Raw genomic sequence first — 113,389 nt, forward strand, 5'->3', positions numbered from 1 at the left:
CAGGCCGAGGACCTGGCCCTTCTCCACGCGGAACGAGAGGTCCCGTACCGCGTACCGGTCCGCCGACTTCGCGTAACGCTTGCTCAAGTCGGTGATCTGGAGGGGGACTTCGGCCAGCTCCGGATCGGGCGCCCCGGCCGTCGTACGGCGGCGGCCCGTCAGCAGCAGTGCCAGCGCGACCAGCGCTCCGGCCGCCGGCAGCCACCACACCCAGGCGGGCAGCGGCGCGGCGGCGGTCGTCACGCCGGGCGCCGTCGGGACCTGGAGGTCGCTCTTCAGGGACACGGTGTACGTCGCCGGGGCCGCCGGTGAGGCATAGCCGAGGTCGGTCGAGGCGAGGACCAGCTTCAGCCGGTGGCCCTTCTGCACCTCGTGGTCGATGGCGGGCAGGGTGACCGTGACATCCTTGCCGGACTTCGCGCCCGTCACCCGCAGCGGCGTGACCAGCTGCGAGGGCAGCACCTGCTGGGCACCGCCCGGCCCGACGTCGTACACCTTCCCGAACAGGACGGCGTCGTCGCTGCTCGACGTGACGTGCACCGTCACCGTAGGCGACCCGGTGATCCTCAGATCGCTGCCGAACGCCGCGGAGTCGAACTGCGCGTACTGGCCCGGGAAGTCGAGGGAGATCCCGACGCCCAGGGACGAGAGCTGCGCGAGGCCGCCCGAGCCGCCGAGGCCGGGGAGGGCCGAGATGGCGGGCGGATTCGCGCCCGCCGGGTTCTCGAAGCGCTGCTCGCGGCCGCTCAGCGTGATGGCGTGCTGCCCGCTCTCCAGTCCGGGGTAGGTGTCCCCGCTCGCGCCCCTCAGCAGGGCCGCGCCGTCGGTGGAGTCGATGCCTCCGGTACGGGTGACGCGGAAGGCGGGGCCCGTGTCGGCGTTCTTGTCGTCCTTCAGGTAGCGGTCGAACCAGGAGCCGACCCGGGACTCGACGCGGCTCGTCTCCATGTCGCCGCCGTCGTGGCCGCCGGAGATCCAGTCGACGTCGACCGGCGCGCCGCCCGCCCTGATCGCCTTGGCCATCGCGTCGGCGTGGCCGAGCGGGAAGAGGGAGTCGGACTGGCCCTGCACGATGAGCGTGGGCACCTTGATGCGGTCGCCGACGGCGGAAGGGCTGCGCTCCTCGAGGAGCCGAGCGGCCGCCGCGTCCGGCTTTCCGGCCTCCGCCACCCGGTTGTACATCGCGCACAACTGGGCCTGGAACTGGTCGCAGCCACCGCCGGAGTTGATGAAGATGCCGGCCCAGAGCTTCTTGAAGACCCCGTTCGGAAAGAGGGCGTCCGACAGGTTCCAGTACGTGATCGCCGGGGCGATCGCGTCGACCCGCTGGTCGTAGGCGGCGGCCAGCAGGGAGATCGCCCCGCCGTACGAGGCGCCGGTGACGCCCACGCGCGGGTCCCCGCTCTTGTCGAGCCGGACCTCCGGGCGCTTCGCCAGCCAGTCGATGAGCTTCGAGACGTCGGTGACCTCGGCCTTGGGGTCGTTCAGCCCGATCTTGCCGGTGGACTTGCCGAAGCCGCGCGCCGACCAGGTGAGCACCGCGTACCCGTAACGGGCGAGCTTCTCCGCCTCGTCCCGTACGTCCTCCTTGCTGCCGCCGAAGCCGTGCGCCAGGAGGACGGCGGGGCGGCGGTCCGAGGACGAGCCGGCGGTGAAGTACGAGGTGTCGATGCGCACCCCGCCGCCCATGGCCATGACGCGGTCGGCGCGGTGCACGGGCGCGGTGTCGTCCGAGGCGACGGCCGTCCATGTGCCCGCGCCGGCGAGCACGACGACGGCGGCGGCCGCGGCCGCGATCCACCGCCTGGGCCCGCGCAGTCGGGGCAGTCGAAGATCCATGCCCTCAACGGTACGGGTGAGCGCCGACAACCGATGCAGCCACCGGGCTGAACCCCCGCCCCTCCCAGGGGAGTACGGCCCCGGTCCCGCATACCGCGTCCGTGGTACGAACGGCCCATGGAGATGCGCCGCGCCAGCACCGTCGACGAACTGACCGCCGCCGAGTACCTCTTCGACCACCCCGTGCGCCCCCAGTGGGCCCAGCGCTTCCTGGACACCCAGGGCCACCACCTCTTCCTCGCGTACGAGGACGGCAGTCCTGTCGGCTTCATCAGCGGGGTCGAGACGGTCCACCCCGACAAGGGCACCGAGATGTTCCTGTACGAGCTGGCGGTCGCCGAGCCGTTCCGGCGGCGCGGCACCGGGCGTGCGCTGATCCGGGGGCTCGCCGCCCTGGCCCGCGATCGCGGCTGCTACGGCATGTGGGTCGGCGTCGACACCGGAAACGACGTCGCCCTTGCCACCTACCGCAGCGCGGGTGGCAAGGACGACGGGTCGTGCACGGTGATGGCGTGGGACTTCGAATAGACCGTCAGGCCTGCGCGTCCTCCGGGATCGACACCAGCCAGCGGGTCTCGCGGCGCGGCCGCAGGTAGAAGGCCCAGTACAGGGTGGCGGCGGCCGTGATGCCGCCGGTCCAGAGCAGGTAGCTCGTCTCCTGCTGGCTCAGGATGTACGCGAGGACCGCGATCAGCAGGACCGGCATCGCGGGCCACAGCGGCATGCGCCAGGCTGGCGTGTCGGCGTGCTTGCCGCGGCGGGCGAGCAGAGCGGCGACCGCGACCAGCAGGTACATGCCCGTCACCGACACGCCGGTCACGCCGTACAGCGTGTCCAGGTTGACGAAGCACAGGGCCGCGCCGGGGACGCCCACGAGGAGGGTGGCGACCCAGGGGGAGCCGAAGCGGCCGAGCCGCGAGAGGCCCTTGTTGACCGGCTCGGGCCACGCCTTGTCGCGGGCCGAGGCGAACAGCACCCGGGAGTTCTGGATGACCATGACGATGCCGGCGTTGATGATCGCGAGGGCCACGCAGAGGCTGACGAAGGTGCCGACGGCGGAGTTCGACCAGGCCGTGACCATGCTGCTGATGTCACCGCCGGTCAGGGTCGACAGGTCGGAGGCGCCCATGGTGATCGCGACGACCGGGACCAGGATGATGACCGTGGAGATGGCCAGGGTGGCGAGGACGGTGCGGGCGACGTTGCGGCGCGGGTTCTCCAGTTCCTCGGAGAGGTAGACCGCGGTCGAGAAGCCCTGGGTGACGAAGAGGGCGATCGCGAGCCCGGAGACGATCAGCATGGCCGTCACCGTGTCCGTGTGACCTCCGGAGCCCGCCACCTGCATCGAGACCAGGCTGCCGGCGCCGCGCTGGCTGTGCGCGAAGCCCAGGACCGCCACGACGGCCGCCGCGATGACTTCGAGGACCAGGAAGACGCCGGTGATCCAGGCGTTGGCCCGCAGGTCGAGCAGGCCCGCGAGGGTGGCCAGGATCATCACTCCCGCGCCGGCCATCGACGGGTTCAGGTGCACGATCGGCGCCAGGTAGTCCGCCGTGCCCATCGCGATCACCGGCGGCACGATCATGACGACCAGGAGGGAGAGCACGAAGACCAGCCAGCCCGCGAGGCGTCCGGCCATCGTGGAGACCATGGCGTACTCGCCGCCCGCGCTGGGGATGAGGGTGCCCAGCTCCGAGTAGCAGAACGCCACGGCGATACAGAGCAGCGAACCGATCGCGATGGTGAGCGCGGTCGCCGTGCCGAGGGACGAGAACAGGTCGGGCACGACCACGAACAGGGTGGAGGCGGGCGTCACGCAGGAGAGCGTCAGCAGGGTGCCGCCGACGATGCCGATGGAGCGCTTGAGCTTTTGGGGGTTCCCGGACGCCGTGGGGGCGGCGTCCAGGACGGCGGTCTCGACAGGGCGAAGCGTGTCGGTCATGAAGCGGTTCCGATCGACTCGTGCGTCAGGTGATTCGGGCGGGAGCGTTATCGCCTCCGGCGGCTCGCGTCGTACGTCTCTTCGTCCGCTCCCGGCGTTGATGGAACCTTGACGGAAACCGTTGCGTCAATGGCCGTTTACCTACGGAATCCGTAGTAGCGGAGCGATGCAAGTCACATCACTTTCCCAGGCGTCGACACCCCTGTATGGCAATCATCAATACTCAACAGAATCTGACCTTGCTTTCAAAGGTCACATCGGTCTGTAGCATTCGTCACCCGTTTCATCACCTCATGACGAGAACCGCAGTCGAGGCGCCAAAACTCGCCAGGATTGGTCCGCACTCCGGACTCTTACCGAACAGTAGAGTCCCGCCGCACAGAAGAAGCACAGCCAAGGGTGGGGAGAGCCAGGGGTGGGGAACCTGAGCAACCCGGCTCGCCGAACACGGCGGTGCCCCGCGCCTCGGACGAGGGGCGGGGCACCGGTTACCAGCTCAGTGGTTGCGCGGGAAGCCCAGGTCGACGCCGGTCGGGGCCTCGGAGGGGTCCGGCCAGCGGGTGGTGACGACCTTGCCGCGGGTGTAGAAGTGCGTGCCGTCGTTGCCGTAGATGTGGTGGTCTCCGAAGAGGGAGTCCTTCCAGCCGCCGAAGGAGTGGTAGCCCACGGGGACCGGAATCGGGACGTTCACGCCGACCATGCCGGCCTCGATCTCCAGCTGGAAGCGGCGGGCCGCGCCGCCGTCCCGGGTGAAGATCGCGGTGCCGTTGCCGAAGGGGGACGCGTTGATCAGCGCCACGCCCTCCTCGTAGGTGTCGACGCGCAGCACGCACAGGACGGGGCCGAAGATCTCGTCCTTGTACGCGTCCGCCGTCACCGGCACACGGTCAAGGAGCGACAGACCAATCCAGTGGCCGTCCTCGAAGCCCTCGACCGTGTATCCCGTGCCGTCGAGGACGACCTCGGAGCCCTGGTCGGCGGCGCCCTTCACGTACGACGCCACCTTGTCGCGGTGCGCGGCCGTGATCAGCGGACCCATCTCGGAGGTCGGGTCGTCGCCGGGGCCGATCTTGATCTTCTCGGCGCGCTCGCGGATCTTCTCCACCAGCTCGTCGCCGATCGAGCCGACGGCCACGACGGCCGAGATGGCCATGCAGCGCTCGCCCGCGGAGCCGTACGCCGCCGACACCGCCGCGTCCGCCGCCGCGTCCAGGTCCGCATCCGGGAGGACCAGCATGTGGTTCTTCGCGCCGCCGAGGGCCTGTACGCGCTTGCCGTTCGCGGCGGCCGTGGTGTGGATGTACCGGGCGATCGGGGTCGAGCCGACGAAGGAGACGGCCTTGACGTCCGGGTGCTCCAGAAGGCGGTCGACGGCGACCTTGTCACCGTGCACGACGTTGAAGACGCCGTCCGGCAGACCGGCCTCGGCCAGCAGCTCGGCGATCTTCATGGCCGCCGACGGGTCCTTCTCGGACGGCTTCAGGACGAAGGTGTTGCCGCACGCGATGGCGAGCGGGAACATCCACATCGGGACCATCGCCGGGAAGTTGAACGGAGTGATGCCGGCGACGACGCCGAGCGGCTGCCGGATCGAGGACACGTCCACCCGGGAGGCCACCTCGGTCGACAGCTCGCCCTTCAGCTGCACGGTGATCCCGCACGCCAGGTCGACGATCTCCAGACCGCGCGCGACCTCACCGAGCGCGTCGGAGTGGACCTTGCCGTGCTCGGCGGTGATCAGTTCGGCGATCTCGTCGCGGTGGGCGTCGAGCAGCGCGCGGAACTTGAACAGGATCGTGGTCCGCTTGGCCAGCGAGGACTGGCCCCAGGTCGCGTACGCGTCCTTCGCGGCGGCGACCGCGGCGTCGACCTCGTCGACGGTCGCGAAGGCGACCTGCGTGGTCACGGCGCCGGTCGCCGGGTCGGTGACCGGCCCGTACGTACCCGACGCACCCTCGACGGTCTTCCCACCGATCCAGTGGTTGACGGTCTTCGTCATGGCCAAAAACTCCTTCACAGATGGCGGCGTCGGGCGGCGACGTGCCGGTCGTACTCCTCGCGCGCCTTGACCGCCGACGATCGGGTCGCGGTCTCGGCCACAGGTACATCCCACCAGGCTTGGGCCGGAGGCGCGCCCGACACTGTGTCTGCCGTTTCGGTCTCCACGTAGACACATGTGGGAGTGTCCGCGGCCCGGGCCTCGGAGAGCGCGGCCCGCAGGTCGCGGACGGTCTTCGCGCGTAGGACCCGCATGCCGAGGCTGGCCGCGTTGGCGGCGAGATCGACGGGCAGCGGCGCCCCCGTGTGCGTACCGTCCTGGGACCGGTAGCGGTACGCGGTGCCGAACCGCTCGCCGCCCACGGACTCGGAGAGGCCGCCGATGGAGGCGTACCCGTGGTTCTGCAGGATGAGCACCTTGATCGCGACGCCCTCCTGCACGGCGGTGACGATCTCCGTCGGCATCATCAGATACGTGCCGTCGCCGACCAGCGCCCAGACGGGACGGTCGGGGGCCGCCATCCGTACGCCGATCGCGGCCGGGATCTCGTAGCCCATGCACGAGTAGCCGTACTCGACGTGGTACTGGTCCCGCGACCGCGTCCGCCACAGTTTGTGCAGGTCGCCGGGGAGCGAGCCGGCCGCGTTGATCAGGATGTCGTCCTCGGTGACCAGCTCGTCGAGTATGCCGAGGACCTGCGGCTGGGTCGGCCGGATGTCGACGTCCTCGGCCTCGTACGCCGCGTCGACCCGGTACTCCCAGCGCTCCTTGTCGTCCGTGTACTCGGTGACGTAAGCGGGCTCGGCACGGTGCTTGTGCAGCAGCAGTGCCTCGGTGAGCTCTTCGAGTCCCACGCGCGCGTCCGCGATCACCGTCTGCCCGGAGAGCTTGTGGCCGTCGTAGGGCGCGATGTTGAGGTTCAGGAAGCGGACGCCCGAGGCGGTGAAGAGGGTGCCGGAGGCGGTCGTGAAGTCGGTGTAGCGGGTGCCGACGCCGATCACCAGGTCGGCGGTGCGAGCGAGCTCGTCGGCGGCCGCGGTGCCGGTGTGCCCGATGCCGCCGACGTCCTGCGGGTGGTCCCAGCGCAGGGAACCCTTGCCGGCCTGGGTGGAGGCGACGGGGATGCGGGTGGCGGCGGCGAGTTCGCCGAGCGCCTCCTCGGCGCGGCTGTGGTGGACACCGCCGCCCGCCACGATCAGGGGGCGGCGGGCGTCGCGGATCGCCCGTACGGCGGCGGCCAGTTCGCTCTGGTCCGGCGCCGGACGGCGCACGGTCCAGGTCCGCTCGGCGAAGAACTCCTCCGGCCAGTCGTACGCCTCCGCCTGGACGTCCTGCGGCAGCGCGAGCGTGACCGCGCCGGTCTCGACGGGGTCGCTGAGCACCCGCATGGCCTGCAGCGCGGCCGGGATCAGGGCTTCCGGCCGGGTGATCCGGTCGAAGTACTTCGACACCGGGCGCAGACAGTCGTTGACCGACACATCGCCCGCGTAGGGGACTTCGAGCTGCTGGAGCACCGGGTCGGCGGGGCGGGTCGCGAAGACGTCGCCGGGAAGGAGCAGGACCGGGAGGTGGTTGATCGTCGCGAGGGCGGCGCCGGTGACGAGGTTGGTCGCGCCCGGGCCGATGGAGGTGGTCACGGCGTGCGTCGACATCCGGTTGCTCTGTCGTGCGTACCCGACCGCCGCATGAACCATGGCCTGCTCGTTACGGCCCTGGTGGTACGGCATCTCGTCGGCGTACTCGACGAGCGCCTGCCCCAGTCCGGCGACGTTGCCGTGGCCGAAGATGCCCCAGGTGGCGGCGATCAGCCGCTGCCGCTCGTCGTCCCGTTCCGTGTACTGGGCGGCCAGGAACCGCACCAGCGCCTGTGCGACCGTCAGCCTCGTCGTTGAGGTCATCGGTATCCCTCTGTGCTCTCTACGTGTCCCGGGTGGAAGCAGATCCGCCACTCCCGGTCCTCGCCCGGTCCGGCCATCACGTTCAGGTAGTACATCGTGTGACCGGGCTGGGCGATGGACGGGCCGTGCCATCCGTCGGGGACGAGGACGGCATCGCCGGTGCGGACCTCGGCGAGGACGTCGGATCCGCCCTCGCGCGAAGGGAATACGCGCTGATAGCCGAATCCGTTCGGGCCGTCGATCTCGAAGTAGTAGATCTCCTCGAGCTCCGATTCGATACCGGGCCGGTGCTCGTCGTGCTTGTGCGGCGGGTACGAGGACCAGTTGCCGCCGGGCGTGATGACCTCGACGGCGATGAGCTTGTCGCAGTCGAAGGCGTCGGCGGAGGCGAAATTGCGCACCTTGCGGGCGCAGTTGCCGCTGCCGCGGTCTTCGACGGGAACCTCCGGCGCGGGGCCGTAGCGGGCGGGGAGTCGGCGCTCGCACTTCGCTCCTGCCAGGGCGAAGCGGCCTCCCGCGCCGGAGGCGATCTGGGCCCGGGCGTCACGGGGCACGTAGGCGAAGTCGGAGACTCCGGCGAACACGCTCTCTCTGCCCAGGAGTTGGAATTCTTCGTCGTCCTCCACCTGCACGGCGCAACCACCGTTGAGGGGAAGGACGATCCACTCGCTGTCACCGGTGGTGAAGGTGTGCGTACCGCCGGGTCCCAGCTCCACGATCCGCAGGCTGCTGTGGGTCCAGCCGGCCCGCTTGGGGTCGATGTCGAGCGCGTAGTTCGCGTCGGCGGTGGTGCCCTTGGGGACATACAGCTCGTTGCTCATGCGGCCCTCACAGGAGTCCTACGGCGGTGTCCACGGCCGCGGCCACATCGCCGTCCGCCGGGTAGAGCAGCGAACGGCCGACCACCAGGCCCTGGACGGTGGGGAGTTGCAGCGCGCCGCGCCACTTCTCGTACGCGCCTTCCTGGTCCTCCGCGACGTCGCCGCCGAGGAGGACGGCGGGCAGGGTGGAGGTCTCCATGACACGGGCCATGTCGTCGGGGTTCTCGGTGACGGGGACCTTGAGCCAGGTGTACGCCGAACTGCCGCCCAGGCCACTGGCGATGGCGATGGACTTGGTGACGGCCTCGGCACTCAGGTCGTTGCGCAGCGTCCCGTCGTCACGGCGGCGGCACAGGAACGGCTCGACGAAGACCGGAAGTCGGCGCTCCGCCATCTCGTCGATGATCCGGGCGGTCGCCTCCAGGGTGCGCAGCGAGCCCGGGTCGTCGTAGTCGATGCGCAGCAGCAGCTTGCCCGCGTCGAAGCCGAGCCGCTCGATGTCCCGCGGGCGGTGCCCGGTGAACCGGTCGTCCAGCTCGAAGGAGGCGCCCGCGAGTCCGCCCCGGTTCATCGACCCGATGACCACCCTGCCGTCGAGGGCGCCGAGCAGCAGCAGGTCGTCGAGGATGTCGGCGGTGGCGAGCACGCCGTCGACCCCGGGACGGGACAGGGCGAGGCAGAGCCGTTCGAGGAGGTCGGCGCGGCCGGCCATGGCGAACTTGCGGTCGCCGACGGCCAGGGCGCCGCGGGCCGGGTGGTCCGCGGCGATGATCATCAGCCGGCCCGAGTCGTTGACGAGGGGGCGGCGGGGACGGCGGGCGGCGGCCTCGGCGATCGCCTCGGGGTGATGGGTGCGGGTGCGGACGAGGTCGGCGACGTCGACGCGTTGGTGCGGGGATCGCAGCCGCTCGTACGCGACGGGGGCACCCGTGGGCACGCCTCCCCCTTCTTCGTGCCGCGCTCCCCCGACATGTCCCGCCCTCACAGCACCGCTCCCGCCGTGAGCGCGTCCTCGACCTCTTCGGGTGTCGGCATCGCGGAGGAGCACTCCAGACGGGACGCGACGATGGCTCCGGCTGCGTTCGCGTGCCGCATGACGCGCTCCAGGTCCCAGTCCGCGAGCAGGCCGTGGCACAGGGAGCCGCCGAAGGCGTCGCCGGCACCGAGGCCGTTGAGCACCGTCACCGGGAGGGGCGGGACCTCGGCCGAGGTGCCGTCGCGGTGCACGGCGAGGACGCCCTTGGGACCCTGCTTGACGACGGCGAGCTCCACGCCGGCTTCCAGCAGGGCTCGGGCGGCCGTGTGCGGTTCCCGCTCGCCCGTGGCGATCTCGACCTCGTCCACATTGCCGACGGCCACGGTGGTGTGGCGCAGGGCCTCGGCATAGAACGGCCGGGCGGAGGCCGGGTCCTTCCAGAACATGGGCCGCCAGTCGAGGTCGAAGACCGTCGTACCGGACTTGGCGCGGTGGGCCAGCGCCGCGAGGGTCGCCGTACGGCTGGGCTCCTCGCTCAGACCCGTACCCGTCACCCAGAAGACGCGGGCTTCGCGGATGGCGTCCAGGTCGAGGTCGTGCGCGTCGATCTCCAGGTCGGGGGCCTTGGGCCGGCGGTAGAAGTACAGCGGGAAGTCGTCCGGCGGGAAGATCTCGCAGAAGGTGACGGGGGTCGGCAGGCCGGGGACCGGAGTGACCCAGCGGTCGTCGACGCCGAAGTCGCGCAGCGCCTCGTGGAGGTAGGTGCCGAAGGGGTCCTCACCCGTCCGAGTAATCACCGCGGTGCGACGTCCGAGCCGGGCGGCGGCCACCGCGACGTTCGTCGCCGAGCCGCCGAGGAACTTCCCGAATGACGTCACCTGGGCCAGCGGGACCCCCGTCTGCAACGGGTAGAGGTCCACGCCGATCCGCCCCATGGTGATCAGGTCGTAGGCCATCGGCTTCCCTTCACTTCGGCTGCCCCCAGGTGTATTCCCGCGCGGGGAGCCCTGTCAATGTTTTGTCCGGACATCCGGACCAGGCCTTGACACCTCTCCGGGGTCGCCGGAAGCTGACGCCCATGACGTCGTTGCCACCGCAGCCATCGCCTCAGTCGCCGCAGCCGTCGCCTCCGTCCTCACTGTCCCGCATCCGGATCGGTTCGGCTCCCGACTCCTGGGGCGTCTGGTTCCCCGATGACCCCCAGCAGGTTCCCTGGCAGCGCTTCCTCGACGAGGTCTCCGCGTCCGGGTACGAGTGGATCGAGCTGGGCCCGTACGGCTATCTGCCCACCGATCCGGCCGTCCTCAAGGAGGAGACCGCGCGGCGCGGGCTCACCGTGTCGGCCGGCACGGTGTTCACCGGGCTGCACCGGGGTCCGGCGGTGTGGGAGTCCACCTGGGCGCATGTCTCGGACATCGCGGCGCTCACCCAGGCGACGGGTGCCGAGCACCTCGTCGTCATTCCGGCCTTCTGGCGGGACGACAAGACCGGTGCGGTGCTGGAGGACAGCACGCTGACGCCGACGCAGTGGCGCAATCTGACCGCCCAGACCGAGCGGCTCGCCCACGAGGTGCGTGAGCGCTACGGGCTGCGGATCGTCGTCCACCCGCACGCGGACACACATATCGACAGCGAGGAGAACGTCACGCGTTTCCTCGACGCGACCGATTCCTCGCTCGTGTCGCTGTGCCTCGACACGGGCCACTACGCGTACTGCGGCGGCGACAGCGTCAAGCTCATCGAGACATACGGCGAGCGCATCGGCTACCTCCACCTCAAGCAGGTGGACCCGCTGATCCTGGCCGAGGTCCGTGCGGACGAGATGCCGTTCGGACCCGCCGTGGCCCGTGGCGTGATGTGCGAACCGCCATCCGGCGTACCGGCGCTGGAGCCCGTCCTCGCCGCCGCGCAGCGGCTCGGCGTCGACCTCTTCGCGATCGTCGAGCAGGACATGTACCCCTGCCCGCCGGACAAGCCGCTGCCGATCGCGCGGCGGACCCGGGCGTTCCTGAGGTCCTGCGGGGCGTAAGCGACTTCGAGGTCCTGCGGGACGCAAGCCATTCCGAGCTCCCGCGGGCGTGAGCACCGTGGTCGTGGGGCCCGCCGAGAGCCCGGGCCTCGGCGGGCCTTCCGGTCCTCCTGTGCCCGTTGCACCATGGGTTTTCCCACGACAGGGCCCAGGGTGCGGGCGGCGGCCGGAGGGACGTACCGGATGGCGACAGGGCAGCGGGCGCGGGACGGGATCGTCTCGCGTGCGGGGAACGGGCCGGGCGGTGCCTGGGAGAACGTGGTCGCGCTGCCTCATCCGCGGCTGCGGCCCGGGGTGATCAGCTACCGCGGGATCCGGCTCGCCCTCGACGGGCCACGACGCAGGCTGGAGGCACCGATCGGCGCGGCGACGCTGCTGCTGGGCTTCGAGCAGCCGCTACGCATCTCCCGCGCGGGGCGGCCTCCCGCCACGCTCGTGTCGGTGTTCTCCGGGCCGACGACCACCGCGGCTGTCGGCGAGCACGGCGGACGGCTCGCCGGCATCGAGGTGCTGCTGGCGCCGTGGGCCGCGTTCACCCTCTTCGGCACGCCGCAGTACGAACTCGCCGACCGGACGGTCGATCCCGACGAACTGCCGCATCCGCTGGGCGCGCGTCGGAGCCGGGACCGCTGGAGCAGCATCGGTGAACTCTCCGCCGCACTGGCCGCGTTGCCCGGCTGGGCCGAACGGTTCGGGCTGCTCGACGACGTGTTCGCGCGCTGGGCCGATGCGGGAACGCCGAGTTCGGCGCGGGTGGTGCGGGCCTGGGGGCACCTCCAGCGGACCTGGGGCGCGATACCGGTGCCCCGGCTCGCCGACGAGGTCGGCTGGAGCGTACGGCAGTTGGAGAACCGTTTCCGGGAGCAGATCGGGCTCGGACCGAAGGCCGCGGCGCGGGTGCTGCGGCTGCAGCGGGCGCGGCGGCTGCTCGCGGCGGGGCGCTCGCAGGCCGAGACGGCGGCGGCGTGCGGGTTCTACGACCAGGCGCACCTCAGTGGGGAGTTCAAGGCGATGACCGGGTGCACGCCGCGCGAGTTCACGACGGCGCGGGGGGCTCCGCCGGTTCGCCCCGGTCCGCCGGGGGCCGATCGGATGGCAGGGGAGGCTACAAGCCTGGTGCTCGCTCCTGACCGGAACGCGATCGATCGGAATGCGATTGATCGGAATGCGATTTTTTCCAAGACCAGTGGGATGCGCTGACTGCACGCTGGGGTCTTCCGGCCACGAACCCGGGGTGCCTCTATGTCTTTCGTCAAGCGAGGCGTGGGGTTCTTGGTTCGTAGAAGGTGCCGTCGCGGAGCATCGCGAACAGCACGCTGATGCGGTGGCGGGCCAGGCGGAGGAGAGCCTGCGTGTGGGTCTTTCCGCGGGCCCGGCATTTGTCGTAGTAGGTGCGGGAGGCGGGATCGTGCAGGGCGGCGAACGCGGACAGGAACATCGCGCGTTTGAGTTGCCGGTTGCCACCCCGTGGCGCGTGTTCGCCGTGGATCGACGTGCCGGACGACTTCGTGGTCGGGGCGAGGCCGGCGTAGGAGGCCAGGTGGGCGGCGGTGGGGAAGCTGGTGCCGTCGCCGACGGTGACCAGCAAGGTGGCGGCGGTCCTGACCCCGACCCCCGGAATCGAGGTCAGGACCTTCGAAAGAGGGTGCTGCTCCAGCAGGGCCTCGATCTGGGCCTCCAGGGCCCGGCGCTGGTCGTGAACGGCGGCGAGCGAGCGGGCCAGGGACGGGATCACGATGTCGAGCGTGCCGGTGCCCGGGACGACGACGGTCTGCTCGTCGAGCGCGTCGAAGACCTCGTCGATCAGTCGCTGTGCCATGCGCGGGGCCTTGGGCCGGATCACCTCAACCAGCCTGCGACGACCGGCCTTTCTAAGCGCGGCCGGGGAACCGTAGCGTTCCAGCAGCCAGGTCACGGCAGGGTGGTCCAGGCGGGGGCCGAGGGCGCGTTCCAGCGAGGGGTGGAACTGGGTGAGCAGGCCACGTATGCGGTTGGAGGTGCGGGTGGCCTCGGCCGCGAGGTCCTGGTCGAAGCCGACCAGTACGGTCAGTTCGGCGGTGATCTCGTCGGTCAGTTCCAGCGAGCGCAGGGTGTGCGGCATCGTCCGGGCGGCGTCCGCGATCACCGCGGCGTCCTTCGCGTCGGTCTTCGCCTCGCCCGGATACAGGTCGGCGATCCGCCGCATGGCCAGACCCGGCAGGTAGGCGACCTTGCAGCCCGCGTCCCGGGCGACCGTGAGCGGGAGGGCTCCGATGGAGGCGGGCTGGTCCACGATCACCAGGACGGTTCCGAACTTCACCGCGAGCTTGTCGAACACGGCCCGCAGCTTCGGCTCGCTGTTGGGCAGCTGCTTGTCGAAGACCTTCTTGCCGGCCGGAGTCAGCCCGTGCCCGTGATGGGCGGTCTTGCCAACGTCCAGGCCGAGGAACACGCCCACGTCGTCGATGTCGTACAACCCGTCCTCCCGAACAGGGCTCGTGCGGTGCTGGCCAGGGCGACGGCGCCGTACGCGCGCATCCACGTTATGCAGACCTGCCGCCCACAAGCGGCCGGGCATTGCGCTCGGCCAGGCGGTAGTCGGACCTCTCATCAGCGTCTCCAACGGCACCCCACGGGCCCGGTGACACCACCCCCCAGGTCATGCGCTCGACAGGGGGGAACAGTCATGCCGGGCCCGGAGGCCAGCGGTCCTCTTGCAGGACCGCGAAGAACATAACGGGGGATGCGGGGAGCCGGTGGGCCGGGCCCGGCGCAGCGGGTCCGGCCCATCTTGGCTTGCCCGTACGGGGCGGTGCAGCTCGACCCTGGTTGACTTGACCCTGGTTGACTTGACCCTGGTTGACTTGACCCTGGTTGAACGGCACCCGCCGCTGCCGGCTGTGCCCACCCCTCCCGCCCTGCGTGACGATTGCCCACAGCGGTTGGCGTGACGGACCGGCCGGCCTCGGCGGCGCACCCCCACAGCGGCAGCGGCAGCGGTACTTGCGGCAATCGCCCCTCGGGCCGAATGCATCACTCGTGTCACAAAGAACCCCCTTCTGTCACACATGTCGCGTGTACGCGGGTCTTGGGTCACACCCCGTCTACAGGGGCTGTCCTGCGCTCACGCCGTGTCGTTCACGGGGCACAGGCTTTGTGATCGCCAGCGCAGCGCCCGGCTCCCCCGACGGCCGCCCCCGGCCGCCGCCGCGGTGCGCGCAGGGAGGTGCCACCATGACCGACCGTGGGCTCTGGTCGTACAAGGAGATCGCCGCGCACATCAAGGTGCAGCCGGACACCGTGCGGTCCTACCGCAAGCACGGACTGCTCCCCCCGCCCGACCATGTGGAGGGCGGAAAGCCCTACTGGTACGCGGATACCGTCCGGGCCTGGGTCGCCTCCCGGCCAGGAAATCGCGGCCACAGAGACGACTGACGTACGCCCGGCGCGCGCTCTGCCCCGCACGCGCCGGGCGGGGCACAGCCACTAATTCGTTTGCCCGTGCACCGGTCGGCTGCCGAAGATCCGGAGATGACTCCGACCGACTTCTCCCTCAAGCCCGTCCTCACCGGTGACAGGACTGTCCTGCGACCCTTCACCGAGGACGACGCCCCCGGTATCGCGGAGATCATCGAGGACCCCGAGGTCATCCGCTTCACCGGCGAGCCCTCGAACGAACTCACCCTGGAACGGCTGCGTTCCTGGTACGGCTCCCGCAGCGCGCAGACCGACCGGCTGGACCTCGCCGTGACCGACCGCGCGACCGGTGAACTCGTCGGCGAGGTCGTCCTCTACGACTGGAACCCTGCCGGCCGCAGCTGCACCTTCCGCACGCTCGTCGGCCCCCGGGGGCGCGGGAGGGGGCTCGGCACGGAGGCCGCCCGGCTCATCGTCGGTCACGGCTTCGAACAACTGGGCCTGCACCGCATCGAGTTGGAGCTGTACAGCGACAACCACCGGGCCCGCCGCGTCTACGACAAGGTCGGCTTCGTCGAGGAGGGCGTCCGGCGCCAGACCGAGATGCGGGACGGCGTCTGGGCCGACGAGACGATCATGTCGATCCTCGCCCACGAGTGGGCCGCACACCGCGGGCGCCCGAAGACGGGGGTCAGCTCCACGGCTCGATGACCGTCACCCCCGACCCCGCTGCCGTCCCCATCGCCGCCAGCGCGGCGGGTACCGCGTCCAGCGGGATGGCGGACGTCACCAGGAGGTCGGGCCGGAGCACCCCCGCCCGGACCAGCTCCAGCATCCCCGGGTAGGCGTGCGCCGCCATCCCGTGGCTGCCCAGCAGTTCGAGTTCGAGACCGATCACGCGGGCCATCGGGACCGGGGTGGAACCCGTCGGCGAGGGCAGCAGGCCCACCTGGACATGGCGGCCCCGGCGGCGCAGGCCGTTCACCGAAGCCGCGCAGGTGACCGGGGAGCCGAGGGCGTCCAGCGACACATGTGCGCCGCCGCCCGTCAGCTCGCGGACCGCCTCCGCCGTGTCCTCCACACGGGACGCGTCCACACACTCCGCCGCCCCGAACTTCCGGGCCAGGTCGAGCGCCCCCGGCGACACATCGACGGCCACGACCCTCGTCCCCGACGCCGCCGCGATCATCACCGCCGACAGGCCCACGCCTCCACAGCCGTGCACCGCGACCCACTCCCCCGCGGCCGCCCGCCCCTGCGCGACCACCGCGCGGAACGCCGTGGCGAACCGGCAGCCCAGCGAGGCCGCCGTCGCGAAGGACAGCTCGTCCGGCACCGCGACCAGGTTCACATCGGCGTGGTCGAGTGCCACGTACTGCGCGAAGGAGCCCCAGTGCGTGAACCCCGGCTGGGTCTGCCGTTCACACACCTGCTGGTCGCCCGCCGCGCACGAGGGACAACTTCCGCAGGCGCAGACGAACGGGACGGTGACCCGGTCGCCGGGGTGCCAGCCGGTCACCCGGGCGCCCACCGCCTCGACGACCCCGGCGAGTTCGTGCCCCGGCACATGCGGCAGCGTGATGTCCGGGTCGTGCCCCATCCAGCCGTGCCAGTCGCTGCGGCACAGCCCGGTGGCCTCGACCCGCACCACGACCCCGTGCTCCGCGGGAGTCGGGTCCGCCACCTCACGTACCTCGGCCGGCTCCCCGTACCGCTCGAACACCACTGCCCGCATCCGTCTCGCCCTCCACCCGGAGATCACCTTCCGGGTGAACGCTAGCCGCGAGCCTCGGCCTTGTCCCGGTCCTTGTCCCGGTCCTTGTCCCGGTCCTTGTCCCGGTCACCCTCCTCCGACGCTTCCGGGGAGTCGGCCGCCGGGGCATCCCCCTCGCTGAGTCCGAACCGGTCGTGGAATCGCCGCAGCGGCCCCGGCGCCCACCAGGTTGCGCGGCCCGTGAGGCGCATGACCGCCGGAACCAGCAGGCTGCGCACGACCATCGCGTCCATCAGGACAGCGAGCGCGATGCCCAGGCCGAGCATCTTGGTGTTGGTCACGCGCGAGGTGCCGATCGCGACCATCACCACCGCGAGGATCACCGCGGCCGCGGTGATCAGCCCGCCGGTGCGCTGCAGGCCGAAGCGGACCGCCTCCCGGTGGTCGCCGGTGTGGTCGTACTCCTCCTTTATTCGGGAGAGGAGGAAGACGCCGTAGTCCATGGAGAGGCCGAACGCGACGCAGAACATGAGGACCGGGAGGGTCGTCTCGATCGAACCCGGGCTGGTGAAGTCCAGCAGGCCGGACAGATGGCCGTCCTGGAAGACCCAGACCACCGCCCCGAACATCGCCGTCAGACTGAGCGCGTTGAGCAGCACCGCCTGGATCGGGATCAGCACGCTGCCGGTCAGGAGGAACACCAGGAGCAGGGTGACGATCGCGATGAACGCCGCCGCCCAGGGGAGCCGGTCTGCTATCGCGTGCTTGGAGTCGACCAGGACGGCGGCCGTGCCGGTCACCGAGGTGTCGAACGGGGCATCCGCCGCGCGGAGTTCGCCCACCAGGCGCTGGGCCCCGTCGCCGACGGCCTCGCCCTTCGGCAGCACCGTGAAGTATGCCGAGCCGTCCTTCACCAGAGGTCCGTCCACCCGCAGTACCTCGGGCAGCGCGGCGATCCGGTCCTTGTACCGCGCGTACTGCGTCTCGGTGGCCTGCCCCTCGGCGAGTACTTCCAGGCTGCCGCCGGGGTTGCCCGGGAAGCCGTCCCGTATGTGCTGCTGGACCACATGCGACTCGGCGCCGGAGGGCAGCTGACGGTCGTCAGCGGTGCCGAACTTCACGCCCAGGAAGGGCAGTCCGAGGACGACCAGGCCGACCGCGGTGGCCACCGCGAAGATCGGCGCCCTGCGCATGACGAGGGAGGCCATGCGTCCCCAGGCGGCTCCTCCGCCGGTCGGTGACGGCTTGCCGCGCCGGAACAGGCGCCGCAGGTCGAGAGAGTTCACCCGGTCCCCGAGCAGCACCAGCGCGGCCGGGAGCAGAATCAGCGCGGCGGCCGCGGCCAGCAGCACCACGGCGATGCCCGCGTACGCGAAGGAGCGGAGGAAGTACTGCGGGAAGAGCAGCATGGCGGCCAGCGACACGGCGACCGTGAGGGACGAGAAGAGGACCGTACGCCCGGCGGTGCGCAGGGTGGCGCCCACGGCGGTCAACGGCTCCGCGCCCGCGGCGAGTTCCTCACGGAACCTGCGGACGATGAACAGGGCATAGTCGATGGCGAGGCCGAGCCCCAGGGCCGTGGTGAGGTTCATCGCGAAGACGGAGACGTCGGTGAACTCGGTGAGGCCGCGCAGCACCGCGTTCGTGCCCAGGATCGCGATGATGCCCACGACGAGGGGCAGCAGGGCCGCGATCGCGCTGCCGAAGACCATCACCAGCAGCACCAGGGTCACCGGCAGGGCGATCAGCTCGGCCCGGGTCAGGTCCTCGCGGATCGTGGTCTGCATCTCGTGCTGGACGGCGACCGGTCCGCCGAGCTTGACCTCGACCCGGCCGTGCGCCCCCTGGTAGGAGGGCGCCAGGCGGTCCAGGGTCTCGCCGGCGGTCTTCTCGTCACCCGTCAGCCGCGCGGTGACGAGCGCCTCGTGCCCGTCCTTGGCCTTCAGTGCCGGTGGGCCGGACTGCCAGTACGAACCGACGCCCGTGACGCCCCGCTCGCCGGCGAGGCGCGCCGCGAGCCGACTCGCCTCGGCGGCGATCGAGGGATCGTCGACCGAGGCGCTTCCCGAGTCGACGAGGAGCAGCAGGTTGGGCTGCGAGGCGGGGAACTCCCGCTCCAGCGCCTTGGTCGCGTAGGTGGACTCGGCCGTCGGGTCCTGCCAGCCGCCGCTGCCCAGCCGGTCGGCGACCCCACTGCCGGCGACCACGGCCAGCGCGGTGAGCAGCAGCGCGACGAGCAGGGAGATCCGGGGCCGCGCCGTCACGAAACGGGTCCAGCCACCCACCCGCGCGCCGCTCACCCGCGCTCCGCCGCCCGCACCGCTCCCGCCGCCATCGCCCGAACTCGTCCCGCGGCCATCGCCCGGACTGCTCCCGCGGCCATCGCCCGTCCCGCTCCCGTGACCGTCGACCGAGCCCTTCCCGCGGTCGTCGCCCCCGCCCCTCTCAGGGCCGTGGCCTGCACTGCTGACGTCGGTCATCGTGCGGTGTCCCCTTCACCGTGACCCTGCAGCTCGCCCATCCGTTCAGGCAGCATGGGTCGCCTCTTGCCATAGACTGGCAAACGCGAGAGATCGCTCGCGTTTCACCAGAATGCGAGCGACCGCTCGCGTTTGTCAAACTCGTTCGGAGAGCTGGGGATAACTCGTGCCCGAGATGCCCGAGAAGGAGCAGGCCGCCGACGAACGGCCCCGCCGTCGGCAGGCGCGCGGCGAGCGCCGTATCGCCCAGTTGCTGGAGGCCGCCGCCTCCGTCTTCTGCACGACCGGCTACACCGCCGCCAGCACGAACGCCATCGCGCGTGAGGCAGGCGTCTCCCCGGGCACGCTGTACCAGTTCTTCCCGAACAAAGAGGCCATCGCGATCGAGCTGGGCGACCGGCTCATCCACGAGATGCGCGCGACGTACGGCGAGGCACTCGCCCCTGTCGACCCCGCGACCCCGCTGGAGGAGGCCGTCGGCGCGGCCGTCGACCGCTTCATCGCCTTCAACTGCGACCATCCCGTGTTCTTCGCGCTGATGCACGGTCCGGACATCCCCGGCCGGATCACCGAGCAGCACGACGCCCTGCACGCGACCCTGGTCTCCCGGATCGAGGCGCTGCTCTCCACGCTCCTGCCCACCACCCCCGCCGCCGAGGTCACGCGCACCGCGCATGTCTGCCTGGGCGTGTACAAGGCCGGCCTGGAGCTGGTCCTCGCCCACGAAGGAGCCGAGCGCGAGGCGTACATCCGGGAGTTGAAGAACATCCTGTTCCGCTACCTCGCACCGATGACCGGCGACCGGCCGGCCACCCCGGCGAACCTCACCGCACCACCGACCGCAGCGGACCGGTGAGGGCGCGCCGGTCGCGTCGCGGAAGATCGCCCGGCGCGAGGGCGCACACCGGAAGGCCGCACACCAGGAGAACGACGAGTCGCACCGCGAACCGACGAGACCGAGACCGGACAGCCCGTCGATGGCCCCTCACCGGCCCAGCCCAATACGCCGGGGCCGACCAGGATCCCGAAGCAGGATCCCGAAGATGACCAGCGGCACCGGCAGCCGGCGCCGATCCCGCACGCCGGCAGTGCGGCGAGCACCGCCGAGCGGCACAGGCCGGGACCTCGGCGCGTGGCCGCGTCCGACTACTTCTTGGCAGGCCGTGCACTCGGTGCCCCTGATGGGAGTACTACCTGCTCCACCGTTCCTGGACAGCGGGCAGAAACGAGTCCTGACCCGTAGGCCCACCCCGAACGGTCCTGGGCGCACTGGTCCACCGCCTTCGCAGGGCGGCCTGGTCCTCGTCTCGCTCGCGGGGATCGCCTGGACGCGCCCGCCGGCACGCCGCGACACCTCGTTAGAAATACCCCCTAGGGGTACAGTGGGGTGAGCATCGAGGGGAAACCTGGGACCCCAGGGGCCCCTTCCCCATACGTACGGCACACGCCACACGCCTCATTGAGGAGCAACGACATGACCGCCCAGACCGAAACCCCGGGTTCCGTCACCGCCGTCTACAAGGTGAGCGGGATGAGCTGCGGGCACTGTGAAGGCTCGGTCAGCGGCGAGATCGGCGAGATCGCCGGCGTCAGCTCGGTGAAGGCCGTGGCTTCGACGGGCGAGGTCACCGTCGTCTCCGTGGCCCCGCTCGACGAGGCCACGGTCCGCGCCGCGGTGGACGAGGCGGGCTTCGAGCTCGTCGGCAAGGCCTGAGCAGCCCTCAGGAACACCTCTCCGCCACACCGGGCCGTACCGACCAGCTGATACTGGCTCCGTACGGCCCGGTTCCTCCACTGGAGCCGGACCATGACCACCGCAGCACCCGCGACACCCATAGCCGCGACATCCGAGACACCCGCGACCTCCACCACCTCGGAAGTGGAGCTCTCCATCGGCGGAATGACCTGCGCCTCCTGCGCGGCCCGCGTCGAGAAGAAGCTCAACCGCATGGACGGCGTCACCGCCACGGTCAACTTCGCGACGGAGAAGGCGAAGGTCTCCTACCCGGAGGGCGTACAGGTCGCCGATCTGATCGCCACCGTGGTGAAGACGGGATACACGGCCGAGGAGCCCCCACCGCCCGCGCCGCCCGAGGAGGCGGCCGCGTCCGCGGTGGATCCCGAGCTCGCCTCCCTCCGTGCGCGCCTCGTCGTCTCCGCCCTGCTCGCCCTCCCCGTGGTCCTGCTGTCCATGGTCCCGGCCCTCCAGTTCGACAGCTGGCAGTGGCTCTCGCTGACGCTTGCCGCGCCCGTCGTCGTCTGGGGCGGGCTGCCCTTCCACAAGGCCGCGTTGACCAACGCGCGGCACGGCGCGGCCACCATGGACACGCTGGTCTCGGTCGGCACGCTCGCCGCGTTCGGCTGGTCGCTGTGGGCGCTGTTCTTCGGGGACGCGGGCATGCCGGGCATGCACGACGAGTTCAGGCTCACCATCTCCCGCATGGACGGCGCGTCGACGATCTACCTCGAAGTCGCCGCCGGTGTGGTCGCGTTCATCCTGCTCGGCCGCTATCTGGAGGCCCGCTCGAAGCGGCGCGCGGGTGCGGCGCTGCGCGCGCTGATGGAGCTGGGCGCCAGGGACGTCGCCGTGCTGCGGGATGGACGTGAGGTCCGTGTCCCCGTCGCACAGCTCACGGCCGGCGACCGTTTCGTCGTACGGCCCGGCGAGAAGATCGCCACTGACGGGACGGTGGTGGAGGGTTCCTCCGCCGTCGACGCCTCCATGCTGACCGGCGAGTCCGTGCCGGTCGACGTGACCGTCGGCGACGCCGTGACCGGCGCGACCGTGAACGCCGGGGGCCGGCTCGTCGTCGAGGCCACCCGGGTCGGCGCGGACACCCAACTCGCCCGGATGGCACGGCTCGTCGAGGACGCGCAGAACGGCAAGGCCGAGGTGCAGCGCCTCGCCGACCGGATCTCCGGGATCTTCGTGCCGGTGGTGCTGCTGATCGCGCTGGCCACGTTCGGGGTCTGGCTCGCGGCCACGGGTGACACCGCCGCGGCCTTCACGGCGGCCGTCGCGGTGCTGATCATCGCGTGCCCGTGCGCGCTGGGCCTGGCCACCCCCACCGCCCTGATGGTCGGCACGGGCCGCGGCGCCCAGCTCGGCATCCTCATCAAGGGTCCCCAGGTCCTGGAGTCCACGCGCCGCATCGACACCGTCGTCCTGGACAAGACCGGGACGGTGACGACGGGACGGATGAAACTTCAAGAGGTGTACGTCGTCGACGGCACCGCCGAGAAGGACGTTCTGCGGCTCGTCGGCGCCCTGGAACACGCCTCCGAGCATCCGATTGCCCGGGCGATCGCGGCGGGCGCTCAGGAGCGCGCCGGCGGCTTTCCGGCCGTGGAGCACTTCGCGAACGTGCCCGGGCGTGGGGTACGCGGGCGCGTGGACGGTCACGAGGTCACGGTGGGCCGGTTCCTGGAGGTGCTCCCTGACGAACTGGCGGGCGCGAAGAGCGCGGCCGAGGCGGAGGGGCGTACGGCCGTCGTGGTCGCCCGGGACGGTGTGGCACTCGGTGTCCTGACCGTCGCCGACGCGATCAAGGAGACCAGCGCCGAGGCCGTACGCGCGCTGCGTGCCCTGGGGCTCACGCCGGTTCTGCTCACCGGCGACAACCGGGCGGTCGCCCAGGCCGTGGCGCGTGCCGTCGGCATCGACTCCGGGGACGTGATCGCGGAGGTGCTGCCCGAGGACAAGGTCGACGCCGTCAAGCGGCTCCAGAGCGAGGGTTGGACCGTCGCGATGGTCGGCGACGGGGTCAACGACGCGGCGGCGCTGGCCACCGCCGATCTGGGCCTGGCGATGGGCACGGGGACGGACGCGGCGATCGAGGCGAGCGATCTGACGCTGGTGCGCGGGGACCTGCGGGTGGCCGCGGACGCGATCCGGCTGTCGCGGCGGACGCTCGCGACCATCAAGGGAAACCTCGTCTGGGCCTTTGGATACAACGTGGCGGCGCTGCCGCTGGCCGCCGCCGGTTTGCTGAACCCCATGATCGCGGGGGCCGCGATGGCCTTCTCGTCGGTGTTCGTGGTGACGAACAGCCTTCGGCTCAGGGCATTCTCATGACGATGGGGTATGAGTCCCTCTAGAGTCCAACGGCAGGCTCACATAAGCTCTTCACAAGGCTCACGCATCTTCCTTACGCTTGAGCCCCGATTACCATATCGGGGCTCTTGCGCATCTTCAGGACATATGCAAGAGACGCAGATCACAGTGATGTGAACGTAACCATCGAAGGGGTTCGTGAGTCTAAGTTGGCGATGTCAGAAGCGTCTTGGGGGGCGTGACTGACATCTGGGGATGTCTTGGGGGACGTTCCCGGAAATTGCGTTGCCGGGGCACGTACACCGGGGAGCTTTGAGCGGCCCTCCCGATCCGTGCGCGTCCCGGCAGACCGCATCGCAGTACCGCGAGTTCTGCTCATTTGGCTCGCAGCCAGTTCGCAGCGATTCAGGCGCTGTCCACAGACGCCCGGCCGGATCCCGTGGGGGGAATCCGTACCGGGACAAGGAAAGCGCCCCGACTGCCGGCCCGTGGGGGGACCGGTAGCGGGGCGCTTTCCGTTTTTGTGCGGCTATGCAGCTTGTGTACCGCTCGCGGCGGCGTCTCCGTACGACTGCACGCGTACGGAGACGTCGGCGAACCAGGCTCAGCGCGCCTCGACCGGGACGAAGTCGCGCAGGACCTCGCCGGTGTAGATCTGGCGCGGGCGGCCGATGCGGGAACCCGGCTCCTTGATCATCTCGTGCCACTGGGCGATCCAGCCCGGGAGGCGGCCGAGCGCGAAGAGCACGGTGAACATCTCGGTCGGGAAGCCCATCGCCCGGTAGATCAGACCGGTGTAGAAGTCCACGTTCGGGTAGAGGTTGCGCGAGACGAAGTAGTCGTCGGAGAGCGCGTGCTCCTCCAGCTTGAGCGCGATGTCGAGCAGCTCGTCGGACTTGCCGAGCGCCGAGAGGACATCGTGCGCCGCGGCCTTGATGATCTTCGCGCGCGGGTCGAAGCTCTTGTAGACGCGGTGGCCGAAGCCCATCAGGCGGACGCCGTCCTCCTTGTTCTTCACCTTGCGGATGAAGGAGTCCACGTCGCCGCCGTTGGCCTGGATACCCTCGAGCATCTCCAGCACCGACTGGTTGGCGCCACCGTGCAGCGGGCCCCACAGGGCGCTGATGCCGGCCGAGATCGAGGCGAACATGTTCGCCTGCGAGGAGCCGACCAGGCGCACGGTGGAGGTCGAACAGTTCTGCTCGTGGTCCGCGTGCAGGATCAGCAGCTTGTCGAGCGCGGAGACCACGACCGGGTCGAGCTCGTACTCCTGGGCGGGAACCGAGAAGGTCATGCGCAGGAAGTTCTCGACATACCCGAGATCGTTGCGCGGGTAGACGAAGGGGTGACCGATCGACTTCTTGTATGCGTACGCCGCGATAGTCGGAAGCTTGGCGAGAAGGCGGATCGTCGAGAGGTGACGCTGCTTCTCGTCGAACGGGTTGTGGCTGTCCTGGTAGAACGTCGACAGGGCGCTGACCACCGACGACAGCATCGCCATCGGGTGAGCGTCGCGCGGGAAGCCCTGGAAGAAGCGCTTGACGTCCTCGTGCAGCAGGGTGTGCTGCGTGATCTCGTTCTTGAAGGTGGAGAGCTCGTCGACGGTCGGCAGCTCGCCGTTGATCAGCAGGGAGGCCACCTCGAGGAAGGTGGAGCGCTCGGCCAGCTGCTCGATCGGGTAGCCGCGGTACCGGAGGATGCCCTGCTCGCCATCGAGGTAGGTGATAGCGGATTTATAGGCGGCGGTGTTGCCATACCCGCTGTCGAGAGTCACCAGCCCGGTCTGGGCGCGGAGCTTCCCGATGTCGAAGCCCTTGTCGCCGACGGTGCTGTCGATCACCGGGTAGGTGTACTCGCCATCGCCGTACCGCAGTACTACAGAGTTGTCGCTCACGTCATCCCTCACCGACGTTGTGCCTCTTCTTCGAGGTGCCCTGACTGTCTCTACCATCCCCCATTTGGCCCTGGAGAGTGCACTCGGGGTCGACCATTGGGCCTATTGGCGGCACTCAGTGCCGCCAACCTGCTCATCCTGCCCCCCTTCGCCCTGGTTCCGGAAGTGCTGTGTGACCTTTGCGACTCATTTGATCGATCATTTTTTGTGATGCCTGCCCGCGCAGGCCTCCGAGCCGCCGATTCAAGGCCGTTGCCTACCCTCCGGGAGACCGGGCGTCAGCCCTCCAGGGAGCGGGGTGCGAGCCGGAAGTCCAGGGCCGTGCAGCGCCGTCCGGCCGACACCGTGCGCACCGCCTGCCCTATCGCCTTGCGGGAGCCTACGAGGACGACCAGCTTCTTGGCGCGGGTGACGGCTGTATAGAGCAGGTTGCGCTGGAGCATCATCCACGCGCCCGTGGTGACGGGGATCACCACCGCCGGGTACTCGCTGCCCTGGGAGCGGTGGATGGTCACCGCGTACGCGTGGGCCAGCTCGTCGAGTTCATCGAAGTCGTAGGGCACCTCCTCGTCCTCGTCCGTCAGCACCGTCAGGCGCTGTTCGTCCGGATCGAGCGAGGTGACAACGCCCACGGTGCCGTTGAAGACGCCGTTCTTGCCCTTCTCGTAATTGTTGCGAATCTGGGTGACCTTGTCGCCGACCCGGAAGACGCGGCCGCCGAAGCGCTTCTCGGCGAGGTCCGGGCGGCCGGGCGTGATGGCCTGCTGGAGCAGGCCGTTGAGGTTGCCCGCGCCGGCCGGGCCCCGGTGCATGGGGGCCAGCACCTGTACGTCCCGGCGCGGGTCGAGGCCGAACCTGGCCGGAATCCGTCGCGCCGCCACGTCCACCGTGAGCCGGCCCGCCTCCTCCGTGTCGTCCTCGACGAAGAGGAAGAAGTCCTTCATACCGTCGGTGACCGGGTGCTGCCCGGAGTTGATCCGGTGCGCGTTCGTCACCACGCCGGACTGCTGGGCCTGGCGGAAGACCTGGGTGAGGCGGACGGAAGGGATGGGGCTCCCGTCGGCGAGCAGGTCCCGCAGGACCTCGCCCGCGCCGACGCTGGGGAGCTGGTCGACATCTCCGACGAACAGCAGATGGGCGCCCGGAGCCACCGCCTTGACCAGCTTGTTGGCGAGCAGGAGGTCGAGCATGGAGGCCTCGTCCACGACCACCAGGTCGGCGTCCAGCGGGCGGTCCTTGTCGTAGGCCGCGTCACCGCCCGGCTTGAGCTCCAGGAGCCGGTGCACGGTGGAGGCGTCGGCGCCGGTGAGCTCGGCGAGGCGCTTGGCGGCGCGGCCCGTGGGGGCGGCCAGGACGACCTTCGCCCGCTTGGCGCGCGCCAGTTCCACGATCGAGCGGACCGTGAACGACTTGCCGCAGCCGGGGCCTCCGGTGAGCACGGCGACCTTCTTGGTGAGCGCGAGGCGGACGGCCTCCTCCTGCCCGGGCGCCAACTCCGCGCCCGTGCGCCCCTTCAGCCAGGCCAGCGCCTTGTCCCAGGCCACGTCGTGGAAGCCGGGCATCCGGTCCTGGTCGCCGCGCAGGAGGCGCAACAGCTGGGCGGAGAGGGAGAGTTCGGCGCGGTGGAAGGGGACCAGGTAGACGGCCGTCACCGGGGCGCCGCCGTCGGGGGCCGGGACCTTCTCCCGTACGACACCGGGGTCCTCGCCGTCCTCGGCCGGCGCCGCCAGCTCGGCCAGGCACTCGATGACCAGGCCCGTGTCCACCTGGAGCAGCTTCACCGCGTCGGCGATCAGCCGCTCCTCGGGTAGATAGCAGTGGCCCTGGTCGGCGGACTGCGAAAGCGCGTACTGGAGACCGGCTTTGACGCGCTCCGGGCTGTCGTGCGGGATGCCGACGGACTGGGCGATCTTGTCGGCGGTGAGGAAGCCGATGCCCCAGACATCGGCCGCGAGGCGGTAGGGCTGGTTCCTGACGACCGAGATCGACGCGTCGCCGTATTTCTTGTAGATGCGGACCGCGATGGACGTGGACACCTCGACGGTCTGGAGGAAGAGCATCACCTCCTTGATCGCCTTCTGCTCCTCCCAGGCGTCGGCGATCTTCTTGGTGCGCTTGGGGCCGAGGCCCGGCACCTCGATCAGCCGCTTCGGCTCCTCCTCGATGATCTGGAGGGTGTCCAGGCCGAAGTGCTGGGTGATGCGGTCGGCGAAGACCGGGCCGATGCCCTTGACCAGCCCGGAGCCGAGATAGCGGCGGATGCCCTGGACGGTGGCCGGGAGGACCGTCGTGTAGTTCTCGACGGTGAACTGCTTGCCGTACTGCGGGTGGGAGCCCCAGCGGCCCTCCATGCGGAGCGACTCCCCCACCTGGGCGCCGAGAAGTGAGCCCACGACCGTGAGCAGGTCGCCAGCGCCTCGGCCGGTGTCGACCCGGGCGACCGTGTACCCGTTCTCCTCGTTGGCGTAGGTGATCCGCTCCAGTACGCCTTCCACAACCGCCAGGTGCACCTGCCGGTTCCCCGCCTGATTGGACATGATCCGACGCTACCGCCCGCCTCCGACATCGCGCGGACGCCGTGGACGACTCCGCCAGGAGTGCGTCGACGCCATGGACGACTTCATCACGATCCTGTCTCGGGGTCTTGTCAACCTTCGTGTAATCGATTCCAATCCCTCGTGTAATCGATTCCACGAGGAGGTGGAGCGGCGATGGCAAGCATCAAGGACGTTGCCGCCGAGGCCGGCGTATCCGTCGCCACGGTCTCGCGGGTCCTGAACGACCATCCGTCGGTCAGCGCGGACGCACGCACCCGAGTGCTGGCCGCCGTGCAGGCCCTGGGCTACCGCCCGAACGCCGTGGCCCGCTCCCTGCGCACCGACGAGACCCGCACCCTGGGCCTCGTCATCAGCGACGTACTCAACCCGTACTTCACCGAGCTGGCCCGCTCCGTCGAGGAGGAGGCCCGCGCGCTCGGCTACAGCGTCATCATCGGCAACGCCGACGAGCGGCCCGACCTGCAGGACCACCACGTACGCACGCTGCTGGACCGGCGCATCGACGGCCTCCTCGTCTCCCCCACCGACGGCGGCTCGCCCGGGATGCTGGACGCCGCGCGCGCGGGGACACCGATGGTCTTCGTGGACCGCTGGATCGCGGGCGTGGACGTGCCCGTCGTCCGGGCGGACGGGCGCGCGGCCGTGCGTGACCTGGTCGCCCATCTGCACGGCCTCGGGCACCGGCGGCTCGCCATCATCGCGGGACCGGCGGCCACCACGACCGGCAGCGAGCGTGTCGAGGCCTTCCGGGAGGCCATGGCCGAGTGCGGGATTCCCCTCCCGGACGCCTACATAGGCCAGGGCGACTTCCAGGCCGAGAGCGGCCGTCGGGTCACCGAGGGGTTCCTCGACCTGGCCGAGCCGCCCGAGGTCGTCTTCGCCGCCGACAACCTGATGGCGCTCGGCGCGCTGGACGCCATCCGCGCGCGCGGGATGCGGGTTCCGGACGACATCGCGCTCGCCGCGTTCGACGACATCCCCTGGTTCGTGCACACCGATCCGCCGATCACGGCGATCGCCCAGCCGACGGGCGAGCTGGGCCGGGCCGCCGTACGCGCCCTGGTCGACCGCATCGAGGGGCGGCCCCCGAAGTCCGTCGCCCTCGCCGCCCGTCTCGTCGTACGCCGCTCGTGCGGCGAGTCCCCCGTAACGAACAGGAGCCAGTCGTGAGCAACCTGGACGAGTTGCTGCGCATCGAGGGCATACGCAAAACCTTCCCCGGCGTGGTCGCGCTCGACAGCGTGGACTTCGATCTGCGCCGCGGCGAGGTGCACGTACTGCTCGGCGAGAACGGCGCGGGCAAGAGCACGCTGATCAAGATGCTCTCCGGCGCCTACCACCCCGACGCCGGGCGCGTCCTCGTCGACGGCGAGGAGGTCCGTATCCAGGGGGCGCAGGACTCCGAGCGCCTCGGGATCGCGACCATCTACCAGGAGTTCAACCTCGTCCCCGATCTCACGGTCGCCGAGAACATCTTCCTGGGCCGGCAGCCGCGCCGCTTCGGGATGATCGACCGGAAGACGATGGAGGCCGAGGCCGCCGAGCTGCTGAAGCGCGTCGGGGTGAACGTGTCCCCCCGCGCGCGGGTGCGCGAACTCGGCATCGCACGCCTGCAGATGGTCGAAATCGCGAAGGCGCTGAGCCTGAACGCGCGCGCCCTGATCATGGACGAGCCGACCGCGGTGCTCACCTCCGAAGAGGTCGAAAAACTCTTCACCATCGTGCGCCGGCTGCGCGAGGACGGTGTCGGCATCGTCTTCATCACGCACCATCTGGAAGAAATCGCCGCCCTGGGGGACCGGGTCACGGTCATCCGGGACGGCAAGAGCGTCGGCCAGGTGCCCGCGTCCACACCCGAGGACGAACTCGTACGCCTCATGGTGGGCCGGTCCATCGAGCAGCAGTATCCGCGCGAACGGGCGGATGCCGGGGCCGCGTTGCTCACCGTCGAGGGGCTCACCAAGGACGGCGTCTTCCACGACGTGAGCTTCGAGGTGCGGGCCGGTGAGGTCGTCGGCATCGCGGGGCTCGTGGGAGCCGGACGCACCGAGGTCGTACGAGCGGTCTTCGGCGCCGATCCCTACGACAAGGGCGCCGTGAAGGTCGCCGGCTCCGCGCTGCGCCGCCACGACGTGAACGCCGCTATGGAGGCCGGCATCGGGCTCATCCCCGAGGACCGCAAGGGCCAGGGCCTCGTTCTGGACGCCTCCGTCGAGGAGAACCTCGGCCTGGTCACCATGCGTGCCGCCACGCGCGGCGGGCTCGTGGACCTCAAGGGCCAGCGGGAGGCCGCCGCACGGATCGCCGAGCAGCTCGGCGTCCGGATGGCGGGCCTCGGCCAGCACGTACGCACCCTGTCCGGCGGCAACCAGCAGAAGGTCGTCATCGGCAAGTGGCTGCTCGCCGACACCAGGGTGCTGATCCTCGACGAGCCGACCCGCGGCATCGATGTCGGCGCCAAGGTCGAGATCTACCAGCTGATCAACGAACTGACGGCAGCCGGTGCCGCCGTCCTGATGATCTCCAGCGATCTGCCCGAGGTGCTCGGCATGAGCGACCGGGTCCTGGTGATGGCCCAGGGCCGGATCGCGGGCGAACTCTCCTCCGCCGAGGCGACGCAGGACTCCGTGATGGCCCTCGCCGTCAGCACGAACACTGAAAGGGAGGCCCCCCGTGGCCACTGACACGCTCAAGAGCGCATCGGGCGCGAGTGGCGCCTCGGCGGTCCGCCGCCTCCTGCTCGACAACGGAGCGCTCACCGCGCTCATCGCCCTCGTCATCGCGATGTCGGCACTGTCCGGCGACTTCCTGACGACGGACAACCTGCTCAACATCGGCGTCCAGGCGGCCGTCACCGCCATCCTCGCCTTCGGCGTCACCTTCGTGATCGTCTCGGCGGGCATCGACCTGTCGGTCGGCTCGGTCGCCGCGCTGTCGGCCACCGTCCTTGCCTGGATGGCGACTTCGGAGGGCGTCCCGGTCTGGATCGCGATGATCCTCGCGGTCGCCACCGGCATCGCGTGCGGCCTGGTCAACGGCGTACTGATCGCGTACGGGAAGCTGCCACCGTTCATCGCGACGCTCGCCATGCTCTCGGTGGGCCGCGGCCTCTCCCTGGTGATCTCGCAGGGCAGCCCGATCGCCTTCCCCGACTCGGTCTCGCACCTCGGTGACACCCTCGGCGGCTGGCTGCCGGTGCCGGTCCTCGTGATGGTCGTCATGGGCCTGATCACGGCCGTGATCCTGGGCCGTACGTACATCGGCCGCTCCATGTACGCGATCGGCGGCAACGAGGAGGCCGCGCGTCTGTCGGGCCTCCGGGTGAAGAAGCAGAAGCTCGCGATCTACGCCCTCTCCGGTCTCTTCGCGGCCGCCGCGGGCATCGTGCTCGCCTCCCGGCTCTCCTCCGCGCAGCCGCAGGCCGCGCAGGGCTACGAGCTCGACGCGATCGCCGCGGTCGTCATCGGCGGCGCCTCGCTCGCGGGCGGCACGGGCAAGGCGTCCGGCACGCTGATCGGCGCGCTGATCCTGGCGGTGCTGCGCAACGGGCTCAACCTCCTGTCCGTGTCCGCCTTCTGGCAGCAGGTCGTCATCGGTGTCGTGATCGCGCTGGCGGTGCTGCTCGACACGGTGCGGCGCAAGGCCGGGGCGACTCCGGTGGCCGCCGGTGCCGGCGCGCCGGGCGGCAGGGGCAAGCAGGCGGCGACGTACATCATCGCGGCCGTGGTCGCGGCGGCGATCGTCGGCGCGATGTCCTTCCTGCACAACGGCTCGTCCTCGACGACCCAGAAGGTGGGCCTGTCCCTGTCCACTCTGAACAACCCCTTCTTCGTCCAGATCGAGGCGGGCGCCCGGCAGGAGGCGAAGAAGCTCGGCGTGGACCTGACCGTCACGGACGCGCAGAACGACGCCTCGCAGCAGGCCAACCAGCTGCAGAACTTCACCAGTTCGGGCCTCGGTTCGATCATCGTCAACCCGGTGGACTCGGACGCGGCGGGCCCGGCGGTCCGCGCGGCGAACAAGGCCGACATCCCCGTCGTCGGCGTCGACCGCGGTGTGAACAAGGCGAACACGGCCGCGCTCGTCGCCTCCGACAACGTCGCGGGCGGCAAGCTGGGCGCCCAGGCGCTCGCCGAGAAGCTGGGCGGCAAGGGCAAGATCGTGATCCTGCAGGGCCTGGCCGGTACGTCCGCGAGCCGCGAGCGCGGCGCGGGCTTCGCCGAGGGCCTGAAGGCCTACCCCGGCATCCAGGTCGTCGCCCAGCAGCCCGCGGACTTCGACCGCACCAAGGGGCTCGACGTGATGACGAACCTGCTCCAGGCGCACCCCGACATCCAGGGCGTCTTCGCCGAGAACGACGAGATGGCGCTCGGCGCGATCAAGGCGCTCGGCTCCAAGGCGGGCAAGTCGGTCTCCGTCATCGGCTTCGACGGCACGCCCGACGGCCTGAAGGCGGTCCAGGCGGGCACGCTGTACGCGTCCGTCGCCCAGCAGCCGAAGGAGCTCGGCCGGATCGCGGTGGACAACGCGCTGAAGGCCGCCGAGGGCAAGACGGTCCAGGAGACGGTGAAGGTGCCGGTGAAGGTGGTCACAAAGGAGAACGTGGCCGGGTTCGGCGGCTGACCGTCGCCGGCCGGCAGGCGGCAGGCGGTACGGGCGGATCCGACGGGATCCGCCCGTACCCGCGCACCAACTCACCCATACAGGGAGACAGTTCATGTACGACTACGACCTTCTGGTCGTGGGATCGGCCAACGCCGACCTGGTGATCGCGGTCGAGCGGAGGCCCGCGGCCGGGGAGACGGTGCTCGGCTCCGACCTCGCCGTCCACCCCGGCGGCAAGGGCGCCAACCAGGCGGTCGCCGCCGCCCGCCTCGGGGCCCGTACGGCCCTGCTGGCCCGGGTCGGCGACGACGCGCACGGCCGGCTGCTGCTCGACTCGCAGCGCGAGGCCGGCGTCGACACCGCAGGCGTGCTGGTCGGCGGGGCGCCCACCGGGGTCGCACTGATCACGGTGGACCCGTCCGGGGACAACAGCATCGTGGTCTCGCCGGGGGCCAACGGCCGGCTCACGCCCGAGGACGTGCGGGCCGCCGGGAGCCTCTTCCAGACCTCCCGGGTGGTCTCGGCACAGCTGGAGATCCCGCTGGAGACGGTCGTGGAGGTCGTACGGAGCCTCGCTCCCGGCAGCCGTTTCGTACTGAACCCCTCACCGCCGCGCCCGCTGCCCACCGAGCTCCTCGCGGCCTGCGACCCGCTGATCGTGAACGAGCACGAGGCACGAGTGATCGTCGGTACGGCTCTCGGGGACTCCCCCGAGGACTGGGCGACGGCCCTGCTGGCCCTCGGCCCGCGCTCGGTGGTCGTCACGCTGGGTGCGGAGGGCGCGCTGGTGGCCTCGGCGGAGGGCGTCGCCCGGGTGCCGTCGGTGGAGGTCGAGGCCGTGGACACGACGGGGGCGGGCGACGCGTTCACGGCGGCGCTGGCCTGGCGGCTCGGGCAGTCGGAGTCCCTGTCCGACGCCGCCGCCTACGCCGCCCGGGTCGGGGCGGCCGCCGTCACCCGCCCCGGCGCCCAGGAGTCCTTCCCCACCGCCGAGGAGGTCGCTTCCCGGTGAAGAGGTCCGGAATCCTGAACCGTCATCTCGCGGGCGCGCTCGCCGAGCTGGGGCACGGGCACGAGGTCCTGGTGTGCGACGCGGGAATGCCGATACCGGCGGGCCCGCGAGTGGTGGACCTGGCCTTCCGGGCCGGGGTGCCGTCCTTCGCGTCCGTGCTCGACGGGCTCCTGGACGAACTGGTGGTGGAGGGCGCGACGGCCGCCACCGAGGTCCGCGAGGCGAACCCCCGGGCGACGGCGCTGCTGGAGGGACATTTCCCCACTCTGGAGCTGGTCCCGCACGAGAAACTGAAGTCACTGTCGGCGGACGCGCGCCTGATCGTCCGCACCGGCGAGGCACGGCCGTACGCGAACGTACTGCTGCGCTGCGGAGTGTTCTTCTGAGCCACCGCCGACACGGCGCCTGATCCACTGCCTTACGGCGTCCAAAAACTTCGAGAGGCCCGGTCCGTCGACCGGGCCTCTCGGCTTTCCCCTCCGTATCAGAACCCCCGCGATCCCCCCAGATCCCCCTCCAGAAGTCCTGATGCCAAGTACGACCCGCGAGGTGGGGGAAGGGTTGCACGGTCTTCGGAGAATTTTTTTCCGACCTTCGGACGGCGTGCCTCCGACCCTCGGACGGCGTGCCCCGGGCCCCTCAGACGGCGTGTCCGAGGAACCGCTCCACCGTCTCCGCCAACACCTCCCGCCCGTCCCGAGCCCACAGCGCGTCGTTGAAGAGCTCGACCTCGATCGGGCCGTGGTAGCCGGCCGCCTCGACGTAGGAGCGCCACTCGCGCATGTCGATGGAGCCGTCACCGAGCTGGCCGCGGCCGTTCAGGACGCCCTCCGGCAGGGGGGTGGTCCAGTCGGCGAGCTGGAAGGTGTGGATGCGGCCGGCGGCGCCCGCGCGGGCGATCTGGGCGGGCGCCGTGTCGTCCCACCAGATGTGGTACGTGTCGACGGTGACGCCCACCTGGTCCGCGGGGAAGCGTTCCGCGAGGTCCAGGGCCTGGGACAGGGTCGATACGACGCAGCGGTCGGCGGCGTACATGGGGTGGAGGGGTTCGATGGCCAGGCGTACGCCGCGCTCGGCCGCGTAGGGGCCCAGCTCGGCCAGCGCGTCGGCGATGCGCTCGCGGGCGCCGTGCAGGTCCTTGGAGCCGGCCGGCAGTCCGCCCGAGACCAGGACCAGGGTGTCCGTGCCGAGGGTCGCCGCCTCGTCGATCGCCGACCGGTTGTCGTCCAGGGCACGGGCGCGCTCGTCCGGGTCGATCGCCGTGAAGAAGCCTCCCCGGCACAGGGTGGTAACCGCGAGGCCCGCGTCGCGGACCAGCTTGGCGGTCGCCTCGACGCCGTACGACTGGACGGGTTCGCGCCAGAGGCCGACGCCCGGTACGCCCAACTCCAGGCAGGCGTCGACCAGTTCCGGCATCGACAGCTGCTTGACCGTCATCTGGTTGATGGAGAAGCGGGCGAGGCTCATGGGGTCACTCCGTACAGGGCGAGCAGGGTCTTCATGCGCGCTTCGGCCAGCTCGGGGTGCGGGAACAGGCCCAGGCCGTCGGCCAGTTCGTAGGCGCGCGCGAGGTGCGGGAGCGAGCGGGCCGACTGCAGGCCGCCGACCATGGTGAAGTGCTCCTGGTGTCCGGCCAGCCAGGCCAGCAGGACGACGCCCGTCTTGTAGAAGCGGGTCGGCGCCTGAAAGAGGTGGCGGGACAACTCGACCGTGGGGTCGAGGAGTTCGCGGAAGCCCTTGGCGTCACCCGTGTCCAGGACCCGTACCGCCTGCGCGGCCAGCGGGCCCAGCGGGTCGAAGATGCCGAGCAGGGCGTGGCTGAAGCCCTTCTCGTCGCCCGCGATCAGCTCGGGGTAGTTGAAGTCGTCACCCGTGTAGCAGCGCACGCCGTGCGGGAGTCTGCGGCGCAGGTCGATCTCCCGCTGGGCGTCCAGGAGCGAGACCTTGATGCCGTCGACCTTGTCGGGGTGGGCGGCGATGACCTGCAAGAACACATCCGTGGCGGCGTCCAGGTCGCTCGATCCCCAGTAGCCCTCGAGCGCCGGGTCGAACATCGGGCCGAGCCAGTGCAGGATCACCGGGTCGGCGGCCTGGCGGAGCAGGTGGCCGTAGACGTCGAGGTAGTCCTCGGGGCCGGAAGCGGCCGCCGTCAGGGCCCGCGACGCCATCAGGATCGCCTGCGCGCCCGACTCCTCGACAAGGGCGAGCTGCTCCTCGTACGCGGCCCGGACCTGCGCCGGGGACGCCGGGCCCACCAGCTGGTCCGTGCCGACTCCGCACGCGATGCGGCCGCCGACCGCCCCGGCCTCGGCGGCGGACCGGCGGATCAGCTCGGCCGCGCCCGCCCAGTCCAGGCCCATCCCGCGCTGCGCGGTGTCCATGGCCTCGGCCACGCCCAGCCCGTGGGACCACAGGTGGCGGCGGAAGGCGAGCGTCGCGTCCCAGTCGACGGCGGCGGGTGAGTCGGGCGAGACGTCCGCGTACGGATCGGCGACGACGTGCGCGGCCGAGAAGACCGTACGGGAGGTGAAGGGCGCGCCGGTGGCGAGGGCGAGCGGCTCGGTGCGCGGCTCGTACGACCTCAGCCGGCCCGACGCGTCCGGGAGTTGGAGGCTCACAGGGCGATCTCCGGTACGTCGAGACGGCGGCCCTCCGCCGAGGACTTCAGGCCCAGTTCGGCGAGCTGGACGCCGCGGGCGCCGGCGAGGAGGTCCCAGTGGTAGGGCGCGTCGGCGTAGACGTGGCGCAGGAACAGCTCCCACTGGGCCTTGAAGCCGTTGTCGAACTCGGCGTTGTCGGGGACCTCCTGCCACTGGTCGCGGAAGGAGTAGGTGGCCGGGATGTCCGGGTTCCAGACCGGCTTGGGGGTGGAGCTGCGGTGCTGGACACGGCAGTTGCGCAGCCCGGCGACGGCCGAGCCCTCCGTGCCGTCCACCTGGAACTCGACCAGTTCGTCGCGGTTGACGCGCACGGCCCAGGAGGAGTTGATCTGGGCGACGGCGCCGCCCGCCAGCTCGAAGATGCCGTACGCGGCGTCGTCGGCCGTGGCGTCGTACGGCTTGTCCCGCTCGTCCCAGCGTTGCGGGATGTGGGTGGCGGTGAGCGCCTGGACGGAGGTGACGCGGCCGAACAGCTCGTGCAGGACGTACTCCCAGTGCGGGAACATGTCGACGACGATGCCGCCGCCGTCCTCGGCGCGGTAGTTCCAGGAGGGGCGTTGGGCCTGCTGCCAGTCCCCCTCGAAGACCCAGTAGCCGAACTCCCCGCGGATGGAGAGGATCCGGCCGAAGAAGCCGCCGTCGATGAGGCGCTTGAGCTTGAGCAGCCCGGGGAGGAAGAGTTTGTCCTGCACGACACCGTGCTTGATGCCGGCGGCGCGCGCGAGCCGGGCCAGCTCCAGGGCGCCGTCGAGGCCGGTCGCGGTGGGCTTCTCGGTGTAGATGTGCTTGCCGGCCGCGATCGCCTTCTTGATCGCCTCCTCGCGGGCAGAAGTCACCTGGGCGTCGAAGTAGAGGTCGATGGTCGGATCAGCAAGGACTTCGTCCACGTCCGTCGACCAGTGCTCCAGGCCGTGCTGCTCGGCGAGCGCCTTGAGGGCGTGCTCGCGGCGGCCCACGAGGACGGGTTCGGGCCACAGCACGGTGCCGTCGCCCAGGTCGAGGCCGCCCTGGTCGCGCAGGGCGAGGATCGAGCGGACGAGGTGCTGGCGGTAGCCCATGCGTCCCGTCACGCCGTTCATGGCGATACGCACCGTCTTGCGTGTCACGTCATTCCCTTCGTACGCGGGTTCCGCGCCGCGTACGCCCCAGGGTGAGCGTGAGTCCCACGGTGAGTGTGAGGCTCCACTGGTGAGCGTGACAGCAAGCGCTTTCTATCCAGGAAGAAGCTAGCCTCTGTCCAGCCGGATGGACAAGACCATGTGGGTGACGAGATGTTCGATCCTCCGGACGGCTGGACGCGGGGGGCGTGCGCACGGTCGGATGTACCCGCATATGACGGCCGTGTTCGAGGACGTAGGCGGGTCGGCCTTCAGGACGGACGTATGACGGCCGTCCCTGAGGACGGACGTAGGACAGCCGGCCTTGAGGACGGACGTAGGACAGCCGTCCCTGAGGACGGACGTAGGACAGCCGTCCCTGAGGACGGCGACAACGAGATGCGTGACCGGAGGACGACGAGATGACCGTGACCCTGGCGGACGTGGCGGCGCGTGCGCAGGTCTCGCCCGCGACCGTGTCCCGGGTGCTGAACGGGAACTATCCCGTCGCGGCGTCCACGCGTGAGCGGGTACTGCGTGCGGTGGACGAGCTGGACTATGTACTGAACGGGCCCGCGAGTTCGCTGGCCGCGGCGACGTCCGACCTCGTCGGGATCCTCGTCAACGACATCGCCGACCCCTTCTTCGGGATCATGGCGGCCGCGATCCAGTCGGAGATCGGCGGTCCCGGGGGGCGCGCGGGCGGGGAACGGCTCGGGGTCGTGTGCAACACCGGCGGCTCCCCGGAGCGCGAACTCACCTATCTCACGCTCCTTCAGCGCCAGCGCGCCGCCGCGGTCGTCCTCACCGGCGGCGCCGTCGAGGACACCTCGCACGCCTCCGCCGTCGCCGCGAAGCTGCGCAAGCTGGCCGAGGCGGGCACCCGGGTCGTCCTGTGCGGACGGCCGCCCGCGCCCGAGGCCGCCGAGGCGATCGCGCTCACCTTCGACAACCGCGGGGGCGGCCGGCAGCTCACCGAGCACCTGATCGGGCTCGGACACCGGCGGCTCGGCTACATCGCCGGACCCGAGGAGCGGACGACGACCCGGCACCGGCTGGAGGGTCACCGGGCCGCGCTGGCCGCGCACGGCATCGAGGACGATCCGCGGCGTACGGTGCACGGGCGCTACGACCGCCGTTCCGGCTACGAGGCAACCCTCGAACTCCTCCGACGCGACCCGTCGTTGACGGCCGTCGTCGCCGCGAACGACACGGTGGCGCTCGGCGCCTGCGCCGCGCTCCGCGACTCCGGCCTGCGCATCCCGGACGACGTCTCCGTCGCGGGCTTCGACGACCTGCCCTTCAGCATCGACGCGGTGCCCGCCCTCACCACCGTGCGGCTTCCGCTCTCCGAGGCGGGCGCCCGCGCCGGGCGGATCGCCATGGGGCGCGAGGAGCCGCCGCCGGGCGGGATCGCCATGGTGCGGGGGGAGTTGATGGTGCGGGGGTCCTCCGGAGGGCCGCGGCCGTAACGGGACCGTCGCTCGGTCCGGCACCCGGCGTTCGTGTGGGCCTCGCCGGGGGCCGCCGCCCCCAGACCCCCGCTGTCGCGCCAGCCCGTCCGGCGTTTGAGGACGAGCGCGAACCGTCTTCCGTACCTCCGACCCGCGTAGCGCGTCGCCCTCAAGCACGCGGCCGACGATCGACTCTCGGGTTGTCTGCGTACACTCACGGGCATGGCATGCCGCATCAGTGAGCTGGTCATCGACTGCGCCGACCCCGAGCGGCTCGCCGCATTCTGGAGCGAGGTCCTCGGCTACGTCGAACTCGGCCGGGAGGACGACGGAAGCATCCAGATCGGGCTGCCCGACGCCGGCTTCGGCGGCCCGCAGCCCACCCTCGTCCTCAGCCCCAGCAGCGACCCGCGGACCGGGAAGCTCCCACTGCACATCGACGTCAATGCCACCGACCGCGACCAGGACGCCGAGCTGGAACGGCTGCTCGCCCTCGGCGCCAGGCCCGCCGACGTCGGCCAGACCGGCACCGAGAGCTGGCACGTCCTGGCCGACCCGGAAGGCAACGAATTCTGCCTCCTGCACACCCGGCTCCAGCCCCTCTGACCACGTGCGTCCTGGCGCCAAGCCGCTCGGCCGTCCGGGTGAGGCCGGATCTTCCCCGGCAACCGTGCGCTGCGTACGCTCGAGCTGGTCTCCACGACCACTGCTGCCACGGGTGCGCAGGTGTGCGTCTACCGGTCGGCCGCAGAGGAGTAGTCCGTGCCCCGGAGGGCCCTCGTCGTCCTGCCCGTCCGTTCGCGCAGGAGCACCCGCAGGGTGTTCGGGTGCTCGTAGCCGACTTTGCGGGCAATGGTTTCCAGGGACAGCTCGGTCGTGCGCAGCAGGTGGGACGCCTGTTCGCCCCTGGGCAGCGCGGTGGCGACCGCGCTGCCCAGGGGCCGGGCCCACACCACGACGCAGCTCAATCTGCAGTTGGTGCGCACCTGAGGCTTCCGCAAATCCATGGACGTACGGGTCGCCCCCCGCCTACCCTCGAACCAACGGTATCTCTGACTGAGTCAACCATCGGACTAGGCGAAGACCATCTGGGGCCGACCATGACCGTCCAGGACATCCGCTCCTTCAACCGCTTCTACACGAACGTCATCGGCGCGCTCGACTACGGCCGTCACCTCTACGCCCCATACACGCTCACGGAGTCCCGCGTCCTCTACGAGCTCGCGCACTCCCCGCGTACGGACGCGGTCGACCTGCGCACCGAGCTCTCGCTGGATTCGGGGTACTTGAGCCGCATCCTCAACAAGTTCGAGCAGGACGGGCTGGTCGAGCGCGCCCCGTCCGAGAAGGACCCGCGCCGCCGCCGCATCACCCTCACCGCACGCGGCCGGGACGCCGCCGACCTGCTCGACGAGCGCGCCAGGGAAACCGTCGGTTCGCTGCTCGCCTCCGTGGCCCCCGCCGACCGGGAGCGGCTCGCCGAGGCGATGCGCACGGTGCGGACGATCCTGGGCGACGGCCGGGGCCCCCGCCCGCAGGACGTCGTGCTGCGCGAGCCCGGCCCCGGTGACCTCGGCTGGATCGTGCAGCGCAACGCCGCGCTGTACGCGGCCGAGTACGGGTGGAACACCGACTACGAGGGCCTGGTCGCGAGGATCGTCGCCGACTTCGCCGAGGATCACGATCCGCACCTGGAGCGGGTATGGATCGCCGAGTTGGACGGGCGGCCGGTGGGGTGCGTGATGTGCGTACGGGACGACGCGCCCGGCACCGCCCGGCTCCGCCTGCTCCTCGTCGAGCCGGACACGCGCGGGCTCGGCATCGGCGACCGGCTCGTCGAGGCCGTCGTCGACTTCGCGCGCGGAGTCGGCTACCGCGACCTCGTCCTGTGGACCAACGACGTCCTCTCCGCCGCCCGCCGCATCTACCAGCGCCACGGCTTCGTCCTCGTCTCCGAGAAGCCGCACCGCTCCTTCGGCGCGGATCTCGTGGGCCAGGACTGGCGGCTGGATCTGCACGGCACGCGTGAGTGACGAGTAAAGTCCCAGATCATGAAGCTGGCGTTCTCCACCCTCGGTGTGCCCGCACTCCCCGTCCCCGACGTCGTACGACTCGCCGTCGCGCACGGCTATCACGGCGTGGAGCTGCGGGCGCATCCGGAGGAACCGGTGCACCCTGGCATCGGTGCGGCCGAACGGGCCGCGGTGGCGGCGGAGTTCAAGGCGGGCGGGATCGAGCTGCTGGGGCTCGCGGGGTACGCGCGCGTCGCGGCGCCGGGCGACGACGAGCCGGTGGTCGACGAGATCCGTCGGCTCCTCGACCTCGCACGCGACCTGGACGTCCCGTTCGTACGGGTCTTCCCCGGCGCCGACACGGAGCAGAGCCCCGAAGAGGCTGACGCGACGGCCGCCCGCCGCCTCGGCACGGCCGCCGAGTACGCCGCCGACCTGGGCGTACGGATCCTGCTGGAGACCCATGACTCGCACCGCACCGGCGCGGACGCGATCAGGATCCTGGGCCTGGTGGGCCACCATCACGTGGGCTCGCTCTGGGATGTGATGCACACCTGGCTGGGCGGCGAACAGCCGTCGTCGACGTATGCCGCGCTGTCCCCGTACCTCGGATACGTCCAGGTCAAGGACATCACGTCCGCCGAGGACACCACACCGCTGCCGCTGGGCACCGGCGTCCTGCCGCTCGCCGAGTGCGTCGAGGTCCTCTCCCGCCACGGCTGGGACGGCTGGCTGTGCTGGGAGTACGAGAAGCGGTGGTACGAGGCGGCCGCGCCGCTTCCGGGGCTGCTGAGCGCGGGGCGCGAGCACCTCTGCCGTCTGCTGAACGACGCCGCCTGACCAAAAGCATCACAGAGTTAACTCGAATACCAACGGTAAGGGACCGCTCACGCAACCTTGGCACGAAACCTTCTCCCTCAACTAGCCGTGACTCGGGGGGAGTTGGCATATGCAGGGCACAGTGGACGGATTCAGGTACGGCGCGGTTACTCCGGTCGCGGCCTATCTCGTCGCATGCCTGGGAAGCGCTCTGGGGCTGCGCTGTGTCGTCCGGTCCGTATACAACGAGCAGTCGTGGAGATCCGGCTGGCTCGCACTCGGGGCGACATCGATCGGCTGCGGCATCTGGACGATGCACTTCATCGCCATGATCGGCTTCCGGGTCGAGGAGAGCCGCATCCAGTACGACGTCGGTATGACGGTGCTGAGCCTCGCCGTGGCGATCGCCGTCGTCGGCATCGGCGTCTTCGCCGTGGGATTTCGCGGCGCCGACAGCGCCACCTTGGCCACCGCGGGCATCGTCACCGGTCTCGGCGTGGCGGCCATGCACTACATGGGTATGGCGGCGCTCCAGCTGAACGGCTACATCCAGTACGACATGGCCACGGTCGCGCTCTCCGTGGTGATCGCGATCGTCGCCGCGACCGCCGCACTGTGGGCGGCCGTCTCGATCCGGGGTTTCCTCGCGGCCCTGGGAGCCAGTCTGGTCATGGGCGTCGCCGTGTCCGGCATGCACTACACCGGCATGGCCGCCGTCGGAGTCCACCTCCACAACATGACGGGCGGGTCCTACGCCGGCGACTCGCCCACCACGCTCCTGTTCCCCATGCTCATCGGCCCGATCGTCTTCCTGGTCCTGGCCGGAGTGGTGGTGATGTTCGACCCCCTCCTGGTCCTGGGCGACGGGGAGTGGAGTCGCCCCACCCCGCGACAGCGCGCCGAGGCCGGCGGGGCCGAGCCCCCCGTAGCGCACTCCGAATCACTCTTCGAGCCCCCGGTCAACCGTGTCCGGCGCCTCCCGGGCCGGCGCGAGGCCGGCCCGCGCATCGAGGAGTGGTGAGCCCTACGAGCCCTGTGCCGGGCGAGCTGTGAGCCGCGCCGTCCCGTCCAGGCACCAGTCCAGTACGGCGGGCCAGGAGCCGTAACCGGCGTCCAGATCCAGGTGGGCGGCCCCGGGGATGATCTCGGTCGGCACGCCCAGGGGGTCGCCGTAGACGGTGCGGGCGCCCTCGGGGCAGTACGGGTCGTCGTCGCCCGCGACGAGACGGGTGGGCCCGGGCAGCGTCACATCGTCGAACGGCGGCGGGGCGAACTCCGCGATCTCCGGGTGCCGTACGAGGACGGACGCGGACGGCGGGGCCACCAGGAGCACCCGGTCGACGTCGAGGCCCGGCAGACCGCGCGCGGCGGCGTGCAGCCACAGCACGGCGGACGCGCTGTGGGCGAGTACGACGCGCTCGGCGCCGGTCGGCCGGTCGAGATGACGGGCCAGTTCACCCAGCCACACCTCCAGGTCCGGGTCGTCGGGGTCGGGCAGCTGCGGGTACGTGACCTGATGGCCCAGCTCCGTCAGCCGGTCGGCGAGCCAGTGCTGCCAGTGGTCCTTCGGACGGTGGTTCTGCCAGCCGTGGAGGATCAGGAAGTGCTTGGTGGTCATGAGGCGATGGTTTCCGACCACCGGTACACCGGTCCAGTTAATCTTTCCGCGTGGAACAGATAAGTGAGACCTTCACTGTCGATCTGCGCCGCCTGACCGTCCTGCGCGAACTCCGGCGTCGCGGCAGCCTGGCGAGAACGGCCGAGGCCCTGCATCTGACCCCCTCGGCGGTCTCCCAGCAGATCGCCGCGCTGGCCCGCGAGGCCGGCGTACCGCTGACGGAGCGCGACGGCAGAGGCATACGGCTGACCGGGCAGGCGCGCGTCCTGCTGGCCCACGCCGATCTGATCGCCGCCCAACTGGAGCGGGCGCGGGCCGACTTGGCGGCGTACGGGGAGGGCGGGCGCGGGTCGGTCACCATCGGCTGCTTCTCCAGCGGGATCCTCGGCCTGCTCCCCGGCGCGCTGAGCGCTCTGGCGGTGCGACTGCCCCACGTCCGCGTCGACGTCGTGGAGGCCGAGCCGCCGGACCTGTTCACCGCGCTCGACGCGGGCCAGCTCGACGTCGCCGTGGCCGTCGACTTCACCGCCGCGCCGCCGCACACCGACCGGCGCTACACCCGCACCGACCTGTTCACCGACGTCCTGGACCTCGCCGTCCCGGCCGGTCACCGCCTCGCGGGCCGCGACCGGGTGGCCCTGCGAGACCTCGCCACCGACGCGTGGATCGTCGGCGACGCGCGCAGTTGCTGCGGCGCGGTCGCCCGTTCCGTCTGCGCGGCCGCCGGGTTCACACCGGACATCCGGCACGCCGTCAACGACTGGGGTGCGCTCGCCGCGCTCGTCGAAGCGGGCCAGGGTGTCGCGCTGATCCCCCGCCTGGTCCAGCCGCTGTACGCCCATCGCCGCCTCGCCCTGCTGTCCACCGCCGGTCCGGCGCCGTCCCGGAACGTCTTCGTGGCCGTACGCACCGGGTCGGAGCGTGACCCGGTGCTGGCCGCCGTACGGGATCAACTGCGCGCCGCGGCCGCCGACTTGATCAGCTGAGCACCCGGGCCCACAGTGTCTTGCCGAACTCACGGTCCCGGACTTCCCACGCATCCGAGAGGGCCTCCACCAGAAGCAGGCCCCGGCCCGAAGTGGCGTCCGGGTCGAAGGACTTCACGACCGGGTGGTGCGGCGACGCGTCGGAGACCTCGATCTCGACCGCCTTCTCACCGTCGCGGCTGAGGGCCACCTCGAAGCAGCGGCTGGGCACATGGGCGTGCCGAATCGCGTTCGCGGCCAGCTCCGACACGATCAGCGCGATGGTCTCGGCCACGTCGTCCGGGACCGCCCAGGAGTCGAGCACGAGCCGCGCGCCGCGCTGGGCCTCGGAGGCGTTTTCGGCCAACGGCATGAACATCCGCCGCCAGGAGCGGGCTTGAGGGTTTACGCCGTCACTTTCTGTGTTCATACGGAAACTGTCGGCGCTGGTCGCTACCTTCACCAGTGACCGAGCGTCGACGACTGCGTGCGGCAACTGGGTTTGCGCGCGGGTTGATTGGCGTTGAGCCGTGTTGAGGGGGTGGTGGCCGCGATGGGGCAGACCAAGAAGAACTCGTCCTCGCCCGCGGCGCAGTACTTCGCGGAGGTACTGCGCATGCTGCGTACGCAGGCGGGGCTTTCGCAGAACGAGTTGGGCGAGCGCATGGCCTACTCGGGAGCGGCCGTCAGCGCCGTGGAGACGTGCGCCAAGCCTGCGACGGACGAGTTCATCGAGGCGGCGGAGAAGGCGCTGGAGGCCGGGGGGCTTGTTTCGGCGGCGTCCAAGTATCTGCGGTTGGAGCGGTATCCGGCGCACTTTCAGGGGTTTGTGCAGCTGGAGCAGGAGGCGCTGAGCGTCTCCTCTTACTGCGTCATGCTGATCGACGGACTGTTGCAGACGAGGGAGTACGCCCTTCGGCTGTTCGACCACGCTTGCCCGCCCCTGGATCCAGAGGAGGTCGAGAGTCTCGTGACGGCCCGGATGGAGCGCAAGTCGCTCTTCGACCGGAAGCCGGTCTGCGTGATCAACGTCATCCTGGAGGAGTCGGCTCTGCGGCGACTCATCGGCGGACCGGATGTCACGCGCGCCCAGTACGAGTACCTCATCTCCTGCACCGCACGCCCGAACGTCACGCTGCAGGTGATGCCCGCGGCACGCGCAGGGCACGCTTGCCTCTCCGGCCCGATGAAGGTGATCGAAACCCCGGAGCAAGTAACCCTCGTCTACCTTGAGGGGCAGGGCAACAGCGTCCTGGTCTCCAAAGCTGACGAAGTCGGAGTGCTTGCTCGGCGGTATGCGATGATCCGCTCACAGGCCCTCGGGCCGGATGAATCCGTAAGCTTCATCGAGCAGTTGGCGGGTGAGCTATGAACGACCTTGCGTGGTTCAAGAGCAGCTACAGCGACAACACCGGGGGCGACTGCGTCGAGGCCGCCTTCACCTGGCGCAAGAGCAGCTACAGCGACTCCGGTGGCGGTGATTGCGTCGAGGTAGCCACCACCACCGCCATCCACATCCGTGACTCCAAGGCCCCGGACCGCCCCTATCTCACCGTCTCCCCCGCCACCTGGACCGCCTTCCTCACCCTCGCGGACAGCCGGTCCCGGCACTCCGGCCACTCCGCCGCCGTAATCGAATAGATCGCGGAGTCACGGAGACGGCCGTCCTCGCCCGGGGCCCAGGAGCGGGACCAGTTGCGCAGGACGCCCTCGAAGCGGGCGCCCGTGCGCTCGATCGCCGCGCGGGAACGGCTGTTGCGCGCGTCGGTCTTGAGGTCGACGCGGGCCACGCCCCACTGCTCGAAGGCGTGGCCGAAGAGCAGCAGCTTGGACTCGGCGTTCACGCCGGTGCCCTGGGCCGAGCGGGCGAGCCAGGTGAAGCCGACCTCGATGGCGTCGAGGCGGTCGTCGGTTCGCCAGGAGCGGGGCTCCCAGTACGACGTGGCGCCGACGGCGCGTCCCGTGGACGTCAACACCTGTGCGTAAGGCGCGAGTTGGCCGGTCGCGGCGCGGCCGAGCTGCGCGTCGATGTACTGCCCGACCTCGGCGGCCCGGGGCACCCAGGTGAACTCGTACGAGCCCCGGTCCTGCTCCGCCGCGACGGCCAGGTCGGCGGCATGACGATGGTCCAGCGGCTCCAGACGTACGAGCGCGCCTTCCAGGACCGGTCCCTCCAGCTTGAAAGTCACCGGCCGAAGTGTTCCGTACGGGACCGGGGCCGTCGAACGAAATTCGCGGGGCCGGAACCTGGGCGGCCGGCAGGATGGCCCTACTGGCCGAGCTCGGCAGCGAACAAGGTACGCACACGCTCCCAGGAGTCCTCGGCGGCAGCCTCGTCGTAGACCCCGCGCCCGGGGAAGAAGAACGCGTGCTGGGCCCCTGGATACACGACTGTCTCGTGGCGAGCCCCCGCCTTCGTCAGCGCCTGATCGATCCGGCTGCGCTGGTCCGCATCGATGACGTGGTCGAGTTCCGCGAAGAACAACAGCATGCGCACATCGCGGTCGGCGATGCCGTCGGTTGCCTCCAGCAGCGGATCCGGACGGCTCAGGGCGGTCCCGGCGACGGGCAGCCAGCCAGGGTAGAAGATCGCCGCTGCCGCGAGGTCCAGCCGGCTCGCGGCGAAGTAGGCGATGTGGCCGCCGAGGCTGAAGCCGAGCACACCCGTCTTGCCGGAGGCGGCCGCGTGGTCCCGGACGTAGGCAGTGCAGGCGCGCAGATCCGTCTCGACGCCCTCACGGGTCAGCTGACCGAGCAGTTCGAAGCCGCGCTTCCGGTTCGCGTCGCTCTCCTCCAGACCGACGGCCGTCTCCGGGCCGGAGCGGTGATAGAGGTTCGGGGCGATCGCGACATAGCCGAGTGCCGCGACGCGCCTCACGACGTCCCGCACCTCCTCGGTCACACCCCACAGTTCGGAGCAGACGAGCACGGCCGGGCGGCTGCCGGCCTCGCTCGGACGGGCCAGATAGGCAGTCATCGGCATCGCGCCGCCCACTTCGACGTCCACATCCTGCGCGACGACTTCATGTGCCATGGGAGCCCCCAAACGAGTCAAACGTGTCCGTACCCCGACTCTTTCACAGTCAGCGCGCACATCTGTCCGAACATTCCAACTCCCGTTCCCCACCGCCGAGATGGGCATCAGGGTTGACGGTCGGCGCACCCTTCCGACGGACTATCGTGGGCGGCATGTCCGCCCTGGAACTCATTCGCATCGTCTCGCGCGACTCGCCCATGGCACTGGCCCAGGTGGACCGTGTCCGCGCCGAGCTGGCCGTGCTCCACCCGCGCATGCGCACCGAGGTCGTCCCCGTGAAGACGACCGGCGACAAATGGATGGGCGATCTGGCCAAGGTCGAGGGCAAGGGAGCGTTCACCAAGGAGGTCGACGCCGCGCTGCTGGCGGGCGAAGCGGATCTCGCGGTGCACTGCGTGAAGGACATCCCCGCCGACCGGCCGCTTCCGGCCGGGACGATGTTCGCCGCGTTTCTCGCCCGCGATGACATCCGTGACGCCTTGGTTCACCCCGGCGGGCTGCCCCTGGACGAGCTGCCGCCGGGTACCCGGGTCGGCACCTCCTCGGTACGCCGTGTCGCGCAGCTCGCCGCTTCCCATCCGCACCTGGAATGCGTGCCGTTCCGGGGGAACGCCAACCGGCGCCTGGAGAAGTTGGCGGCCGGTGAGGCGGACGCTCTCCTCCTCGCGGTGTCCGGCCTCGCACGCATCGGCCGGCCGGACGTGATCACCGAAGTCCTGTCGACCGAGACGATGATGCCGCCGATCGGCGCGGGCATTCTGGCCCTCCAGTGCCGCGAAGGCGATACGGCTCTGATCGACACGGTCAGCGACCTCGGCGATCCGGACACGCACCGTGAGGCCACCGCGGAGCGCATGTTCCTCCACGTCCTCCAGGGCCACTGCAACTCACCGATCGCCGGCTACGCGAAGGCCGAGCGTGGAGGCGAACTGTCCCTGCGTGCCTGCGTGTTTACTCCGGACGGCAAGACCGTACTCAACGCGCACGAGTGGGCGGGCCGCCTCGACGCCGCGACCCTCGGCACCTCCGTCGCCGTCGCCCTGCTCCGCCAGGGCGCTCGCGAACTCATCGACGACATCCCCCACTGATCAGCGGCACCACCCGACGACGAGTTCCTCGAAACCGGGGAACTCGCGCCGCGCCGCGGCGAGCACGTCCTCGGTGGACTGCCTCCGTCCCGGCGCGTGCCGCTCGGCGATGGCCACCAATTCCGGGTCGGGCGCCGCGCCGTGCCCCGGATCTTCGACCGCCTCCAAGGGCCCGACCCCACCGGCGAGCAGCCACAGATAGCCCGCCAGATCGCTCGCCACCGCTCCGAGTGCGCCCTCCGAGCCGAAGAACACGACCGGCTGGTCGACGAGGTTGCACTCCGGCCGGACCAGCCAGAACGCCGCGTACCCGCCCGTTCCGTCCTGTCCGAACACCCGGAACGCATCCCCGTCGAGCTCCGCGTTCCCGGTCCAGGCGCGCAGCCAGTCGGTGGTCTCCTCAGCGGTCAGGAAATCCTCGAACGGCTCGTAGTCGATGCCGTTGCCGTCGTCGTAGTCGAAGAAGACCTTGCTCAGGTCCGTGAGGGCGGCGGGGAACTGGCGGAGAGTCATCCGCCGAGCCTACGACGCCCCGACGGACGCGGCCCACGCCCCGAACGCCTCGTGGAAGTCCGGAAACGTCTTCCGTACGCACCCCGGATCGTCGAACCCGATCCCCGGTGCGCGCAACGACGTCACCGCGAAGGACATGACGATGCGGTGGTCGCCGTACGTCTTGATCTCGGCCGGGGACGGTGTGCCCGGGTGGATCTCGATCCAGTCGGGGCCGGTCTCCACGCGTACGCCCAGCCGCCGGAGGTTGTCCGCACAGGCCTCCAGGCGGTCGCCGCGAAGCCCTCCGTGTCGTCCGAGCGGAGCGGGCGCAGCAGGGTGGTGACCCCGTCGGCCGCCGCCAGGAAGAGGGCGCGAGCGGTGATGGACTTGGAACCGGGGATGTCGACTGCGGCCATGCCCTCATGCTGGCTCCCTGACCTGCTCCCTCGCCGGAACGTCCGCCAAGTGGACCTTCCTGGGCGCCGCCCATGAGGTCAGCGCCACCCCGCCCACCAGCAGCGCCGCCGCCGCCCAGCGCAGCGGGCTGATCGGCTCGCCCAGGAAGACCGCGGCGGACGACATGCCGAAGACCGGGACGAGGAGCGAGAAGGGGGCCACCGTGGACGCGGGATGGCGGTGCAGCAGCCATCCCCACGCGCCGAAGCCGAAGACCGTGGTGACCCAGGCGACGTAGACCACGACGCCCGCGCCCTGCCAGTCCAGGGCGCGCAGCGCCGCCAGGTCCCGGGACGGGCCCTCCGTCAGCAGCGACAGGGCGAGCAGGGGCAGTACGGGGATCGTGCTCACCCACACCATGAAGTTCAGCGAGTCGGGCGGGGACGCCTTGCGGGTCAGGACGTTGGACAGGCCCCAGCAGGCCGCGGCGGCGATGACCAGGGCGAAGGCGCCGAGCGGACCGGCGGTGCCCTCGTCCACGGCGGCCAGGCCCACCCCGCACAGGGCCACCGCCATGCCCGACAGCCGTACCCGGGTGGGGCGTTCGCCGAGGACCGCGAAGGCGATCAGTGCCGTGAAGACCGCCTGGATCTGGAGCACGAGGGAGGACAGGCCGGCCGGCATGCCCGCGTCCATGCCGATGAACAGCAGGCCGAACTTCGCGACGCCCAGGACCAGGCCCACCGCCACGATCCACTTCCACGCCACCTTCGGGCGCCCCACGAAGAAGACCGCGGGCACGGCGGCCACCAGGAAGCGCAGGGCCGAGAAGAGGAGCGGCGGGAAGTGGTCGAGGCCGACCTCGATGACGGTGAAGTTCACGCCCCAGACGGCGGCGACGAGGACGGCGAGGCAGATGTGGGTGGGTCGCATGGGTCGAGGATCACCCCGCAGAACCCTTAAGCACCAGCGATGTTTGCTGCATGGTTGGATGAAGCATCCCTAATGAGATTCCTGACGGAAGGGGAGTCGTGCTCGATCTGCAACGCCTGCGGGCCCTGCACGCCGTCGCCGTGCACGGCACCGTCGGCGCCGCCGCTGCCGCGCTCGGGTACACGCCGTCGGCCGTGTCCCAGCAGATCGCGAAGCTGGAGCGGGAGACCAGGACCGTACTCCTGGAGCGGCAGGGGCGCGGGGTGCGGCTCACCGAGCAGGCGGAGCGACTCGCCGCCACCGCACGGGAGTTGCTGGCCATCGTGGAGCGCGCCGAGACCGAGCTGGAGGAGCGGCGGGGGCTGCCCGCGGGGCGGCTGACCGTGGCCGCGTTCGCCTCGGCGGCGCGGGGGCTGCTGCCCGGTGTGCTCGCCGATCTGGCGCGGCGGCATCCCGCCCTGGACACCCGGCTCACCGAGGTCGACCCCCATCTGTCCGTCGATCTCGTCGCCAAGGGGGCGGTGGACGTGGCCGTCGCGCACGACTGGGACATCGCGCCGTTGCCCGCGCCTCCGGGGGTGGAGCAGGCGGTGATCGGGGACGATCTGTGCGATCTGCTGGTGCCTCTGGGGCATCCGTTCGCCGGGCGGGGGGCCGTACGGCGGGAGGATCTGGGGGGTGAGCGGTGGATCTGCCAGCCGCCGGGGCGAGTGTGCCATGACTGGCTGGTACGGACGTTGCGGGGCGCCGGGTGCGAGCCGGACATCGTCCATCAGGCGGACGAGAACCCGACGCTGGTCGCGCTGGTCGCGGCGGGGCTCGGGGTCGCGCTCATTCCGCGGCTCGGGCGTGGGCCCCTGCCGGGTGGGGTGGTGGAGGTGCCGCTCGATCCCATGCCGGTGCGGCGGCTGTACGCCTTGTGGCGCGCGGGGGCCGCGCGGCGGCCTGCCATCGCGGAGACGGTGCGGACGCTTCAGGGGCACTGGCCTTCGGTGTCGGAGCACGGCTGACCCCTGGCTGCCCCCGGTGAACCGGCGTTGGCGCTGAGCTCTGGGGTGGTGCGCTTGTCGGCGCTGACAGGATGCCGCTCTCTGTGGGACGGCTGCCGCCCCACCGGGACGATTGCCCGCAGTTGGGGCGAGTGGGCCGCCACCCCCAGCGGCACGCATGCCCGCAGCCAGGACGGCTCGCGCATGCTCCGCAGCGAGGCGGCCAGGACGGCTCATCACCCCCGCCCGAACCCCCCGTCCCAACTTCCGGAGTTACCCGAATCCGGGGAACCCGGAGCAGGCGCCCTTCGTCCAATCCGCATGCTGTCGGATGAGTCTCCGCGGTGCGGTGTCGGCCTCGCTGCTGGCTGCGATCGCTGACCACCCTCTCCGCCGCCTGCGGCCGGCAGCACGCCGTCACCGGCGCGCCCCCCTCCAACTGCGCCGGTGGCGGCACCAACGCGGGTTACTGTGCACACCCTTGACTGGAAGAAACTTCCCGGATATTCGTGGCTCCACGGAAGTTTCTTTCATGAGGGAAGGAGCGCTCGTGCGCGACTCCAGCACGGGAAGCACCGCAAGACCGTCGAGACCGGCCGGGCCATCCCGACGTACCGTTCTCGCCGCCACCGCCGGCGCCACCGCGGGCGTCACCGCCGCCCTCGCCGCCGGCGGAAGCGCGTACGCCGCCGACGACGTCAACCGGCACGACGACAAGGAACTCCGCGCCCTGATCTCCCGTATGACACTGGAGGAGAAGGTCGGCCAGCTCTTCGTCATGCGGGTGTACGGCCATTCGGCCACCGCGCCCGACCAGGCCGACATCGACACCAACCTCAAGGAGATCGGCGTCAGGACGGCCGCCGAGCTGATCGCCAAGTACCGCGTCGGCGGCATCATCTACTTCGCCTGGGCGCACAACACCCGTAATCCCCATCAGATCGCGGATCTGTCGAACGGGATTCAGAAAGCCAGCCTGGACCAGCCGCATGGACTGCCCGTCCTCATCTCCACCGACCAGGAGCACGGGATAGTGGCACGCGTGGGCAAGCCCGCGACGCTGTTCCCGGGCGCGATGGCACTGGGAGCGGGAGGTTCGCGGCAGGACGCCCGCACGGTGGGCCGCATCGGCGGCGCCGAGCTGCACGCCCTCGGCATCCGCCAGGACTACTCCCCGGTCGCCGACGTGAACGTCAACCCGGCCAACCCGGTCATCGGCGTACGCTCCTTCGGCGCCGCTCCGGACGCGGTGGCCGGCCTGGTGGCGGCCGAGGTGAAGGGGTATCAGGCCTCCGGGGTCGCGGCGACCGCCAAGCACTTCCCAGGGCACGGCGACACGGCCGTCGACAGCCACTTCGGCTTCCCGGTCATCACGCACAGCCGGGAGCTGTGGTCGACCCTCGACGCGGTGCCCTTCCGGGCGGCCATCCGGGCGGGCATCGACTCGATCATGACCGCGCACATCATGGTCCCGGCACTCGACCCGTCCGGCGACCCGGCCACGCTCTCCCACCCGATCCTCACCGGCATCCTGCGCGAGGAACTCGGCTACGACGGGCTCGTGGTGACGGACTCGCTCGGCATGGAGGGCGTACGGCAGAAGTACGGCGACGACCGCGTCCCCGTGCTCGCCCTCAAGGCCGGTGTCGACCAGCTCCTCAACCCGCCCTCCCTGGACGTCGCGTGGAACGCGGTGCTGAACGCCGTGCGCGGCGGTGAGCTGACCGAGGCCCGCCTCGACGAGTCGATCCTGCGCGTGCTCCGTCTCAAGGCGAAGCTGGGGCTGCTGACCGACCCTTACGTCACCGACGGCGGCGTCGACCGCACGGTCGGCACCCCGGCGCACCTCACGGCGGCCGACCGGATCGCCGAGCGCACGACGACCGTGCTGGTCAACAAGGAGGATCTGCTGCCGCTGTCCCGTCGGCGCACCCCGAAGGTGCTCGTCGTGGGCGCCGACCCCGCCTCCCCGTCGCTCTCCGACGGACCGCCCACCACCGTCCTGGCCGGCGCTCTCACCGAGCTGGGCTTCACCGCGACGGCCCTGTCCACCGGCACCGCGCCCTCGGCGGCGACGATCGCCCGGGCGGTCGCGGCGGCGAAGGACGCGGACGCGGTGGTGGTCGGGACGTACAACGTGACGGCGACCGGTTCCCAGAAGACCCTCGTGGAGCAGCTCGTCGCCACGGGTGTCCCGGTCGTGGCGATCGCCATCCGCAACCCGTACGACGTGGCTCAACTCCCCTCCGTGGGTGCCTGCGTGGCGACGTACTCCTGGACGGACGTAGAACTGCGCGCGGCCGTCCGGGTGATCGCGGGCCGGGTCGACCCGCGCGGCCGGCTGCCGGTGCCGGTGCAGCGGGCGGACGACGCGACGAAGGTGCTGTACCCGATCGGATACGGGCTGAGCTACTAGTCGGATCGGGACACGAGATGTCGTAGGACCGGGGCACCCGTCGTACGACACGTACGTCGCAGACCCGACGCACCACCCCCAACTGGCGCAAAGCACCCCGCATGTCTGGCGTGTGCCCGCTGTGGCGGGTCACGCTGGACCGGGGTATCGGGGGGAAGCCATGCGAGCCAGCTCGTCGGGTCGGCGTTCCATCGGGGCGGTGTGCGCGCTGCTGCTCGCGCTGGCCGTGCTCTGCGGATGTCAGCGCTGGTCGTCCGCCTCCGATTCCGGGGACGGTGCGCCCAGCGCGGGAGCGTCACCGACGCGGCCTTCCGGCTACGGGGCGGTGTTCCTCGGCGTCGAGGAATGCAGCTCCTTCGGGACGACCAGCTTCACGGAGGTGCCCTGCACGAGTGAACGGGCCGCCGCGCGGGTGATCGCCCGCTACGACGGCAAGGTCGCGGACGGCCCGTCCTGCCCCGCGACGACGGACTTCGTCCTCCACATCAGCCAGACCGCGCCCGCCGCGGACGAGAACGGCGACGGCGCGGTCCCCCAGGGCTACGCCTGCATGCGCAAGCTCGAGCCCCCGCACCCCGGCGACCCGGGCGGCGGCGGAGGCCCCCGCACCATCGTCGGCGACTGCGTCTACAGCGCGGGCAGCGGCCAGGTCCGCGAGACGGCGTGCGACGGCACGGGCAGGAAACCCCCGGAGTACAAGGTGACGTCGTCGGTCTCCGCCCGGTCCAAGTGCCCGGCGTCAACGGCCCTGTACGTCCAACTGGGCGGCGGCAAGCCGGTGGGCTGCGCCCGCCCGGTGTGATCGGCGGGCGGGCGCAGCGGGTGCGTTACGGACGCAGCGCCGGCTCGCGCTCCACGTCGCGCACGTCCAGCTTGGCGTCGAACTTCGCCAGCGGCTTGGCCGCGGACGGGTTCGACTGGACGGTCGTCGACGCGACGCCCGCCCACTGCAGGATGCGGGCCGTGGCGAGGGCCTTCTCGTCGGCGACGAGACCGGCGACGTTGGCGCCGTGGTTCAGGCCCGGCGCCGTGAAGACGTACGAGTCACGCGCGCCCGAGCCGAGGCGGAAGCGCTCCGCGCCCCACGGGTCGTTCTGGCCGTAGACGAAGAGCATGTGGTTCGCGTGGTGGCGGACCCATGTGTCCACGTCGCGCATCGCCCACGGCTGGAACTTCATCGGGATGGACCGCGGCACGAAGTTCCGCGGCGGCTGGTAGCCGTACTTGATGTACTTCTTCTCGATGTACGGGAAGTGGATCGTGGGGGCGCCGAGCTGGGTGCCCGCCTGGTAGTAGTACGGCGTGTACGTCTCCAGGCCCTGGTCGGTGTAGGCCGAGAAGCCGGAGATGGTGTCCACCGAGTCCCAGATCGCGTCGTCCGTCGCGTGGGCGGCGTCCGCCGGGATCGAGTCGCAGTCCGACAGCAGGCTGTACTGCCAGAAGCCCCACACGTAGTCGAGCACGACCGCCTCGTACGCCCGGTCGAGGGTGCCGATGGTCGTGAACGTGTAGCCGTTGTCGGCCGCGTACTGCTCGTACTTCTTCTCCAGCGGCTCCCGGCGCACCAGCGCCTCGCGCTGCACGGCGTTCAGCTTGTCGCGGCACTCCTTGGTGCCGACGCCCGCGAAGAAGCGGTCGTACGCCGAGTCCTCGTCGTTCACCACGTCGTTGGGGGCGACGTACGCGACGACGCCGTCCATGTCCCGCGGGTAGAAGCGCTCGTAGTACGTGGCGGTCATGCCGCCCTTGGAGCCGCCCGTGGAGATCCACTTATGGGAGTAGATCGGCTTGAGGGCCTCGAAGATACGGTGCTGGTCGCTGGCCGCCTGCCAGATGTCGAGCTTGGACCAGTCGGCCGGGTCGGGCCGGGACGGAGTGAAGAAGCGGTACTCCATGGAGACCTGGTTGCCGTCCACGATCTGGGTCGGCTCGCGGCGACTGGGGTTCGTGGAGACGTTGTAGCCGCCGGTGTAGAAGACCGTCGGGCGCGCGGTGTCCTTGTGCAGCACGGTGATCCGCTGCTGGAACGTGCCCTTGGACGGGTGTCGGTGGTCGATCGGCTGGGTGTAGTTGAGGACGAAGAACCGGTAGCCGGTGTACGGCTTCTCCTGGATCAGGCTCATGCCCGGTATCGCGAGGAGCCGGTCCTTGATGTCGACGTCACTGCTTGCGGTGCCGGTGGTGGCCTCCGGCTGGGCGGCGGTGGCCGCCCCGGCCGTGCTCAGCGTGCCTATGAGCACCGTGAGCGCCAGCAGCCATCTGAGCGCCTTGCGCATGCACCCTCCCCTGGGAATACGCAGATGTCCGCCGGAACCTAGCGGAGCAACTGCCGTGACACCAGGGGAGGTTGGGCAATCCTGTGAATTTGCCCCGATCCGGCCCGGGGGCTCAGCAGAGAATCCAGCCCGTGCTCACCGAGCCCGAGCCGACCGAGCCCTTGATCCAGACGCAGCGATGGCCCGCGTGCACGGTCACCGGGCCCGCGTGATGCGTGAAGCGCCCCGAGTCGACCACCGGCCGGCTGCCGCGCGCCTGCACGCTGACCGACATCGACTTGCGGGACCCGTGACTCTTGGGGAAGGTCACGGCGCAGACGTAACCGCTGCTCTTGTAGACCTGCACGTACCCGGTCGAGAAGGGCAGCGTGCGGACCTTGCGTCCCGAGCAGTAGGAGGTGGCCGCCTGCGCGCTGCCGGGGCTCGCGAGCGCGAACAGCCCGGACGCGGTCAACACGGCCACGCCGAGCGCCAACCGTCGGCGTATCGCACCACTGTCCACTGTCGTCCCTCCCGCAGCAATCAGCGTACTGGTGTACGGACGCACGACGTACCTCGGATGGTTGCGTTCAATCGGGGCCCACCTGGGAGAGTTTTTTCCGTGTTTGGGGCAACCGTGCATGTTTACCCGGTGTCCAACTGGTCACAAGCGAAAGGCGGTAGTCCATGTCAGGCACCAAGCCCGCACGCACGAAGCTCTCTCGCAAGCCCTCCCGTACGACCGTCCGCGTACTCGTCGCGGCAGCCCTCCTCACCGCCGCCGGCGCCTCCGTTCCGGCGGTCGCCAGCTCCACCAGCCCGCCCCCGGCCCGCAGCGGCGCCAACGGTCCCGTCTACGACCGGGTGGCCGACTTCTACGGCGCCTACATCGACGCGGTGACCGACTCGGGATCCGGTCACCTCGACTCCCAGTTGCGCACGTTCTATCTGACCTCGGACCTCCGGTCGCGCCTGGCCAGGTGGGAGAACCGCGAGCACGCCGACGGTGTGCTGCGCGCCCAGGACGTGCCGCGCGCCTGGAAGGTGACGGCCGGCGACAGCGGGATGGGCCACACCTGGTCGACGGTCCGTCTGACCTGGGGCTCCGCCCAGCATCCGACGTACACGTATCTGACCGTTCAGTCCGACCTGGCGACGAAGAAGATCTCCGACATCAAGGCGAAGTCCTGACGGCGGTCGGGCGGTGGCACGACGGACCTCAGGCGGTGGAGCCCACCGGCTCCTCCGGCTCCGGCGCCCCGACGAACGTCCGCCACAACTCGGCGTAGTGACCGTCGAGTCGGAGCAGCTCGTCGTGGGTGCCGTCCTCCGCGACCCGGCCGTGGTCCATGACCACGACCCGGTCCGCGCGGGCGGCGGTCGTCAGGCGGTGGGCGACCACCAGCGTGGTACGGCGGCCCGCCAGACGGTCTGTGGCCTGGTTGACCAGGGCCTCCGTCGCCAGGTCCAGCGCGGCGGTGGCCTCGTCGAGGAGCAGGACGTCCGGGTCGACGAGCTCGGCGCGGGCCAGGGCGATCAGCTGGCGCTGGCCCGCGGAGAGGTTCCGGCCGCGCTCGGCGACCTCGTGGAGGTAGCCGCCGTCGAGCGTGGCGATCATGTCGTGCGCGCCGACCGCGCGGGCCGCGGCCTCCACCTCGGCGTCGGTGGCGTCGGGGCGGCCGTAGGCGATGGCGTCGCGGATTGTGCCCTGGAAGAGGTACGCCTCCTGGGGGACGACGCCGAGCCGATGGCGGTACGAGGTCAGCTCCAGCGACCGCAGATCCGTACCGTCGACCGTCACCCGCCCGCCCGTCGGGTCGTAGAACCGGGCGACCAGCTTCACGAGCGTCGACTTGCCCGCGCCGGTCTCCCCGACGAAGGCGACGGTCTGCCCGGCGGGGATGTGCAACGACACCCCGCTGAGCGCCTCTTCGTCGTCCCCGTACGCGAAGTCGACGTCCTCGAAGGCGATTTCGCCCCGCAGGGACAGGACCTCGAGCGGCTCGTCGGCGGCCTTCGTCGAGGTCGGCTCCTGGAGCAGCTCCTGGATACGGCCGAGCGACACGGTGGCCTGCTGGTAGCCGTCGAAGACCTGCGAGAGCTGCTGCACGGGCGCGAAGAACAGGTCGATGTACAGGAGGTACGCCACGAGTGCGCCGGTCGTCAGCGTGCCGGCGTCCACCCGGTGGGCGCCCACCATCAGCACGGCAGCCGCGGCCACGGACGAGAGCAGCTGCACGAACGGGAAGTAGACGGATATCAGCCACTGCCCGCGAATCCGCGCCTGGCGGTAGCTGTCGCTGCCCTCCGCGAACCGCCGCCCGCCCGAGCGCTCGCGCCGGAACGCCTGCAGGATCAGCAGCCCGGACACCGACTCCTGGAGATCGGCGTTGACCACCGACACGCGCTCACGGGCGAGCTCGTACGCCTTCACGCTCGCCCGGCGGAAGAAGAACGTGGCGATGATCAGCGGCGGCAGTGTCACGAAGACGACCAGCGCCAGCTGTACGTCGATCACCAGCAGCGCGAACATGATGCCGAAGAAGGTGACGACGGAGACGAAGGCGGTGACCAGACCCGTCTGCAGGAAGGTCGACAGCGCGTCGACGTCGGTCGTCATCCGGGTCATGATCCGACCCGTCAACTCCCGCTCGTAGTAGTCGAGTCCGAGGCGTTGCAGCTGCGCGAAGATCTTCAGGCGGAGCGAGTACAGGACCCGCTCCCCCGTCCGTCCCGTCATCCGCGTCTCACCGATCTGCGCCGCCCACTGGAAGAGCACGGTGACCAGCCCGAGCGCGGCCGCGGCCCACACCGCGCCGAGCGCCATCTTGGTGACGCCCTGGTCGATGCCGTGCCGGATCAGCACGGGCAGCAGCAGGCCCATGCCCGCGTCGACGGCGACGAGGCCCAGGCTCACCAAGAGGGGAAGCCCGAAGCCGCGCAGCAGCCGCCGCAGTCCGTACGACTGCTCCGGCGTGACCGCGCGCGCCTCGTCAACGGCGGGGGTGTCGGTGGCCGACGGCAACGCCTCGACCTGGGCGAGCAGTTCGGGGGTGGCGGGCATCCCGGCGAGCGCGTTGTCCTTGGGCTCGCGGTCGCCGGTCCACAGGTGCGGCGTGACTCCGCGCTCGGCGTCGAACTCGGCGTCCAGTTCGTCCCGTACGGAGGTGTCCTCCTGCGGTGCCACCGGCTGAGCGTGTCCCGGGGAGACCCCGCCCAGCTCGTCCGGGTCGGTGAGCAGCCGCCGGTACAGCGGGGACCGCTGCTGGAGCTCTTCGTGGGTGCCGATGGCGGCGAGGCGCCCGCCGTCGAGCACGGCGATGCGGTCGGCGAGGTTGAGCGTGGAGCGCCGGTGCGCGATCAGGAGGGTGGTGCGGCCCTCCATGACCCCCTTGAGGGCCTCGTGGATCTCGTGCTCGACCCGGGCGTCCACGGCGGAGGTGGCGTCGTCGAGGACGAGCAGCCGCGGGTCGGTGAGGATCGCCCGGGCGAGCGCGACGCGCTGCCGCTGGCCGCCGGAGAGGGTGAGGCCGTGCTCGCCGACCTTGGTGTCGTAGCCGTCGGGCAGCTCGGCGATGAACCGGTCGGCCTGGGCGACGCGGGCCGCCGTCTCGATCTCCGCCTGGGTCGCCTCCGGGCGGCCGTACGCGATGTTGGCGCGCACGGTGTCGGAGAAGAGGAAGGAGTCCTCGGGGACGAGCCCGATCGCGGCGCGCAGCGACTCCTGCGTCAGCTCACGCACATCGTGGCCGCCGACGAGGACGGCGCCGTGCGTGACGTCGTAGAAGCGCGGGAGAAGGAGGGAGACCGTGGACTTCCCGGAACCGGAGGAGCCAACGACGGCGAGGGTCTCGCCCGGCCGGATCTCGAACGACAGCCCGTCCAGGACCGGCCGCCCCTCCTCGTATCCGAACGACACGTCGTCGAACTCGACCGTCGCGGGCGCGTCGGCGGGCAGGGTCTTCGTCCCGTCCTGGATCGACGGCTCGGTGTCGATGAGCTCGAGCACGCGCTCGGCACCGGCGCGGGCCTGCTGCCCGACGGTGAGGACGACGGCGAGCATGCGCACGGGCCCGACGAGCTGGGCGAGGTACGAGGAGAACGCGACGAACGTACCGAGCGTGATCTGCCCGCGCACCGCCAGCCAGCCGCCCAGCGCGAGCATCGCGACCTGGCCGAGGGCGGGGACGGCCTGGAGGGCCGGGGTGTACTTGGCGTTGAGCCGGATGGTCCGCAGCCGCCCCGCGAAGAGCCGCCGCCCGACCTCCCTGAGTTTCCCGGTCTCCTGCTCCTCCTGCCCGAAGCCCTTCACCACGCGTACGCCGCTGACGGCGCCGTCGACGACTCCCGCGACGGCGGCGGCCTGCGCCTGCGCGTACCAGGTGGCGGGGTGCAGTTTGGAGCGGCTGTGCTTGGCGACGAACCAGAGGGCGGGGGCGACGGCGAGCGCGACCAGGGTGAGCGGCAGGGACAGCCAGGCCATGATCGCGAGGGAGATCAGGAAGAGCAGGATGTTGCCGATGGTCATCGGCAGCATGAAGAGGAGGCCCTGGATCAGCTGGAGGTCACTCGTCGCCCGTCCGACGACCTGTCCGGTGGACAGCTCGTCCTGGCGCCGGCCGTCGAGCCGGGTGATCGTCTCGTACATCCCCGTACGGAGGTCGTGCTGGACGTCGAGGGCGAGGCGGCCGCCGTAGTAGCGGCGTATGTAGGTGAGGACGTAGACGACGACGGCGGCGCCGATCAGCGCGCCGGCCCAGGGGGCCATGCCCCTGGTGTGGTTCCCGACCACGTCGTCGATGATCACCTTGGTGATCAGCGGGACCAGCGCCATGACGGCCATGCCGGCCAGCGAGGAGCCGAGCGCGAGGACGACGTCCTTCGGGTACCGCCATGCGTACCCGGCCAGTCGCCGTGCCCAGCCGGACCCCTGTTCCCGCCGCGCCCGGCCCCGCATTTCCCCCTGCTGCGCTGCCACGCCGGTGCCTTCCGTAGATCTCACTCCGCCGGAAGGCACCAACGCCGAATGAAGCGGATTTCATCCCTCCGCAATATTCGTCCCCTGCGGCAGCCGGACCCGCGGGGAGTAGAAGCGGGTGATCTGGACCGGGTTCTGGTTGTCGTCGCTGGCCAGGAGCAGGTTCAGACGGCCGTGGGTGCGGCAGGTGACCGCGAGGCCCTCGATGTTGTCGAGGAGCGGGTTGGGCTACGGCTGCTTGGCCTGGGCGCCCAGTGAAGGACAGTTCACGAGGAGATGGTCCCCGTGAAGCGTCAGCCGCCCGACGGCACCGCCGGGAACGCCTCCTGCGGGGTGGCCGTCGGCGTGTACCGCTGGACGGTGGCGCTGCTCGTGGTCGTCGTCGGCACCAAGTCCTTGTGGATGGCCTTGGCCACGTTCTGGATGGTGGTGACGCCGTAGCTCATGGTGCTGTTGCCGTGTGTGAGCACCGTGATCATGTAGTCGTGACCGGCCCCGTTGAAGGTGCCGACGCTGTGCACCCGCCAGCCGTGCGTGGAGCGCTGCAGCCAGCCGTTCTTGACGTGCACGGACACGGACGAGGGCGCCCCGGCCGGCGTACCCCAGCGCTGCGAGGAGATGACCTGGCCCATCAGCTTGAGGATGTACGCGCGGGAGTTGTCGCTCAGCACCGTGTTCTTGGCGGTGATGAGCTTGAGCAGCTTCTGCTCGTCGGTGACGGTGATCTGGGTCAGGCCCCAGTAGCCGTTCGCGCCCGGCACGGTCTGGGTCATGCCGGCCGCGGCCAGAAAGCCCTTGATCTTCGTCATGCCCAGCTGCTTCCACAGGGTGGTGGTCGCGTTGTTGTCCGACCGGGTGATCATGGCCTTGGCGAGGGAGGCCTCACGGTCGGTCAGGTAGCGGTTGTGCTTCTTCGCGTCCCACAGCAGCGTGGCGAGAACGGTCACCTTCACGACACTGGCGGAGTCGAAGGCGGTGCCGCTCCGCAGGGTGCACGTCGTCTTGGTGGCGCGGTCGTAGAGGCCGACCGCGACCGTGCCGGTGCGGTTCGCGAGCGCCGCGGTGATGTCCTTCTGCAGCTTGGCGGCCAGGCCCGCCTGGGCCGATGTACAGGTGACCGTCGGTGTCGTCGCAGCGGCGGCGGGCGCCGCGGCCGCCACGAACGGCACGATCACTCCGGCCCCGAGGCTCGCTGCGAGCACACGGGTACCCCGGGATATCCGGTGAGTCATGGAGGCTTCCCATCCCCTTGAACCGATACGAATGCGCCACGGGCGCAGTCGCATCCCTTGACTCATAGGGGTGGCCAAAAGTTGTACGTGCGTTCCCGGGGCGGGGGTTCGGGGTAGTGAGTGGCAGTAGTCACCGGAGGGGCGGGAGGGGCCATGGCCAGCAACGGACATAGCAAGGCGTATCTCTGCGGTCAGCTGTACGCGACCTTGAATACCTTGCGCATCATCGGCACGGGCAGCAACGAGTTGGCCCAGACGAGCAACCTCCACAAGACATCGGGCTCACCCCGTAGCGAGCTGCGCAAGCACCTGCAACAGGCGGGCGAGCATCTCGACGAGGCCAAGAAGGACACGAAGCGGGCGGAGGCGGCTGCCGACGTGTTCCAGGCGATACCCGGCTTCATTCCGCCGGGCGGCCTCCCCGGCAATGGTTTCGACAACAAGCAATCCGCCGAGTTCTGCACCGGCTTCAGCGATCAAGCGTGCACGTACAAGAAGAAGTTCCCCTCTCTCCTTGAGTAGCCCAAAGCTAGCTGTGCCTGAACCCGCGCCAGATCCGCCGCGCAGCTGCTCTCAGCGGATCTCCCCCATCCACATACGACGCCCCAGCTCATCAAGCTCGGCGCGACGTTCCTCGTACTCCGGCAACGCGAGTCGCACCAGTCGCCAGAAGTCCGCGCCGTGCCCTGACACCTTCACATGAGCCAATTCATGTGCGATGACGTAGTCGACAAGGTGCATGGGCAGTTGGAAGAGCGGCCACCCCAGGCTCATCCGGCCCCGCCCACTCGCCCCGTCCCCAGGCTGGTACGCGCCCCACTTCTGCCCCAAGTCCCGCACGTCCAGCTCGGGCTCGCCCACCGCCATGCGGGACGCCCAGGGCTGGAGTCGGTTGGAGACCCAAGCCCGACCTGCCCGGCAGTACCAGTCGACCAGTGCGTTACGCCCCTCCGCCGCATCCTCGGCCTGTTTCTGGGCAATGACCAGCCGTCCGGCGACCAGCCGGACCCTGCCGTCTCCGGGTGCGCTGTCCGACACGGCCAAGCGGTACGTCCGCCCCAGGTAGCGGAAGACCTCACCCTCGGCCAGCTGCTTGGCGGGGTTCAGCGGGCGAGTCCGCTCCCGTCGACCGAGCTTCGCGACCACCCACTCCCGGTGCGCCCGTACGAAGCCCTCCGCCTCCGCCCTCGGGCGCCCTTCGGGAACATGCAGCGTCAGAGTCGCGTCCGGCTCCACGGTGAGCGCGAATCGCTTCCTGCGGGCACTCGCACGTACGCGCAAGGAGAGGCCGTCGACTGTGACCGAGTCACCGTCGACGGGTGTCTGGGCCTGGCGGTTCTCGGCGAGCGCGGTCACGCGCCCTATTCTCCCCTGGCCCGGCTCAGGAACTGCTGCCGGTTGTTCTCCGCGTACGCCGCGAGTCTTTGGGAAACGCTGGTGAGCGGCCCCCAGTCGGCGGTCGCGGGCCTGAGGCCACTGCGAATCAGCTGTGTCTGGATGCCGTTCGCGAGCAGCGTGATGTCCTGGTGCTGTCCCTGGTAGGAGGCCTTGGACATCGTGCTCGCCGCGGTATCGCACACGGCGACGACCAGAGGTCGCGTGTCCTGAACGCCGCCCTCGATACCCGGGTTGTCCTCCAGGAGCTGGTCCAGAAGCCGATGAACGCGCTGCTCCAGCGGGCTGAGCCCTGCGAGCGCCGGGTCCTCCTCGTCCTCCTGCCGGGCCTGCTCGATGAGCGTCTCGAACTCCTCGACCTGGTCCTCGAAGCGGCCGGGCATCTGCTTCAGGATCTCCTCCAGTCGTTTGGAGAGCCTGTCGTACTTCTCCGGGTCCTCCCTCTTGACGCGTTCCTCCAGGTGGAACCGGAGGGCGTGCCCCATCTCGGCCGCGGCCTCGCGCGGGGGCAGCTCGCGCACCATGTCGTCGAAGGCGGGCGAGGTGAGCGAGACAGGCGGAATGACCTGCTCGATCTCCGGCCCCTCCAGATGGTCGGCGATCATGGCCCGGACCTTGCGGCCGTACCGACGCAGGGTGAACGTCCCACCGATGTCGTCCCGGTACAGACGCCGGATGCGCTTTTGCAGCATCCCCCAACGCCGCGCGTCGGCAAGGTAGTCCAGCGCGTCCTCGTGCGGCAGCACCCGCTCCAGTACGGCGAGGAACTCGTGGAGCACCTCGTCGAATCCGAGGCGCGCCGTCTCGTCCTCGAAGGCCAGCACGGCGCCCCGCAGCCGAGCAAGGTCGGCGAGGTCCGCATCCGTGACGCCATGACCGCTGAGGAAGGTACGCACCCGCTCTGCAGCCGGCGCCAAGTCCCGAACCTCCTCGGACAGGCTGCGCATGGTGTCGTCGACGTCGGCCTGCCGGTAGTCGGCGAGTGCACTGGAGAGGTGCTCGAAGACGCCGTAGTAGTCCACGACATAGCCGACCTGTTTGCCCGGCGCGGGCCGGTTGACCCGGGCGACGGCCTGAAGCAGCTCGGCGTCACGGATCGGCCGGTCGAGATAGAGCACCTGCTCGCGCGGGGCGTCGAATCCGGTGAGCAGCATCGACTTCACGATCAGGAAGGCGATGGGGCTTTCCGGGTGTACAGGGTCGGGGACGGCGGCCTTCGAAGGCTCCAGAGGCGGTTCCGGCTCCCCGGTCGGTATGTCGGACCAAGGTGTGTCGGCCCCGAGGCCGCTCTCGGGAATGTCCGGCTCCGGGATGTTGAAGGGCGTCGCGGCGACCCAGTCGGGCTCGGGCGGCAGATGCGGGAACGCCTCGAGGAAGCGTTCGATGTACGCCTTCTGCCGGTTCGGGTCGGTCCAGTGCAGCCACTTGCGGCGCTTGCGCTCCGCACCCGGAGAGATGATCGGCACGAAGTCGATGCGACGGAGCAGTGCCCGGAACTCGTAAGCCTGGTACAGGTAGCGAAGACGCTGCGGAAGCTCCTTGACCGGGATCCCGTGAACCGATTCCGGCTTGAACTCGACGAGATCGGCGAGGAGTTGGTCACGCGCCCGGCGCAGGGCGTGGTGGTACTCGACCGCGGCCTTCCGGCTGACGGCCGCGACCTGAGCCTTGAACCCGCCACCAGGCAACACCCAGCACACCCAGTGCTCCAGCATGTCCTCGGCCTTCTTGCAGATCATCGGCCAGGACTCGGCGACATCACGCTCGGTGGGCCAGCGTCTGAGCAGAGTGGCCCGCTCGTCGTCGCTGCGGTCGCGGATCAGATCCTCGAAGTCGCGGTCCAGGCCGTCCTTGTCCTGAACCTTGCCTTCGCCGGTGCGCCCCTCGTAGCGGATGCGCACGACGACCCCGTCGCGCTCGGCGTCCTCCATGCGGTAGGTGTCGAGGAAGCCCCGATCCGGGCCGCCGCTGAAGATCCGGCGTGTGTCGGCCTCCTCGCCGGTCATGATCGGCGTACCCGTGAACCCGATCTTCGCGGCGTTGGGAATGGCCTTCCGCAGTGCAGCGTGCAGAACGCTGGTGTGCGATCGGTGCGCCTCGTCGACGAGGACGAGGATCTCGGGCGAGGTGTTGCACTCGGGGAAGTTCGGAACCGGAGGCGGGCTCTTGCGCCGCTTGCTCTTCCTGGCCTGCTCGGCAGCCTGGTACTCGCCCGCGAGGTCCCGGTCGTCACCGTCGCCGTCGGCTTCCGCGGCGAAGGTGAACCCGCCCCCGTACTTCTGGATCATCGCGAAGACGACCCGACGCCCACCGTCCCGCAGCAGCCCTTCCATCTGCGTACGGGTCTCGGCCGTCTCGACGTCCGACTCGCTCAGCTTCAGGGTCCCGGAGAGTTGGTCCTGCAACTGAGTGCGGTCGGTGACGATCACGACCGTGAACTCGCTGAGTTTCGGATGCAGATGCACCCGGCGCACCAGGAAGGTCATGGTGAGGCTCTTGCCGGAGCCCTGCGTGTGCCAGATGACGCCACCGCGCTCGTCGTCGAGAACCGGGCCGCCGCGCGCGCGGCCGGTGAGCAGTTTCCGTACGGCCTTCTCCGCGGCCCGGTACTGCTGGTGGCGGGCGACCACCTTGACGGTTCGCACCGCGCCGGAGTCGGTCTCGACGGGCAGCGGGATGACGTAATGGCGTACGAAGTTGAGGAGGGCGGCGGGCCGCAGGACCACGCCGACGAGCTTGTGCTGCTCGGTCAACTTTCCAGTGCCGCCGGGCAGTTCCGACCTGAGCGTGCTCTCATTCTCAGGTGCCACGCTTCGCCACGGGTAGTAGTGATCGGGCGTGGATGTGACGGTGCCGAGGTGAGCGGTCTCGCCGGTGGCGGCCACCAGCAGCTGAACGGTACGGAATAGCTCCGGCACACCGCCAGGGAGCGGAAGGTCGGTTCCGGCGCGCTCGTCGTCGTCAATCGGGTCGCCGGCATAGTGCCTCAGGTCGAGTACGGCGCTGCGGACGGGCTCGGCGAGATCGGGGCTCTTGCACTCGACGGCGACGAGGGGGATGCCGTTCACGAAAAGGACGATGTCCAGTATCGACACGTCCCCGGAACGGTTCTTGACGCGGAGCTGGTCGACCACGGTGAAGACGTTGAGCGCAACGTGGTCGGGGTGCCAGTCGATGTACTGGACGGTGGCGGACGCACCGCCGTGTGCGGCGGAGGGTCCGGTGAGGACGTATCCGCTGAGCAGCAGGTCGGTGGCGTCGAAGTTGGCCTGGGCGATGCCCTTACCGAGCGGGACGGAGGCCAACTCCCCGACGGAGCGGGCGACATCGGTATCGTCCATCCATGGCTCACGGTCCGTTGCGCGGAGGTTGATACGTCGCAGGGCGGCTTTGAGCTCATCGACGAGGAGCGGCGTACCGACGTCGAGCGTGCCAACCTCCGTACCGGGGACGTGCGTCCAGCCCATGGCGGTGAGCTGCTCGACGAACGGCCGCTCCACCTCGTCCCGCTCGACCTGCACTGCCATGCGCCGCGCCTTCCGCCCGCCCTCGCCTGCCCGCTCAGGTGATCCATTCTGCGCCTTGGGCGGGGTTGGGGGGAGGGTTCCGGCCGGATGAGGGCGGGTAGGGCGGGGGCCCGGAGGCGTACCAGGATATGTGGAGTACGCCCCCGGGCTGGGGGTGCGCCGTACGGCGGGGCGAATCAGGATTCCGGTACGCGGCTCTCAGTGCCGTCAGGAACGTCGATCTCGTCAGGATCGTCATACTCGGACGCGGGAAGGCGGGCGCCCCGGCCCTCCGCGATGCGGTGGACGTCGCGCAGCGCTTCGGCCATTCAGGATGCAAGGAAGTGCAGTTGCGCGAAGGTGGCCTTACGGTCGGCGAGCATGTCGGCCGCATGGTCAAGGAGTTCACCCGCCATGCCGAGCTGCACGCACTCGATGTTGTCGGCGACGTGGGAGAGGTAACCGGTCCCGTCGCCGACGAGGTAGCAGGGCTTGCCCTCCGGACCGGCCCACGGGAGCAGTCGCGCCGCTTGCGCTTGGCCGCCGATCACGCGGTCACCTCCACGCCATGGATGAGCCGCGGCCCGATGTCGACGCCGTGCACGGCGAGCCACAGGGCACGTCGCCGGGCCCGCTGCCGCCGTGCTTCCTCACGCTGCTCATGAACGACGAGATAGGGGCGGACCATCGCGTTGTCCTCGCCGCGCAGGGGGCGGGAGCCGACGCGACGGGCGGTCTGCCCGTGGGCGTACGAGGGGGTGGCGCATCGGTACACAGGAGCGGTGGCGGTGGCGGCCAGGCGATGGCGCCCCGAGCCGGGGAACAGGAACCGCACCAGCGGCTCGAAGAGGCGGACGATACGGTGAGTCATGTCGTCAACTCCGTTGGGTTCGTTGATGGCCACGCCCCCGGACCGGTCGCGCGGTCGCGGGGGTATCGCTTTCTGTAGCGATCAACTCACAGAGTGAGACAGTGCGGTCTAGGCTCGCCAGAGTGGTGAGCGTGACCAGGCATTTGTCACAAGGGAGTTGGCCATGAGCAGCACGTACGGTGACTGGCTCAAGCAGCAGCGCGAGACGGCCGGCCTGACGCAGCAGCAACTGGCCGACATGGCGGTCATGACCCGCTCGCACATCGCCCACGTCGAAGCTGGGCGCCGCATCCCTTCGAAGGAGGACGCACGGCGTCTGGATACGGCTCTGGGCACGGGGAATGTGCTGAGCAGCTTCCTGCCTCAGGACAACGCAGCGGTCGAAGACTACTTCGAGGCAGCCCGACAACTCGAACAACAGGCAACGGTGATCCGTGAGTTCGCGCCCACCTTCGTGCCTGGCATCCTGCAGACGGAGAGGTACGCGCGTGCTCTTCTGAGCGTCGGATACCCGCCTGCGAGTGAAGAGGAGCGTGACAGGAACGTTGTCACACGGCTCGAGCGCTCGAGGATCCTCACCGCCCCAGTGACGCCCGTAGTGTGGGCACTGTTGGACGAGGCAGTACTACGACGCCCGGTCGGCGGCCCGGAGGTCATGGCGGAACAGCTCATGCATATGGTCCGCTTGGCTGAGGACGAGCGGGTACGCGTGCACGTGATTCCGTACAGTGTAGGCGCTTACCAGATCCTGAACAGCATGCTGACGCTGATGTGGTTCGAGGACCAGCCTCCTGTGGCCTATTCCGAGGGCCTGCAGTTCGGCAAGGTTCACGACGCCCCCGCCATCGTCGAACGACTCCAGGGCGCCTACCATCTCGCACTGAGCGACGCGTTGCCGCTGCAAGAGTCCCTTGCCCTGCTGAGGGCGACAGCGAAGGACTACGGACACCATGGCTGAGCACACCATCCCAAGCGCAGACACACTGAGCGGTTGGCGCAAGTCGTCCTACAGCGGAACCGAGGCCAACAGTTGCGTCGAGGTGCTGGACGGCCACCCGTCAGGCGTCCCCGTCAGGGACTCCAAGATCCCGCACGGCCCCGCCTTGGTGTTCCCTGCGGCTGGTTGGTCATCGTTCGTCACGGCCATCAAGGACGGGGATTTCCCTACCTGAACACCCTGGCAGCGCCCCAAAGCGACCGGCCCCCGTTCCGCGATGGGGGTGGCAGCCGTTTACTCAGCCGTGGCGACTACCGCCATTCAGACACCGCCAGCCAACAAGTCGTCCACCAGGCCGACCTTAAGGGCTCTCAGCTTGGCGATTTCATCCTTCAACGCCGACACCCTGACACTCTGCTCCTTGATGCGGGCAACAATTTCACGCTGCCGTGAAACCCGAGGGAAAACTGCCGGAACTCGATGCACAACATTCCTATTAAGCGTAGGAACGGAAGTGGCCGCATCAAACCGCTCAAGGCGCATGGCCCTCATATAGAGCGCCACAAAGTACGGATCATTGCCCTTGAAATCGGTAACCCAAAGACTAGTGTCGTGGGGCCAGTAATCTGATTCCAGATAGTAAACATCCCCAAGCTTACCCTTGCGCCCCGTAACAACTCCCGGGCCTGCAACCTTAGCAACGTCATGAAAGCTCGAAATGCCTGAGGAAGAGACCACAGGAATCACGCCTTGGCGCTGCTCAGCGACCGTAATATCGAACCCTCGCTGCAGGTGGGCCAGGTCGACGAAATAGCCATCGATCCAATCGTCTACCGGATCGTCCGGCGATGGCTCCAGGAAGCGCTTCAGCAGCCCGTCCTCGACGAGCAACTCCTTTCCCAGGGCCTGATCCGATAGCGAGATCACACTATCAACCGATTCGATGACCTCGACGATCCGCCGCTGCTCACGCAAGGGTGGCCACCGCAGAACGAGTCCCTCAATGGCGGCTTGGCTAATATTCTGCATGCTCATGCTGCTACCCGACGCCGCATTCACGATCTGCCGACGAAGCTGATGGCTGGACAAGCAGATACAGACATAGCGAGGATCAGCAAGTGATGGGTCGACGATCAAGCGAAGCGTCTTGTCCGACAGAAGAAGGCGCTCGCTGGAGACGGTGGCGAGACACGCCGATCCCACCAGCTCAGGGGTGTTCGCACGAGAGAACAGCAAGTCTCCCGGGCGAATTTCATAGCGCGGCTCGACCGAGCCAAGGTCTATGACAGCCTTGTTCTCACTCGGACGGTAACCACTCGAATTCACCGCGCTGACCTTAAGAACGCCCCAACCGCCGGGAGCGGTAGGAGTATCAGGCAAATCTGGGCTTCGCCCTGCCTCGATTCGTGATAGGTACCTCCGCAACGGAGCAGACACCCAACCCTTAGCGTCAGAGGTCATGCCCAAGCTCCTTCAGGAACCCATCCAGCTCCGCCGCCGCTTTCGCCCGCCCCACCCGGATCTCCCGCAGCGATACCGCGTACTTCGCCTCCCACACCCCGTACGCCTCCGCCAACTCCCGCCGACGTCGCACCACATGACCATCCAGCTTGCCCGCCAGGTCATCCCGCAGCAGGTCCAGCACCACCCGGCGCTCCCCCTCCGGCTCCAACGCCCCCCGCGCCCGGAACAGTCGTGGCAGCTCCTCGCCCAGCATGGGCTGCTCGCCCAAGGCCCGCTCAAACCAGAAGTCCGCCTCAAGGCGCTTGATCAGCGCACCCACCTTCGTGCGGTCCTTCTTCACCTGGGCAAGCTCCGCCAACTGCTCAACGCTCAGGGCCATGGCCTCGCGTGTGACAGCGTCCTCGCCACCTTCGTCACCCTCACCGTCCTCCGACGACTCCGGATCCGCGTTCAGCTCCCTCCATCGCGCATCCAGCTCCGCTTTCCGCGCGTCCGCCGCCGCCAGTTCCTCCAGGAAGTCCGGGGCGATCGCAGCAACCACCTTGTGGTCATACGCCTGCCGCCGCTCAGCAGCCGTCCGTTTCCTCAACTTCCTTGTCTTCGGGTCCTGTTCAGGTGCAAGCATCGTCTCGACGTTCTCCACCCAGCCGTCCACGACCCCCGCAAACCCGTTCTCCGACAACGCGAGCAGGTCATACTTGGCCTCGTACCACCAGCCAGCCACCGCGCCCGACAGCGCGTATCGGTCCAGTAGACCCACAACTCCCAACTGTTCCACAAACGACTCGATCAGCGAGCCGCGCACCGCCATCAGGGCAGCCTTGCGCTCCGAGGGCGTCAGGTCCGCAAGTCGCTCCGGTGTCGCGGCAACTGCCTCCAACTGCTGTGCCTCCGCCACCCACCACTTGTCGAAAGCCGCCCGAAGAGTGTCCTCACGCGGATGGGTCAGCTCCCCCAGCCTCACCGTGTCCGGCCTCTGCCCCTCCGGCAGGAAGTCCACGTACTTCACGTCGACCGGGTCCCTCTCCGCGAAGAGATCCGTCAGCACAATCCCGTACGAGTCGAGCAGCTCCTTCTTCGCCTCGATCTCCGCACGCGGGACTCCACCTACCAAGTGCGCCCGCACATCTTGCGGTTCCGGCGCTGGCGTGTTGTCCACGTAGCGGCGGATATTGAGGTTGTCATCGTTGTCCCGCAGCTCCTCGCGGCTGACGACACGCGAGAAGCCAGGTACCTCCGCGTACTCGTGGAAGGCGGACGTGATCTTCTCAGCGTGCTCGGGCAGCAGCACGCTCTGCGCCCGCTCCGCGAGGAACTCTCGGTCCGCGTTGATGAACAGCACCTTGCCGACCCGCGCCGGGTCCTTCTTCCCCGGCGGGCGCAACACCAGGATGCAGGCCGGGATGCCGGTGCCATAGAAAAGGTTCGGGGCGAGGCCGATGACCGCCTCGATCGCGTCCTCGTCCAGCAGCTTCGTACGGATCTCCTGCTCGCCGCCTCCACGGAACAGCACACCGTGCGGCATGACCGTAATGACCATGCCAGCCCGCCCCTCCCGCTTGGTCTCCCACAGCATGTGCTGGAGGAACATCAGGTCAGCCTTGCCACGCTCGCTCGTCGCCCCGTACGTCGTGCGCTGCGCACCGTACGCCAGGTCACTGAGCACGTAGTCCATGGAGAAGGGCGGATTACTGAGCACACCGTCGAACCGATCCGCGTCCGACTTCGGCACATGCGCCGGCTCGGCGAGCGTGTCGCCCGTGTGCAGGTCGAAGCGGCGCACCCCGTGCAGCACCATGTTCATCGTCGACATGATCCACGAGCCGCTGTTGGCATCCTGGCCCGCGAAGAACATGTCCGATGTGTCGCCTCCGTGCTCCTCCACGTACTCCTTGGCGTGGATGAGCATGCCGCCCGAGCCGACGCACGGGTCGTAGATCCGCATCCCCTGTTTGGGGCCCAGCAGCTCGACCATCATGCGGACCACGGCACGCGGGGTATAGAACTCGCCGCCCTTGCGGCCCGCCGAGTCCGCGAACTCCTTGATCAGGTATTCGTAGGCGGCACCGATCAGGTCGGGGAACTCGAAGTCGTCCGTACGCAGCCGGATACGGCCGAAGTGTGCGATGAGCAGCTTCAGCCGTTGGTCGGCGAGTTTGGCCGCGCCCGCAGCCGCGCCGGAGCCGCCGATGCGGTTGAAGTCGAGGTGGTCGAAGAGGCCCTTTAGCTTGGCGTTCTGCCCCTCAAGCGCCTGCAGAGCCGGACGCAGTCGGTCCTCGGTAATGTTGTGAGTGGCAGACGAGATCCGCTCCCAGCGGGCGATCTTCGGGACGAACAGCACGTCACGGTCGCTGTACGCCGACTCCTGCTCCAGATAACCGGCCAGCACCTCACCGGTGAGGCCCAGCTCTTTGGCCGCCTGCTCCTCGATCCGTTCCCGCGCCGCCTCGAACTCGTCATTGGCCCGCTTCAGGAAGAGCAGCCCGAAGATGTAGTCCTTGTACTCGGAGGCATCCATCGTCCCGCGGAGGATGTCCGCGGCGGCGAAAAGATGCCGCTCCAACTGCGCGAGCGTGAGCTTGGCCACGTACGACTCCCTACGACCTGAAGTGACGTAGGAACCCTACGGCCGCTGCGGTCCGTACCGAAATCCGCTTGTCGGTATCGGTCGGGATGCAGGCCCGCCGGGAACAGCAACGGCGTGAGCCGGTCAGTACGAGGCAATTCCGAGCCCTTGCTCCACGAATTCGTGAACATCGGTGTACGGGTCCCGGTTCACGAGTGACACGTGGTCGCCGTGCTGAGCATTCATCTGACGGGCGCGCTTCCTCGCATCCAGGTAGCCCCCGGTGATCTGGTGCGGCAGTACCAGCTTGATGTTCGCCGAGTCCTTCGGAGTCCTCGCGAACGGCAGTCTCGTCGTCACCTGACCGCAGACCCCGCCGAACGTGCCGGTGACCGGCTTGTGGTGTAGCAGGCGCCAGACCTCGAAGCAGGGATGAGAGAAGGCGACTCTGACGTCGCCCTCCCGCGCCTGCTTCAACGCGGTCTCGATGCCCTCGTGCTCGTCTCGGTCGAAGAGGCACCAGACCTGCGGTAAGTACTTCTTCTCCAGGCCGCTGCGCTTCGCCTGCCGTTGCTCGTCCCGCATCAGCCTGACCGCCGCTTCGACCAGCTTGAGCGGCTTGCGCTGGGAGCCGGGGGCAGAGGCGTTCGCGATGCGCACCTCCACGGTCAGCGCCGGGTCGGCCGGGACTCCGTGCTGCTTGATGATCTCGATGTACGAGGGTTCTGTGAGCAGCCCCTCGGTGAAGACGTGGACGACTCTCTTGCGCCGCCCGCGGCGCTGCGCCGGCCCCAGCGAGTCCTTCCCCCTCGTCCTCGCCATCAGCCCTGCTCCACCTCGTGCTCGGCGTCCTCACGGGCGGCCATCAGCCGCCGGGCGATCTGCCCATCCAAGAGAGACGGGACCGCGCCGAAGGCCCCCGCCAGATACGACTTCATCAGGTCCTCGCCCTCCCCAGGGGATGCCGCGGTCAGCGGATAGAGCTCTGTCGCCCCGTCCTTGTCCTTCTCCGTCAGCCACACCTGGCCGGGCTCCAGCAGTCGCCCACCACTCGGCGTGGTGAGCACGGACGGGTCGTGCGAGGTGAAGACCAGCTGCGCGCCGTTCGGATTGGCGTACGGGTCGTGGAAGAGTCGGACGACTTCGGCGGCGAAGCGCGGATGCAGGCTGGCGTCCAGCTCGTCGACGAGCAGCACGGCGCCCTCGTCCAAGGCCAGCAGCAATGGGCCAAGTAGAGCGAACCAGGACCGGGTACCCAACGACTCCGTCTGCCAGTCGAAGGCGACTTCGCCCGTGGCCGAGCGGTGGACCAGCTTCACCGTCGCCCGGCCTTTGCCGTCGTCCACGACTTCGGTTCCGGTGATGCCGAGGTCGGCCACGCGCAACAGTTCTTCGATGCGGCGGGCCCGGGCTCCGGAAAGTTCCTGTCTGGTGAACGCCTCGCGCTGTGGCCGTTCCTCCTCCGGATTGATCAGCCACAGATTGCGGCGGAACCAGTGGAAGAGGGGAGACAGCTGCGGGTGATTGTCCGTCCCTGCCGTGGAGAGCAGCAGTGCGTTCGGACGGGTACGCCGGGCGAGCTGCGCGCGGTCCTTGACCCGGTTACCCCGCCACTCGTATACCTCTGCCCGGGAGGCGTCCCGGTCCAGCCACACCTGGCGGTGACCTCGCGGGTAGCTGTGCAGCCATTCGGCTTCGACGCGCGTCCTACCGAGCTCGAAACCGTACGTCCAGCGCACCCCGTCCATGACGAGATCGACTTCGAAGAAGCTCGGCTCGCTCTGCCCCTTGGGATCGAGTGCGAAGACAGCGCGCGGAATGCCCTCGTACGAAGCCCAACGCGCATAGGAGTTGAGGACCGCATTACGCATGTCGACGAGTGCAGTGAGCACATTCGACTTGCCCGACGCATTGGCACCGAAGATGCCGATCAGCGGGAGGACTCCCAATGACCGGCCGCCCGCCAGCTCCACCAGCCGGGCCGCTGAGCTCGTTTCGTCTTCGGGCTCGACGAAGGACAGCTCCTGCTCATCGCGCAGGGACCGTACGTTCGCGACGCGGAATCTCAACAGCAAGCTGTCCTCCTCTCCGCGCTCAGGGTAATCGCCAGGTCCGACAGTGGCCTGGCCGGGCATGGCTGTGGCCCCAGGGAACATATCGTTCGTCGGAGGTCCGGGGCAGCCGAATGAGTGATCACCATGAGGCATTCATCTGCACGGCTGCCCGTGCCACCGAGCGGGCACCCGAAACGGGGTCGGCGCACCAGGTATGGCTCTCTTACCCGTATCTCATCCATCCACAGCTCGCCCCCAGGCAGAGCACAGCCCGTGCTCATCGGGCATATGCAGGGTGCACTGGTGACATCTGCCACCGATCCACTGTCCCCGGCCCCCGGCCGCCCCGTGGCCCCCGCTCCCACCCCCGGCGCACCGGCCGTCGAGCCGCCCCAGGGGCCGTCCCCCACATCCGCCGCACCCCGCTGGTCGCTCCCCGCGCTGATCGCGATCATGGTGCTGGCCGGAGGCCTGTACTCCTGGAACCTCTCCTCCTCCAGCCTGAACAGCTTCTACAGCGCGGCCGTGCTCAGCGGTACGCACAGCTGGAAGGCGTGGTTCTTCGGCTCGCTCGACGCGGGCAACTTCATGACCGTCGACAAGCCACCGCTGGTGCTCATGGTCATGGGCCTGTCCTGCCGGGTGTTCGGCTACGGCACCTGGCAGATGATGCTGCCGCTGATCGGGGCCGCGCTCGGCACGATCTGGATCCTGCACTCCTCGGTGAAGCGGGTCTTCGGGCACGCCGCCGCGGCGATCGCCGCGCTCGTGCTCGCGCTCACCCCGATCACCGTCGCCATCAACCGGGACAACAACCCCGACTCGCTGCTGGTCCTGCTGATGGTCGGCGGCGCGGCGCTCGCGCTGCGCGCCGTGCGCCACGACAAGCTGCTGCCGCTGATCGGCTCCGCGGTCTGCTTCGGACTCGCCTTCAACACCAAGATGCTCCAGGGCTACATCGCGCTGCCCGCCGTCTTCGCGGTCTACCTGTACGCGTCCCGGCTCGGCCTGGTGAAGCGGATCGTGAACCTGCTGCTCGCGGGCGTGGCCCTGGCCGTCTCCAGCTTCTGGTGGGCGGCGGCCGTGTCACTGGTGCCCGCGTCCGAGCGGCCGTACATCGGCGGCTCGACGGACGGCACCGCTTGGAACCTGATCATGGGCTACAACGGCCTGGGCCGGGTCTTCGGCGGCGGGGGCGGCGGGGGCGGCGGCTTCTCCGGGACCGCCGGCCTCGGCCGGATGTTCAACGACATCCTGGGCGGCCAGATTTCGTGGCTGCTGCCCTTCGCGGGCATCGCGCTCGTGGGCGGTCTGGTGCTGTGCGGGCGTGCGCCGCGCACCGACCCGACGCGTGCCGCGCTGGTGCTCTGGGGCGGCTGGACCGCGCTGCACTACCTGACCTTCGCGATGGCCGAGGGCACCATGCACCCGTACTACACGACCGCCCCCGCGCCCGGTGTCGCGGCGCTGTGCGGAGGCGGCGGCGTCATGCTGCTGCGCGCCTTCCGCGCCGACAAGCGGTGGGTGTGGGTACTGCCCGTCGCCCTGGGCGCCACCGGCATCTGGTCGGTCGTGCTGCTGCGCCGGGCCTCCGGCTGGAACACCTGGCTGTGGCCGACCGTCGCGGTGGTCATGGCGCTCGCGATCACGGGCCTGCTGGTCTTCCGCTCCGGCCGACGCGTCCAGCTGTTCGCGGCCTCCGTGGCCGCCGCGGTCGTCGCATCCGTCGCCGGTCCGGCCGCGTACGCCGCTTCGGTGCCCTCCGGCACGGGCGGCGGCATGGGCGGCACCAACCCGACGGCCGGCCCGACGACGGGCAGCGGCATGGGTGGTCCCGGCGGCGGCCGGGGCGGCTTCGGCGGCGGGAACGGCGGTCCGGGAGGCGGTGAAATGCCGGGCGGGACCCAGCAGGGCGCCCAACAGGGCGGTGCGAACGGCCAGATGGGTACGCCGCCGAGCGGTGCCCCCGGCGGCGGCATGCCCGGTGGCACTCAGCAGGGCGGCGGCGAGAACGGCGCCTTCCCCGGCGGCGGGACGGGGACACCCCCGAACGGCACCGGCGGGACCAACGGCGCCACCGGCCGACGCGGCGGCTTCGGCGGCGGTATGGGCGACGGCGCGAACAGCGAGCTGATCACATACCTGAAGAAGCACCGGGACGGCGCCAAGTGGCTGCTCGCGGTGTCCGGTTCGCAGAGTGCCGCGCAGCTGATCGTGAGCAGCGGGCAGCCCGTCATCTCCATGTGGGGTTGGACCGGCACCGACAAGGCGATGACGCTCGCCAAGCTCAAGGAGCTGGTGAAGAAGGGCGAGTTGCACTACATCCAGCTCGGCGGCGGCATGGGCGGCGGTGGCATGGGCCAGGGCGGCTCGGACAGCGTCAGCTCCGAGGTCACGGCCTGGGTGCAGAAACACGGCACGGCGGTGAAGGAGAGCGCGTACAGCAAGAGCGCGACCTCCTCGACCGGCACCGGCACCGGCACCGGCACGGGCTCCAGCTCCTCCGGCACCGGCACCGGCTCCGGCTCCGGCACCGGCTCCGAGTCCAACTCGCAGACGCACAACAGCCAGTCGTCGTCGCTCTACCGCCTGGACCCGTCGGACCTCGACTGAGGCAGCTCAACCCGGACAGTTCGACCCAGGCGGGCCGAACACCCGCGCGCACTGCGGCCCCCGACCGAGTTCCCCTCGGCCGGGGGCCGCAGTGGTATGCCAAATCGCCTGCACAACAAGCGACTTGCCGGATCCCGACACACAACCGACCCCTCCCGTTCACTCACCGAAACACATGTCCATGTCACGCTCCGGTTGGCCGCTCATTCAACCCGCGTAGAACGGACGCCCCCACATGCCCGCCACGCACATACGCCGCTGGAAGACGCTGGCGCTGACCACCTCCGCCGTGCTCGTCGGCCTCACCGTGCCGACGGTGACCGCCACTCCGGCGAGCGCCACGACGACCGCGTACGACACCACGTACTACAAGAACGCGGTCGGCAAGACCGGCACGAGCCTCAAGTCCTCGCTGCACACCATCATCAGCAGCCAGTCGAAGCTCTCGTACTCGGCGCTCTGGGACGCCCTGAAGGTCACGGACCAGGATCCGAACAACAGCGGCAACGTGATCCTGCTGTACTCCGGCCTCTCCCGCAGCAAGAACCTCAACGGCGGCGACGTCGGCGACTGGAACCGCGAGCACGTGTGGGCGATCTCGCACGGCGGCCTCACCACCTCGACCGGCCCCGGCACCGACCTCCACCACATCCGCCCGGAGGACGTGCAGGTCAACGGCGTCCGCGGCAACAAGGACTTCGACGAGGGCGGCAGCACCTTCACCAACGCCGGCGGCAGCCTCACCGACTCCGACTCCTTCGAGCCGCGCGACGCGGTCAAGGGCGACGTGGCCCGCATGATCCTCTACATGACGGTCCGCTACGAGGGCGACGACGGCTTCGCCGACCTGGAGCCCGACGACAAGGTCGCCAACGGCAGCAACCCGTACATCGGCAAGCTCTCAGTCCTCAAGCAGTGGAACGACGAGGACCCGCCGGACAGCTTCGAGGAGCGCCGCAACCAGGTCATCTACGACACCTACCAGCACAACCGCAACCCGTTCATCGACCACCCGGAGTGGGTGGAGGCGATCTGGTAGACCGCCGCCACCACCACCGGCGGCCGGGCGTCAGCCCAGGTGGGTCGGGGCGAACATCCGCAGTACGGCCGGGAGCAGTACCACCGAAGGGCCGGGGCTTGCCAGGGCCTTCGACAGGTCCTCTTCCAGGGTCTCGGGGGTCGTGCGGACCCCCGGGACGCCGAACGACTCCGCGAGGGCGACGTAGTCCGGCCGGGCCAGCTCGGTCGCCGTCGCCTGGCCGAAGGTGCCGGTCATGTACTCCCGCAGGATGCCGTAGCCGCCGTCGTCGACGATCAGCCAGGTGACGTTCAGGTCGTACTGCTTCGCCGTCGCCAGCTCCGCGATCGAGTACAGCGCGCCACCGTCGCCGGAGACCGCGAGGACCGGGCGGGTGGGGTCGGCGGCGGCCGCCCCGAGCGCGGCCGGGAAGCCGTAGCCGAGGCCGCCCGCACCCTGCGCGGAGTGCATGGTGTTCGCGTCGCGCGCGTCGAAGGCGGACCACGCCCAGTACGCCAGGATCGTCATGTCCCAGAAGGACGGCGAGTCGTCCGGGAGGGCCCGGCGCACCGACGCCAACACGTCCTGCTCCAGGGTGAGTTCCTGGGCGGCGATGCGCTCGGCGACGTTCTCCAGCACCGTGCGTACGCGGTCCGCGGCCGTCGGGTCGGTGCGCTCCTCGACCGTCTCCAGCAGTGCCGACAGGGCGAGGCGCGCGTCCGCGTGGATGCCCAGCGCCGGGTGGTTGGACTCCAGTTTGCCGAGGTCGGCCTCGATCTGGACGACCCGGCCGCGGGGCTTGAACGTGTGGTAGTTCGAGGAGAGTTCACCGAGACCCGAGCCCACCACCAGGAGGACGTCCGCGTCCTCCAGGAAGTCCGTGGTGTGGCGGTCCTCCAGCCAGGACTGGAGGGAGAGCGGGTGGTTCCAGGGGAAGGCGCCCTTGCCGCCGAAGGTGGTGACGACGGGGGCGCTCAGCTTTTCGGCGAGCTGACGGAGCTTTCCGGACGCGTCCGCGCGTACGACACCGCCGCCCGCGATGATCGCGGGACGGGCGGCGCGTGACAGCAAGTCGGCGGCCACCGCGGTCAGTTCGGGGCGCGGGACCACGTCCTCCGGGGTCGCGTCCATCGCCGTCACCACCGGCAGGTGGGTCTCGGCGAGGAGGACGTCCTGCGGGATCTCCACCCACACCGGGCCGTGCGGAGCGGTCAGCGCCGACTCCCAGGCGGCCGCGATCGCCGACGGGATCTGCGACTGCGTACGAACCGTGTGAACCGACTTCACCACGCCCCTGAACGACGCCTGCTGATCAGGGAGTTCGTGCAGATAGCCGTGGCGGCCGCCACCGAGCCCCGCGGTGGGGATCTGGCTGCTGATCGCGAGGACGGGCGCGGACGCCGCCGCCGCCTCCTGCAGCGCGGCGAGCGAGGTCAGCGCCCCGGGGCCGGTGGAGAGCAGCAGCGGGGCGGCCTCACCGGTGATCCGGCCGTACGCGTCCGCCGCGAACCCGGCGTTGTTCTCCACGCGCAGGCCGATGTACTGCAGCAAGGACCGGCGCAGCGCGTCGAACATGCCTAGCGCGTGCTGCCCGGGCAGGCCGAACACGGTCGTCGCGCCGAGACCTGTGAGGGTCTCCACGACCAGGTCTCCGCCGTTACGGCCGGTGGGAGGGTTCAGCGCGGCCTCCGTCTGCGCCGCCGTCGGACGGAGTACCAGGTCGTGGTCGTGGGTCACTTCGAGCGAGCCTCAGCAATCTGACGGGACATGATCGTGGTCAGTTCGTACGCCGTGTGGGACGCGGCGACGGCGGTGATCTCGGCGTGGTCGTACGCGGGTGCGACCTCGACGACGTCGGCCGAGACCAGGTTGCAGGACGCCAGCCCGCGCAGGATCTCCAGGAGTTCGCGGGAGGTCATGCCGCCCGCCTCGGGCGTGCCGGTGCCGGGCGCGTGCGCCGGGTCGAGGCAGTCGATGTCGATGGAGATGTAGAGCGGCCGGTCGCCGATGCGCTGACGCAGCTGGTCGGCGACCTCGTCGGCGCCGCGACGGTAGATGTCCGCGGAGGTGACGATGCCGAAGCCCATCTTCTCGTCGTCGGTGAGGTCCTGCTTGCCGTACAGCGGGCCGCGGGTGCCGACGTGCGAGAGGGCCGAGGTGTCGAGGATGCCCTCCTCGACGGCGCGGCGGAACGGGGTGCCGTGCGTGTACTCGGCGCCGAAGTACGTGTCCCAGGTGTCGAGGTGCGCGTCGAAGTGGAGCAGCGCGACCGGGCCGTGCTTCTTGGCGACGGAGCGGAGCAGCGGCAGCGCGATGGTGTGGTCGCCGCCGAGGGTCATCAGGCGGGCGCCGGTGCCGAGCAGCTCGTCGGCCGCCGCCTCCACCGTCTCCACGGCCTCGTTGATGTTGAACGGGTTCGCCGCGATGTCACCGGCGTCCGCGACCTGCGCGAGAGCGAAGGGAGAGGCGTCCTGCGCCGGGTTGTAGGGGCGCAGCAGCCGGGACGCCTCGCGGATCGCGTTGCCGCCGAAGCGGGCGCCCGGCCGGTACGAGACGCCGGAGTCGAACGGCACACCGACCACGGCGACGTCGGCGGTGCCGACCTCGTCGAGGCGCGGCAGCCGGGCGAAGGTCGCGGGGCCCGCGTACCGCGGGATGCGGGACGAGTCGATGGGCCCGCGGGGCGTCTCGTTGCTGCTCATGTTGAATTGCCTTCCTTCTTACGCATCATCGCGTATGTAAAGCTATGCACATCTATGTGCTACTAGTACGACTCTACTGGTGAGCCGGGACCGGTTCGGGCGAGGGTTCGGGGGTGCGACCCGCGAGGCGCTCGCGCCAGGCGGCCAGTACGGCGGCCTCGGTCGGCTTGGTGGACAGCGACACCACCACGTAGGCGGCGAGCGAGGACAACAGCCCGTAGTAGACCGGCTCGTTCGCCAGGATGCCGTACGTCGCCATCAGGCCGATGACCGCGAGGCCGCCGACGGCGACGGAGGCGAGCGCGCCGGCCGCCGTGCCGCGCTTCCACAGCAGACCGCCGAGGATCGGCACGAGCAGACCGCCGACGAGCAGGTTGTACGCGACGGTCAGCGCCTCGACGACGTTGTTGAGCGCGATCGCGGTGCAGATCACCGCGACGCCCATGATCAGGATGAAGGCCCGGTTGCCCTTGACCTCGTCGCGCTCCTCGCCATCACGCTTCACCACCCCGCGCAGCTTCGCCCAGATGTCGTTGTTGGCGACGGTGGCGCAGGCGATGAGGGCACCGGAGGAGGTGGACATGACGGCCGCGAGCGCCGCGGCAAGCACCAGCCCTCGTACGCCGACCGGAAGTTCGTCCTTGACGATGGTCGCGAACGCGGTGTCGGCGCTGGGCAGCTTCGGGTAGAGCACCTTGGCCGCCGTACCGATGACGGCGCCGGCGAGGGCGTACACCAGGCAGTAGGTGCCCGCGACGGTGCCGCCCCACTTGGCCGTCCTGTCGCTGCGGGCGGTGAAGACGCGCTGCCAGATGTCCTGGCCGATCAGCATGCCGAACGTGTAGATCAGCACGTACGTGAAGATCGTCTCGCCGCCGATGCCCAGCGGGTCGAAGTACTCGGTGGGCAGCTTGGCCTTCATCTCGCTGAACCCGCCGGCCTTGATCACGGCGATGGGGAGCAGGAGCAGCAGCACACCGACGGTCTTGACGACGAACTGCACCATGTCGGTGAGGGTGATCGACCACATGCCGCCGAGCGTCGAGTACGCGACGACGATCGAGCCGCCGAGGATGATCGCGAGCGTCCGGTTCATGTCGAAGAGGACGTCGAAGATCGTGGCGTACGCGATGGTCGAGGTGACCGCCAGCATGAGGGTGTACGCCCACATGACGACGCCGGAGATGACACCGGCCCGGCCGCCGTAGCGGAGGTCCAGCATCTCGGAGACGGTGTAGACCTTCAGGCGGGCGATGCGGGCGGAGAAGAACACGGAGAGGGCGAGGAGCCCGAGGCCGATGGTGAACACCATCCAGGCGCCCGAGAGCCCGTACTGGTACCCCAGCCCGACGCCACCGATCGTGGACGCGCCGCCGAGGACGATGGCGGCCATGGTCCCGGAGTACATGGCGGGTCCGAGCCGCCGCCCTGCCACGAGGAACTCACTCTTGGACTTGGCGCGGCGCATGCCCCACCAGCCCATGGCCAGCATGCCGGCCAGATAGACGACGATCACTGTGTAGTCGACGGCCATGTGGGGCCCTCCTTCGCGCACTCTCGGTGGCGTGTCGTGCAGATGGAACCGGGGACGCGGCCGGGAGCGGTGCCCGGCCGGGAGACCGGCAGCGGATCGCGGGGACATACGCCCGTACCCGCGGCTGCCGACGGCACTGACCCTAGGTGGCCGGAAAGCGACTCTGAAGTGTACGTTTCATCCACTGTCACTGAACCGGATGGAGGGAACGTCCACCATGCCGGACACATCCAACCCTTCCGCCCCGCCTGTCCCACCGACCCCACCGGTCCCGCTTTCCGCCCTCCTGGCCCGGGAGGACCTGGGCCTGCGCCAGATCGCGGGCCCGTCGGACCCGGATACCGTGATCCACTGGGCGCACACGTCGGAGATGGCCGACCCGTACCCGTATCTGCTGGGCGGCGAGCTGCTCCTGACCGCCGGGGTCCACATCCCCGAGGCGGCGGGCTCGGGCACTTACTTCGACGACTACGTGTCCCGCATCGTCGCGGCGGGCGGCACGGCCCTCGGCTTCGGCCTGGTCCCGGTCCACGACACGGTCCCGCGGGCGCTGGTGGCGGCCTGCGACGCGTACGGCCTCCCCCTCCTGGAGGTCCCGCCCCAGACCACCTTCTCCGGTGTGGCCCGCGCGGTCTGGCAGCTCATGGCCCAGGCCCGCCTCGCGGAACTGCGCCGTGTGACGGAGGCCCAGCAGAGCCTGGCCGCGGCCGCGGCCCGCCCGGACCCGGTACCGGCGGTGCTGCGACAGCTGGCCCAGCGGGTGGGGGGCTGGACGGTGCTGTACGGGCCGGACGGGGTCGAGCTGGCCAGGGCGGGGAGGGTGGCCGAGGCGGCCCCGCCCGGGAGTACCCCCGTGGCGCCGGCGCTCGCCGAGCTGGCCGCTGTTGTGCGACCCCGGGAAGGGAGAACCGCTCCCTCCTCGGCCACCGACACCGTCGGCGGTGTCCATCTCGCCGCCTACGCCCTCGGGGCCGGGCAGGGCTTCGTGCTCGGGGTCGGGGCTCCGCGCCGTGAACCCGGGGACCACACCATCGCCTCCGTCGCGACGGTCCTGCTCTCGCTGCTCACCGGGGAGCACCAGAGCGGGAGCGGGGCGGCGCGGCTCGCGGCGCTCGTGCGCGTGCTGCTGGGCGCCTCCCCCGAGGACGTGGCGCCGCTCCTCGGGGGCGAGCGGTGGTTCGTCGTGCACGCGCGCCCCGCCGGGGACGGCCCCGCACCGGACGCCGTCGCCGCGTCCGCGCTGGGAGCGGCGCTGGGTTCCGCGCTGGTCGACGCGGGCGGCGACGTCGTACGGGTCCTCGTGCCCGGCGCCCGTGAGCCCACCGCGCAGGCGGGCTGGACGTGCGGGGTCAGCGCGCCGGTCGGGCCGCACGAGTGGGCGGCCGCCGACACACAGGCGGCCCGCGCCCTGGCCCGGGCCCGCGCGACCCGGGCACCGCTGGTCCGCCACGGCGAGCGCCCCGCCCTCGCGGACCTCGTCCCCCCGGCCGATGCCGAGACCCACGCCCGCGCCCTCCTCGCCCCCATCGCCGCCACCCCCGCTCTCACCGAGACCCTCCGCACCTGGCTCTCCCTGCACGGCAGTTGGGACCGCACAGCCGTGGCCCTCTCCGTCCACCGCAACACCGTCCGCCAACGCATCGCGCGCTGCGGGGCGTTGCTGGGGGCGGACCTCGACGACCCCGATGTGCGGATGGAGTTGTGGTTTGCGTTGCGGGAGGGGTGATGGGGTGCGGGACGGCAGGGGGGAGAGTGCCACGAGGCGACGGGGCGGAGGGCCGAGAGGCCGCCAGCCCGCGAGGCCGCCAGCCCGCCAGCCCGCGAGGCCGCGAGGCCGCGAGGCCGCGAGGCCGCGAGGCCGCGAGGCCGCGAGGCCGCGAGGCCGCGAGGCCGCGAGGCCGCGAGGCCGCGAGGCAAGCTTTCCAAGTGACCGAGTCGGGTGGGTGGGTGGGAAGCACCGCCGCGGAGCGGCGGGAGCGGCCGCACCGGGCGGCGGTGACAAGGCACCCAGGCTCCGGGGGAAGCAACGCCACGGAGCGGCGGGAGCGGCCGCACCGGGCGGCGGTGGCAAGGCGCCCGGGCCCAGTTGGGGAGGCACCGTCGCGGAGCGGCGGGGAGCGGCCGCACCGGGCGGCGGTGACAAGGCACCCAGGCTCCGGGGGGAGCAACGCCGCGGAGCGGCGGGAGCGGCCGCACCGGGCGGCGGTGACAAGGCGCCCGGGCCCAGTTGGGGAGGCACCGTCGCGGAGCGGCGGGGAGCGGCCGCACCGGGCGGCGGTGACAAGGCACCCGGGGCCCACCCGGCACCGTACCGCCGAGTGACCCGTGTCCCACGGTTCAGGACACTCACCCGAGGAACGGAGCGCACCGGCACAATGGGGGGCATGCCGATACCCGGGACCCCCAGCCGCGCCGAGCTCGTCGACCACCTCGTGAGGACCCGTATCGCGGGCGACGTAGCCACGCCCCGCGAGAACAACCTCTCCCACTACCGCAAGCTCGCGAACGGCGACCGCAATTTCTGGCTCGGCCTGGAGCTCGGTGACCGCTGGACCGACGAGCAGGACGTACTCGCGGTGATGGCGGAGCGGTGCGGCGTGAGCGACGACCCGGAGTACCGGTACGGGCAGGACACCATCGACCCGGAGCTGACGGTGGACGCCCTGGAGCGTGCCGCGGCCCGGCTGCGCAAGGCGGCGGACGGCGAGCAGCGGGTGCTGTTCGCCACCGGCCACCCCGGCGGCCTCCTCGACGTGCACCGCGCCACCGCCGCCGCCCTGCGCACCGCCGGCTGCGAGATCGTCGTCATCCCGGACGGGCTGCAGACGGACGAGGGTTACGTCTTCCAGTTCGCGGACGTCGCGGTCCTGGAACACGGCGCCACACTGTGGCACACCCACTCGGGTGAGCCGATGCGCGCGATCGTCACGGGCCTGGAGCGCGAGGGCCGCCCGCTGCCCGACCTGGTCGTCGCCGACCACGGCTGGGCGGGCTGCGCCGGCCAACTCGGCCTCGACTCCATCGGCTACGCCGACTGCAACGACCCCGCCCTGTTCCTCGCCGAGGCCGAAGGCACCGTCCAGGTGACGATCCCCCTGGACGACCACGTCAAGAGCCCCCGGTACTACGACCCGATGGCGGCGTACCTGCTCGCGGCAGCGGGACTCGCATAAGTCCCGCCGGCCCCGTCCAAGTCCCGGCAAGCCCCGTCCAAGTCCTGTACGGGGCCCGTCCAAGTCCCCTCTAGAGCCCGGCGATCGACGCGGGGGCACGCTCCACGCGGGCGAGCCCCCGGATCACGTCCACCGCCCCGTGCCGGCGCACCGCCAGCCGGGCGAGCAGTTCGACCACGGGCGCGGTCACGCGCTCGGGGAACTCCGGGTTCGGCAGACCCACGCTGCACGCCAAGTCATCGGCGTGGACGACCAGTTCCATCAGCCGGGTGAGCAGGAAGTCGTCGAGGTCGAGGGACCAGTCGCCCCACGACGTCATCCGGATCGCCCGCCCGGCGGGCACCCGGGGAAGCTCGGCGCCCAGCCACCCGACCGCCTCCCGCACACGCGCGAGGAGCGCCCCGTGTCCGTCGACGGCCGTCGCCTCGCCCCCTTTACGGATCCGCACATTGACCGCGCCGTCGACACCGGCGTCCAGCCAGGTCACCCGCTCCAGGTAGTACTCCCGCAGCGAGACCACAGGCTCCTTGGGCTCCGGCTCCGCGAGCAGCTCCGGAAGGGCCAGTTCCTGCCATGCGGTGTGCCCGGCCAGGCCCCCGACGCTGAAGTCCCGCAGCGCGCTGGGCTTCTCCCAGGCGGCCGCGACGGCGGGCTCGGCGACCAGCTCGGCCACGGTCCCGGCCGCCTCCAGGAAGGCCCCCCGGATCCGTCCCCCGCGCCAGTTCCACGACTCTTCCGTTCGGCTCATACCGCCCCCTCGGGTCCGCGACGTGCGGCTCCCGATCCTCGCAGCCGCGCCGGTACCCGGCCCAGATCCAATCCCGTACAACTGGACCACAGGCTCGCGGGCCCACCCCAACCGGCTTTCACGGCCAGGGATTCAGCCCCTCCGTCCGCCGCTGCGCATACCCCGGCGTCGGATCCAGATACACCCGGCTCACCACCGGGAACGCTTCCCGCAGCCGCAGTTCCGCCTGCTCGCAGGCCCATTCGATCTGGGCCGCGGTCGACACGTCCCTGAAGTCGACCTTGGCCGCGATCAGCGCCTCCCGCGGCCCCTGCACCAGCGTCGTCAGCTCCAGTACGGCCTCCACGTGCTCCACGGCCAGCAGTTCGGCCCGGATCCGCTCGCGCATCGGCTTGGGCAACGGCCGCCCGATCAACAGCTCCGCGTTGGAACGGCCCAGCACCCAGGCGACGTACAGCAGGAGTGCGCCGATGCACAGCGACGCGATGCCGTCCCAGACGCCGGAGCCGGTGAGCTGGCCGCCGAGCAGGCCGCCCGCGGCGAGCACGAGACCGATCAGCGCGGCCGAGTCCTCCATGACCACGGCCTTCACGGCGGTGTCCGGCGTGTGGCGCAGGTATCTCTTGAAGGGCGCCCCGAGGCGCGCCGCCTCACCCCGCGCCTGCCGTACCCCGGTCCGCAGCGAAAAGCCCTCCAGCACGAACGCCACCGCGAGCACGATGTACGAGACGAGCGGGTCGCCGAGTTCCTCGCCCGCCACGAGGGTGTGGACGCCGTCGTAGATCGAGAACACCGCGCCGCCGACGAAGGTCGCGACCGCCGCGAGCAATGCCCAGATGTACCGCTCCGGGCCGTACCCCAGCGGATGGTCCTCGTCCGCCGGTTTCTCGCTGCGCTTCAGCGCGGTGAGCAGCAGCACCTCGGTGACGGTGTCGGCGACGGAGTGCGCGGCCTCGGACAGCATCGCGCTGGATCCGCTGATCACTCCGGCGACGGCCTTCGCCAGCGCGATCCCCAGGTTGGCGACGGCGGCGACGATCACCGTGAAGGTGCTCTCGCCGCCGCCGTTCTGCTCTGCCGCTTCAGCCATGCCACAGTTTTACCTGGGGATCCGGACCACGCCCTCCTGGATCACCGAAATGGCCAGCCGGCCGTCCTGCGTGTAGATGCGGGCCTGGCCGAGCCCGCGTCCGCCCGACGCGGACGGCGACTCCTGGTCGTACAGCAGCCATTCGTCGGCGCGGAACGGGCGGTGGAACCACATCGCGTGGTCCAGCGAGGCCCCGACGACGTCGCCGGTCACCCAGCCGCCGCGCCCGTGCGCGAGCAGGATGGAGTCCAGCAGCGTCATGTCGGATACGTATGTGGCGAGGACGACGTGCAGCAGCGGGTCGTCGACCAGCTTGCCGTTCGTGCGGAACCAGACCTGGGAGCGCGGCTCGCGGATCTCGCCGACGGTGCCGTACGGCGGCGCGTCGACATAGCGCAGGTCGACGGACTCGCGGGCCTCCAGGAGGCGCTCCACGACGACCGGGTCCGAGAAGACGTCGGCGTACAGCGGCAGCAGCTCGGCGGCCGTGGGCAGCGTCTCCGGGTCGGGTGCGGGCGGCATCTCGGCCTGGTGCTCCATGCCCTCCTCGTACGTCTGGAAGGACGCCGAGAGATGGAAGATCGGCTGGCCGTGCTGGATCGCGACCACCCGGCGCGTGGTGAAGGAACGGCCGTCGCGGATGCGGTCCACCGAGTACACGATGGGCGCGCCGGGGTCCCCCGCACGCAGGAAGTACGCGTGCAGGGAGTGCGCCAACCGGTCGTCGGGGACCGTACGCCCCGCGGCGACCAGTGCCTGCGCCGCCACCTGCCCGCCGAAGACGCGGGGGACGACGGCGGACCTGGACTGGCCGCGGAAGATGTCCTGCTCGATCCGCTCGAGGTCGAGCAGATCGAGCAGGGACTGAAGTGCCTGACTCATGACGTCAGTTGTACCGTGAACTTTTTTCGCGGACCTTACAGGCCCATGTCCTTGGCGATGATCGACTTCATGATCTCGCTGGTGCCGCCGTAGATGCGGTTGACGCGGTTGTCCGCGTACAGGCGGGCGATCGGGTACTCGTTCATGAAGCCGTAGCCGCCGTGCAGCTGGAGGCAGCGGTCGATGACACGGTGCGCGACCTCGGTGCAGAACAGCTTGGCGGACGCGGCCTCGGCCGGGGTCAGCTCGCCCGCGTCGAGCGCCTCCAGGGCACGGTCGGCGACCGCCTCGGCGGCGTCCACCTCGGCCTGGCAGGCGGCCAGCTCGAACTTGGTGTTCTGGAAGGAGGCGACGGGCTTGCCGAAGACGGTGCGCTCCTGGACGTACTCCTTGGCGAACCGGACGGCGGCCTTGGCCTGCGCGTACGCGCCGAAGGCGATGCCCCAGCGCTCGGAGGCCAGGTTGTGGCCGAGGTAGTAGAAGCCCTTGTTCTCCTCGCCGAGGAGGTCCTCGACCGGGACCTTCACGTCGACGAACGCAAGCTCGGCGGTGTCGGAGGTCTTCAGGCCGAGCTTGTCGAGCTTGCGGCCGATGGAGTAGCCCTCGGACTTGGTGTCCACGGCGAAGAGGGAGATGCCGAAGCGGCGGTCCTCGGCCGTGGGAGCGGAGGTGCGGGCGCAGACGATGACGCGGTCGGCGTGGACGCCGCCGGTGATGAAGGTCTTGGCGCCGTTGAGGACGTAGTGCGTGCCGTCCTCGGAGAGCTTCGCGGTGGTCTTCATGCCCGCGAGGTCGGAGCCGGTGCCCGGCTCGGTCATCGCGAGGGCCCACATCTCCTCGCCGGAGACGAACTTCGGCAGGAAGCGCTTCTTCTGCTCGTCGCTGGCGAGCATCTTTATGTACGGCAGGCCGAGCAGCACGTGCACGCCGGAGCCGCCGAACTGGACACCGGCGCGCGCGGTCTCCTCGTACATCACGGCCTCGAACTTGTACGAGTCGATGCCGGCGCCGCCGAACTCCTCGTCGACGCGGATGCCGAAGACGCCGAGCTCGGCGAGCTTGTAGTAGAAGTCGCGCGGCGCCTGGCCCGCGGCGAACCACTCGTCGTAGACCGGAACGACCTCGGCCTCGATGAAGGCCCGCAGGGTCTCCCGGAACGCCTCGTGGTCCTCGTTGAACACAGTACGGCGCACCGCCGCCACCTCCACCTGGGGTTTCTGTCTAAGCGCTTGCTCAGATATCACGTTACCCGCCAGTCACGACGGTCGTCCAGAGCAACCAGTGCGAGACGCTCGTCACGCCGCCGCACGACCCCAAGGACCGGCGGTGCCAAGCCGACCGCCGACCACCCAGCGCCGACTTCCGGCCTCAGTCCGTCCCGACGGCCCCGAACGCCCCCCGGGCCATCCGGTGCAGCAGCGCCGCGGTCGCGCCACGGCCCGGCAGGGACCCGGGGCGGCCCAGGTGCGGCGTCGAGTTCAGCAGTCCGAAGACCGAGTGCACCGCCGAGCGCGCGGCGGGCTCGTTCAGCCCGGGGTAGACCTCGCGCACGACTTCCACCCACAGCTCGACGTACTGCCGCTGGAGCTGGCGTACGAGCTTGCGGTCGCTGTCCCGGAGGCGGTCCAGCTCGCGGTCGTGCAGGGTGATCAGGGGGCGGTCGTCGAGCGCGAAGTCGATGTGCCCCTCGATGAGCGAGTCGAGGAGCGCCTCGGGGTTCCCGTCGGCCTCCGCCACCCGGCGCTTGCCCCCCGTCAGCAGCTGGCCGCTGATCCCCACCAGCAGCTCGGCGAGCATCGCGTCCTTGCCGGCGAAGTGCCGGTACAGACCGGGGCCGCTGATGCCGACGGCCGCTCCTATCTCGTCCACGCCGACGCCGTGGAAGCCACGCTCGGCGAAGAGCCGCGCGGCTTCCTTGAGGATCTGCTCGCGGCGGGTGGGGGCGTCGGTTCTGGTGGCCATGAAAGCAATTCTAGACAGGGAGGTTAGCGGTCGTTAACCTGAAGGAAATGCGTTAACGCTCATTAACTGGTGGACCACTGGTGAGGGGACCGCAGGATGCACGAGGCACCGGAGCTGACGAGCGCGGCAGATCCCGCGTCGGAGGCCTGGCGGGCCAATGAGGCGGCGCACCGCGCGCTGGGCGAGGAGCTGCGGCAGAAGCTGGCCGCGGCCCGGCTCGGCGGCGGTGAGCGGGCCCGGGAGAGGCACACCGCGCGCGGGAAGCTGCTCCCGCGCGACCGCGTGGACACCCTCCTCGACCCAGGGTCGCCCTTCCTGGAGCTGGCGCCCCTGGCCGCCGACGGGATGTACGACGGGCAGGCCCCGGCCGCCGGCGTCATCGCCGGGATCGGCAGGGTCAGCGGGCGCGAGTGCGTGATCGTCGCCAATGACGCCACCGTCAAGGGCGGCACGTACTACCCGATGACGGTGAAGAAGCACCTGCGCGCCCAGGAGGTGGCCCTCGAGAACCGCCTCCCCTGTGTGTACCTCGTCGACTCCGGGGGTGCCTTCCTGCCGATGCAGGACGAGGTCTTCCCCGACCGCGAGCACTTCGGGCGGATCTTCTACAACCAGGCGCGGATGTCGGGCGCCGGCATCCCCCAGATCGCGGCCGTCCTCGGGTCCTGCACGGCGGGCGGCGCCTACGTCCCGGCCATGAGCGACGAGGCCGTGATCGTGCGCAACCAGGGCACGATCTTCCTCGGCGGCCCGCCCCTGGTGAAGGCCGCCACCGGCGAGGTCGTCACGGCCGAGGAGCTGGGCGGCGGCGAGGTCCACGCGCGTGTGTCGGGTGTCACCGACCACCTTGCGGAGGACGACGCCCACGCGCTGCGGATCGTACGGAACATCGCGGCCACGCTTCCCGCGCGCGGACCGCTGCCCTGGTCGGTCGAGCCGACCGTCGAGCCGAAGGTGGACCCGTACGGGCTGTACGGGGCGGTGCCGGTCGACTCCCGCACCCCCTATGACGTACGCGAGGTCATCGCGCGCGTGGTCGACGGTTCGCGTTTCGCCGAGTTCAAGGCGGAGTTCGGGCAGACCCTGATCACCGGCTTCGCCCGGATCCACGGGCACCCGGTCGGGATCGTCGCCAACAACGGCATCCTGTTCTCCGAGTCCGCCCAGAAGGGCGCCCACTTCATCGAGCTGTGCGACCAGCGCGGCATCCCGCTGGTGTTCCTGCAGAACATCTCCGGGTTCATGGTCGGGCGCCAGTACGAGGCCGGTGGCATCGCCAAGCACGGCGCCAAGATGGTGACGGCCGTGGCGTGTACGAGGGTCCCCAAACTCACGGTCGTGATCGGCGGCTCGTACGGCGCGGGCAACTACTCGATGTGCGGCCGGGCGTACTCGCCGCGCTTCCTGTGGATGTGGCCCAACGCCAAGATCTCCGTGATGGGCGGCGAGCAGGCCGCGTCGGTCCTCGCGACCGTCAAGCGCGACCAGTTGGAGGCGCGCGGCGAGTCCTGGCCCCTCGAGGAGGAAGAGGCCTTCAAGGACCCGATCCGCGCGCAGTACGAGCACCAGGGGAACGCCTACTACGCGACGGCCCGGCTCTGGGACGACGGCGTGATCGACCCGATGGAGACCCGGCAGGTGCTGGGTCTCGCCCTGACCGCCTGCGCCAACGCGCCCCTGGGTGACCCCCAGTTCGGCGTCTTCCGGATGTGAGGGACCTCTGACCATGTTCGACACCGTTCTTGTGGCCAACCGGGGTGAGATCGCGGTCCGGGTCATCCGTACGCTGCGGTCGCTGGGCGTGCGCTCCGTGGCCGTCTTCTCCGACGCCGACGCGGACGCCCGGCATGTGCGCGAGGCGGACACGGCGGTACGGATCGGCCCGGCGCCGGCGGCCGAGAGCTATCTGTCCGTGGAGCGCCTCCTGGAGGCGGCGGCACGGACGGGAGCGCAGGCCGTGCACCCGGGCTACGGCTTCCTCGCGGAGAACGCGTCTTTCGCGCGCGCGTGCGCCGACGCGGGGCTCGTCTTCATCGGACCACCCGCCGAAGCGATCTCCCTGATGGGCGACAAGATCCGCGCCAAGGAGACGGTGAAGGCGGCCGGGGTCCCCGTGGTGCCGGGTTCGAGCGGCAGCGGGCTCACCGACGCGGAGTTGGCCGACGCGGCCCGGGAGATCGGTATGCCGGTGCTGCTGAAGCCCTCGGCGGGCGGCGGCGGCAAGGGCATGCGGCTCGTGCGGGACGCGGTGCTGCTCGCCGACGAGATCGCCGCCGCCCGCCGCGAGGCCCGCGCCTCCTTCGGCGACGACACCCTGCTCGTCGAGCGCTGGGTCGACCGCCCCCGGCACATCGAGATCCAGGTCCTGGCGGACGGCCACGGCAATGTCGTGCACCTGGGCGAGCGCGAGTGCTCCCTCCAGCGCCGCCACCAGAAGATCATCGAGGAGGCGCCGAGCGTGCTCCTCGACGCCGGCACGCGCGCCGCGATGGGCGAGGCGGCGGTCCAGGCGGCCCGCTCCTGCGGCTACCGGGGCGCGGGCACGGTGGAGTTCATCGTGCCGGGCGGCGACCCGTCGTCGTACTACTTCATGGAGATGAACACCCGCCTCCAGGTGGAGCACCCGGTCACCGAGCTGATCACGGGTATCGACCTGGTGGAGTGGCAGCTCCGGGTGGCGGCGGGCGAGCAACTGCCCTACGGGCAGCAGGACATCACGCTCGCGGGGCATGCCGTGGAGGCACGCATCTGCGCCGAGGACCCCGCGCGCGGGTTCCTCCCTTCCGGCGGCACGGTGCTCGCGCTGCACGAGCCGCAGGGCGACGGCCTGCGCACCGACTCGGGGCTGAGCGAGGGCACGGAGGTCGGTTCGCTCTACGACCCGATGCTCTCCAAGGTCATCGCCTACGGACCCGATCGCGCGACCGCGCTGCGCAAGCTCCGGGCGGCCCTCGCGGAGACGGTCACGCTGGGGGTGCAGACGAACGCGGGGTTCCTGCGGCGACTGCTGGCCCATCCGGCGGTGGTGGCGGGCGAGTTGGACACCGGGCTGGTGGAGCGCGAGGCGGACTCCCTGGTCTCCAGCGACGTACCGGACGAGGTGTACGAGGCCGCGGCCGCCGTACGGCTCGAAGCGCTGCGGCCCCGGGGCGAGGGCTGGACCGACCCCTTCTCCACGCCGAGCGGGTGGCGACTCGGGGGCGAGCCCAAGCCGGTGGGCTTCCACCTGCGGGTGCTCGACCCCGTGGAGTACACCCCGCGCGGCACCCACTCCGTCACCGCCGACCAGGTCTCCGTGACCCTGGACGGCGTACGCCACACTTTCCACCGGGCCGCCGACTGGCTCGGCCGCGACGGCGACGCCTGGCATGTGCGTGACCACGACCCCGTGGCCGCCTCCCTCACCGGCGCCGCGCACGCCGGAGCCGACTCGCTCACCGCCCCCATGCCCGGCACGGTGACCGTAGTGAAGGTCGCCGTGGGTGATGAAGTGGCCGCCGGGCAGAGCCTGCTGGTGGTCGAGGCGATGAAGATGGAGCACGTCATCTCCGCGCCGCACGCCGGGACCGTCAGCGAGCTGGACGTCACCCCGGGCACGACGGTCGCCATGGACCAGGTGCTGGCCGTGATCGCACCGCACGAGGAGGCGGAATGACCGTTCAGGGACTGCCCATGGTCGTAGCGGCCCAGGACCTGCCCGCCCAGGTGCGGATCCACGAGGTCGGCGCGCGCGACGGGCTGCAGAACGAGAAGGCGACCGTACCGACCGAGGTCAAGGCGGAGTTCGTCCGGCGCCTCGCCGACGCGGGCCTGACCACGATTGAGGCCACCAGCTTCGTGCACCCCAAGTGGGTGCCCCAACTGGCGGACGCGGAGCAGCTGTTCCCGCTGATCAGCGATCTGCCAGGGGTGCATCTGCCCGTCCTCGTGCCGAACGAGCGAGGACTCGACCGCGCCCTCGCCCTCGGCGCCCGCCGCGTCGCCGTCTTCGCCAGCGCGACGGAGTCCTTCGCCAAGGCCAACCTCAACAGGACCGTCGACGAGGCGCTCGCCATGTTCGAGCCGGTGGTGGCCCGGGCCAAGGCGGACAAGGTGCACGTCCGCGGCTACCTCTCCATGTGCTTCGGCGACCCCTGGGAGGGCGGCGTCCCCATCCATCAGGTCGTCCGCGTCTGCAAGTCCCTGATGGACATGGGCTGCGACGAGCTCAGCCTCGGCGACACGATCGGCGTGGCGACGCCGGGCCACGTCCAGAACCTGCTCGCCGAGCTCAACGAGGAAGGCGTGCCGACCAGCGCGCTCGGCGTGCACTTCCACGACACGTACGGCCAGGCGCTCGCCAACACCCTGGCCGCGCTGCAGCACGGCGTCACGACCGTCGACGCCTCCGCGGGCGGCCTCGGCGGCTGCCCGTACGCGAAGTCCGCGACCGGCAACCTCGCCACCGAAGACCTCGTATGGATGCTCCAGGGCCTCGGTATCGACACCGGGGTCGACCTCGGCCGACTCACCGCCACAAGCGTGTGGATGGCCGGACAACTGGGCCGACCCAGCCCGTCCCGCACCGTCAAAGCCCTCTCCCACCAGGAGTGATCCCCATGTCCCTCGACCACCGCCTCTCCCCAGAACTCGAAGAACTCCGCCGCACGGTCGAGGAGTTCGCACACGATGTCGTGGCGCCGAAGATCGGCGACTTCTACGAACGGCACGAGTTCCCGTACGAGATCGTGCGGGAGATGGGCCGCATGGGCCTGTTCGGGCTGCCGTTCCCGGAGGAGTACGGCGGCATGGGCGGCGACTATCTCGCCCTCGGCATCGCCCTGGAGGAGCTCGCCAGGGTGGACTCCTCCGTGGCCATCACCCTGGAGGCGGGCGTCTCTCTCGGCGCCATGCCGATCCACCTCTTCGGCACCGAGGAACAGAAGCGCGAGTGGCTCCCCCGGCTCTGCTCCGGCGAGATCCTCGGCGCCTTCGGGCTGACCGAGCCGGACGGCGGCTCGGACGCGGGCGCGACGCGTACGACGGCCCGTCTCGACCCCGAGACGAACGAGTGGGTGATCAACGGCACGAAGTGCTTCATCACCAACTCCGGCACGGACATCACGGGGTTGGTGACGGTCACGGCGGTGACCGACCGCAAGCCCGACGGCCGGCCGCTGATCTCCGCGATCATCGTGCCGTCCGGCACCCCGGGCTTCACGGTCGCGGCGCCGTACTCGAAGGTGGGCTGGAACGCGTCCGACACCCGCGAGCTGTCCTTCTCCGACGTGCGCGTCCCGGCCGCCAACCTGCTCGGGGAGGAGGGCCGCGGCTACGCCCAGTTCCTGCGGATCCTCGACGAGGGCCGGATCGCCATCGCGGCGCTGGCGACGGGGCTGGCACAGGGCTGTGTCGACGAGTCGGTGAAGTACGCCAAGGAGCGGCACGCGTTCGGGCGGCCGATCGGCGCGAACCAGGCGATCCAGTTCAAGATCGCCGACATGGAGATGAAGGCCCACACGGCCCGCCTGGCGTGGCGCGACGCCGCGTCCCGTCTGGTGAGCGGGGAGCCCTTCAAGAAGGAGGCCGCCCTCGCCAAGCTGTACTCGTCCACGATCGCCGTCGACAACGCCCGCGACGCCACCCAGGTCCACGGCGGCTACGGCTTCATGAACGAGTACCCGGTCGCCCGCATGTGGCGCGACTCCAAGATCCTGGAGATCGGCGAGGGCACGAGCGAGGTGCAGCGGATGCTGATCGCAAGGGAGTTGGGGCTGGTCGGCTGACCGCCGCCCACCACTGGCACCACCCCCCCACCACCTGCCACCACCCCCACCACCGACACCGGCCTGCGCCCACCTGGGCGCAGGCCGGTCGTGCTTCGTCGCGCCATGCCGTGCTCAGGGGGCGGCTGTACACCACGGGCGGCCCGGCTTCGGACGCCTGCAGCTACACCCCCGTCAAGTCCACCGCCGAGGCCAACCTGACGCTGAACTGGCTCGGTTCCTTCCGCTCCGGCTACGAGACGGTCGGCAACTGGGTGGGCGGCAATTGGGTGGTGAGCAAGGGCAAGGCCTGATCGCATCGCCGTACGGGGTGCGGAGTGCCCCGCCCCCTGGACAAGTAGTGAGGTTAGGCTAACCTACCTTCGAACTTGTCCGGCGGGCGGTCCGCCCCGTGCCGAAAGCAGCCACACTCATGCCCAACGCCCGTGCCACCCACCTCACCCGTCGCGGCATCCTCGCCGCGGGCGGCGCCCTCGGCCTCGGTGCCGTCCTCGCCGCCTGCGGCGACGACAACGACTCGAAAAGCGGTGGCTCGGGCTCGACCGAGGCCGCCGAGAAGTCCGGTCCCTGGACCTTCAAGGACGACCGCGGCACGACGGTGAAGATGGACAAGATCCCGGCGAACATCGTCGCCTTCACCGGTGTCGCCGCCGCGCTGTACGACTACGGCATCGAGGTCAAGGGTGTCTTCGGCCCGACCAGGACCAAGAACGGCAAGGCCGATGTCCAGGCCGGCGACATGGACATCAGCAAGGTGACGATTCTCGGCAACGAGTGGGGCCAGTTCAACATCGAGAAGTACGCGGGCCTCGCCCCCGACGTCCTGATCTCGACGATGTTCGACGACGCGGGCACCCTCTGGTACGTCCCCGAGGAGTCCAAGGCCAAGATCCTCAAGCTGGCCCCGAGCGTCGGCATCTCCGTCTACGACGTGCAGATGCCCAAGCCGCTGGAGCGCATGCTCGCGCTCGCCGAGTCGCTCGGCGCCGATGTGAAGTCCGCGAAGATCACCGAGGCGAAGAAGAGGTTCGAGACGGCCGCCGAGCGTCTGCGCAAGGCCGCCAAGGCCCGCCCGGAGATCAAGGTCCTGGCCGGCTCCGCGAGTCAGGACATCTTCTACGTCTCCGGCTCCAACCTCTCCATCGACCTGGAGTACTTCAAGGCCCTCGGCGTGAACCTGGTCGAGCCGTCGGCCAAGGCCCTGAAGGCCAGCGGCGGCTGGTTCGAGAACCTGAGCTGGGAGAACGTCGACAAGTACCCGGCCGACATCCTCATCATGGACGACCGCTCCTCGACCATCCAGCCGGCCGACATCTCCGAGGCCACCTGGAAGAAGCTGCCCGCCGTCAAGGCCGGCCAGGTCATCGCGCGCACGCCCGAGCCGATCCTGTCCTACGACAAGTGCACCCCGATCCTCGACAACCTCGCCGAGGCCATCGAGAAGGCCAAGAAGGTCGCCTGACACCCCCTGTCGTGACCCCCTGACGATGACTCAGGAGCACTTATGACGACGGCCGTAGTCGCCCCGTTCCGTTTCTTCACCCTCCAGGTCGTACGGACGAGGCGGCTCGGCCCGTCGCTGGTCCGGGTGACCTTCGCGGGCCCCGATCTGCAGATGTTCCACTCCAATGGACGCGACCAGAGCCTGTCGCTCTTCCTGCCGCACCCGGGCCAGCCCGAGCCCGTCGTCCCCATCGAACTGGGATGGGGGTCCCCCAGCTCGAGCGAAGCCGAGAGTGGGGGAGGCTGGTGGCAGGGCTGGCGCGAACTCCCGGACGACGTACGGGCGGTGATGCGCTCGTACACCCTGCGCGCCCTGCGGCGGAACCCCGACGAGATCGACATCGACTTCGTACTGCACGGCGTGGAGCCGGGGGCGGCGACGCCCGCGGGGCCCGCGTCGCTCTGGGCATCCCGAGCGGCCGCCGGCGACCGCGTCGTCCTGCTCGGCCCGGCGATCGAGGACAACAGGGCGATCCGCTTCCGCCCGCCCGAGGACACCGATCTGGTTGTCATCTGGGGCGACGAGACCGCCGTCCCCGCCGCCTCGGCCATCCTCGAATCGCTGCCGGCGAGCACCCGCGTCCGCGCCTGGCTGGAGGTCCATCACGCCGGCGACATCCAGGACTTGGCGACCTCGGCCGACGCCGAGATCACCTGGCTCGTACGCGGCGACGTCCCCCACTGCCTTAACGGCGTGGGAGGTGCCCCCACCTCCAAGGCCGTCGACGCCGTACGAGCCGCCCGACTCCCGCCCGCCGAAGCGCCGTACGCCTGGATCGCGGGCGAGTCGGGACAGGTGAAGGAGTTGCGCCGCCATCTCGTGCGCGAGCGCGGGATCGACCGCAGGCGGGTCACCTTCGTGGGCTACTGGCGGCGCGGGCTGAGCGAGGAGCAACTGCGCGAATCAGAGTGAGCCGTAGGGGCGCGCCGGTGTCGAGAGTGCATGGGGGTCCCTCCCGCTCGAGCGAAGCCGAGAGTGGGGGAGCGCGGAGGCCCGGAGGGTTGAGCACGGTCGTGCTCTCGACACCGGCTGGAGCGCCCCGGAGACGAACGACCAAAAAAAGGGGAGTGACGGCAGTCACGGGAGGGGCGGGCATTAACTTAGGTTAGGCTAACCTAAGTTGAAGTCCTCGACTTCCGCCCCTCTCCTGTCCCGCACGGACTGTCCCCACCGGAGGACCCCCACATGCGCTCGCACCTGCTCAATGACACGACTGCGGAGCACTACCGCCGCTCCGTGACGGAAGGCGTAGAGCGGGTGGCGGCCAAACTCGCCACCAATGAACGGCCGTTCACCGGCGTCACGGTCGACGCCCTCGCTCCCCGCATCGAGCAGATCGACCTGGACCGCCCGCTGCACGACACCACGGCGGTCCTCGACGAGCTGGAGGAGGTCTATCTCCGGGACGCGATCTACTTCCACCACCCGCGCTACCTCGCGCACCTCAACTGCCCGGTCGTCATCCCGGCCGTGCTCGGCGAAGCCGTCCTCTCCGCCGTCAACTCCTCGCTGGACACCTGGGACCAGTCGGCCGGCGGCACCCTCATCGAGCGCAAGCTCATCGACTGGACCAACGAGCGCATCGGCCTCGGCCCGGCCGCCGACGGCGTGTTCACCAGCGGCGGCAGCCAGTCCAACCTCCAGGCGCTGCTGCTGGCCCGTGAGGAGGCCAAGCCAGGGCAGGCAGGGTGGGAACCCGGGGACAGCCTCGCCAAACTGCGTATCTTCGCCTCCGCGGTGAGCCACTTCAGCGTGAAGAAGTCGGCGAAACTGCTCGGCCTGAGCCAGGACTCCGTCGTCTCGATCCCCGTCGACCACGACAAGCGCCTGCAGACGGTCGCCCTCGCCCATGAACTGGAGCGCTGCAAGAAGGACGGCCTGGTCCCCATGGCCGTCGTCGCCACCGCGGGCACCACCGACTTCGGCTCCATCGACCCCCTGCCCGAAATCGCCGAGCTGTGCGCCCAGTTCGGCACCTGGATGCACGTCGACGCCGCCTACGGCTGCGGACTGCTCACCTCGCTGAAGAACCGGGACCGCCTCGCCGGTATCGAGCGCGCCGACTCCGTCACCGTCGACTACCACAAGTCCTTCTTCCAGCCGGTGAGTTCGTCCGCCGTGCTCGTCCGGGACGCCTCCACGCTGCGCCACGCGACGTACCACGCCGAGTACCTGAACCCCCGCCGCATGGTCCAGGAGCGCATCCCCAACCAGGTCGACAAGTCCCTGCAGACCACCCGCCGTTTCGACGCGCTCAAGCTGTGGATGACGCTGCGCGTGATGGGCGCCGACGGCATCGGCGAACTCTTCGACGAGGTCTGCGACCTGGCGGCGGAGGGCTGGAAGCTGCTGGCCGCCGACCCGCGCTACGACGTCGTGGTCGAGCCGTCCCTCTCCACCCTGGTCTTCCGCTGCATCCCGGCCGCCGTCACCGACCCGGCCGAGATCGACCGCGCCAACCTCTACGCCCGCAAGGCCCTGTTCGCCTCCGGTGACGCCGTTGTGGCGGGCACCAAGGTCGGCGGCCGCCACTACCTGAAGTTCACCCTGCTCAACCCCGAGACCACGACGGACGACATCTCCGCCGTACTCGATCTGATCGCCGGCCACGCCGAGCAGTACCTGGGAGAGTCCCTTGACCGCGCTTCCTGAAGCCACGAACAAGACCTACGACTTCGTGGGGATCGGGCTCGGGCCCTTCAACCTCGGCCTCGCCTGTCTCACCGAGCCCATCGCCGAACTCGACGGCGTCTTCCTGGACTCGAAGCCCGGCTTCGAGTGGCACGCGGGCATGTTCCTCGACGGTGCCCACCTCCAGACCCCGTTCATGTCGGACCTGGTCACCCTGGCCGACCCGACGTCGCCGTACTCCTTCCTGAACTATCTGAAGGAGAAGGGCCGACTGTACTCGTTCTACATCCGCGAGAACTTCTACCCGCTGCGGGTCGAGTACGACGACTACTGCCGCTGGGCGGCCAACAGGCTCACCAGCGTCCGCTTCAGCACGACGGTGACCGAAGTGACGTACGACGAAGGAGCCGAGGTCTACCTCGTACGGACCGAGGCCGGCGACACGTTCCGCGCCCGCCACCTGGTCCTCGGCACCGGCACCCCGCCGTACCTCCCCGAGGCCTGCGCGGGCCTGGGCGGCGACTTCATCCACAACTCCCGGTATGTGCAGCACAAGCAGGAGTTGCAGCGCAAGGAGTCGATCACGCTGGTCGGCAGCGGTCAGTCCGCCGCCGAGATCTACTACGACCTGCTCAGCGAGATCGACGTGCACGGCTACCGGCTGAACTGGGTCACCCGCTCGCCGCGCTTCTTCCCGCTGGAGTACACGAAACTCACGCTGGAGATGACCTCCCCGGAGTACATCGACTACTACCACGCGCTGCCGGAGCAGACCCGCTACCGCCTCACGGCCCAGCAGAAGGGCCTGTTCAAGGGCATCGACGGCGACCTGATCAACGAGATCTTCGACCTGCTCTACCAGAAGAACCTCGGCGGCCCGGTCCCCACCCGTCTGCTCACCAACTCCTCACTGAACACCGTCACTTACCGCGACGGCGTCTACGAGCTTGGCCTGCGCCAGGAGGAGCAGGAGAAGGACTACGAGCTGCGCTCCGAGGGCCTGATCCTCGCCACCGGTTACCAGTACGCCGAGCCGGAGTTCCTCAAGCCCGTCCAGGACCGGCTGCGCCACGACTCACAGGGCAACTTCGACATCGCCCGCAACTACTCGATCGACACCACGGGCCGCGGGGTCTTCCTCCAGAACGCCGGCGTCCACACGCACAGCATCACGTCCCCGGACCTGGGCATGGGCGCGTACCGCAACGCGTACATCATCCGTGAGCTGCTCGGCACCGAGTACTACCCCGTCGAGAAGACGATCGCGTTCCAGGAGTTCTCCGCATGAGCACCACGAGCCGTATGAACACCACCGACTTCGGCACCTTCACCATCCGCCCCCTCGACCCCACCGAGGACGCCGAGCTGCTGCACGGCTGGGTCACCCACCCCAAGGCCGCCTTCTGGATGATGCAGGAGGCGAAACTGCCGGATGTGGAGCGCGAGTACATGGCCATCGCGGCCAGCGAGTACCACGACGCGTTCCTCGGGCTGCTGGACGGCGAGCCCGTCTTCCTCATGGAGCGCTACGACCCGGCGCACGTCGAGCTCGTCGGCCTGTACGAGCCGCGGCCCGGCGACGTCGGCATGCACTTCCTCGTCGCGCCGAGCGACACCCCCGTGCACGGCTTCACCCGGGCCGTGATCACCGCCGTGATGGAGCACCTGTTCGCCGACCCGGCGACCGCGCGCGTCGTGGTCGAACCCGACGTACGCAACAAGCCCGTGCATGCCCTCAACGAAGCCGTCGGCTTCATACCCGAGCGAGAGATCCAGAAGCCGGAGAAGAAGGCGCTGCTGAGCTTCTGCACCCGGGAGCAGTTCGAGAAGGCGGGGGCCGCATGAGCCTCGCCGACGCCGTCGCCCACCTCTCCCCCGAGCGCTGGGCCCGAGCCAACCGCCTCCTCGTCCGTAAGGCGCTCGCCGAGTTCGCCCACGAGCGGCTGATCACGCCGGAGAGCCTCCCGGACGGCCGCTACGAGGTCCGCAGCGACGACGGTCTCACCCGCTACCGCTTCACCGCCCGCCTCCGCTCGCTCGACCACTGGCAGGTCGACGCCGAGTCGATCACCCGGCACCGCGACGGCGGCGAACTGCCGCTTGCCGCGCTCGACTTCTTCATCGAGCTGAAGAAGTCCCTCGGCCTGAGCGACGAGGTGCTGCCGGTCTACCTGGAGGAGATCTCCTCCACCCTCTCGGGCACCTGCTTCAAGCTCACCAAGCCGCAGATCCCGGTCGGCGAGCTGGTTCGCTCGGGCTTCCAGGCCATCGAGACCGGTATGACCGAGGGCCACCCCTGCTTCGTCGCCAACAACGGGCGGCTCGGCTTCGGGGTGCACGAGTACCTCTCGTACGCCCCCGAGACCGCGAGCCCGGTCCGAGTGGTGTGGCTGGCCGCACACCGCTCGCGGGCCGCGTTCACGGCCGGTGCGGGCATCGACTACGAGTCGTTCGTGCGCGAGGAGTTGGGCGCGGGGACGGTGGAGCGGTTCGCCGCGATCCTCACCGGCCAGGGTCTCGCCCCCGAGGACTACCTGCTCATCCCCGTCCACCCCTGGCAGTGGTGGAACAAGCTCTCCGTGACCTTCGCGGCCGAGGTCGCCCAGCGGCACCTCGTCTGCCTCGGCGAGGGCGACGACGAATACCTGGCCCAGCAGTCGATCCGGACGTTCTTCAACCAGTCCCGCCCCGAGAAGCACTACGTCAAAACGGCGCTCTCCGTCCTCAACATGGGCTTCATGCGCGGTCTGTCCGCCGCCTACATGGAGGCGACCCCGGCGATCAACGACTGGCTGGCCCAACTCGTCGAGAACGACCCGGTGTTGAAGTCGACCGGCCTGTCGGTCATCCGCGAGCGTGCCGCGGTCGGCTACCGCCACCTGGAGTACGAGGCCGCCACGGACCGCTACTCCCCGTACCGCAAAATGCTCGCCGCCCTGTGGCGCGAGAGCCCGGTGTCCTCGCTCCGGGAGGGCGAGACCCTGGCCACCATGGCGTCCCTCGCACACGTCGACCACGAGGGCGCGTCCTTCGCGGGCGCGCTGATCGAACAGTCGGGGCTGACGCCGGTGGAGTGGCTGCGCCGCTATCTGCGCGCCTACTTCACGCCGCTGCTGCACAGCTTCTACGCGTACGACCTCGTCTACATGCCGCACGGCGAGAACGTCATCCTGGTCCTCAAGGACGGCGCCGTGCAGCGTGCGATCTACAAGGACATCGCCGAGGAGATCGCGGTCATGGACCCGCAGGCGGTGCTGCCGCCCGCGGTCGAGCGGATCCGCGTCGAGGTCCCCGAGGACAAGAAACTCCTGTCCCTCTTCACGGACGTCTTCGACTGCTTCTTCCGCTTCCTCGCCGCGAACCTCGCCGACGAGGGCATCCTCGACGAGGACGACTTCTGGCGGACGGTCGCCGAGTCCGTGCGCGAGTACCAGGACGCGACGCCCGAACTCGCCGACAAATTCCAGCAGTACGACATGTTCGCGCCCCAGTTCGCGCTGTCCTGCCTCAATCGCCTCCAGCTGCGCGACAACAAGCAGATGGTCGACCTGGCGGATCCGTCGGGCGCGCTGCAGCTGGCCGGCAGCCTGAAGAACCCGATCGCGGGTCTCTGAAGCCGGGTGGGGCTCAGGAGACGGTCCTCCCGAGCCCCACCTCCGTCACTAGGACGCGGGCCAGGGAACCTGGGGCGACCGGTAGTACCCGATCCCCAGCGCCTCCCAGCGCGGCGCCTGCGCCGCGAGCCGCACCTTGTACGTGTCCCAGTCGTGCGTCGACGCGGGCGACCAGCCGAGCTCGGCGGCACCGGGCAGCCGCGGGAACGTCATGTAGTCGATGTGGTCGGAGTTCAGAATCGTCTCCGTCCACAACGGCGCTTCCACTCCCCGGATCGCCGACCCCGGGGCTCCCGGCAGGTAGCTGCCCGGGTCCCAGTCGTAGGACCGCTTCACCTCGACCAGACCCGCCCAGTCCTGCCCCAGCGGGGTGTCAGCGGTGTACTTCATGTCGAGGTAGAGCCGGTCGGCCGGCGACAGGACGAGGCCCGTCCCGTTCTGCGCGGCCTTGGCGACCTGCGCCTTCTCCTCGGCACTGGTGTCGTCGAGCCCCCAGTACTGCGCGATGGCGCCCTTCGCCGGAGTGGCCCCGGTCAGCTGGTGCCAGCCGATCACCGTCTTGCCGTACTTGGCGACAATGGGCTGCACCTTGTCCATGAAGGCGACGTAGTCGGCGTGGCTGGTGGAGTGGGCCTCGTCCCCGCCGATGTGCAGGTACGTGCCGGGCGTGATCGCGGCCAGCTCCCGGATCACGTCGTCCACGAAGTCGTACGTCACCGGCTTCGCCACGCACAGCGAGCTGAAGCCGACGTCCGTGCCGGTGTAGAGCGGCGGCGCGACCCCGTCGCAGTTCAGCTGCGCGTACGAGGCGAGCGCGGCGTTGGTGTGCCCCGGCATGTCGATCTCCGGGACGACCTCCAGATAGCGCGAGGCGGCGTACTGGACGATCTCTTTGTACTGAGCCTTGGTGTAGTAGCCGCCCTGTCCGCCGCCGACCTGCGTGGAGCCGCCGTAGGTGGCGAGGCGCGGCCACGAGTCGATCGCGATGCGCCAGCCCTGGTCGTCACTCAGGTGCAGATGCAGCTTGTTGACCTTGTAGAGGGCCAACTCGTCGATGTAGCGCTTGACTTGGCCGACGGTGAAGAAGTGCCGGGAGACGTCGAGCATCGCGCCGCGGTAGCCGTAGCGCGGGGTGTCCTTGATGGTGCCGCCCGCGACCAGCCAGGGTCCGCGCTGTACGGAGTTCTTCTCGACGGAGGCCGGGAGGAGCTGGCGCAGGGTCTGGACGCCGTGGAAGAGCCCGGCGGGCCTGCCGGCCGTGATGGTGACACCGTCCCGGCCACTGTCGAGGCGGTAGCCCTCATCGCCCAGTCCCGTGCCGCCGAGCCGGAGTCGAATGGATCCCCCGCCGTGCGAGGTGACCGGCAGCCGGTAGCCGGTGGAGGGACGCAGAATGTCCGCGAGGTACTCGCCGACCCGGCGGGCCTCCCGCGAGTCGTCGTCGATACGTATACGGGTGTCACTGGTGATGCGGTACGCGGATCCGCCCGCGTGGACCGAGGCCGGGGCCGGGACCACCTGCCCCAGGGGGGCCGCGGTTCGGTCGGCCGCGGCGGGTGCCGCGCCGACGACGGAGATACCGGCAGCTGCCACGAGCAGCAGCGTACCGAGAAGGCGGGGCGTTCTGTGGTGCTGTCTCACATGCGCTCCCTTCGAATGGCCCTTCGCACGGGCCGTGCGCACGATCCTGCGCACGGCCCTGCAAATTGGTAAAGACCACTCTCCCGCAGACCCGGTGAAACAATCCCCCTCATGGCGGAAATCATCCAGAGGGACGGCACGTGGACCTTCGACGGCGACGCACTGCGGCTGACACCGGGACGCGACAAGAACGTCAGTCTGCTCCGCAAGACCCTGGGTGAACTGGCCGTTCCGCTCGGCGCGTTGGCGGGCGTCTCCTTCGAGCAGGGCAAGAAGGCCGGGCGGCTCAGGCTCAGGCTGCGCGACGGCGCCGACCCGCTGCTCCAGGCGACCGGCGGCAAGCTCGCCAAGCCGAACGACCCCTACCAGCTCACCGTCGAGTCCGACCGCTACGGCGTCGCCGAGTACTTCGTGGACGAGGTGCGCAACGCACTGCTCCTTGATGAGGTGCCCTCCGACCCCGTCGACGGCTACCTGCTGCCCGGTCCCTCCGTGCCGCTGTCGGCCTCCGCCGGTGACGGCACCGCGAGCTTCGACGGCGAGCAGGTACGCCTGGAGTGGAACTGGAAGACGGAGGACGCGAAGGCCGCCGCGGGCGCGCGCTCGCTCGCCCTGAGCGACATCACGGCCGTCGAGTGGCATCCCGCGGTCGGCCTGGAGAACGGCTGCCTGCGCTTCGTCGTGCGCGGCGCGGAGACCAAGGCCCCACCGAAGTACGACCCCAACTCCGTGGAGCTGTGGGGCTTCAAGAAGGACCCGCTGATGGCGCTGGTCGCGGCGGCCGTGCAGGCGCGGCTGCCGCATCCGACGGCTCCCGTCGATCAGGAACGGGTGAAAGAACTGCGGCCCGCCCCGGCACCGGCCTCCGCCGAGGCCGACCACGACGCCCTCCTGCGCCGCCTGCGCGAGCTCGGCGACCTGCGCAAGGAGGGCGTCCTGACGGACGAGGAGTTCGTGCTGGCCAAGCAGGCGGTCCTCAGGCGCATGTAGGAACAGCGCCGGTGCGGACCGCCCGCCCGGATGCCGTGCGCCCCGCCTTCCGGGCGCGCGGCGGGGGCTACTTCGCCCTGCGCGCCACCGTGAAGTGGTCGATCCGGTCACCGGTCTCGGCGATGCCCTGGACCTTCAGGGTGGTGTAGTGGCCCTTCGGCGCGGGGGTGACGTCCACGCGCAGGAAGGAGTAGTTGAGGTAGCGGACGCGCGACCAGGTGACGGTCTCGTTCTGCTTGCCGTCCTTGAGGTTGATGAAGGAGGCCACGGAGTCGACCTCGTTCTCGTGACCCTCGTACGAGTCCGGGGCGGTGAACGCGTACAGGCTGCGGCCCGCCGCACCCGCCGTCACGTACACCACGCCCTCGGTCTCGGAGTACGCCGTCTCGCCGATCGGCAGCTTCTTGGTGACCTCGTTGCCCTTGATGACGTCCGTGCGCTCGTACTGGTGGTTGTGGCCGTTGATGACCAGGTCGACCGAGTACTTGTCGAACAGCGGCACCCACTCCTGGCGCACGCCCCCCTCCGAGGCGTGCGCCGTGGAGGTGCAGTACGCGCAGTGGTGGAAGAACACGATGATGAAGTCGATGTCCTTCGCGGCACGGAACTTCTTCAGCTGGCCCTCGAACCACTTCGTCTGGGTGCCGCCGGAGATGCCGAGGTTGGCCGGGATCTCGAACGAGACGTCGTTGGGGTCCAGGGAGATGATCGCCGTGTTGCCGTAGACGAAGGAGTAGACGCCCGGGAGGTTCTTCTTGTCCGGACCGTTGTCGGGGAGGGTCCAGCGGGCCTCCTCACCGCCGTAGCCGTTGGGCGAGTACCAGGCCTCCATGTCGTGGTTGCCGTACGAGACCATCCACGGGACCTGCTTGGCGACCGACTCGGTCTGGTAGAGGAACTGGTCCCAGGTGCGCGAGTCGAACCCGGTGTCGGTGGTCTTGCCCGCACCGGCCGGGTCGCCGTAGGCGATGTCGCCGGCGTGCAGGTGGAACGCCGGGTTCTGGCCGAGGATCAGGCTATCGTTGGCCAGGGCGTGGTAGCTGACGCCCTGGTCGCCGAAGGCCGTGAAGGTGAACGGCGCCTTGTGGGCGGGGGCGGTGGTGAAGGTGCCGAGGGTGCCCAGCAGGTGGGGCTCGGCCGGGTCGAAGCCCGCGTGGCCGACGCCGTAGTAGTACGTCTTGCCGGGGCGCAGGTGGGTGAGCTGGGCGTGCATGTAGTACTGCGTGTGGTCGCCGCTCGCGCCGACGCCGGCCGGGGTGTAGAGGCTGCGGACCTCGGCCTCGATCTTGCGGGTGAGGTCCCAGGGGTGGGCGCCGATGCGTATGAACGGCTTGTCGACAGCGGTCGGGACCTGCCAGGAGACGGTCATCTCGGTGCGCGGGTCGGCACCGTAGGCAAGGTGGCGGCCGAAGGGGGCGACGAGCGCGCCGTCGACCTTCTGCGTCGACGTGGAGGTCGCGGTCCGCTGCGTCGGCACCGCGGCCTGGGCGACGGCGCCCGGTACGAAGGCGCCGCCCGCGACGGCGCCCAGAGTCACGGCGCCGCCTCTGATCATGTTGCGCCGGGAGAACTTGGCGCGGAGATACTCGTGCTGCTCGGCCATGCTCATTCGCTCGGCGAGCTTCTCCGGTACGCCCATGCGTGGAGTGTCCATGGCCACAGAAGTTGCTCCCGGCAATCGACGCGGCGCAAGACACAGGATGGACAGCTTCCGAACAGCCCCCCATAAGAGTTTCAACAGACACTTGCCCGATATCGGGCAGGATTCTTGCGAATCGGCTTCCCTTACCTCAGGATCAACGGGTGCACGACGAACTTGTTGATCATCTGACGCGGTCCTCGCCCCTGAACCGGGGCGAGGCGCTGCGGGTGATCCAGGACGTGCTCGCCTACTTCGACGAGGCGACCGAGGACTACGTCCGTCGCCGCCACCGCGAGCTCCAGGCCCAGGGCCTGGTGAACACGGCGATCTTCGAACGGATCGAAGCGGACCTGAAGTACCGGGCGGTCGCACCGCCGGAGCTCACGCTCAGGCAGCTGCGGCGCATTGTCTACGGCTGACCGCCCCGGCTACGACCGGCGCCGGGCGAACACTCACCAATAGAGGGGACAGAAGGACCGTATATGTGCGGAATCGTGGGATATATCGGAAAGCGTGATGTGGCGCCGCTCCTGCTGGAGGGCCTGCAGCGCCTGGAGTACCGCGGCTACGACTCGGCGGGCATCGTCGTCACGACCCCGAAGTCGGCCGGCCTGAAGATGGTCAAGGCCAAGGGCCGGGTCCGTGACCTGGAGGCCAAGGTCCCCGCGCGCTTCAAGGGCACCACCGGCATCGCCCACACCCGCTGGGCCACCCACGGCGCCCCCTCCGATGTGAACGCCCACCCGCACATGTCGGCCGACAACAACGTCGCGGTCGTCCACAACGGCATCATCGACAACGCCGCCGACCTGCGGAAGAAGCTCGAGGCCGACGGCATCGAGTTCCTCTCCGAGACCGACACCGAGGTCCTCACCCACCTCATCGCCCGCTCGCAGCGGGAGAAGCTCGAGGACAAGGTCCGCGACGCGCTCCGCCTCATCGAGGGCACGTACGGCATCGCGGTCCTGCACGCCGACTTCCCCGACCGCATCGTGGTGGCCCGCAACGGCTCCCCGGTCGTCCTCGGCATCGGCGAGAAGGAGATGTTCGTCGCATCCGACGTCGCCGCCCTGGTCACCCACACCCGGCAGATAGTGACCCTCGACGACGGCGAGATGGCCACCCTCAAGGCCGACGACTTCCGTACGTACACCACCGAGGGCACCCGTACGACGGCCGAGCCGACCACCGTGGAGTGGGAGGCCGAGTCGTACGACATGGGCGGCCACGACACGTACATGCACAAGGAGATCCACGAGCAGGCCGACGCCGTGGACCGCGTGCTGCGCGGCCGCATCGACGACCGGTTCTCGACGGTGCACCTGGGCGGTCTGAACCTGGACGCCCGCGAGGCGCGCCAGATCCGCCGCGTGAAGATCCTCGGCTGCGGCACCTCGTACCACGCGGGCATGATCGGCGCCCAGATGATCGAGGAGCTCGCCCGCATCCCCGCGGACGCCGAGCCGGCCTCCGAGTTCCGCTACCGCAACGCCGTGGTCGACCCCGACACGCTGTACGTCGCCGTCTCCCAGTCCGGTGAGACCTACGACGTCCTGGCGGCCGTGCAGGAGCTCAAGCGCAAGGGCGCGCGGGTCCTGGGCGTGGTGAACGTGGTGGGCAGCGCCATCGCCCGCGAGGCCGACGGCGGCATGTACGTCCACGCGGGCCCCGAGGTCTGCGTCGTCTCCACCAAGTGCTTCACGAACACGACCGTCGCCTTCGCGCTGCTCGCCCTGCACCTCGGCCGCACCCGTGACCTGTCGGTCCGCGACGGCAAGCGGATCATCGAGGGCCTGCGCAAGCTGCCCGGCCAGATCTCCGAGATCCTTCAGCAGGAGGACGAGATCAAGAAGCTGGCCGAGCAGTACGCAGAGGCCCGCTCGATGCTCTTCATCGGCCGCGTCCGGGGCTACCCGGTGGCCCGTGAGGCCTCCCTGAAGCTCAAGGAGGTCTCGTACATCCACGCCGAGGCCTACCCCGCCTCCGAGCTCAAGCACGGCCCGCTGGCGCTCATCGAGCCCGCGCTCCCCACGGTCGCGATCGTCCCCGACGACGACCTCCTGGAGAAGAACCGCGCCGCCCTGGAGGAGATCAAGGCCCGCAGCGGCAAGATCCTCGCGGTCGCCCACCAGGAGCAGGAGAAGGCCGACCAGACGATCGTCGTCCCGAAGAACGAGGACGAGCTGGACCCGATACTCATGGGCATCCCGCTGCAACTCCTCGCCTACCACACGGCGTTGGCGCTGGGCCGCGACATCGACAAGCCCAGGAACCTCGCCAAGTCGGTCACCGTGGAATAGAAATCCACAAGACCACCGAAGCGATGGTCGAGGAACCCTCGCGGCGAGCAACCAGGTCCGCGAGAGCGGCGCCGGTTCAGGCGCAGAACTGAACGATCCCCTGTGTGTGCCACCTTCACACAGGGGATCGTTCTTTCAGGGGCCAGGGCCGCCCATTACCCCGGCCCGCGCCAGGCTCAGCCGGTGGCCGTCACCCCCCGGCCGGCGGCGCGTCCGGGCAGTGCGGTGGGCCAGTTGGCGAGCGCCGCCGTGGCCCCGTACCAGGCCAGCAGCCCACCGGCCGCGGCGAACCAGCCCGCGGCCTTGGCGAGCCCGCTGGAGTCGCCGAACTGCCCGATGGCCAGCAGGAGAAGGGCCACGAAGAGCAGCCCGTACGTGCCGCGTACGAGTGTCGAGGCACCAGAGGCCGCGACCGTCAGGCTGAGCGCGACGAGCGCGAACAGGAGCAGGAAGAGGCCGGCCGCGTTGGCGGAGACCTGTGCGTCGGACGTGACGCCCCAGGTGAACCAGAGCGCGCCGAGTGCGGAGAAGGCCGTACCGGTGAAGGCGTCATGGTCGCGGAAGGCGAACAGACCGGCGACGAAGAGCGCGATGCCACCGACATAGGTGGCGAGGGAGACGGAGTCCGCCGCTGTGACGCCGTCGATCATTTCGGTGTGACCGAGGCCGAAGGCCAGCAGGGTGAGTCCGAGCGCGAGTTGGCCGAGGGTCGATGTTGTGGTGCTTCCCGCAGAGACGTCGTTGTCCACGGCGGGCTCCCTTCATGCATGTGCAGTTGTGCTGCGTGGTACCGGCCGTGCGGTTGGTCCGGCGACCGGTATGTACCCTTCACAAGGGCACAAACCACCTCTACGCGCGAGTAGATTTACGCTGCGGCGAAAGGAAGTTGACCGTGCCCACGGCTCATCTCACCTGGGACAACGGCGAGTTACGGAATGACAACGCCTCGGGAACGTCCGGCACCGTGGATCACGGGAGGACCAGGTGCGTCACGGGACGACACCATGGGGCCCGAGAGGACCGAGTGGGCCGCGGAAGGACCGCGTGGATCACGGAAACCGCGTGGATCACGAAATGACCACGTGGATCACGGAATGACGATCACCGGGCGCCGCGCGCGCTTGGCGAGGCGTCCGGCCACCGAGCCGAAGATGCGCCCGACGATGCCGTGCGTGGAGCCGACGACGATCGCGTCCGCCTCGTACTCCCGTCCCACCTCTTCGAGTTCGTGGCAGATGTCTCCGCCGCGCTCGACGAGGATCCACGGCACCTCGGCCAGATACTCGGCGCAGGCGAGTTCGAGCCCGAGCACCTCGGTGCGGTGGTCCGGCACATCGACGAAGACCGGTGGCTCACAGCCGGCCCACACCGTGGTGGGCAGCCGGTTCGCGACATGCACGATGATCAGGCCCGAGCCGGAGCGGTGGGCCATACCGATCGCGTAGGCGAGGGCGCGTTCGCTGGACGTCGAGCCGTCGAAACCGACGACGACGCCATGTTTGAAGGCGGGATCGCAGGACTGGCGGGGTTCTTCCGCCGCCAGGGGCTCGGCCGCCGTGGGATCGGCGAGCGGGCGCTTGCGGTCCGCGGGATCGAAGAATTCGTGACCGGCCATGGGTATCTCGGCGTTTGGATCCTCGTGGTGGGGACGACAACGATCGGCAGAGCTGTGTCCGGGAATCATCTTCCCAACCCCATACCCCCAAGGGTACGGCGGCACGCCTCCTCTGCCCAGATCCCGCGCGCCTTACGCGGCGTTCCAGGGAGCATGCATGAGAGGCGCCCGTAACGCAATGGTTGCTGCCCCGTACAGGCGGTTTGCACAGGGTTCACCCAGGGACGAAGCGTTTTATCGCGGGGACGGGGCCTTTCCTCGTCGCACACCGGTGGCCAGGCAGTGACCGGCCGGTCGAACACGCGTTGAACGGTGAGCCACCGCCATGGAGAGCATGGAGAGCACTGGAGTACTAGGGAGCACACCGTGCCCGGACCCGAGACCGCGCCCCGCCGCTCCCCCGGAGCCCACTCCGCGACACCCCCCGTGCCGGACACGGCGAGCGCCGTGGTGCGCTGGGCGGCCTTCAGCTGTGTCCTCGTCCCGGTGGTGCTCCTCTGGTACGGCACCTCGCTGGCCGGCGCGGCCGGTACGGCCCTGGGCCTGGCGGCCGTCACCGCGGCCTGCCGAGTGCTGCTGAGGCAGTCCGAGCGGGGCGCGGCGCGGCTGCGCGCCGAGGAGCGGGCTCCGTACCGTGGCCGGCACGGCAGGGGTGGCGCGGGCGTCATGGGCGGCGCGCACGGCCGGAGTGGCGCGGGGGCTCACAGAGGTGGTCGGCACGGTATGGGAAACAAGCCGGTTGACTGACCGGTTTGCGCGCACGCGCCCGCTTCTTTTCAGCCAACTTCTGCATATCGCGCATCCCTTGGTCGAACGACCCCCCAACCCCCGTTCGACCTGCGCCGAAAGGGCCACGGAGGGCGCGCGCACCCTACGTGGATTGGCCACTGCGACGAGGCGCACTTCCCTGCACGGCCTGCGAGTGCAACGCTTCGTGATCGAATGCTTCACGCCAAGTTGCCATGTCGACATTCCGCCGAGTGGAGAACTGGTCACCTTGGCGCCACGGGACACAGTAGATTCGATCTTGTCTTACGGCGGGGGACTCGTGCAGGACCGAGGGGAAACGTGCAGGAGCGACACAACCGAGGAGCCGCGACCACCGAGGGGGGCTTAGCAGTATGAGCCACGACTCCACTGCCGCGCCGGAAACCGCGGCCCGGAAGCTTTCCGGGCGACGCCGCAAGGAGATCGTCGCGGTGCTGCTGTTCAGCGGCGGCCCCATCTTCGAGAGTTCCATACCGCTGTCGGTGTTCGGGATTGACCGCCAGGACGCCGGCGTGCCGCGCTATCGCCTGTTGGTGTGCGCCGGCGAGGAAGGCCCTCTGCGGACCACGGGGGGCCTGGAACTCACCGCACCACATGGCCTGGAAGCGATCTCCAGGGCAGGCACGGTGGTCGTGCCCGCCTGGCGGTCGATCACCTCGCCACCACCGGAGGAAGCGCTCGACGCACTGCGCCGGGCGCACGAGGAGGGCGCCCGCATAGTCGGGCTGTGCACCGGCGCCTTC

At 69.9% G+C, this 113,389-nt stretch carries 94 protein-coding genes and 4 pseudogenes (2 of these 98 cut by a window edge); 49 read left to right on the plus strand and 49 right to left on the minus strand.

Going from position 1 to position 113,389, the window contains the following annotated elements; all coding sequences use genetic code 11:
* Nucleotides 1-1,839: the 5' portion of an alpha/beta fold hydrolase gene (locus tag ACZ4RZ_RS13005; protein WP_467744108.1), read on the minus strand. Its footprint begins 807 nt before the window's first position; the window shows 1,839 of its 2,646 coding nt (coding positions 1-1,839); it begins with the start codon at nt 1,837-1,839; its stop codon lies off the left edge, out of view.
* 117 nt (nt 1,840-1,956) lie between these two features.
* Between ACZ4RZ_RS13005 and ACZ4RZ_RS13010 the strand changes: the two genes are divergently transcribed.
* A complete protein-coding gene (locus ACZ4RZ_RS13010; protein ID WP_467744110.1) occupies nt 1,957-2,367 on the plus strand; it encodes a GNAT family N-acetyltransferase in 411 nt (136 codons plus the stop codon).
* A gap of 4 nt (nt 2,368-2,371) precedes the next feature.
* Here ACZ4RZ_RS13010 and ACZ4RZ_RS13015 read toward each other — a convergent pair whose 3' ends face one another.
* The 6 genes from ACZ4RZ_RS13015 to iolC all read right to left on the minus strand — a co-directional run bounded on the left by ACZ4RZ_RS13015 (nt 2,372) and on the right by iolC (nt 10,431).
* A complete protein-coding gene (locus ACZ4RZ_RS13015; protein ID WP_467744111.1) occupies nt 2,372-3,781 on the minus strand; it encodes an APC family permease in 1,410 nt (469 codons plus the stop codon).
* 496 nt (nt 3,782-4,277) lie between these two features.
* On the minus strand, nt 4,278-5,780 hold the full coding sequence (mmsA, locus tag ACZ4RZ_RS13020) for a CoA-acylating methylmalonate-semialdehyde dehydrogenase (RefSeq protein ID WP_467744113.1): 1,503 nt from the start codon (nt 5,778-5,780) through the stop codon (nt 4,278-4,280).
* Between the two features lie 14 nt (nt 5,781-5,794).
* A complete protein-coding gene (iolD, locus tag ACZ4RZ_RS13025; protein ID WP_467744115.1) occupies nt 5,795-7,678 on the minus strand; it encodes a 3D-(3,5/4)-trihydroxycyclohexane-1,2-dione acylhydrolase (decyclizing) in 1,884 nt (627 codons plus the stop codon).
* Nucleotides 7,675-8,499: a 5-deoxy-glucuronate isomerase gene (gene iolB / locus ACZ4RZ_RS13030; RefSeq protein ID WP_467744116.1), complete on the minus strand. Its 825-nt coding sequence runs from the start codon at nt 8,497-8,499 to the stop codon at nt 7,675-7,677. The genes iolD and iolB overlap by 4 nt, the downstream gene beginning before the upstream one ends.
* Nucleotides 8,500-8,506: 7 nt before the next feature.
* The gene (locus tag ACZ4RZ_RS13035; protein WP_467744332.1) at nt 8,507-9,403 is read right to left on the minus strand and encodes a Cgl0159 family (beta/alpha)8-fold protein; all 897 of its coding nucleotides are present in this window, start codon (nt 9,401-9,403) and stop codon (nt 8,507-8,509) included.
* A gap of 77 nt (nt 9,404-9,480) precedes the next feature.
* Complete coding sequence (gene iolC / locus ACZ4RZ_RS13040) at nt 9,481-10,431, minus strand: 5-dehydro-2-deoxygluconokinase (RefSeq protein ID WP_467744117.1); 951 nt, start codon at nt 10,429-10,431, stop codon at nt 9,481-9,483.
* A 122-nt stretch (nt 10,432-10,553) separates the two neighbouring features.
* On the opposite strand from iolC, the gene ACZ4RZ_RS13045 reads away from it, so the two are divergent.
* Nucleotides 10,554-11,504: a sugar phosphate isomerase/epimerase family protein gene (locus ACZ4RZ_RS13045; RefSeq protein ID WP_467744119.1), complete on the plus strand. Its 951-nt coding sequence runs from the start codon at nt 10,554-10,556 to the stop codon at nt 11,502-11,504.
* Between the two features lie 183 nt (nt 11,505-11,687).
* Nucleotides 11,688-12,704, plus strand: a complete 1,017-nt coding sequence (locus ACZ4RZ_RS13050) for a helix-turn-helix domain-containing protein (RefSeq protein WP_467744120.1) — start codon at nt 11,688-11,690, stop codon at nt 12,702-12,704.
* 52 nt (nt 12,705-12,756) lie between these two features.
* On the opposite strand, the gene ACZ4RZ_RS13055 is transcribed toward ACZ4RZ_RS13050, so the two are convergent.
* Nucleotides 12,757-13,959 (minus strand): IS110 family RNA-guided transposase, encoded by a 1,203-nt coding sequence (locus tag ACZ4RZ_RS13055; protein ID WP_467744121.1) that lies wholly within the window; start codon nt 13,957-13,959, stop codon nt 12,757-12,759.
* Between the two features lie 758 nt (nt 13,960-14,717).
* On the opposite strand from ACZ4RZ_RS13055, the gene ACZ4RZ_RS13060 reads away from it, so the two are divergent.
* The gene (locus ACZ4RZ_RS13060; protein ID WP_467744123.1) at nt 14,718-14,918 is read left to right on the plus strand and encodes a helix-turn-helix transcriptional regulator; all 201 of its coding nucleotides are present in this window, start codon (nt 14,718-14,720) and stop codon (nt 14,916-14,918) included.
* A 96-nt stretch (nt 14,919-15,014) separates the two neighbouring features.
* Nucleotides 15,015-15,611 carry a GNAT family N-acetyltransferase gene (locus tag ACZ4RZ_RS13065; RefSeq protein WP_467744125.1) on the plus strand — a complete coding sequence of 199 codons (597 nt, stop codon included), beginning with the start codon at nt 15,015-15,017 and terminating at the stop codon, nt 15,609-15,611.
* On the opposite strand, the gene ACZ4RZ_RS13070 is transcribed toward ACZ4RZ_RS13065, so the two are convergent.
* Nucleotides 15,592-16,635 carry a zinc-dependent alcohol dehydrogenase family protein gene (locus ACZ4RZ_RS13070; protein WP_467744127.1) on the minus strand — a complete coding sequence of 348 codons (1,044 nt, stop codon included), beginning with the start codon at nt 16,633-16,635 and terminating at the stop codon, nt 15,592-15,594. The two genes, ACZ4RZ_RS13065 and ACZ4RZ_RS13070, sit on opposite strands and share 20 nt — an antisense overlap.
* Before the next feature lie 41 nt (nt 16,636-16,676).
* Nucleotides 16,677-18,899 (minus strand): MMPL family transporter, encoded by a 2,223-nt coding sequence (locus tag ACZ4RZ_RS13075; RefSeq protein WP_467744333.1) that lies wholly within the window; start codon nt 18,897-18,899, stop codon nt 16,677-16,679.
* A gap of 370 nt (nt 18,900-19,269) precedes the next feature.
* On the opposite strand from ACZ4RZ_RS13075, the gene ACZ4RZ_RS13080 reads away from it, so the two are divergent.
* From ACZ4RZ_RS13080 to ACZ4RZ_RS13090, 3 genes are all read left to right on the plus strand, one after another.
* On the plus strand, nt 19,270-19,950 hold the full coding sequence (locus tag ACZ4RZ_RS13080; RefSeq protein ID WP_467744335.1) for a TetR/AcrR family transcriptional regulator: 681 nt from the start codon (nt 19,270-19,272) through the stop codon (nt 19,948-19,950).
* 618 nt (nt 19,951-20,568) lie between these two features.
* Nucleotides 20,569-20,808 carry a heavy-metal-associated domain-containing protein gene (locus ACZ4RZ_RS13085; RefSeq protein WP_467744129.1) on the plus strand — a complete coding sequence of 80 codons (240 nt, stop codon included), beginning with the start codon at nt 20,569-20,571 and terminating at the stop codon, nt 20,806-20,808.
* Between the two features lie 93 nt (nt 20,809-20,901).
* Entirely contained in the window at nt 20,902-23,169 is a 2,268-nt protein-coding gene (locus ACZ4RZ_RS13090) for a heavy metal translocating P-type ATPase (protein ID WP_467744131.1), read from the plus strand.
* A 583-nt stretch (nt 23,170-23,752) separates the two neighbouring features.
* Here ACZ4RZ_RS13090 and ACZ4RZ_RS13095 read toward each other — a convergent pair.
* A complete protein-coding gene (locus ACZ4RZ_RS13095) occupies nt 23,753-25,042 on the minus strand; it encodes a citrate synthase (protein ID WP_369246732.1) in 1,290 nt (429 codons plus the stop codon).
* 278 nt (nt 25,043-25,320) lie between these two features.
* On the minus strand, nt 25,321-27,579 hold the full coding sequence (gene recD2 / locus ACZ4RZ_RS13100; RefSeq protein ID WP_467744132.1) for an SF1B family DNA helicase RecD2: 2,259 nt from the start codon (nt 27,577-27,579) through the stop codon (nt 25,321-25,323).
* Nucleotides 27,580-27,753: 174 nt separating this feature from the next.
* On the opposite strand from recD2, the gene ACZ4RZ_RS13105 reads away from it, so the two are divergent.
* The 5 genes from ACZ4RZ_RS13105 (at nt 27,754) to rbsD (ending at nt 33,603) form a co-directional block, all read left to right on the plus strand.
* A complete protein-coding gene (locus ACZ4RZ_RS13105; protein ID WP_467744133.1) occupies nt 27,754-28,770 on the plus strand; it encodes a LacI family DNA-binding transcriptional regulator in 1,017 nt (338 codons plus the stop codon).
* The gene (locus ACZ4RZ_RS13110; RefSeq protein WP_467744135.1) at nt 28,767-30,284 is read left to right on the plus strand and encodes a sugar ABC transporter ATP-binding protein; all 1,518 of its coding nucleotides are present in this window, start codon (nt 28,767-28,769) and stop codon (nt 30,282-30,284) included. The genes ACZ4RZ_RS13105 and ACZ4RZ_RS13110 overlap by 4 nt, the downstream gene beginning before the upstream one ends.
* Nucleotides 30,274-32,223, plus strand: a complete 1,950-nt coding sequence (locus ACZ4RZ_RS13115; RefSeq protein WP_467744136.1) for an ABC transporter permease/substrate-binding protein — start codon at nt 30,274-30,276, stop codon at nt 32,221-32,223. Before ACZ4RZ_RS13110 ends, ACZ4RZ_RS13115 begins: the two co-directional genes overlap by 11 nt.
* 94 nt (nt 32,224-32,317) lie before the next feature.
* Nucleotides 32,318-33,217: a ribokinase gene (locus ACZ4RZ_RS13120; RefSeq protein ID WP_467744138.1), complete on the plus strand. Its 900-nt coding sequence runs from the start codon at nt 32,318-32,320 to the stop codon at nt 33,215-33,217.
* Nucleotides 33,214-33,603, plus strand: coding sequence for a D-ribose pyranase (gene rbsD, locus ACZ4RZ_RS13125; protein ID WP_467744140.1), 390 nt, complete (start codon nt 33,214-33,216; stop codon nt 33,601-33,603). Before ACZ4RZ_RS13120 ends, rbsD begins: the two co-directional genes overlap by 4 nt.
* 253 nt (nt 33,604-33,856) lie before the next feature.
* On the opposite strand, the gene ACZ4RZ_RS13130 is transcribed toward rbsD, so the two are convergent.
* Genes ACZ4RZ_RS13130 through ACZ4RZ_RS13140 form a run of 3 tightly spaced genes read right to left on the minus strand, consistent with a single transcriptional unit; the run spans nt 33,857 to nt 36,983 of the window.
* Nucleotides 33,857-34,684: a sugar phosphate isomerase/epimerase family protein gene (locus ACZ4RZ_RS13130; RefSeq protein WP_467744141.1), complete on the minus strand. Its 828-nt coding sequence runs from the start codon at nt 34,682-34,684 to the stop codon at nt 33,857-33,859.
* Complete coding sequence (locus tag ACZ4RZ_RS13135; protein WP_467744143.1) at nt 34,681-35,835, minus strand: dihydrodipicolinate synthase family protein; 1,155 nt, start codon at nt 35,833-35,835, stop codon at nt 34,681-34,683. Before ACZ4RZ_RS13135 ends, ACZ4RZ_RS13130 begins: the two co-directional genes overlap by 4 nt.
* Entirely contained in the window at nt 35,832-36,983 is a 1,152-nt protein-coding gene (locus ACZ4RZ_RS13140; protein ID WP_467744144.1) for a Gfo/Idh/MocA family protein, read from the minus strand. The genes ACZ4RZ_RS13135 and ACZ4RZ_RS13140 overlap by 4 nt, the downstream gene beginning before the upstream one ends.
* Before the next feature lie 413 nt (nt 36,984-37,396).
* On the opposite strand from ACZ4RZ_RS13140, the gene ACZ4RZ_RS13145 reads away from it, so the two are divergent.
* Together ACZ4RZ_RS13145 and ACZ4RZ_RS13150 are read left to right on the plus strand one after the other, a co-directional pair.
* Nucleotides 37,397-38,446, plus strand: coding sequence for a LacI family DNA-binding transcriptional regulator (locus tag ACZ4RZ_RS13145; RefSeq protein WP_467744146.1), 1,050 nt, complete (start codon nt 37,397-37,399; stop codon nt 38,444-38,446).
* 204 nt (nt 38,447-38,650) lie between these two features.
* On the plus strand, nt 38,651-39,034 hold the full coding sequence (locus ACZ4RZ_RS13150) for a VOC family protein (protein WP_467744147.1): 384 nt from the start codon (nt 38,651-38,653) through the stop codon (nt 39,032-39,034).
* 128 nt (nt 39,035-39,162) lie between these two features.
* Here the strand turns inward: ACZ4RZ_RS13150 and ACZ4RZ_RS13155 are convergent, their stop codons facing one another.
* Entirely contained in the window at nt 39,163-39,435 is a 273-nt protein-coding gene (locus tag ACZ4RZ_RS13155; RefSeq protein ID WP_467744149.1) for a hypothetical protein, read from the minus strand.
* Nucleotides 39,436-39,528: 93 nt separating this feature from the next.
* On the opposite strand from ACZ4RZ_RS13155, the gene ACZ4RZ_RS13160 reads away from it, so the two are divergent.
* The 3 genes from ACZ4RZ_RS13160 to ACZ4RZ_RS13170 all read left to right on the plus strand — a co-directional run bounded on the left by ACZ4RZ_RS13160 (nt 39,529) and on the right by ACZ4RZ_RS13170 (nt 42,280).
* Nucleotides 39,529-40,461, plus strand: coding sequence for a bifunctional helix-turn-helix transcriptional regulator/GNAT family N-acetyltransferase (locus ACZ4RZ_RS13160; protein ID WP_467744151.1), 933 nt, complete (start codon nt 39,529-39,531; stop codon nt 40,459-40,461).
* A gap of 18 nt (nt 40,462-40,479) precedes the next feature.
* Nucleotides 40,480-41,280, plus strand: a complete 801-nt coding sequence (locus tag ACZ4RZ_RS13165) for a sugar phosphate isomerase/epimerase family protein (RefSeq protein ID WP_467744152.1) — start codon at nt 40,480-40,482, stop codon at nt 41,278-41,280.
* 109 nt (nt 41,281-41,389) lie between these two features.
* Nucleotides 41,390-42,280 carry an MHYT domain-containing protein gene (locus ACZ4RZ_RS13170; RefSeq protein ID WP_467744154.1) on the plus strand — a complete coding sequence of 297 codons (891 nt, stop codon included), beginning with the start codon at nt 41,390-41,392 and terminating at the stop codon, nt 42,278-42,280.
* Between the two features lie 3 nt (nt 42,281-42,283).
* Here ACZ4RZ_RS13170 and ACZ4RZ_RS13175 read toward each other — a convergent pair whose 3' ends face one another.
* The gene (locus ACZ4RZ_RS13175) at nt 42,284-42,877 is read right to left on the minus strand and encodes an alpha/beta hydrolase (protein ID WP_467744156.1); all 594 of its coding nucleotides are present in this window, start codon (nt 42,875-42,877) and stop codon (nt 42,284-42,286) included.
* A 50-nt stretch (nt 42,878-42,927) separates the two neighbouring features.
* Here ACZ4RZ_RS13175 and ACZ4RZ_RS13180 point away from each other — a divergent pair, with 50 nt between their 5' ends.
* On the plus strand, nt 42,928-43,863 hold the full coding sequence (locus ACZ4RZ_RS13180; RefSeq protein ID WP_467744158.1) for a LysR family transcriptional regulator: 936 nt from the start codon (nt 42,928-42,930) through the stop codon (nt 43,861-43,863).
* Here ACZ4RZ_RS13180 and ACZ4RZ_RS13185 read toward each other — a convergent pair.
* Entirely contained in the window at nt 43,856-44,272 is a 417-nt protein-coding gene (locus ACZ4RZ_RS13185; protein WP_467744160.1) for an ATP-binding protein, read from the minus strand. The two genes, ACZ4RZ_RS13180 and ACZ4RZ_RS13185, sit on opposite strands and share 8 nt — an antisense overlap.
* Nucleotides 44,273-44,395: 123 nt before the next feature.
* Between ACZ4RZ_RS13185 and ACZ4RZ_RS13190 the strand changes: the two genes are divergently transcribed.
* Both ACZ4RZ_RS13190 and ACZ4RZ_RS13195 read left to right on the plus strand, forming a co-directional pair.
* On the plus strand, nt 44,396-45,214 hold the full coding sequence (locus ACZ4RZ_RS13190) for a helix-turn-helix domain-containing protein (protein WP_467744161.1): 819 nt from the start codon (nt 44,396-44,398) through the stop codon (nt 45,212-45,214).
* On the plus strand, nt 45,211-45,483 hold the full coding sequence (locus tag ACZ4RZ_RS13195) for a DUF397 domain-containing protein (protein WP_467744163.1): 273 nt from the start codon (nt 45,211-45,213) through the stop codon (nt 45,481-45,483). The genes ACZ4RZ_RS13190 and ACZ4RZ_RS13195 overlap by 4 nt, the downstream gene beginning before the upstream one ends.
* On the opposite strand, the gene ACZ4RZ_RS13200 is transcribed toward ACZ4RZ_RS13195, so the two are convergent.
* Together ACZ4RZ_RS13200 and ACZ4RZ_RS13205 are read right to left on the minus strand one after the other, a co-directional pair.
* Nucleotides 45,387-46,031, minus strand: coding sequence for a GNAT family N-acetyltransferase (locus ACZ4RZ_RS13200; protein ID WP_467744165.1), 645 nt, complete (start codon nt 46,029-46,031; stop codon nt 45,387-45,389). The genes ACZ4RZ_RS13195 and ACZ4RZ_RS13200 overlap by 97 nt on opposite strands.
* Before the next feature lie 80 nt (nt 46,032-46,111).
* Nucleotides 46,112-46,876, minus strand: a complete 765-nt coding sequence (locus tag ACZ4RZ_RS13205) for a dienelactone hydrolase family protein (RefSeq protein ID WP_467744167.1) — start codon at nt 46,874-46,876, stop codon at nt 46,112-46,114.
* Between the two features lie 155 nt (nt 46,877-47,031).
* On the opposite strand from ACZ4RZ_RS13205, the gene hemC reads away from it, so the two are divergent.
* On the plus strand, nt 47,032-47,967 hold the full coding sequence (gene hemC, locus ACZ4RZ_RS13210; RefSeq protein WP_467744169.1) for a hydroxymethylbilane synthase: 936 nt from the start codon (nt 47,032-47,034) through the stop codon (nt 47,965-47,967).
* Here hemC and ACZ4RZ_RS13215 read toward each other — a convergent pair whose 3' ends face one another.
* The 4 genes and pseudogenes from ACZ4RZ_RS13215 to ACZ4RZ_RS13230 all read right to left on the minus strand — a co-directional run bounded on the left by ACZ4RZ_RS13215 (nt 47,968) and on the right by ACZ4RZ_RS13230 (nt 49,791).
* Nucleotides 47,968-48,480, minus strand: coding sequence for an SMI1/KNR4 family protein (locus ACZ4RZ_RS13215; RefSeq protein WP_467744170.1), 513 nt, complete (start codon nt 48,478-48,480; stop codon nt 47,968-47,970).
* 9 nt (nt 48,481-48,489) lie between these two features.
* Nucleotides 48,490-48,753, minus strand: a pseudogene (locus ACZ4RZ_RS13220) (3-phosphoshikimate 1-carboxyvinyltransferase); the annotation flags it as partial.
* Between the two features lie 62 nt (nt 48,754-48,815).
* Nucleotides 48,816-48,878: pseudogene (locus ACZ4RZ_RS13225) on the minus strand (hypothetical protein); the annotation flags it as partial.
* 4 nt (nt 48,879-48,882) lie between these two features.
* Complete coding sequence (locus ACZ4RZ_RS13230) at nt 48,883-49,791, minus strand: EamA family transporter (RefSeq protein ID WP_467744172.1); 909 nt, start codon at nt 49,789-49,791, stop codon at nt 48,883-48,885.
* Between the two features lie 98 nt (nt 49,792-49,889).
* Between ACZ4RZ_RS13230 and ACZ4RZ_RS13235 the strand changes: the two genes are divergently transcribed.
* The 3 genes from ACZ4RZ_RS13235 (at nt 49,890) to ACZ4RZ_RS13245 (ending at nt 53,998) form a co-directional block, all read left to right on the plus strand.
* Entirely contained in the window at nt 49,890-50,801 is a 912-nt protein-coding gene (locus tag ACZ4RZ_RS13235) for a LysR substrate-binding domain-containing protein (protein ID WP_467744174.1), read from the plus strand.
* A gap of 529 nt (nt 50,802-51,330) precedes the next feature.
* Nucleotides 51,331-53,196 (plus strand): glycoside hydrolase family 3 protein, encoded by a 1,866-nt coding sequence (locus ACZ4RZ_RS13240; RefSeq protein WP_467744175.1) that lies wholly within the window; start codon nt 51,331-51,333, stop codon nt 53,194-53,196.
* 160 nt (nt 53,197-53,356) lie between these two features.
* Nucleotides 53,357-53,998: a hypothetical protein gene (locus ACZ4RZ_RS13245; RefSeq protein WP_467744177.1), complete on the plus strand. Its 642-nt coding sequence runs from the start codon at nt 53,357-53,359 to the stop codon at nt 53,996-53,998.
* A 25-nt stretch (nt 53,999-54,023) separates the two neighbouring features.
* Here ACZ4RZ_RS13245 and ACZ4RZ_RS13250 read toward each other — a convergent pair whose 3' ends face one another.
* Nucleotides 54,024-55,472: a S28 family serine protease gene (locus ACZ4RZ_RS13250; protein ID WP_467744178.1), complete on the minus strand. Its 1,449-nt coding sequence runs from the start codon at nt 55,470-55,472 to the stop codon at nt 54,024-54,026.
* 112 nt (nt 55,473-55,584) lie between these two features.
* On the minus strand, nt 55,585-55,974 hold the full coding sequence (locus tag ACZ4RZ_RS13255; RefSeq protein ID WP_467744180.1) for a hypothetical protein: 390 nt from the start codon (nt 55,972-55,974) through the stop codon (nt 55,585-55,587).
* Between the two features lie 164 nt (nt 55,975-56,138).
* Here ACZ4RZ_RS13255 and ACZ4RZ_RS13260 point away from each other — a divergent pair, with 164 nt between their 5' ends.
* Complete coding sequence (locus tag ACZ4RZ_RS13260; RefSeq protein ID WP_467744182.1) at nt 56,139-56,642, plus strand: hypothetical protein; 504 nt, start codon at nt 56,139-56,141, stop codon at nt 56,640-56,642.
* Between the two features lie 28 nt (nt 56,643-56,670).
* Here the strand turns inward: ACZ4RZ_RS13260 and ACZ4RZ_RS13265 are convergent, their stop codons facing one another.
* From ACZ4RZ_RS13265 to ACZ4RZ_RS13275, 3 genes and pseudogenes are all read right to left on the minus strand, one after another.
* Nucleotides 56,671-60,408 (minus strand): ABC transporter ATP-binding protein, encoded by a 3,738-nt coding sequence (locus tag ACZ4RZ_RS13265; RefSeq protein WP_467744337.1) that lies wholly within the window; start codon nt 60,406-60,408, stop codon nt 56,671-56,673.
* 81 nt (nt 60,409-60,489) lie between these two features.
* Nucleotides 60,490-60,729 (minus strand): annotated as a pseudogene (locus tag ACZ4RZ_RS13270) (hypothetical protein); the annotation flags it as partial.
* Complete coding sequence (locus tag ACZ4RZ_RS13275; protein ID WP_467744183.1) at nt 60,723-61,661, minus strand: serine hydrolase; 939 nt, start codon at nt 61,659-61,661, stop codon at nt 60,723-60,725. The gene ACZ4RZ_RS13275 and the pseudogene ACZ4RZ_RS13270, both read right to left, overlap by 7 nt.
* 153 nt (nt 61,662-61,814) lie before the next feature.
* Between ACZ4RZ_RS13275 and ACZ4RZ_RS13280 the strand changes: the two genes are divergently transcribed.
* A complete protein-coding gene (locus ACZ4RZ_RS13280; protein WP_467744185.1) occupies nt 61,815-62,183 on the plus strand; it encodes a hypothetical protein in 369 nt (122 codons plus the stop codon).
* Nucleotides 62,184-62,234: 51 nt separating this feature from the next.
* Here the strand turns inward: ACZ4RZ_RS13280 and ACZ4RZ_RS13285 are convergent, their stop codons facing one another.
* From ACZ4RZ_RS13285 to ACZ4RZ_RS13300, 4 genes and pseudogenes are all read right to left on the minus strand, one after another.
* A complete protein-coding gene (locus ACZ4RZ_RS13285; protein ID WP_467744187.1) occupies nt 62,235-63,017 on the minus strand; it encodes a M48 family metallopeptidase in 783 nt (260 codons plus the stop codon).
* Nucleotides 63,018-63,022: 5 nt separating this feature from the next.
* Nucleotides 63,023-66,583 carry a type I restriction endonuclease subunit R gene (locus ACZ4RZ_RS13290; protein WP_467744189.1) on the minus strand — a complete coding sequence of 1,187 codons (3,561 nt, stop codon included), beginning with the start codon at nt 66,581-66,583 and terminating at the stop codon, nt 63,023-63,025.
* A 176-nt stretch (nt 66,584-66,759) separates the two neighbouring features.
* A pseudogene (locus tag ACZ4RZ_RS13295) lies at nt 66,760-67,113 on the minus strand (hypothetical protein).
* Nucleotides 67,110-67,433, minus strand: a complete 324-nt coding sequence (locus ACZ4RZ_RS13300) for a hypothetical protein (RefSeq protein WP_467744191.1) — start codon at nt 67,431-67,433, stop codon at nt 67,110-67,112. The pseudogene ACZ4RZ_RS13295 and the gene ACZ4RZ_RS13300 overlap by 4 nt, the downstream one beginning before the upstream one ends.
* A 163-nt stretch (nt 67,434-67,596) precedes the next feature.
* Between ACZ4RZ_RS13300 and ACZ4RZ_RS13305 the strand changes: the two genes are divergently transcribed.
* The gene (locus ACZ4RZ_RS13305) at nt 67,597-68,391 is read left to right on the plus strand and encodes a helix-turn-helix domain-containing protein (RefSeq protein ID WP_467744193.1); all 795 of its coding nucleotides are present in this window, start codon (nt 67,597-67,599) and stop codon (nt 68,389-68,391) included.
* A complete protein-coding gene (locus tag ACZ4RZ_RS13310; RefSeq protein ID WP_467744195.1) occupies nt 68,384-68,605 on the plus strand; it encodes a DUF397 domain-containing protein in 222 nt (73 codons plus the stop codon). Before ACZ4RZ_RS13305 ends, ACZ4RZ_RS13310 begins: the two co-directional genes overlap by 8 nt.
* Nucleotides 68,606-68,691: 86 nt before the next feature.
* On the opposite strand, the gene ACZ4RZ_RS13315 is transcribed toward ACZ4RZ_RS13310, so the two are convergent.
* The 4 genes from ACZ4RZ_RS13315 to ACZ4RZ_RS13330 form a co-directional block, all read right to left on the minus strand.
* Nucleotides 68,692-69,831, minus strand: coding sequence for a hypothetical protein (locus tag ACZ4RZ_RS13315; RefSeq protein WP_467744197.1), 1,140 nt, complete (start codon nt 69,829-69,831; stop codon nt 68,692-68,694).
* Entirely contained in the window at nt 69,821-72,421 is a 2,601-nt protein-coding gene (locus ACZ4RZ_RS13320) for a type I restriction-modification system subunit M (protein WP_467744199.1), read from the minus strand. The genes ACZ4RZ_RS13315 and ACZ4RZ_RS13320 overlap by 11 nt, the downstream gene beginning before the upstream one ends.
* Before the next feature lie 123 nt (nt 72,422-72,544).
* Nucleotides 72,545-73,222, minus strand: a complete 678-nt coding sequence (locus ACZ4RZ_RS13325; RefSeq protein WP_467744201.1) for an RloB family protein — start codon at nt 73,220-73,222, stop codon at nt 72,545-72,547.
* The gene (locus tag ACZ4RZ_RS13330; protein WP_467744203.1) at nt 73,222-74,475 is read right to left on the minus strand and encodes an AAA family ATPase; all 1,254 of its coding nucleotides are present in this window, start codon (nt 74,473-74,475) and stop codon (nt 73,222-73,224) included. Before ACZ4RZ_RS13330 ends, ACZ4RZ_RS13325 begins: the two co-directional genes overlap by 1 nt.
* A 282-nt stretch (nt 74,476-74,757) precedes the next feature.
* On the opposite strand from ACZ4RZ_RS13330, the gene ACZ4RZ_RS13335 reads away from it, so the two are divergent.
* Both ACZ4RZ_RS13335 and ACZ4RZ_RS13340 read left to right on the plus strand, forming a co-directional pair.
* Nucleotides 74,758-77,067, plus strand: coding sequence for an ArnT family glycosyltransferase (locus ACZ4RZ_RS13335; protein WP_467744205.1), 2,310 nt, complete (start codon nt 74,758-74,760; stop codon nt 77,065-77,067).
* A gap of 235 nt (nt 77,068-77,302) precedes the next feature.
* A complete protein-coding gene (locus tag ACZ4RZ_RS13340; protein ID WP_467744207.1) occupies nt 77,303-78,106 on the plus strand; it encodes an endonuclease I family protein in 804 nt (267 codons plus the stop codon).
* A gap of 30 nt (nt 78,107-78,136) precedes the next feature.
* Here the strand turns inward: ACZ4RZ_RS13340 and ACZ4RZ_RS13345 are convergent, their stop codons facing one another.
* The 3 genes from ACZ4RZ_RS13345 to ACZ4RZ_RS13355 form a co-directional block, all read right to left on the minus strand.
* Nucleotides 78,137-79,822 (minus strand): thiamine pyrophosphate-binding protein, encoded by a 1,686-nt coding sequence (locus tag ACZ4RZ_RS13345; protein WP_467744209.1) that lies wholly within the window; start codon nt 79,820-79,822, stop codon nt 78,137-78,139.
* On the minus strand, nt 79,819-80,787 hold the full coding sequence (gene speB / locus ACZ4RZ_RS13350; protein WP_467744211.1) for an agmatinase: 969 nt from the start codon (nt 80,785-80,787) through the stop codon (nt 79,819-79,821). The genes ACZ4RZ_RS13345 and speB overlap by 4 nt, the downstream gene beginning before the upstream one ends.
* Nucleotides 80,788-80,860: 73 nt before the next feature.
* On the minus strand, nt 80,861-82,321 hold the full coding sequence (locus ACZ4RZ_RS13355) for a sodium:solute symporter family protein (protein WP_467744213.1): 1,461 nt from the start codon (nt 82,319-82,321) through the stop codon (nt 80,861-80,863).
* A 199-nt stretch (nt 82,322-82,520) separates the two neighbouring features.
* Between ACZ4RZ_RS13355 and ACZ4RZ_RS13360 the strand changes: the two genes are divergently transcribed.
* Together ACZ4RZ_RS13360 and ACZ4RZ_RS13365 are read left to right on the plus strand one after the other, a co-directional pair.
* Nucleotides 82,521-84,047, plus strand: coding sequence for a PucR family transcriptional regulator (locus ACZ4RZ_RS13360; RefSeq protein WP_467744215.1), 1,527 nt, complete (start codon nt 82,521-82,523; stop codon nt 84,045-84,047).
* Nucleotides 84,048-84,705: 658 nt separating this feature from the next.
* Entirely contained in the window at nt 84,706-85,494 is a 789-nt protein-coding gene (locus tag ACZ4RZ_RS13365) for a phosphatase (protein ID WP_467744217.1), read from the plus strand.
* 70 nt (nt 85,495-85,564) lie between these two features.
* Here the strand turns inward: ACZ4RZ_RS13365 and ACZ4RZ_RS13370 are convergent, their stop codons facing one another.
* The 5 genes from ACZ4RZ_RS13370 to ACZ4RZ_RS13390 all read right to left on the minus strand — a co-directional run bounded on the left by ACZ4RZ_RS13370 (nt 85,565) and on the right by ACZ4RZ_RS13390 (nt 90,176).
* Nucleotides 85,565-86,242, minus strand: a complete 678-nt coding sequence (locus ACZ4RZ_RS13370) for a maleylpyruvate isomerase N-terminal domain-containing protein (protein WP_467744219.1) — start codon at nt 86,240-86,242, stop codon at nt 85,565-85,567.
* A 118-nt stretch (nt 86,243-86,360) separates the two neighbouring features.
* A complete protein-coding gene (locus tag ACZ4RZ_RS13375; protein WP_467744221.1) occupies nt 86,361-87,332 on the minus strand; it encodes a cation diffusion facilitator family transporter in 972 nt (323 codons plus the stop codon).
* Between the two features lie 9 nt (nt 87,333-87,341).
* Nucleotides 87,342-88,214, minus strand: a complete 873-nt coding sequence (gene tesB / locus ACZ4RZ_RS13380) for an acyl-CoA thioesterase II (RefSeq protein ID WP_467744223.1) — start codon at nt 88,212-88,214, stop codon at nt 87,342-87,344.
* Nucleotides 88,215-88,249: 35 nt separating this feature from the next.
* Nucleotides 88,250-89,407: an acyl-CoA dehydrogenase family protein gene (locus ACZ4RZ_RS13385; protein WP_467744225.1), complete on the minus strand. Its 1,158-nt coding sequence runs from the start codon at nt 89,405-89,407 to the stop codon at nt 88,250-88,252.
* Between the two features lie 175 nt (nt 89,408-89,582).
* Nucleotides 89,583-90,176: an SACE_7040 family transcriptional regulator gene (locus ACZ4RZ_RS13390; protein ID WP_467744226.1), complete on the minus strand. Its 594-nt coding sequence runs from the start codon at nt 90,174-90,176 to the stop codon at nt 89,583-89,585.
* Between the two features lie 96 nt (nt 90,177-90,272).
* Between ACZ4RZ_RS13390 and ACZ4RZ_RS13395 the strand changes: the two genes are divergently transcribed.
* From ACZ4RZ_RS13395 to ACZ4RZ_RS13445, 11 genes are all read left to right on the plus strand, one after another.
* Nucleotides 90,273-91,889, plus strand: coding sequence for a carboxyl transferase domain-containing protein (locus ACZ4RZ_RS13395; protein ID WP_467744228.1), 1,617 nt, complete (start codon nt 90,273-90,275; stop codon nt 91,887-91,889).
* Nucleotides 91,890-91,902: 13 nt separating this feature from the next.
* Nucleotides 91,903-93,831, plus strand: coding sequence for an acetyl/propionyl/methylcrotonyl-CoA carboxylase subunit alpha (locus ACZ4RZ_RS13400; RefSeq protein WP_467744229.1), 1,929 nt, complete (start codon nt 91,903-91,905; stop codon nt 93,829-93,831).
* Nucleotides 93,828-94,769, plus strand: a complete 942-nt coding sequence (locus ACZ4RZ_RS13405) for a hydroxymethylglutaryl-CoA lyase (protein WP_467744230.1) — start codon at nt 93,828-93,830, stop codon at nt 94,767-94,769. Before ACZ4RZ_RS13400 ends, ACZ4RZ_RS13405 begins: the two co-directional genes overlap by 4 nt.
* A 5-nt stretch (nt 94,770-94,774) precedes the next feature.
* Complete coding sequence (locus ACZ4RZ_RS13410; RefSeq protein ID WP_467744232.1) at nt 94,775-95,941, plus strand: acyl-CoA dehydrogenase family protein; 1,167 nt, start codon at nt 94,775-94,777, stop codon at nt 95,939-95,941.
* Nucleotides 95,942-96,051: 110 nt separating this feature from the next.
* Nucleotides 96,052-96,234 carry a hypothetical protein gene (locus ACZ4RZ_RS13415; RefSeq protein ID WP_467744234.1) on the plus strand — a complete coding sequence of 61 codons (183 nt, stop codon included), beginning with the start codon at nt 96,052-96,054 and terminating at the stop codon, nt 96,232-96,234.
* A gap of 119 nt (nt 96,235-96,353) precedes the next feature.
* Nucleotides 96,354-97,403 (plus strand): ABC transporter substrate-binding protein, encoded by a 1,050-nt coding sequence (locus ACZ4RZ_RS13420; protein ID WP_467744236.1) that lies wholly within the window; start codon nt 96,354-96,356, stop codon nt 97,401-97,403.
* Nucleotides 97,404-97,445: 42 nt separating this feature from the next.
* Nucleotides 97,446-98,357 (plus strand): siderophore-interacting protein, encoded by a 912-nt coding sequence (locus tag ACZ4RZ_RS13425; RefSeq protein WP_467744238.1) that lies wholly within the window; start codon nt 97,446-97,448, stop codon nt 98,355-98,357.
* 273 nt (nt 98,358-98,630) lie between these two features.
* A complete protein-coding gene (gene desA / locus ACZ4RZ_RS13430; protein ID WP_467744240.1) occupies nt 98,631-100,097 on the plus strand; it encodes a lysine decarboxylase DesA in 1,467 nt (488 codons plus the stop codon).
* Nucleotides 100,081-101,364: a lysine N(6)-hydroxylase/L-ornithine N(5)-oxygenase family protein gene (locus tag ACZ4RZ_RS13435; protein ID WP_467744242.1), complete on the plus strand. Its 1,284-nt coding sequence runs from the start codon at nt 100,081-100,083 to the stop codon at nt 101,362-101,364. Before desA ends, ACZ4RZ_RS13435 begins: the two co-directional genes overlap by 17 nt.
* A 14-nt stretch (nt 101,365-101,378) precedes the next feature.
* Nucleotides 101,379-101,921, plus strand: a complete 543-nt coding sequence (locus ACZ4RZ_RS13440) for a GNAT family N-acetyltransferase (protein WP_467744338.1) — start codon at nt 101,379-101,381, stop codon at nt 101,919-101,921.
* Nucleotides 101,918-103,690 carry an IucA/IucC family protein gene (locus tag ACZ4RZ_RS13445; protein ID WP_467744244.1) on the plus strand — a complete coding sequence of 591 codons (1,773 nt, stop codon included), beginning with the start codon at nt 101,918-101,920 and terminating at the stop codon, nt 103,688-103,690. The genes ACZ4RZ_RS13440 and ACZ4RZ_RS13445 overlap by 4 nt, the downstream gene beginning before the upstream one ends.
* A gap of 48 nt (nt 103,691-103,738) precedes the next feature.
* Here the strand turns inward: ACZ4RZ_RS13445 and ACZ4RZ_RS13450 are convergent, their stop codons facing one another.
* The gene (locus tag ACZ4RZ_RS13450; RefSeq protein ID WP_467744246.1) at nt 103,739-105,331 is read right to left on the minus strand and encodes a beta-N-acetylhexosaminidase; all 1,593 of its coding nucleotides are present in this window, start codon (nt 105,329-105,331) and stop codon (nt 103,739-103,741) included.
* A gap of 111 nt (nt 105,332-105,442) precedes the next feature.
* Between ACZ4RZ_RS13450 and ACZ4RZ_RS13455 the strand changes: the two genes are divergently transcribed.
* Entirely contained in the window at nt 105,443-106,321 is an 879-nt protein-coding gene (locus ACZ4RZ_RS13455; protein ID WP_467744248.1) for a DUF4429 domain-containing protein, read from the plus strand.
* Between the two features lie 67 nt (nt 106,322-106,388).
* Here ACZ4RZ_RS13455 and ACZ4RZ_RS13460 read toward each other — a convergent pair whose 3' ends face one another.
* The gene (locus ACZ4RZ_RS13460) at nt 106,389-107,960 is read right to left on the minus strand and encodes a purple acid phosphatase family protein (RefSeq protein ID WP_467744340.1); all 1,572 of its coding nucleotides are present in this window, start codon (nt 107,958-107,960) and stop codon (nt 106,389-106,391) included.
* 164 nt (nt 107,961-108,124) lie between these two features.
* Between ACZ4RZ_RS13460 and ACZ4RZ_RS13465 the strand changes: the two genes are divergently transcribed.
* Both ACZ4RZ_RS13465 and glmS read left to right on the plus strand, forming a co-directional pair.
* The gene (locus ACZ4RZ_RS13465) at nt 108,125-108,382 is read left to right on the plus strand and encodes a hypothetical protein (protein ID WP_467744250.1); all 258 of its coding nucleotides are present in this window, start codon (nt 108,125-108,127) and stop codon (nt 108,380-108,382) included.
* A gap of 63 nt (nt 108,383-108,445) precedes the next feature.
* A complete protein-coding gene (gene glmS, locus ACZ4RZ_RS13470) occupies nt 108,446-110,263 on the plus strand; it encodes a glutamine--fructose-6-phosphate transaminase (isomerizing) (protein ID WP_467744252.1) in 1,818 nt (605 codons plus the stop codon).
* 176 nt (nt 110,264-110,439) lie between these two features.
* Here the strand turns inward: glmS and ACZ4RZ_RS13475 are convergent, their stop codons facing one another.
* Nucleotides 110,440-111,012 (minus strand): GPR1/FUN34/YaaH family transporter, encoded by a 573-nt coding sequence (locus tag ACZ4RZ_RS13475; protein WP_467744254.1) that lies wholly within the window; start codon nt 111,010-111,012, stop codon nt 110,440-110,442.
* 338 nt (nt 111,013-111,350) lie between these two features.
* Nucleotides 111,351-111,878, minus strand: a complete 528-nt coding sequence (locus ACZ4RZ_RS13480) for a universal stress protein (RefSeq protein ID WP_097284841.1) — start codon at nt 111,876-111,878, stop codon at nt 111,351-111,353.
* A 366-nt stretch (nt 111,879-112,244) separates the two neighbouring features.
* On the opposite strand from ACZ4RZ_RS13480, the gene ACZ4RZ_RS13485 reads away from it, so the two are divergent.
* Nucleotides 112,245-112,625, plus strand: coding sequence for a hypothetical protein (locus tag ACZ4RZ_RS13485; protein WP_467744257.1), 381 nt, complete (start codon nt 112,245-112,247; stop codon nt 112,623-112,625).
* Nucleotides 112,626-112,999: 374 nt separating this feature from the next.
* A protein-coding gene (locus ACZ4RZ_RS13490; protein ID WP_467744259.1) for a helix-turn-helix domain-containing protein crosses the window boundary here: on the plus strand, nt 113,000-113,389 show its 5' portion. 846 nt of this gene lie beyond the right edge of the window; only the first 390 of its 1,236 coding nucleotides appear in the window; its start codon is at nt 113,000-113,002; its stop codon lies off the right edge, out of view.

The sequence above is a fragment of the Streptomyces sp. NPDC027189 genome (assembly GCF_055566975.1).

What these genes read in the sequence shown, in the direction of transcription:
- hemC (WP_467744169.1), top strand. Translation starts at nt 47,032, where the DNA reads ATGTCCGCCCTGGAACTCATTCGCATCGTCTCGCGCGACTCGCCCATG.
- ACZ4RZ_RS13480 (WP_097284841.1), bottom strand. Translation starts at nt 111,878, where the DNA reads ATGGCCGGTCACGAATTCTTCGATCCCGCGGACCGCAAGCGCCCGCTC.
- ACZ4RZ_RS13340 (WP_467744207.1), top strand. Translation starts at nt 77,303, where the DNA reads ATGCCCGCCACGCACATACGCCGCTGGAAGACGCTGGCGCTGACCACC.
- ACZ4RZ_RS13185 (WP_467744160.1), bottom strand. Translation starts at nt 44,272, where the DNA reads ATGAACACAGAAAGTGACGGCGTAAACCCTCAAGCCCGCTCCTGGCGG.
- ACZ4RZ_RS13085 (WP_467744129.1), top strand. Translation starts at nt 20,569, where the DNA reads ATGACCGCCCAGACCGAAACCCCGGGTTCCGTCACCGCCGTCTACAAG.
- ACZ4RZ_RS13090 (WP_467744131.1), top strand. Translation starts at nt 20,902, where the DNA reads ATGACCACCGCAGCACCCGCGACACCCATAGCCGCGACATCCGAGACA.
- ACZ4RZ_RS13105 (WP_467744133.1), top strand. Translation starts at nt 27,754, where the DNA reads ATGGCAAGCATCAAGGACGTTGCCGCCGAGGCCGGCGTATCCGTCGCC.
- ACZ4RZ_RS13410 (WP_467744232.1), top strand. Translation starts at nt 94,775, where the DNA reads ATGTCCCTCGACCACCGCCTCTCCCCAGAACTCGAAGAACTCCGCCGC.
- ACZ4RZ_RS13145 (WP_467744146.1), top strand. Translation starts at nt 37,397, where the DNA reads ATGACCGTGACCCTGGCGGACGTGGCGGCGCGTGCGCAGGTCTCGCCC.
- ACZ4RZ_RS13260 (WP_467744182.1), top strand. Translation starts at nt 56,139, where the DNA reads ATGTCAGGCACCAAGCCCGCACGCACGAAGCTCTCTCGCAAGCCCTCC.
- ACZ4RZ_RS13395 (WP_467744228.1), top strand. Translation starts at nt 90,273, where the DNA reads ATGCACGAGGCACCGGAGCTGACGAGCGCGGCAGATCCCGCGTCGGAG.
- tesB (WP_467744223.1), bottom strand. Translation starts at nt 88,214, where the DNA reads ATGAGTCAGGCACTTCAGTCCCTGCTCGATCTGCTCGACCTCGAGCGG.
- ACZ4RZ_RS13280 (WP_467744185.1), top strand. Translation starts at nt 61,815, where the DNA reads ATGGCCAGCAACGGACATAGCAAGGCGTATCTCTGCGGTCAGCTGTAC.
- ACZ4RZ_RS13245 (WP_467744177.1), top strand. Translation starts at nt 53,357, where the DNA reads ATGCGAGCCAGCTCGTCGGGTCGGCGTTCCATCGGGGCGGTGTGCGCG.
- ACZ4RZ_RS13425 (WP_467744238.1), top strand. Translation starts at nt 97,446, where the DNA reads ATGACGACGGCCGTAGTCGCCCCGTTCCGTTTCTTCACCCTCCAGGTC.
- speB (WP_467744211.1), bottom strand. Translation starts at nt 80,787, where the DNA reads ATGAGCAGCAACGAGACGCCCCGCGGGCCCATCGACTCGTCCCGCATC.
- ACZ4RZ_RS13440 (WP_467744338.1), top strand. Translation starts at nt 101,379, where the DNA reads ATGAACACCACCGACTTCGGCACCTTCACCATCCGCCCCCTCGACCCC.
- iolD (WP_467744115.1), bottom strand. Translation starts at nt 7,678, where the DNA reads ATGACCTCAACGACGAGGCTGACGGTCGCACAGGCGCTGGTGCGGTTC.
- ACZ4RZ_RS13315 (WP_467744197.1), bottom strand. Translation starts at nt 69,831, where the DNA reads ATGACCTCTGACGCTAAGGGTTGGGTGTCTGCTCCGTTGCGGAGGTAC.
- ACZ4RZ_RS13165 (WP_467744152.1), top strand. Translation starts at nt 40,480, where the DNA reads ATGAAGCTGGCGTTCTCCACCCTCGGTGTGCCCGCACTCCCCGTCCCC.
- ACZ4RZ_RS13195 (WP_467744163.1), top strand. Translation starts at nt 45,211, where the DNA reads ATGAACGACCTTGCGTGGTTCAAGAGCAGCTACAGCGACAACACCGGG.
- ACZ4RZ_RS13170 (WP_467744154.1), top strand. Translation starts at nt 41,390, where the DNA reads ATGCAGGGCACAGTGGACGGATTCAGGTACGGCGCGGTTACTCCGGTC.
- ACZ4RZ_RS13390 (WP_467744226.1), bottom strand. Translation starts at nt 90,176, where the DNA reads ATGGCCACCAGAACCGACGCCCCCACCCGCCGCGAGCAGATCCTCAAG.
- ACZ4RZ_RS13290 (WP_467744189.1), bottom strand. Translation starts at nt 66,583, where the DNA reads ATGGCAGTGCAGGTCGAGCGGGACGAGGTGGAGCGGCCGTTCGTCGAG.
- ACZ4RZ_RS13080 (WP_467744335.1), top strand. Translation starts at nt 19,270, where the DNA reads ATGCCCGAGAAGGAGCAGGCCGCCGACGAACGGCCCCGCCGTCGGCAG.
- ACZ4RZ_RS13355 (WP_467744213.1), bottom strand. Translation starts at nt 82,321, where the DNA reads ATGGCCGTCGACTACACAGTGATCGTCGTCTATCTGGCCGGCATGCTG.
- ACZ4RZ_RS13015 (WP_467744111.1), bottom strand. Translation starts at nt 3,781, where the DNA reads ATGACCGACACGCTTCGCCCTGTCGAGACCGCCGTCCTGGACGCCGCC.
- ACZ4RZ_RS13275 (WP_467744183.1), bottom strand. Translation starts at nt 61,661, where the DNA reads ATGACTCACCGGATATCCCGGGGTACCCGTGTGCTCGCAGCGAGCCTC.
- ACZ4RZ_RS13070 (WP_467744127.1), bottom strand. Translation starts at nt 16,635, where the DNA reads ATGCGGGCAGTGGTGTTCGAGCGGTACGGGGAGCCGGCCGAGGTACGT.
- ACZ4RZ_RS13205 (WP_467744167.1), bottom strand. Translation starts at nt 46,876, where the DNA reads ATGGCACATGAAGTCGTCGCGCAGGATGTGGACGTCGAAGTGGGCGGC.
- ACZ4RZ_RS13365 (WP_467744217.1), top strand. Translation starts at nt 84,706, where the DNA reads ATGCCGATACCCGGGACCCCCAGCCGCGCCGAGCTCGTCGACCACCTC.
- ACZ4RZ_RS13375 (WP_467744221.1), bottom strand. Translation starts at nt 87,332, where the DNA reads ATGGCTGAAGCGGCAGAGCAGAACGGCGGCGGCGAGAGCACCTTCACG.
- ACZ4RZ_RS13050 (WP_467744120.1), top strand. Translation starts at nt 11,688, where the DNA reads ATGGCGACAGGGCAGCGGGCGCGGGACGGGATCGTCTCGCGTGCGGGG.
- ACZ4RZ_RS13460 (WP_467744340.1), bottom strand. Translation starts at nt 107,960, where the DNA reads ATGGGCGTACCGGAGAAGCTCGCCGAGCGAATGAGCATGGCCGAGCAG.
- ACZ4RZ_RS13250 (WP_467744178.1), bottom strand. Translation starts at nt 55,472, where the DNA reads ATGCGCAAGGCGCTCAGATGGCTGCTGGCGCTCACGGTGCTCATAGGC.
- ACZ4RZ_RS13065 (WP_467744125.1), top strand. Translation starts at nt 15,015, where the DNA reads ATGACTCCGACCGACTTCTCCCTCAAGCCCGTCCTCACCGGTGACAGG.
- ACZ4RZ_RS13160 (WP_467744151.1), top strand. Translation starts at nt 39,529, where the DNA reads ATGACCGTCCAGGACATCCGCTCCTTCAACCGCTTCTACACGAACGTC.
- ACZ4RZ_RS13310 (WP_467744195.1), top strand. Translation starts at nt 68,384, where the DNA reads ATGGCTGAGCACACCATCCCAAGCGCAGACACACTGAGCGGTTGGCGC.
- ACZ4RZ_RS13370 (WP_467744219.1), bottom strand. Translation starts at nt 86,242, where the DNA reads ATGAGCCGAACGGAAGAGTCGTGGAACTGGCGCGGGGGACGGATCCGG.
- ACZ4RZ_RS13155 (WP_467744149.1), bottom strand. Translation starts at nt 39,435, where the DNA reads ATGGATTTGCGGAAGCCTCAGGTGCGCACCAACTGCAGATTGAGCTGC.
- desA (WP_467744240.1), top strand. Translation starts at nt 98,631, where the DNA reads ATGCGCTCGCACCTGCTCAATGACACGACTGCGGAGCACTACCGCCGC.
- ACZ4RZ_RS13120 (WP_467744138.1), top strand. Translation starts at nt 32,318, where the DNA reads ATGTACGACTACGACCTTCTGGTCGTGGGATCGGCCAACGCCGACCTG.
- mmsA (WP_467744113.1), bottom strand. Translation starts at nt 5,780, where the DNA reads ATGACGAAGACCGTCAACCACTGGATCGGTGGGAAGACCGTCGAGGGT.
- ACZ4RZ_RS13060 (WP_467744123.1), top strand. Translation starts at nt 14,718, where the DNA reads ATGACCGACCGTGGGCTCTGGTCGTACAAGGAGATCGCCGCGCACATC.
- ACZ4RZ_RS13010 (WP_467744110.1), top strand. Translation starts at nt 1,957, where the DNA reads ATGGAGATGCGCCGCGCCAGCACCGTCGACGAACTGACCGCCGCCGAG.
- iolC (WP_467744117.1), bottom strand. Translation starts at nt 10,431, where the DNA reads ATGGCCTACGACCTGATCACCATGGGGCGGATCGGCGTGGACCTCTAC.
- ACZ4RZ_RS13445 (WP_467744244.1), top strand. Translation starts at nt 101,918, where the DNA reads ATGAGCCTCGCCGACGCCGTCGCCCACCTCTCCCCCGAGCGCTGGGCC.
- ACZ4RZ_RS13130 (WP_467744141.1), bottom strand. Translation starts at nt 34,684, where the DNA reads ATGAGCCTCGCCCGCTTCTCCATCAACCAGATGACGGTCAAGCAGCTG.
- ACZ4RZ_RS13045 (WP_467744119.1), top strand. Translation starts at nt 10,554, where the DNA reads ATGACGTCGTTGCCACCGCAGCCATCGCCTCAGTCGCCGCAGCCGTCG.
- ACZ4RZ_RS13175 (WP_467744156.1), bottom strand. Translation starts at nt 42,877, where the DNA reads ATGACCACCAAGCACTTCCTGATCCTCCACGGCTGGCAGAACCACCGT.
- ACZ4RZ_RS13400 (WP_467744229.1), top strand. Translation starts at nt 91,903, where the DNA reads ATGTTCGACACCGTTCTTGTGGCCAACCGGGGTGAGATCGCGGTCCGG.
- ACZ4RZ_RS13150 (WP_467744147.1), top strand. Translation starts at nt 38,651, where the DNA reads ATGGCATGCCGCATCAGTGAGCTGGTCATCGACTGCGCCGACCCCGAG.
- ACZ4RZ_RS13455 (WP_467744248.1), top strand. Translation starts at nt 105,443, where the DNA reads ATGGCGGAAATCATCCAGAGGGACGGCACGTGGACCTTCGACGGCGAC.
- glmS (WP_467744252.1), top strand. Translation starts at nt 108,446, where the DNA reads ATGTGCGGAATCGTGGGATATATCGGAAAGCGTGATGTGGCGCCGCTC.
- ACZ4RZ_RS13230 (WP_467744172.1), bottom strand. Translation starts at nt 49,791, where the DNA reads ATGCGACCCACCCACATCTGCCTCGCCGTCCTCGTCGCCGCCGTCTGG.
- ACZ4RZ_RS13265 (WP_467744337.1), bottom strand. Translation starts at nt 60,408, where the DNA reads ATGCGGGGCCGGGCGCGGCGGGAACAGGGGTCCGGCTGGGCACGGCGA.
- ACZ4RZ_RS13420 (WP_467744236.1), top strand. Translation starts at nt 96,354, where the DNA reads ATGCCCAACGCCCGTGCCACCCACCTCACCCGTCGCGGCATCCTCGCC.
- ACZ4RZ_RS13190 (WP_467744161.1), top strand. Translation starts at nt 44,396, where the DNA reads ATGGGGCAGACCAAGAAGAACTCGTCCTCGCCCGCGGCGCAGTACTTC.
- ACZ4RZ_RS13305 (WP_467744193.1), top strand. Translation starts at nt 67,597, where the DNA reads ATGAGCAGCACGTACGGTGACTGGCTCAAGCAGCAGCGCGAGACGGCC.
- ACZ4RZ_RS13300 (WP_467744191.1), bottom strand. Translation starts at nt 67,433, where the DNA reads ATGACTCACCGTATCGTCCGCCTCTTCGAGCCGCTGGTGCGGTTCCTG.
- ACZ4RZ_RS13215 (WP_467744170.1), bottom strand. Translation starts at nt 48,480, where the DNA reads ATGACTCTCCGCCAGTTCCCCGCCGCCCTCACGGACCTGAGCAAGGTC.
- ACZ4RZ_RS13360 (WP_467744215.1), top strand. Translation starts at nt 82,521, where the DNA reads ATGGAGGGAACGTCCACCATGCCGGACACATCCAACCCTTCCGCCCCG.
- ACZ4RZ_RS13325 (WP_467744201.1), bottom strand. Translation starts at nt 73,222, where the DNA reads ATGGCGAGGACGAGGGGGAAGGACTCGCTGGGGCCGGCGCAGCGCCGC.
- iolB (WP_467744116.1), bottom strand. Translation starts at nt 8,499, where the DNA reads ATGAGCAACGAGCTGTATGTCCCCAAGGGCACCACCGCCGACGCGAAC.
- recD2 (WP_467744132.1), bottom strand. Translation starts at nt 27,579, where the DNA reads ATGTCCAATCAGGCGGGGAACCGGCAGGTGCACCTGGCGGTTGTGGAA.
- ACZ4RZ_RS13405 (WP_467744230.1), top strand. Translation starts at nt 93,828, where the DNA reads ATGACCGTTCAGGGACTGCCCATGGTCGTAGCGGCCCAGGACCTGCCC.